Annotated in this window: 79 protein-coding genes, 1 rRNA gene and 2 pseudogenes (1 of these 82 cut by a window edge); 54 read left to right on the top strand and 28 right to left on the bottom strand. The window is 72.9% G+C overall.

The features are described from left to right. The 3 genes and pseudogenes from rrf to ACIQ5Y_RS23080 form a co-directional block, all read left to right on the top strand. Positions 1–91 (top strand): 5S ribosomal RNA (gene rrf / locus ACIQ5Y_RS23090); the annotation flags it as partial. A 159-nt stretch (positions 92–250) separates the two neighbouring features. Continuing rightward, a pseudogene (locus ACIQ5Y_RS23085) lies at positions 251–1,141 on the top strand (hypothetical protein); the annotation flags it as partial. Between the two features lie 504 nt (positions 1,142–1,645). After that, positions 1,646–2,467 (top strand): tetratricopeptide repeat protein, encoded by an 822-nt coding sequence (locus ACIQ5Y_RS23080; protein ID WP_403883459.1) that lies wholly within the window; start codon positions 1,646–1,648, stop codon positions 2,465–2,467. An 84-nt stretch (positions 2,468–2,551) separates the two neighbouring features. Here ACIQ5Y_RS23080 and ACIQ5Y_RS23075 read toward each other — a convergent pair whose 3' ends face one another. After that, the gene (locus tag ACIQ5Y_RS23075) at positions 2,552–3,823 is read right to left on the bottom strand and encodes a DUF1015 family protein (RefSeq protein ID WP_403883429.1); all 1,272 of its coding nucleotides are present in this window, start codon (positions 3,821–3,823) and stop codon (positions 2,552–2,554) included. Between the two features lie 112 nt (positions 3,824–3,935). On the opposite strand from ACIQ5Y_RS23075, the gene ACIQ5Y_RS23070 reads away from it, so the two are divergent. From ACIQ5Y_RS23070 to ACIQ5Y_RS23050, 5 genes are all read left to right on the top strand, one after another. Continuing rightward, entirely contained in the window at positions 3,936–4,973 is a 1,038-nt protein-coding gene (locus ACIQ5Y_RS23070) for an HAD hydrolase-like protein (RefSeq protein ID WP_403883427.1), read from the top strand. Positions 4,974–5,117: 144 nt separating this feature from the next. Continuing rightward, complete coding sequence (locus ACIQ5Y_RS23065; RefSeq protein ID WP_403883425.1) at positions 5,118–6,176, top strand: FecCD family ABC transporter permease; 1,059 nt, start codon at positions 5,118–5,120, stop codon at positions 6,174–6,176. After that, positions 6,173–7,219 (top strand): FecCD family ABC transporter permease, encoded by a 1,047-nt coding sequence (locus tag ACIQ5Y_RS23060; RefSeq protein ID WP_403883422.1) that lies wholly within the window; start codon positions 6,173–6,175, stop codon positions 7,217–7,219. The genes ACIQ5Y_RS23065 and ACIQ5Y_RS23060 overlap by 4 nt, the downstream gene beginning before the upstream one ends. A gap of 17 nt (positions 7,220–7,236) precedes the next feature. Further along, positions 7,237–8,043: an ABC transporter ATP-binding protein gene (locus tag ACIQ5Y_RS23055; RefSeq protein WP_403883419.1), complete on the top strand. Its 807-nt coding sequence runs from the start codon at positions 7,237–7,239 to the stop codon at positions 8,041–8,043. A 234-nt stretch (positions 8,044–8,277) separates the two neighbouring features. Then, positions 8,278–8,598 (top strand): hypothetical protein, encoded by a 321-nt coding sequence (locus ACIQ5Y_RS23050; protein WP_403883416.1) that lies wholly within the window; start codon positions 8,278–8,280, stop codon positions 8,596–8,598. A 42-nt stretch (positions 8,599–8,640) separates the two neighbouring features. Here the strand turns inward: ACIQ5Y_RS23050 and ACIQ5Y_RS23045 are convergent, their stop codons facing one another. Continuing rightward, entirely contained in the window at positions 8,641–8,988 is a 348-nt protein-coding gene (locus ACIQ5Y_RS23045) for an SCP2 sterol-binding domain-containing protein (RefSeq protein ID WP_384735149.1), read from the bottom strand. Positions 8,989–9,052: 64 nt separating this feature from the next. Here ACIQ5Y_RS23045 and ACIQ5Y_RS23040 point away from each other — a divergent pair, with 64 nt between their 5' ends. From ACIQ5Y_RS23040 to ACIQ5Y_RS23020, 5 genes are all read left to right on the top strand, one after another. Beyond that, a complete protein-coding gene (locus tag ACIQ5Y_RS23040; RefSeq protein ID WP_403883412.1) occupies positions 9,053–9,298 on the top strand; it encodes a hypothetical protein in 246 nt (81 codons plus the stop codon). A gap of 7 nt (positions 9,299–9,305) precedes the next feature. After that, positions 9,306–10,121, top strand: a complete 816-nt coding sequence (locus tag ACIQ5Y_RS23035) for a TlyA family RNA methyltransferase (protein WP_403883410.1) — start codon at positions 9,306–9,308, stop codon at positions 10,119–10,121. Further along, positions 10,118–11,026, top strand: a complete 909-nt coding sequence (locus ACIQ5Y_RS23030) for an NAD kinase (protein WP_403883407.1) — start codon at positions 10,118–10,120, stop codon at positions 11,024–11,026. Before ACIQ5Y_RS23035 ends, ACIQ5Y_RS23030 begins: the two co-directional genes overlap by 4 nt. A 108-nt stretch (positions 11,027–11,134) precedes the next feature. Further along, positions 11,135–12,862 (top strand): DNA repair protein RecN, encoded by a 1,728-nt coding sequence (gene recN, locus ACIQ5Y_RS23025; RefSeq protein WP_403883456.1) that lies wholly within the window; start codon positions 11,135–11,137, stop codon positions 12,860–12,862. A gap of 220 nt (positions 12,863–13,082) precedes the next feature. Then, a complete protein-coding gene (locus tag ACIQ5Y_RS23020) occupies positions 13,083–14,195 on the top strand; it encodes a glycosyltransferase family 4 protein (protein ID WP_403883404.1) in 1,113 nt (370 codons plus the stop codon). A gap of 537 nt (positions 14,196–14,732) precedes the next feature. Here ACIQ5Y_RS23020 and ACIQ5Y_RS23015 read toward each other — a convergent pair. After that, the gene (locus ACIQ5Y_RS23015) at positions 14,733–16,352 is read right to left on the bottom strand and encodes a PucR family transcriptional regulator (protein WP_403883401.1); all 1,620 of its coding nucleotides are present in this window, start codon (positions 16,350–16,352) and stop codon (positions 14,733–14,735) included. A 183-nt stretch (positions 16,353–16,535) separates the two neighbouring features. Here ACIQ5Y_RS23015 and ACIQ5Y_RS23010 point away from each other — a divergent pair, with 183 nt between their 5' ends. Both ACIQ5Y_RS23010 and ACIQ5Y_RS23005 read left to right on the top strand, forming a co-directional pair. After that, positions 16,536–18,119, top strand: a complete 1,584-nt coding sequence (locus tag ACIQ5Y_RS23010; RefSeq protein ID WP_403883398.1) for an APC family permease — start codon at positions 16,536–16,538, stop codon at positions 18,117–18,119. 12 nt (positions 18,120–18,131) lie between these two features. Next, entirely contained in the window at positions 18,132–19,766 is a 1,635-nt protein-coding gene (locus ACIQ5Y_RS23005; RefSeq protein WP_403883395.1) for a flavin monoamine oxidase family protein, read from the top strand. A gap of 6 nt (positions 19,767–19,772) precedes the next feature. Here the strand turns inward: ACIQ5Y_RS23005 and ACIQ5Y_RS23000 are convergent, their stop codons facing one another. Next, entirely contained in the window at positions 19,773–21,155 is a 1,383-nt protein-coding gene (locus ACIQ5Y_RS23000; protein ID WP_403883392.1) for an FAD-binding oxidoreductase, read from the bottom strand. Positions 21,156–21,277: 122 nt separating this feature from the next. Then, the gene (locus ACIQ5Y_RS22995) at positions 21,278–23,083 is read right to left on the bottom strand and encodes a glycoside hydrolase family 15 protein (protein ID WP_403883389.1); all 1,806 of its coding nucleotides are present in this window, start codon (positions 23,081–23,083) and stop codon (positions 21,278–21,280) included. Between the two features lie 462 nt (positions 23,084–23,545). Here ACIQ5Y_RS22995 and ACIQ5Y_RS22990 point away from each other — a divergent pair, with 462 nt between their 5' ends. From ACIQ5Y_RS22990 to ACIQ5Y_RS22925, 14 genes are all read left to right on the top strand, one after another. Continuing rightward, complete coding sequence (locus ACIQ5Y_RS22990) at positions 23,546–25,198, top strand: CTP synthase (protein ID WP_384593303.1); 1,653 nt, start codon at positions 23,546–23,548, stop codon at positions 25,196–25,198. Between the two features lie 82 nt (positions 25,199–25,280). Continuing rightward, a complete protein-coding gene (locus ACIQ5Y_RS22985; RefSeq protein WP_403883386.1) occupies positions 25,281–25,913 on the top strand; it encodes an NUDIX domain-containing protein in 633 nt (210 codons plus the stop codon). Positions 25,914–26,680: 767 nt separating this feature from the next. Then, entirely contained in the window at positions 26,681–28,645 is a 1,965-nt protein-coding gene (locus ACIQ5Y_RS22980) for a tetratricopeptide repeat protein (RefSeq protein WP_403883383.1), read from the top strand. A gap of 152 nt (positions 28,646–28,797) precedes the next feature. Further along, entirely contained in the window at positions 28,798–29,913 is a 1,116-nt protein-coding gene (ald, locus tag ACIQ5Y_RS22975; RefSeq protein ID WP_389414282.1) for an alanine dehydrogenase, read from the top strand. Positions 29,914–30,281: 368 nt separating this feature from the next. Next, complete coding sequence (locus tag ACIQ5Y_RS22970) at positions 30,282–31,400, top strand: ParA family protein (protein WP_403883379.1); 1,119 nt, start codon at positions 30,282–30,284, stop codon at positions 31,398–31,400. Continuing rightward, positions 31,385–31,897, top strand: a complete 513-nt coding sequence (locus ACIQ5Y_RS22965) for a hypothetical protein (protein WP_403883376.1) — start codon at positions 31,385–31,387, stop codon at positions 31,895–31,897. The genes ACIQ5Y_RS22970 and ACIQ5Y_RS22965 overlap by 16 nt, the downstream gene beginning before the upstream one ends. A gap of 344 nt (positions 31,898–32,241) precedes the next feature. After that, positions 32,242–33,456 carry a segregation/condensation protein A gene (locus ACIQ5Y_RS22960; RefSeq protein ID WP_403883452.1) on the top strand — a complete coding sequence of 405 codons (1,215 nt, stop codon included), beginning with the start codon at positions 32,242–32,244 and terminating at the stop codon, positions 33,454–33,456. Further along, entirely contained in the window at positions 33,453–34,076 is a 624-nt protein-coding gene (gene scpB / locus ACIQ5Y_RS22955) for an SMC-Scp complex subunit ScpB (RefSeq protein ID WP_403883373.1), read from the top strand. The genes ACIQ5Y_RS22960 and scpB overlap by 4 nt, the downstream gene beginning before the upstream one ends. After that, positions 34,076–35,425 (top strand): pseudouridine synthase, encoded by a 1,350-nt coding sequence (locus ACIQ5Y_RS22950; protein WP_403883370.1) that lies wholly within the window; start codon positions 34,076–34,078, stop codon positions 35,423–35,425. Before scpB ends, ACIQ5Y_RS22950 begins: the two co-directional genes overlap by 1 nt. Before the next feature lie 117 nt (positions 35,426–35,542). Then, the gene (gene pnuC / locus ACIQ5Y_RS22945; RefSeq protein WP_403883367.1) at positions 35,543–36,139 is read left to right on the top strand and encodes a nicotinamide riboside transporter PnuC; all 597 of its coding nucleotides are present in this window, start codon (positions 35,543–35,545) and stop codon (positions 36,137–36,139) included. Then, positions 36,136–37,215, top strand: coding sequence for an AAA family ATPase (locus ACIQ5Y_RS22940; protein WP_403883364.1), 1,080 nt, complete (start codon positions 36,136–36,138; stop codon positions 37,213–37,215). Before pnuC ends, ACIQ5Y_RS22940 begins: the two co-directional genes overlap by 4 nt. Further along, on the top strand, positions 37,212–37,952 hold the full coding sequence (locus ACIQ5Y_RS22935; RefSeq protein ID WP_403883361.1) for an NUDIX hydrolase: 741 nt from the start codon (positions 37,212–37,214) through the stop codon (positions 37,950–37,952). Before ACIQ5Y_RS22940 ends, ACIQ5Y_RS22935 begins: the two co-directional genes overlap by 4 nt. Then, positions 37,949–38,959 carry an ADP-ribosylglycohydrolase family protein gene (locus ACIQ5Y_RS22930; RefSeq protein ID WP_403883358.1) on the top strand — a complete coding sequence of 337 codons (1,011 nt, stop codon included), beginning with the start codon at positions 37,949–37,951 and terminating at the stop codon, positions 38,957–38,959. Before ACIQ5Y_RS22935 ends, ACIQ5Y_RS22930 begins: the two co-directional genes overlap by 4 nt. Before the next feature lie 3 nt (positions 38,960–38,962). After that, complete coding sequence (locus ACIQ5Y_RS22925) at positions 38,963–39,721, top strand: DNA polymerase beta superfamily protein (RefSeq protein ID WP_403883355.1); 759 nt, start codon at positions 38,963–38,965, stop codon at positions 39,719–39,721. Positions 39,722–39,741: 20 nt separating this feature from the next. Here ACIQ5Y_RS22925 and ACIQ5Y_RS22920 read toward each other — a convergent pair whose 3' ends face one another. The 3 genes from ACIQ5Y_RS22920 to ACIQ5Y_RS22910 form a co-directional block, all read right to left on the bottom strand. Then, on the bottom strand, positions 39,742–40,422 hold the full coding sequence (locus ACIQ5Y_RS22920; protein ID WP_403883352.1) for a DNA polymerase beta superfamily protein: 681 nt from the start codon (positions 40,420–40,422) through the stop codon (positions 39,742–39,744). 28 nt (positions 40,423–40,450) lie between these two features. Next, complete coding sequence (locus tag ACIQ5Y_RS22915) at positions 40,451–40,915, bottom strand: Rieske (2Fe-2S) protein (RefSeq protein ID WP_403883349.1); 465 nt, start codon at positions 40,913–40,915, stop codon at positions 40,451–40,453. A 62-nt stretch (positions 40,916–40,977) separates the two neighbouring features. After that, a complete protein-coding gene (locus tag ACIQ5Y_RS22910) occupies positions 40,978–41,346 on the bottom strand; it encodes a DUF952 domain-containing protein (RefSeq protein ID WP_403883346.1) in 369 nt (122 codons plus the stop codon). A 59-nt stretch (positions 41,347–41,405) separates the two neighbouring features. On the opposite strand from ACIQ5Y_RS22910, the gene ACIQ5Y_RS22905 reads away from it, so the two are divergent. From ACIQ5Y_RS22905 to der, 5 genes are all read left to right on the top strand, one after another. Beyond that, positions 41,406–41,915, top strand: a complete 510-nt coding sequence (locus ACIQ5Y_RS22905) for a YidB family protein (protein ID WP_403883449.1) — start codon at positions 41,406–41,408, stop codon at positions 41,913–41,915. A 138-nt stretch (positions 41,916–42,053) separates the two neighbouring features. Next, a complete protein-coding gene (locus tag ACIQ5Y_RS22900; RefSeq protein ID WP_403883343.1) occupies positions 42,054–43,142 on the top strand; it encodes a prephenate dehydrogenase in 1,089 nt (362 codons plus the stop codon). Positions 43,143–43,952: 810 nt separating this feature from the next. Next, positions 43,953–44,660: a (d)CMP kinase gene (gene cmk, locus ACIQ5Y_RS22895; protein ID WP_403883340.1), complete on the top strand. Its 708-nt coding sequence runs from the start codon at positions 43,953–43,955 to the stop codon at positions 44,658–44,660. Next, positions 44,657–45,304, top strand: coding sequence for a lysophospholipid acyltransferase family protein (locus ACIQ5Y_RS22890; protein ID WP_403883337.1), 648 nt, complete (start codon positions 44,657–44,659; stop codon positions 45,302–45,304). Before cmk ends, ACIQ5Y_RS22890 begins: the two co-directional genes overlap by 4 nt. Before the next feature lie 75 nt (positions 45,305–45,379). Next, positions 45,380–46,843: a ribosome biogenesis GTPase Der gene (gene der / locus ACIQ5Y_RS22885; RefSeq protein WP_403883334.1), complete on the top strand. Its 1,464-nt coding sequence runs from the start codon at positions 45,380–45,382 to the stop codon at positions 46,841–46,843. A gap of 26 nt (positions 46,844–46,869) precedes the next feature. Here the strand turns inward: der and ACIQ5Y_RS22880 are convergent, their stop codons facing one another. Next, on the bottom strand, positions 46,870–47,256 hold the full coding sequence (locus ACIQ5Y_RS22880; protein WP_403883331.1) for a hypothetical protein: 387 nt from the start codon (positions 47,254–47,256) through the stop codon (positions 46,870–46,872). 156 nt (positions 47,257–47,412) lie between these two features. Beyond that, complete coding sequence (locus ACIQ5Y_RS22875; RefSeq protein ID WP_403883328.1) at positions 47,413–48,231, bottom strand: hypothetical protein; 819 nt, start codon at positions 48,229–48,231, stop codon at positions 47,413–47,415. 294 nt (positions 48,232–48,525) lie between these two features. On the opposite strand from ACIQ5Y_RS22875, the gene ACIQ5Y_RS22870 reads away from it, so the two are divergent. The 3 genes and pseudogenes from ACIQ5Y_RS22870 to ACIQ5Y_RS22860 form a co-directional block, all read left to right on the top strand. Then, positions 48,526–49,227, top strand: coding sequence for a transglycosylase family protein (locus tag ACIQ5Y_RS22870; RefSeq protein ID WP_403883325.1), 702 nt, complete (start codon positions 48,526–48,528; stop codon positions 49,225–49,227). A 204-nt stretch (positions 49,228–49,431) separates the two neighbouring features. Beyond that, on the top strand, positions 49,432–49,947 hold the full coding sequence (locus tag ACIQ5Y_RS22865; protein ID WP_403883323.1) for a hypothetical protein: 516 nt from the start codon (positions 49,432–49,434) through the stop codon (positions 49,945–49,947). Positions 49,948–50,009: 62 nt separating this feature from the next. Further along, positions 50,010–50,963 (top strand): annotated as a pseudogene (locus ACIQ5Y_RS22860) (helix-turn-helix transcriptional regulator); the annotation flags it as partial. A 323-nt stretch (positions 50,964–51,286) separates the two neighbouring features. On the opposite strand, the gene ACIQ5Y_RS22855 reads toward ACIQ5Y_RS22860, so the two are convergent. Together ACIQ5Y_RS22855 and ACIQ5Y_RS22850 are read right to left on the bottom strand one after the other, a co-directional pair. Next, positions 51,287–52,375 (bottom strand): phosphatase PAP2 family protein, encoded by a 1,089-nt coding sequence (locus ACIQ5Y_RS22855; protein WP_403883321.1) that lies wholly within the window; start codon positions 52,373–52,375, stop codon positions 51,287–51,289. Between the two features lie 238 nt (positions 52,376–52,613). Continuing rightward, a complete protein-coding gene (locus ACIQ5Y_RS22850; protein WP_403883318.1) occupies positions 52,614–53,729 on the bottom strand; it encodes a hypothetical protein in 1,116 nt (371 codons plus the stop codon). A 306-nt stretch (positions 53,730–54,035) separates the two neighbouring features. Here ACIQ5Y_RS22850 and ACIQ5Y_RS22845 point away from each other — a divergent pair, with 306 nt between their 5' ends. After that, positions 54,036–55,706 (top strand): MFS transporter, encoded by a 1,671-nt coding sequence (locus ACIQ5Y_RS22845; RefSeq protein ID WP_403883316.1) that lies wholly within the window; start codon positions 54,036–54,038, stop codon positions 55,704–55,706. A gap of 313 nt (positions 55,707–56,019) precedes the next feature. After that, positions 56,020–57,189 carry an acyl-CoA dehydrogenase family protein gene (locus ACIQ5Y_RS22840; RefSeq protein WP_403883313.1) on the top strand — a complete coding sequence of 390 codons (1,170 nt, stop codon included), beginning with the start codon at positions 56,020–56,022 and terminating at the stop codon, positions 57,187–57,189. A gap of 9 nt (positions 57,190–57,198) precedes the next feature. Here ACIQ5Y_RS22840 and ACIQ5Y_RS22835 read toward each other — a convergent pair whose 3' ends face one another. After that, positions 57,199–57,657, bottom strand: a complete 459-nt coding sequence (locus ACIQ5Y_RS22835; protein ID WP_403883311.1) for a cell division protein SepF — start codon at positions 57,655–57,657, stop codon at positions 57,199–57,201. A 286-nt stretch (positions 57,658–57,943) separates the two neighbouring features. Here ACIQ5Y_RS22835 and ACIQ5Y_RS22830 point away from each other — a divergent pair, with 286 nt between their 5' ends. The 4 genes from ACIQ5Y_RS22830 to ACIQ5Y_RS22815 all read left to right on the top strand — a co-directional run bounded on the left by ACIQ5Y_RS22830 (position 57,944) and on the right by ACIQ5Y_RS22815 (position 62,017). Beyond that, the gene (locus ACIQ5Y_RS22830; protein ID WP_403883308.1) at positions 57,944–59,248 is read left to right on the top strand and encodes a DUF5685 family protein; all 1,305 of its coding nucleotides are present in this window, start codon (positions 57,944–57,946) and stop codon (positions 59,246–59,248) included. A gap of 87 nt (positions 59,249–59,335) precedes the next feature. Beyond that, positions 59,336–60,151 carry a DUF1684 domain-containing protein gene (locus tag ACIQ5Y_RS22825; RefSeq protein ID WP_403883305.1) on the top strand — a complete coding sequence of 272 codons (816 nt, stop codon included), beginning with the start codon at positions 59,336–59,338 and terminating at the stop codon, positions 60,149–60,151. Positions 60,152–60,289: 138 nt separating this feature from the next. Further along, the gene (locus ACIQ5Y_RS22820; protein WP_403883302.1) at positions 60,290–61,174 is read left to right on the top strand and encodes a S1 family peptidase; all 885 of its coding nucleotides are present in this window, start codon (positions 60,290–60,292) and stop codon (positions 61,172–61,174) included. A gap of 363 nt (positions 61,175–61,537) precedes the next feature. Further along, positions 61,538–62,017, top strand: a complete 480-nt coding sequence (locus tag ACIQ5Y_RS22815; protein ID WP_403883299.1) for a hypothetical protein — start codon at positions 61,538–61,540, stop codon at positions 62,015–62,017. 30 nt (positions 62,018–62,047) lie between these two features. On the opposite strand, the gene ACIQ5Y_RS22810 is transcribed toward ACIQ5Y_RS22815, so the two are convergent. The 6 genes from ACIQ5Y_RS22810 to fxsA all read right to left on the bottom strand — a co-directional run bounded on the left by ACIQ5Y_RS22810 (position 62,048) and on the right by fxsA (position 72,026). Continuing rightward, positions 62,048–62,944: a DUF4231 domain-containing protein gene (locus ACIQ5Y_RS22810; RefSeq protein ID WP_403883296.1), complete on the bottom strand. Its 897-nt coding sequence runs from the start codon at positions 62,942–62,944 to the stop codon at positions 62,048–62,050. A gap of 110 nt (positions 62,945–63,054) precedes the next feature. Continuing rightward, positions 63,055–67,041 carry an FxSxx-COOH system tetratricopeptide repeat protein gene (fxsT, locus tag ACIQ5Y_RS22805; RefSeq protein ID WP_403883294.1) on the bottom strand — a complete coding sequence of 1,329 codons (3,987 nt, stop codon included), beginning with the start codon at positions 67,039–67,041 and terminating at the stop codon, positions 63,055–63,057. Further along, positions 67,025–68,413, bottom strand: coding sequence for a TIR-like protein FxsC (locus ACIQ5Y_RS22800; protein ID WP_403883291.1), 1,389 nt, complete (start codon positions 68,411–68,413; stop codon positions 67,025–67,027). The genes fxsT and ACIQ5Y_RS22800 overlap by 17 nt, the downstream gene beginning before the upstream one ends. 80 nt (positions 68,414–68,493) lie before the next feature. Continuing rightward, positions 68,494–69,582 carry an AAC(3) family N-acetyltransferase gene (locus tag ACIQ5Y_RS22795; RefSeq protein ID WP_403883288.1) on the bottom strand — a complete coding sequence of 363 codons (1,089 nt, stop codon included), beginning with the start codon at positions 69,580–69,582 and terminating at the stop codon, positions 68,494–68,496. Next, the gene (fxsBH, locus tag ACIQ5Y_RS22790; protein WP_403883285.1) at positions 69,579–71,825 is read right to left on the bottom strand and encodes a radical SAM/SPASM protein FxsBH, inactivated beta-hydroxylase extension form; all 2,247 of its coding nucleotides are present in this window, start codon (positions 71,823–71,825) and stop codon (positions 69,579–69,581) included. The genes ACIQ5Y_RS22795 and fxsBH overlap by 4 nt, the downstream gene beginning before the upstream one ends. 36 nt (positions 71,826–71,861) lie before the next feature. Next, the gene (gene fxsA, locus ACIQ5Y_RS22785; RefSeq protein ID WP_403883282.1) at positions 71,862–72,026 is read right to left on the bottom strand and encodes an FxSxx-COOH cyclophane-containing RiPP peptide; all 165 of its coding nucleotides are present in this window, start codon (positions 72,024–72,026) and stop codon (positions 71,862–71,864) included. 280 nt (positions 72,027–72,306) lie between these two features. On the opposite strand from fxsA, the gene ACIQ5Y_RS22780 reads away from it, so the two are divergent. After that, positions 72,307–72,849, top strand: coding sequence for an NADPH-dependent FMN reductase (locus ACIQ5Y_RS22780; RefSeq protein ID WP_403883279.1), 543 nt, complete (start codon positions 72,307–72,309; stop codon positions 72,847–72,849). 58 nt (positions 72,850–72,907) lie between these two features. Here ACIQ5Y_RS22780 and ACIQ5Y_RS22775 read toward each other — a convergent pair whose 3' ends face one another. Further along, on the bottom strand, positions 72,908–73,810 hold the full coding sequence (locus ACIQ5Y_RS22775) for an alpha/beta fold hydrolase (RefSeq protein ID WP_403883276.1): 903 nt from the start codon (positions 73,808–73,810) through the stop codon (positions 72,908–72,910). Between the two features lie 319 nt (positions 73,811–74,129). Between ACIQ5Y_RS22775 and adhE the strand changes: the two genes are divergently transcribed. After that, positions 74,130–76,748 (top strand): bifunctional acetaldehyde-CoA/alcohol dehydrogenase, encoded by a 2,619-nt coding sequence (gene adhE / locus ACIQ5Y_RS22770; RefSeq protein ID WP_403883273.1) that lies wholly within the window; start codon positions 74,130–74,132, stop codon positions 76,746–76,748. Positions 76,749–76,849: 101 nt separating this feature from the next. On the opposite strand, the gene ACIQ5Y_RS22765 is transcribed toward adhE, so the two are convergent. Continuing rightward, a complete protein-coding gene (locus ACIQ5Y_RS22765) occupies positions 76,850–77,452 on the bottom strand; it encodes a TetR/AcrR family transcriptional regulator (protein WP_403883270.1) in 603 nt (200 codons plus the stop codon). Positions 77,453–77,586: 134 nt separating this feature from the next. On the opposite strand from ACIQ5Y_RS22765, the gene ACIQ5Y_RS22760 reads away from it, so the two are divergent. From ACIQ5Y_RS22760 to ACIQ5Y_RS22745, 4 genes are all read left to right on the top strand, one after another. Next, positions 77,587–78,978 carry a purine-cytosine permease family protein gene (locus ACIQ5Y_RS22760; RefSeq protein ID WP_403883267.1) on the top strand — a complete coding sequence of 464 codons (1,392 nt, stop codon included), beginning with the start codon at positions 77,587–77,589 and terminating at the stop codon, positions 78,976–78,978. A gap of 67 nt (positions 78,979–79,045) precedes the next feature. After that, a complete protein-coding gene (locus ACIQ5Y_RS22755) occupies positions 79,046–80,698 on the top strand; it encodes an amidohydrolase (RefSeq protein ID WP_403883264.1) in 1,653 nt (550 codons plus the stop codon). Positions 80,699–80,763: 65 nt separating this feature from the next. Then, on the top strand, positions 80,764–81,192 hold the full coding sequence (locus ACIQ5Y_RS22750) for a hypothetical protein (protein WP_403883261.1): 429 nt from the start codon (positions 80,764–80,766) through the stop codon (positions 81,190–81,192). Positions 81,193–81,508: 316 nt separating this feature from the next. After that, a complete protein-coding gene (locus ACIQ5Y_RS22745) occupies positions 81,509–82,771 on the top strand; it encodes a vanadium-dependent haloperoxidase (RefSeq protein ID WP_403883258.1) in 1,263 nt (420 codons plus the stop codon). Positions 82,772–82,841: 70 nt separating this feature from the next. On the opposite strand, the gene ACIQ5Y_RS22740 is transcribed toward ACIQ5Y_RS22745, so the two are convergent. From ACIQ5Y_RS22740 to ACIQ5Y_RS22730, 3 genes are all read right to left on the bottom strand, one after another. Beyond that, positions 82,842–83,810, bottom strand: coding sequence for a hypothetical protein (locus tag ACIQ5Y_RS22740; RefSeq protein WP_403883255.1), 969 nt, complete (start codon positions 83,808–83,810; stop codon positions 82,842–82,844). A gap of 102 nt (positions 83,811–83,912) precedes the next feature. Continuing rightward, complete coding sequence (locus ACIQ5Y_RS22735) at positions 83,913–84,584, bottom strand: acetate uptake transporter (RefSeq protein ID WP_403883252.1); 672 nt, start codon at positions 84,582–84,584, stop codon at positions 83,913–83,915. After that, positions 84,581–85,699, bottom strand: a complete 1,119-nt coding sequence (locus ACIQ5Y_RS22730; protein ID WP_403883250.1) for a DUF3533 domain-containing protein — start codon at positions 85,697–85,699, stop codon at positions 84,581–84,583. Before ACIQ5Y_RS22730 ends, ACIQ5Y_RS22735 begins: the two co-directional genes overlap by 4 nt. Before the next feature lie 118 nt (positions 85,700–85,817). Between ACIQ5Y_RS22730 and ACIQ5Y_RS22725 the strand changes: the two genes are divergently transcribed. From ACIQ5Y_RS22725 to ACIQ5Y_RS22715, 3 genes are all read left to right on the top strand, one after another. After that, positions 85,818–89,732 (top strand): DNA polymerase III subunit alpha, encoded by a 3,915-nt coding sequence (locus tag ACIQ5Y_RS22725; RefSeq protein WP_403883247.1) that lies wholly within the window; start codon positions 85,818–85,820, stop codon positions 89,730–89,732. A gap of 326 nt (positions 89,733–90,058) precedes the next feature. Then, positions 90,059–91,054 (top strand): hypothetical protein, encoded by a 996-nt coding sequence (locus ACIQ5Y_RS22720; protein ID WP_403883244.1) that lies wholly within the window; start codon positions 90,059–90,061, stop codon positions 91,052–91,054. Positions 91,055–91,233: 179 nt separating this feature from the next. Beyond that, a complete protein-coding gene (locus ACIQ5Y_RS22715) occupies positions 91,234–92,094 on the top strand; it encodes an esterase/lipase family protein (RefSeq protein WP_403883241.1) in 861 nt (286 codons plus the stop codon). Between the two features lie 24 nt (positions 92,095–92,118). Here ACIQ5Y_RS22715 and ACIQ5Y_RS22710 read toward each other — a convergent pair whose 3' ends face one another. The 3 genes from ACIQ5Y_RS22710 to ACIQ5Y_RS22700 all read right to left on the bottom strand — a co-directional run bounded on the left by ACIQ5Y_RS22710 (position 92,119) and on the right by ACIQ5Y_RS22700 (position 94,863). Continuing rightward, positions 92,119–93,162: a lytic polysaccharide monooxygenase gene (locus ACIQ5Y_RS22710; protein ID WP_403883238.1), complete on the bottom strand. Its 1,044-nt coding sequence runs from the start codon at positions 93,160–93,162 to the stop codon at positions 92,119–92,121. Positions 93,163–93,439: 277 nt separating this feature from the next. Then, a complete protein-coding gene (locus tag ACIQ5Y_RS22705) occupies positions 93,440–93,925 on the bottom strand; it encodes a DUF402 domain-containing protein (RefSeq protein WP_403883235.1) in 486 nt (161 codons plus the stop codon). Next, the gene (locus ACIQ5Y_RS22700; RefSeq protein ID WP_403883232.1) at positions 93,922–94,863 is read right to left on the bottom strand and encodes a GNAT family N-acetyltransferase; all 942 of its coding nucleotides are present in this window, start codon (positions 94,861–94,863) and stop codon (positions 93,922–93,924) included. The genes ACIQ5Y_RS22705 and ACIQ5Y_RS22700 overlap by 4 nt, the downstream gene beginning before the upstream one ends. Positions 94,864–94,933: 70 nt before the next feature. Here ACIQ5Y_RS22700 and ACIQ5Y_RS22695 point away from each other — a divergent pair, with 70 nt between their 5' ends. Continuing rightward, positions 94,934–95,323, top strand: a complete 390-nt coding sequence (locus ACIQ5Y_RS22695) for a GntR family transcriptional regulator (RefSeq protein WP_403883230.1) — start codon at positions 94,934–94,936, stop codon at positions 95,321–95,323. A gap of 238 nt (positions 95,324–95,561) precedes the next feature. On the opposite strand, the gene ACIQ5Y_RS22690 is transcribed toward ACIQ5Y_RS22695, so the two are convergent. Continuing rightward, on the bottom strand, positions 95,562–96,653 hold the full coding sequence (locus ACIQ5Y_RS22690; protein ID WP_403883227.1) for a DUF5925 domain-containing protein: 1,092 nt from the start codon (positions 96,651–96,653) through the stop codon (positions 95,562–95,564). A 263-nt stretch (positions 96,654–96,916) separates the two neighbouring features. Here ACIQ5Y_RS22690 and ACIQ5Y_RS22685 point away from each other — a divergent pair, with 263 nt between their 5' ends. Next, positions 96,917–97,004, top strand: the start of a protein-coding gene (locus ACIQ5Y_RS22685) for an SGNH/GDSL hydrolase family protein (protein ID WP_403883446.1). The gene runs 719 nt beyond the window's last position; the window shows 88 of its 807 coding nt (coding positions 1–88); the start codon lies at positions 96,917–96,919; its stop codon lies beyond the right edge, outside the window.

The following is a 97,004-nucleotide window of genomic DNA, read 5'->3' as shown; positions in this document are numbered from 1 at the left end:
GCCCGGTTACATTCCGAACCCGGAAGCTAAGCCTTTCAGCGCCGATGGTACTGCAGGGGGGACCCTGTGGGAGAGTAGGACGCCGCCGAACAATCTTTCAAAGGACCCTTGGTCCAGCGTTCAACGCTGGACCAAGGGTCCTTTTTGTTTTGCCTCGAATTACGCCGAAGCGCGGCCATGGGTTGGTTGCGCGAGAATGACTAGCGGTACCCCGAAGACAGGAGTCACACCCATGTCCAACTATCCCGACGATCGTCCGGAGCGCGAGCCTCGGCGCAACGACGGCGGTGACAGGGGCGGCTACCGCGGGGGCCGTGACGACCGTGGGGGCGACCGTCCCCCGTTCCGTCGTGACGACCGTGGCGGCCGGCCGGCCGGTGGCGGCGGCGGTTACCGCCGCGATGACCGCGGTGGGCGTCCCGCCGGCGGTGGCGGTGGCGGTGGCTTCCGTCGTGACGACCGTGGCGACCGTCCGAGTGGTGGTGGCGGCGGTTACCGTCGTGACGACCGTGGCGGCGACCGTCCGAGCTACCCGCGTCGTGATGATGAGCGCGGTGGGTTCCGTGGTGGTCGTGACGACCGTGGTGGGGACCGTCCGAGCTACCCGCGTCGTGATGACCGTGGGGGCGACCGTCCGTCGTTCCGTCGGGACGACGACCGGGGTGGGCGTCCCTCGTACCCGCGTCGTGATGACGAGCGCGGTGGGTTCCGTGGCGGTCGTGACGACCGTGGCGGCGACCGTCCGAGCTACCCCCGTCGTGACGATGACCGCGGCGGGCGTCCTTCGTACCCGCGTCGTGATGATGAGCGTGGCGGGTTCCGTGGTGGTCGTGACGACCGTGGTGGGGACCGTCCGAGCTACCCGCGTCGTGATGACCGTGGTGGCGACCGTCCGTCGTTCCGTCGGGACGACGACCGGGGTGGCCGTCCCTCGTACCCGCGTCGCGATGACGAGCGTGGCGGGCGTCCTTCGTACCCGCGTCGTGATGACGAGCGCGGTGGGTTCCGTGGTGGTCGTGACGACCGTGGTGGGGACCGTCCGAGCTACCCGCGTCGTGATGACCGTGGGGGCGACCGTCCGTCGTTCCGTCGGGACGACGACCGGGGTGGGCGTCCCTCGTACCCCCGTCGTGACGACGAGCGTGGTGGGCGTCCTTCGTACCCCCGTCGTGACGACGAGCGTGGTGGGCGTCCCTCGTACCCGCGTCGTGATGATGAGCGCGGTGGGTTCCGTGGCGGTCGTGACGACCGTGGCGGCGACCGTCCGAGCTACCCCCGTCGTGACGATGACCGCGGCGGGCGTCCCTCGTACCCCCGTCGTGACGACGAGCGCGGTGGGCGTCCTTCGTACCCGCGTCGTGATGACGAGCGCGGTGGGTTCCGTGGCGGTCGTGACGACCGCGGTGGCGACCGTCCGAGCTACCCGCGCCGTGATGACCGTGGTGGCGACCGTGGTGGATACCCGCGCCGGGACGACCGCGGTGGCGACCGTGGTGGGTACCGTGGCGGCCGTGACGACCGCGGTGGCTACCGTGGTCGCGATGACCGTGGCGGCGACCGCGACTACCGTGGCGACCGCGACCGGGACCCGGTCAAGCGGCTTCCGATCGACGAGGACGTCACCGGCCTCGAGATCGACGCCGACGTGCGTCAGGAGCTCCTGAGCCTGCCCAAGGGCCTGGCCGAGGAAGTCTCCAAGAACCTGGTCATGGTCGCGCGGCTCATCGACGAGGACCCCGAGCAGGCGTACGCGTACTCGCGCATCGCCCTGCGGCTCGCCTCCCGTGTCGCCGCCGTGCGCGAGGCCGCCGGCTTCGCCGCGTACGCGACGCAGAAGTACAGCGAGGCCCTCGCGGAGTTCCGTGCGGCCAAGCGCATGACCGGCTCCGTCGAGCTGTGGCCCGTCATGGCCGACTGCGAGCGCGGCCTCGGCCGCCCCGAGCGCGCGCTGGCGATGGCCGGTGAGCCCGAGGTGCAGAAGCTGGACAAGGCCGGCCAGGTCGAGATGCGTCTCGTCGCGGCCGGTGCCCGGCGGGATCAGGGGCAGCTCGACGCCGCCATCGTGACCCTGCAGAGCCCGGAGCTGGCCTCCAACAGCGTCCAGCCCTGGACCGCGCGCCTGCGGTACGCCTACGCCGACGCCCTGCTGGCGGCCGGTCGTGAGGACGAGGCTCGCGAGTGGTTCGCGAAGACCCTCGAGGCCGACAAGGACGGGGCGACCGACGCCTCCGACCGTCTCGCCGAGATCGACGGTGTCGAGTTCGTCGACGCCGCGGTCGAGCCGGCCGACGACGTCGACCTGGACGACGAGGACGAGGACGAGGAGGACGAGGACGCGGCGGAGATCGCCGCGGCCGAGCGCGCCGCCGACGTCACCGAGTACTACGACGAGGACGACGAGGAGTACGAGCCGCTTGAGCAGTCCGCGGCCGACGCCGATGCCGAGGCCGAGGCCGACAAGGGCTGACGCAGGGTGATGTGAGGAAGGGCGGTACCCCGGTCGGGGTACCGCCCTTCCTCATGCCTTCGAGTGGGCACGGCCGGAGTGGGGTCAGCCGAGGCCGCGCAGGACCAGGCCCGTCGCCGGCTTCGGGCCGAAGGAGGTGGACTTGCGGGGCATGGTGACGCCCTGGCGGGCCAGGTCCCGTACGACTTCCTCCCGTACGGGGTGCAGCAGGACCGCGGTGCCGCCGTGGCGCTCGGCCTGTTCCACGGTGGCCGCGGCGTCGTGGATGTACGTGATCTGGTCCGGGGTGTCCGGGACGTGCCACAAGGCGTCGAGCAGGGTCGCGTGCAGCACCGTGGCGTCCAGCCGGCGCCAGGCCTCGGGGCGGTCGTGCCGGACCGTGCGGTCGAGGAGGTTCAGGTCGGGGTCGGTGACCAGGTGGAAGGTGCCGTCGCCGGTGAGGAGGAAGGCGTTGCCCCGCTCCGCGGCGTCCGCGAGGGACTCCAGGGCCAGCGGGAGCGGCCCCTCGACCCGGCGGAGCCGGAACCGGCCGGAGAGCGCGGCCAGGGCATCCGCGACGGGGAGGCGGCGCAGCATGCGGTGGATCGCGCGCACCTGGAGGGGGTAGCGGGCGGTGTCCACGAGGAGTACCAGGCCGAAGTCCCACGCGGTGGGGGAGCCGTGCTCCTCCTGGAGGCGCAGGTAGGTGGCCCAGCGGTGGTGGCCGTCGGCGATGAGGGCCTGGCGGTGGCTGAGATCGGCCGTCATGGCGGCCAGTTCGGCCGGGTCCGTGACGGCCCAGAGGCGGTGCTGGACGCCGTCCTCGGTGGTCGTCGACAGGAGGGGGGCGCGCCGGGCCGTCTGTTCCACGACGGCCGCCGCGCCCGCCGCAGGGTCGTCGCCCCGGTAGGTGAGGAGCAGGGGTTCGAGATTGGCGGCGGTGGCCCGCATCAGGCCCGCGCGGTCGGTGACCACGTCCGGCATGACGTCCTCGTGGGGGAGGACGATGCCCTCCTCGGCGGCGGACAGGGCGAGGGCGCCGATGATCCCGCGCTGGAGCAGACCGGCCTTGCGCTGCTCGTACACGTACAGCGCGGGCTCGGGGTCGGCGCTGAGGATGCCTTCGGCGATCCAGTGGTGCAGGGTGCGCGCCGCCTGCTCGTTGCGCGCGGCCGGGGTGCCGGCCTGGGGGAGGATCAGGCGGACGATGTTGTGCGGGTCCGCGGATTCCAAGTGGTCGACCCCGTCCGGGCGCACGACCACGTCGTACGGCGGCGAGGTGACGGCGGCGAGGCTGCCGACACGCTCCGGGACGTAGCGCAGGCCGTTGAAGGGGATCAGGCGCAGGCCTTGGTCCGCGGTGCCAGAAGAGGTCATTGGTGCATGGTAAGTCGCGTCTCGCCATGCGGGATGATCGGGGGAGTACGGAATCGGACAAGAGAGATCTCCCCCAGTTACCGCTGGGAGGGCCCCCGGAGGAGCGGACAGGATGACCCGGCAGAGCAGGACCAGTCCCGCGGCGAGTGAGCGGAGTCTGCACCAGGCGTACGACACGGCTCTGCTCGACCTCGACGGCGTCGTGTACGCCGGCGGGGAGGCCATCGCGCACGCCGTGGACTCCCTCGCGGTCGCCCGCGCGGAGGGCATGCACCTCGCCTATGTAACGAACAACGCGCTCCGGACTCCGGACGCCGTCGCGGAGCACCTGGGCGAGTTGGGCATCCCGACCGAGGCGGGCGAGGTGATCACCTCGGCGCAGGCGGTGGCCCGGCTGATCGCGGAGCAGGTGGATCCGGGGTCGAAGGTGCTGGTGATCGGCGGGGAAGGGCTGCGGGTCGCACTGCGCGAGCGGGGCCTGGTGCCGGTGGAGTCGGCCGAGGAGGAGGGGCTCGCGGCGGTCGTCCAGGGGTACGGGGGGCCCGACCTGGCGTGGGGTCGGTTCGCGGAGGCCTCGTACGCGATCAACCGCGGGGTGCCGTGGTTCGCGTCCAACACCGACCTGACGATCCCGGGGGCGCGGGGGATCGCGCCGGGCAACGGGGCCGCGGTGGAGGTCGTACGCATCGCCACGGGCGCCGAGCCGCAGGTGGCGGGCAAGCCGCTGCCCCCGATGCACCGGGAGACGGTGTTGCGCACCGGGGCGCGGCGGCCGCTGGTGGTCGGGGACCGGCTGGACACCGACATCGAGGGTGCCTTCAACGGGGAGGTGGACTCGCTGCTGGTGCTGACGGGAGTGACGGACGCGGCGCAACTGGTGCGGGCGGAGCCGCGGCACAGGCCGACGTACGTGGACCGGGACCTGCGGGGGCTGCTGACCGGCCAGCCGGAGGTGGAGCCGGCCGGGGAGGGCTTCCGCTGCGGGGGCTGGACCGCGGTCGCGGTGGACGGCCGGGTGCTGGAGCTGCGTGGGGAGGGCGGGGATCCGCTCGACGGGCTGCGGGCCCTGTGCGCCGCGGCCTGGACGGAGGCCAGGGACGGGGTCTGCGCCCTGGACGCGGAGAAGGCGCTGGCCAGGCTGGGGCTCTGAGGCCCGTCGTCGATTTCCCGTCGTCGCCCGGAGGGCGGCCGCGCGTGCCAGGCGCCGCGGGGCGCGCTAGTCCGGGCGTCCCGTCGGCAGGCCGGGGTCGTTCGGGTGATCCCGGTTGGTTCAGGGTAGGCTAACCTAACTCGCGTGTTGGTTGAGAGTCCCCCCGAACCCGAACCGGGCACGGCGTCCGTCCAGGACGCCGTCGCCCGCCCGCGGCATGCCCCCCGCGTCGCCGGTCTGCTCGCTGCCCTCGCGGTGTTGGCCCTGATCGCGGTCCTGAGCATCGCCGTGGGCGCCAAGCAGATGCCCCTCGACGAGGTCTGGCACGGCCTGTTCGACTACTCGGGGACCACCTCCGACGTGGTGGTGCGGGACCTGCGGGTCCCGCGCACCCTGCTCGGGCTGATGGTCGGGCTGGCGCTCGGCCTGTCCGGGGCGGTGATGCAGGCGCTGACCCGCAACCCGCTCGCCGAACCGGGCATCCTCGGCGTCAACGCGGGCGCGGCCGCCGCCGTCGTCTCGGCGATCAGCTTCTTCGGGGCGAGCTCGCTGAGCGAGTTCGTGTGGTGGGCCTTCCTCGGCGCCGCAGTCGTCTCCGTCGCCGTCTACGTGCTCGGTGGCAGCCGCAGCGCGACGCCCGTGCGCCTCGCCCTCGCCGGTACGGCGGCCAGCGCGGCCCTCGTCGGCTACATCAACGCGGTGCAGCTGATGGACAGCAAGGCGCTGGACAAGCTGCGCTTCTGGACGGTGGGTTCGCTGTCCTCGGCCAACATGGACACCGTCCGCCAGGTGGCGCCGTTCCTGCTGGCCGGCGCCGTGCTCGCCCTGACGCTGGGTCGGTCGCTCAACGCGATGGCCCTGGGCGACGACACCGCGCGGGCGCTCGGCGCCCACCTGACGCGGACCCGGATCGGCGCCATGGTCGCCATCACCCTGCTGTGCGGCGCGGCGACGGCCGCCTGCGGCCCCATCGTCTTCATCGGGCTGATGATCCCGCACCTGGTACGGGCCTTCACCGGCCCCGACATGCGCTGGGTGCTCGCCTACTCTGCGGTTCTCTCGCCGGTGCTGCTGCTCGGCGCCGACGTCATCGGACGGGTCGTCACCCGGCCCGCCGAACTCCAGGTCGGCATCGTCACCGCGCTGATCGGCGGGCCCGTCTTCATCCACCTCGTCCGGCGCAAGAGGATGGCCCAGCTGTGACCGTGACCGCCAAGGCCCGCCGGTTGAACCTCCCCGGCGGGATCTCCCTGCGCGTCGAACGGCGTGCGCTGGGCGTCGGGGTGCTGCTCGCCGTCGCGGCGTTCGCGCTGGCCGTGCTGCTCATCGGCACCGGCGACTTCCAGATCGCGCCGTGGGACGTCGTACAGACCCTGCTGGGCAACGGCAGCCCCGCCAACGACTTCATAGTCAACGACCTGCGGCTGCCGCGGGTCCTGGTCGCACTGCTCGTCGGCGCGGCCCTCGGAATGGCGGGGGCCGTCTTCCAGTCCGTCTCCCGCAACCCGCTCGGCTCACCGGACCTGCTCGGCTTCGGGTACGGGTCGGCGGCCGGTGCGCTCGTCGCCATCGTCCTGTTCAAGGGCGACGCCACCGAGGTGGCCGTCGGAGCGCTGGTCGGCGGGGTGCTGGCCGGGATCGCCGTGTACCTGCTGGCGTACAAGCGGGGGATCCACGGCTACCGGCTCGTGCTCGTCGGCATCGGCGCCTCCGCCATGCTGATGGCACTGATCCAGTACCTGATCACCAAGGCCCAGATGTTCGAGGCCACCCGCGCCACGGTCTGGCTGACCGGCTCGCTGGCGGGCCGGGACTGGGCGCAGGTGTGGCCGCTGCTCGGGGTGTGCGCGGTGCTCTTCCCGATGATCCTCTCGCAGGGCCGGGCCCTGCGGATGATGGAGATGGGCGACGACGCCGCGTACGCCCTCGGGGTACGGGTGGAACGCACGCGGCTGCTGCTGATGCTCGGGGCGATCCTGCTCACGACGGCGGCGAGCGCGGCGGCGGGGCCGATCAGCTTCGTGGCGCTCGCCGCGCCGCAGCTGGTACGGCGGCTGACCCGGTCGCCCGGCGCGAACCTGCTGTCCGCGGCGCTGATGGGCTCGGTGCTGCTGCTGGTGTCCGACTGGGCCTCGCAGCGGGCCTTCGGCGCCGACCAGCTCCCGGTGGGCGTGGTGACCGGACTCGTCGGCGGTGTGTATCTGCTCTGGCTGCTCGTCACCGAGCGCAAGGCGGGACGTATATGAACCTCAGGAGTGCTCAAGTGCAGCGGCTGACCGCGGAGAACGTGACCCTCGGATACGACGGGCGCGTCATCGCCGAGAACCTCTCGGTGGACATCCCCGACAACTCCTTCACGGTGATCGTCGGCCCCAACGCCTGCGGCAAGTCCACGCTGCTGCGGGCCCTTTCACGGATGCTGAAGCCGACGGCGGGGCGGGTGCTGCTCGACGGGCAGGCCATCGGGTCGTTGCCGGCGAAGAAGGTGGCCCGGACGCTGGGCCTGCTGCCGCAGTCCTCGATCGCGCCGGACGGGATCACGGTCGCGGACCTCGTGTCGCGGGGGCGGTACCCGCACCAGGGACTGCTGCGGCAGTGGTCGCCGGAGGACGAGCGGATCGTGCGCGAGTCGATGGCCTCGACCGGGGTCGCCGAGCTGGCCGACCGGGCCGTGGACGAGCTGTCGGGTGGGCAGCGGCAGCGGGCGTGGATCGCGATGGCGCTGGCGCAGCAGACGCCGCTGCTGCTGCTGGACGAGCCGACCACGTACCTGGACATCCAGCACCAGATCGACGTGCTGGACCTGTGCGCGGAGCTGCACGAGGAACAGGGGCGGACGTTGGTGGCCGTGCTTCACGATCTGAACCACGCCGCCCGCTATGCCACGCATCTGATCGCGATGCGGGGTGGGGAGGTCGTGGCGGAGGGGGCGCCGGGGGAGATCGTGACGGCGGAGCTGGTGGAGCGGGTGTTCGGGCTGCGTTGCCGGGTGATCTCCGATCCGGAGACCGGGACGCCGTTGGTGGTGCCGGCGGCGAGGGGTGCCCGTTCCCGGGCCGGGGTCGCGTAGCGGGCGCGGGCCGTCTGCCGTGCGCCTCGGGCGCCGATGGGGCTGGGGGTGGCTGGTGTCGCGCCACGGGTGCGGCTCAGAGATCGGGGCTCCGCCCCGGACCCCGCGCCTCAAACGCCGGCGGGGCTGTTTTTCCCTGGCCGGGGCTCACACGCCGGCGGGGCTGTTTCCCCTTCTCGGGGGTGCCCGCAAAATCGATGGTCACGGGTGCCCTCGGGCCGCGATCCTGGGCGTATGCCTCGACGTCTCATGTTCGTGCAGTTGAAGACGGGTTACAACACCGACTGCGGACCCTCGTGGATCGGGTGGGTGGACTTTTCCAAGACCTGGAGCACCGCGTACTTCCAGGGGCGGACGCTGCGTCGGGCAGGGGGGATGTCCGACGCGAACTTCTACGACCTGCAGACCGGCGAGGAGTTCTGGGTCTCCGGGCCGAAGCGGGACCGCACCGACACCCGCTACGGCCCATCCCGCCCTGAGATCGAGCCGGCGGCCGTCGAGACGTATCACGCCTTCCTGGAGGGTGCGCTCCTGCCGGGCCGGGAAAACGGCTGACACCGCCGCCCCGGGCGCCGTCGGCGCCCGCGGACGTCGAGGCTAAAGGAGGCTCTTCAGGCGGAGCAGGTCGCGGAAGCCCGCTTCCAGTTTCACTCGCCCCGAGGTCCAGGCCTTGGCGAACTTGAGGTTGCCCGCCACCAGGGCGACCAGGTCGTCGCCCGTCATCGCCAGGCGGATCTCGGCCTTCGTCGCGGGTGGGCCCGGGGTGACCGCGTCCACGCGGATCCGCCCGCCGTCGAGGCGGCCCGTGAAGGTCCGGTCGAGGTCCGTGATGTGGCAGCTCAGGGAGCGGTCCAGCGCGGCGGCGCCGCGGACGCCGCCGTCCGCGCCGGCGAGGTTCTCGGAGAGTTGGTCGAGTGCGGCTCGGCACTCATCGATCGTAGCCATCGTGATCACGACGGTACCGCAGAGCCGTGCGTGGTCGTGGGGCGCTTCGGGGTAGCGTCTGGGCATGGACGACGAAGAGGGCGCGCCCGCCGCGCCCGCCGAGCCCGCCGGGGCCGCACCGCTGGGGCTCGTACGGACGCCCACCGGGCACGACGCGGTCGACGCGCACCTGGCGCGACTGGCGGACGCGGACCACCTCGCGGCGGACGGGCACGTCGAGGTGTACGAGGATGTGCACAGGGGACTGCGCGACGCGCTCGACGCGCTGGACGCACCACCCGTCCCCGTACCTTACGAAAACAGGAGCTGAACCGAACGTGGCAGGAGTGGCACGCCGCCGCCTGGACGCCGAACTGGTACGCCGCAGCATGGCCCGCTCGCGGGAGCACGCCGCGCAGCTGATCGCCGCGGGCCGGGTGACCGTCGGCGGCACCACCGCGACCAAGGCGGCCACCCAGGTGGAGACCAGTGCGGCCCTGGTGGTGCGACAAGACGACAGCGATCCGGACTACGTGTCGCGCGGCGGTCACAAGCTCGCGGGGGCGCTGGCGGCGTTCCAGCCGCAGGGACTCCTCGTGGAGGGGCGCCGGGCGCTGGACGCCGGGGCGTCGACCGGGGGCTTCACCGACGTGCTGCTGCGGGCGGGCGTGGCCCACGTGATGGCCGTCGACGTCGGCTACGGGCAGCTGGCCTGGTCCCTGCAGAGCGACGATCGGGTCACGGTCAAGGACCGGACGAACGTCCGTGAGCTGACGGTGGAGCTGATCGACGGGATTCCGGTGGATCTCGTCGTCGGAGACCTGTCCTTCATCTCCATCGGGCTGGTGCTGCCCGCGCTCGTGCGGTGCTGCGCGCCCGACGCGGATCTGGTGCTGATGGTGAAGCCGCAGTTCGAGGTCGGCAAGGAGCGCCTCGGCAGCGGCGGTGTGGTGCGCAGCGCGGAGCTGCGGGCCGAGGCCGTGCGGGACGTGGCGGCGCAGGCCTGGAAGCTGGGCCTCGGAGTGCTCGGCGTGACGGCGAGTCCGCTGCCCGGTCCGTCGGGCAACGTCGAGTACTTTCTGTGGCTGCGGGCGGGGGCACCGGCACTCGACCCGTCGGATGTCGACCGTGCAGTGGCGGAGGGGCCGCAGTGACAGATTCATCGGGGGAACGGACAGTTTTCCTGCTCGCGCACACCGGGCGGCCGGCGGCCATCCGCAGTGCCGAGCTGGTCGTGAAGGGCCTGCTGCGGTGCGGGCTCGGCGTACGGGTCTTCGCGCACGAGGCGGCGGACCTGCCGCTGCCCGCCGAGGTGGAGCTCGTGGCGGAATGCACCCCGGGCGTGCTCGACGGCTGTGAGCTGCTGATCGTGCTGGGCGGGGACGGGACGCTGCTGCGCGGCGCCGAGTTCGCGCGGGCCTCGGGCGTGCCCATGCTGGGCGTCAACCTGGGGCGCGTCGGGTTCCTCGCCGAGGCCGAGCGCGACGACCTGGACAAGGTCGTGGAGCGGGTGGTGAGCCGGGACTACGAGGTCGAGGAGCGGATGACCCTCGACGTGATCGTCCGGACCAACGGCGACGTGGTCCACCGGGACTGGGCTTTGAACGAGGCCGCGGTCCAGAAGGTGTCCCCGGAGCGGATGCTCGAGGTGGTCCTGGAGATCGACGGGCGCCCGGTGTCCGGGTTCGGCTGCGACGGGATCGTCTGCGCGACCCCGACGGGCTCGACGGCGTACGCCTTCTCCGCGGGCGGACCGGTGGTCTGGCCGGAGGTGGAGGCCCTGCTGATGGTGCCGATCAGCGCGCACGCGCTGTTCGCGAAGCCGCTGGTGACCTCGCCGGACTCGGTGCTCGCGGTGGAGGTGCAGACCGGTACCCCGCACGGGGTGCTGTGGTGCGACGGCCGGCGGATGCTGGAGCTGCCCGCCGGGGCCCGGGTCGAGGTCCGGCGGGGGGAAGTGCCGGTGCGGCTCGCCCGGCTGCACCACGCGTCCTTCACGGACCGGCTCGTCGCGAAGTTCGCGCTGCCGGTGTCGGGTTGGCGTGGGGCGCCCCACTGAGCCGCTCCGTACCGTGTAGCTAATAGCACATCCGTTCGGAGAACTTGGGGCGGGTGACGTCACATGGCACCCGTGAAACCTCGGTATGGTCGTCCCGTGCTTGAGGAGATGCGGATACGGTCGCTCGGGGTCATCGACGACGCGGTGGTCGAGCTGTCGCCCGGATTCACCGCGGTGACCGGCGAGACCGGCGCGGGCAAGACGATGGTCGTCACCAGCCTCGGGCTGCTGCTCGGCGGTCGCGCCGACCCGGCCCTCGTACGGATCGGGGCCAAGGCCGCCGTCGTCGAGGGCCGCATCGTCATGCGCCCGGACGCCCCCGCGGCCGTACGCGCCGAGGAGGCCGGGGCCGAGCTGGACGAGGGCGCCCTGCTGATCAGCCGGACCGTGTCCGCCGAGGGGCGCTCGCGCGCCCACGTGGGCGGCCGCTCGGTTCCCGTCGGCCTGCTCGGGGAGCTCGCCGACGACCTCGTCGCCGTGCACGGGCAGACCGACCAGCAGGGGCTGCTGAGGCCCGCCCGGCAGCGGCAGGCCCTCGACCGGTACGCCGGTGACGCCGTCGCCGTCCCGCTGGAGAAGTACGGGGCCGCCTACCGGCGGCTGCGCGCGGTCGCCGTCGAGCTGGAGGAGATCACCACCCGGGCCCGGGAACGGGCCCAGGAGGCGGACCTCCTGCGCTTCGGGCTGGACGAGATCGCGGCCGTCGAGCCGGTGGCCGGCGAGGACGCCGAGCTGGCGGCGGAGGCGGAGCGGCTCGGCCACGCCGAATCGCTGGCCTCGGCGGCGCAGCTCGCGCACGGCGCGCTCGCGGGCAATCCGGAGGACCCGGAGGGCATCGACGCGAACACGCTCGTCGCGGGAGCCCACCGTGCGCTGGAATCCGTACGCTCCCACGATCCGGCGACGCTCGGCTCGCTCGCCGAACGGATCGGGGAGCTGGGCATCCTGCTCGCCGACGTGGCCGGGGAGCTGGCGGGCTACGCCGACGACCTGGACGCCGATCCGCTGCGGCTGGCCGCGGTGGAGGAGCGGCGGGCGGCGCTCACCCAGCTCACCCGCAAGTACGGCACCACGGGCGACGTGGACGGCGTACTGGAATGGGCCGAGAAGGGCGCGACGCGGCTGCTGGAACTCGACGGCGACGACGAGCGGATCACGGAACTGACCGCCGAGCGGGACGGACTGCGCTCCGAACTGTCGCTGCTGGCACAGGCGTTGACGGACGCCCGGGTGGAGGCCGCCACGCGGTTCGCCTCCGCGGTGACGGCCGAGCTGGCGTCGCTGGCGATGCCGCACGCACGGGTGAGCATCGACATCCGGCAGGTGGAGGACCCCGAAGGAGTGGACGTCGACGGGCGCCCCGTCGCCTACGGCCCTTCGGGCACGGACGAGGTCGAGCTGCTGCTGGCCCCGCACCCCGGGGCCCAGCCGCGACCGATCGCCAAGGGCGCCTCGGGCGGTGAGCTGTCGCGCGTGATGCTGGCCGTGGAGGTCGTCTTCGCGGGCTCCGACCCGGTGCCGACGTACCTCTTCGACGAGGTCGACGCGGGCGTCGGCGGCAAGGCGGCGGTCGAGGTCGGCCGGCGGCTCGCCAAGCTCGCCAAGTCGGCGCAGGTCGTGGTCGTCACCCACCTGCCGCAGGTCGCGGCCTTCGCGGACCGGCAGCTGCTGGTCGAGAAGACCAACGACGGGTCCGTGACGAGGAGCGGTGTCACCGTGCTGGAGGGCGAGGACCGGATCCGGGAGCTGTCGCGGATGCTGGCCGGTCACGAGGACTCGGTCTCGGCGCGGGCGCACGCCGAGGAACTCCTGGCGGCGGCGCGCGCCGACGCGTGACGTACGGCCGAGGGGCCCGGGGCGTGCGTACGCGCTCCGGGCCCTTCGCCGTGTCGGAGCGGGCGCCGGGATGACGCGGGCTAGCCCGTGTGGGTGAGGCTCGGGGGTGTCCGGCGGTATCTCGTACGGGATCCGCACCCGTATGGGCCCGGAACGCGCGTGCGGACTGGCATTCTTGGCGACGTCTCTGACTCCTCCCCTCATCCTGGAGCCCCGGCCCGTGAGCAGCTCCCCGGTCTCCGCTTCCGTCCCGGCCCAGCCCTACGGGCGGCCGCCGCTGCGTACCGTCCAGGTACTCGGTGGCGCCGCCGGCGCGGGCAGCAGCGCGCACGTACGGTCCCTCGCGACGGGGCTCGCCGCGCGCGGTGTCGGGGTCACGGTGTGCGCGCCCGTGCGGGTGGAGGGGGAGTACGACTTCACCGGCGCGGGCGCGGACTTCGCGCCCGACGCGGTGAGCGTGCTGCGGGCGGCGTGCGCGGGGGCGGACGTGGTGCACGCGCACGGCGTACGGGCCGGCGCGCGCGCCCTGCTGGCCCTGCGGGGGCGCCGGGTGCCGCTGGTGGTGAGTTGGCACGGGGACGGCCCGGTGGTCGACGGGGCGCTCGGGCGGCTGAGCCGGGTGCTGGAACGTCACGTGGCCCGGGCGGCGGCGGTGGTGCTGGGGCCGTCCTCCGATCAGGTGGACCTCGCGCGGGCGCGGGGAGCGCGGGACGCGAGGCTGTCGCCGGTGGCCGTGCCCGGGGGCTCCGCGGTGACGGAACCGGACAAGGTGCGGGCGGAACTGGGCGCGGTGGAGCGGCCGTTGCTCATCGCGGTCGGCAGCCTGGTGCCGCACCGGGGGTACTCCGTACTGCTCGACGCGGCACGGGAATGGCGGACGCTGGACCCGGCGCCGCTGCTGGTGATCGCGGGGGAGGGGCCGCTGCGGGCCGAACTCTCCCGCCGGATCGAGGCGGAGGCCCTGCCGGTGCGGCTGCTGGGCCGGCGCCGGGACGCGGCGCGGCTGCTGGCGGCGGCGGACGTGGCGGTGCTGCCGAGCCGGTGGGAGGCGCGGGCGCCGCTGGCGCAGGAGGCGCTGCGGGCCGGGGTGGCCTTGGTGGCCACGTCGGTGGGGGGAGTGCCGGAGCTGGTGGGGGACGGCGCGGTGCTGGTCCCGCCGGGGGACGCGGGCGCCCTTGCCTCTGCCGTGACCGGCCTGCTGGCGGACCCGGACCGGCGGGCGGTGCTGGCCGCCGCCGGGCTGGCGCAGGCGGCGTCTTGGCCGTCGGAGGACGACACGGTGGCGCAGGTCCTGTCGGTGTACGACGAGCTGATGGAACGCGGCCGGAGGTAGCGGCCCAGGGATCCGGGGCCCCGCCCCACGCCCCGCGCCTCAAACGCCGGCGGGGCTGGATGTGGCCGGGCTGCGCTGTCATGTGCGGCGCCGCTGCGGGGGCTCTGCCCCCGTGCCCCCGCTCCTCAAACGCCGGAGGGGCTGGTTTCGAGCGGGCGGCGTTGTCGTGTGCGGTGCCTTTGCCGGGGGCGCTGCCCCTGGACCCCAGGTCCTCGAAGGCCGGACGTGCTGAATCTTCCAGCCCCGCCGGCGCTTGAGGCGCGGGCGCGGTAGCGCCGTACAGGGGTCCGGGGCGGAGCCCCGGGGAACGGTGGAAGGGCGGGTAGGGGACTGCCCCGTGCAGCGGTGGGCCCCGCGGACAGGCACCGGCCCCGGTCCGGAGGCCCATGAACGGAGCCCGGCGCGGCGGCAGGTGCCCGCAGGCGGACACCGGTCCCGGCCCGGCGCGGGGCTCCGCCCGGGCATCGGCGGACGGAGTTCGCCGCAGCGGCGCGAAGCCGCGGAGGCCGCCTGCGGCCGAGGCGCGCGAGCGGCGCGTCAGGAAGGGGTATGGCGGCGGGCGCGGAGGGCCAGGCTCAGGGAGAGGACCGTTTCCGGGTCGTCCAGGTCCGTGCCCAGGAGCTCCGAGATGCGGGCCAGCCGGTTGTACAGGGTCTGCCGGTTCAGGTGGAGCTCGCGCGCCGTCTCCGCCTTGCGGCCCGCGTGGGCCAGGTACGTCTCCAGGGTGGGGAGGAGCGGGGGCCGGGACGTCGTGTCGTGGGTGCGCAGCGGCCCGATCGCGCGGTCCACGAAGGCCGCCAGGTCGGGGTGCTCGCGCAGCCGCCACAGCAGCAGGTCGATGTCCAGGCGGCGGGCGTCGTACCAGGGCCGGGCCGGCAGGCCATGGGCCGCCGTGGCGGTCTCCGCCGCGTGCCGCAGCCCCGCCGAGGCCGCCGCCCAGCCGCCCGCCACGCCCACGACCACGGCCGGCGGGGCGACGGCCCGCTCCAGCCCGGCCCGCTCCACGCCCGCCCGCAGCGCGGCCGCGACCCGGTCCGCCACCGCCGTGCGCTCCGACTCGGACCGTAGGGAGACGAGCAGCGGCACCCGGCCCTCCACCGGACGGACGCCCAGCAGCACCGGCACGCCCACCGAGGCCAGCTCCTCCAGGACCGCGCGCGCCAGCACCGCCCAGTTCCCGGACGGGCCGAGGTCCGAGCCCAGCCGCATCACGACCGGGAGCAGGGGACCCGGGCCCGGCTTGAAGCCGAGGACGCGCGCCTGCGACGGGGCGTCGTCGGCGCTGATGCGGCCCTCCGCGAGGTCCGTCAGGAAGTCGCCCCGGCCGCGCGCCGCCAACTCCTCCTCCTGCCGCGCCTGCATGAGGACCACGGCCAGTACCCCGGCCGTGCGCTCCGCCGCCATCCGGTGCACCGGCAGCAGCGGGGTCGTGACCCCGACCAGGACCACCCGGGCCCGCACCGAGCCCGTGCCGTGGCCCCCGCCCGGTACGTCGATCACCACCGTGTTCCCGGCCGGCTCGGCCTCGCGCTGGCCCCGCAGCCCCTCCCACACCTGGAGCGGGTCCGCGCCGGTGTCCGCCGCCCCGCTGCCGGCCGCGTACAGCAGTGCGCCGTCGGGGGTCTCCAGGAAGACCGGGTTGCCCGTGAAGCCGGCCAGGATCCGCAGCACCTGCGGGATGCCCCCGCCGCCCAACAGGGCCTCGGTACATCGCCGGTGGACCTCCTCGGCGCGCTGGAGGAGGGCGTAGTGGTGGTTGACGATCTCGGTGTGGATCTCCTCCGTCACCGTCACGAACGGGACTTCCCGGTGGAGCTGGACGAGCGGGAGGCCGGCCGTGCGGGCCGTTTCCAGGATGGTCGCCGGGAGCCGGGTGAAACGCGGGCCCAGTTCGACCACCAGCGCGGCGATGCCCCGGTCGGCGAGGCGGCGTACGAAGGCGCGCTGCTCGGCCGGCCGGGTGCCGAGGCCGAGCCCGGTGGTCAGCAGCAACTCGCCGCCTTTGAGGAGGGAGGCGATATTCGGCACCTCGCCCGCGTGCACCCAGCGGACGGTGCGCCCCAGGCGGTCGGCGCAGGCGACCACCTCCGGCAGTCCGCTGCGCAGCCCCGGCAGCTCAAGTGCCCGCTGAACTGTGATTCCGCCCTGGTCGTCCATGTGGCGGACGCTACCGGGCCGCGTGTTCCGGAGACATCACCTACCGGTTACAAAGCCCGTTCTGCCCCTCTTCCGGACCGACAACTCGTCTTCTCTGCAAGGAGATTATCGGACCGCGTGCCGATTGTGGTCTGTGTCACTCGGGTGGAGAGTGGCGGCCTCCCGATACAGGAAGAGGAGCCCATGAGCACAGGCACGACCAGCGGGTCATCTCAGGCGCCCGCGGCTCCACAGGTGCAGCGACTCAAGGCCAACTCGGTCGGCCTCGTCGGCGTCGTCTTCATGGCCGTCGCCACCGCAGCCCCCATCACGGCCATGACGGGCAACCTCCCCATCGCCGTCGGCTTCGGCAACGGCACCGGAGCCCCGGCCGGATACCTCTTCGCCACCCTCGTCCTGACCGTCTTCGCGGTCGGCTACGTGGCCATGGCCAAGCGGATCACCGCCGCAGGAGCCTTCTACGGATACATTTCCCACGGTCTCGGCCGGATCGCCGGCATGGCCTCCGGCATGCTCGCAGTCCTCGCCTACATCGTCTTCGAGGCCTCGATCGTCGGCGTCTTCTCCTATTTCACGAAGACCACCGTCCACGACCAGCTCGGCGTCGACCTGCCCTGGATCGTCTACGCGGCCGCCATGCTGGCCGTCACCGCCGCCCTCGCGCACTTCGACATCAACCTCACCGCCAAGGCCCTCGGCGTGATGCTCATCGCCGAGATCGCCGTGCTCTTCGCGGTGGCCACCGCCGTGCTGATCGCGGGCGGCGGACCGGACGGGATCCCGCTGGAACCCGTCAACCCGAAGAACGCCTTCACCGGCACCTCCGCCGGCCTCGGCCTCTTCTTCGCCTTCTGGTCCTGGGTGGGCTTCGAGTCCACCGCCATGTACGGAGAGGAGTCCCGCGACCCCAAGCGGGTCATCCCCAAGGCCACCCTCATCTCCGTCGTCGGCGTCGGCCTCTTCTACATCTACGTCTCCTGGATGACCATCGCGGGCAACGGCCTGGGCAAGTCCGTCGAGCTGTCCGCCTCCGCCAGCCCCCTCGACCTCTTCTTCGCGCCCACCCAGACCTTCATCGGCGCCTGGGCCGTCGACGCCTTCCAGTGGCTGCTGCTCACCGGCTCCTTCGCCTGCGGCATGGCCTTCCACCAGTGCGCCGCCCGCTACCTCTACGCCATCGGCCGCGAGGGCTTCCTGTCGCCGAAGCTCGGCCACACCCACGCCAAGCACGGCTCCCCGTACATCGCCTCGGTCGTGCAGACCGGCATCGCGACCGCGCTCGTCGTCGGCTTCTGGCTCACCGGGCAGGACCCGTACCTGCACCTGTACACACTGCTCGCGATCCTCGGCACGATGGCGATCCTGATCGTCCAGACGCTGTGCTCCTTCGCCGTCATCGGCTACTTCCGCAAGAACCACCCCGAGGACCGGCACTGGTTCAAGACCTTCACCGCCCCGCTGCTCGGCGGCATCGGCATGACCGCGGTGGTGGTCCTGCTCGTCCTCAACATGGAGACCGCGGCCGGCAGCGCCGCCGGATCGGTCTTCTTCAAGCTGATCCCGTGGATCGTCGGCGCCGTCTTCCTCGGCGGCCTCGGCCTCGGCTTCTGGCTCAAGGCCAAGGCCCCCGCGCGCTACGAGATCATCGGCCGGATCGTCCTGGAGGACGCCGCCGAGCGGCCCGCCGACGCCGATGACCAGCCGAACCCGACCGTCCTCCCCGGACAGGGCACCGCCTCGTCCGATTCCACCTCCGCGAACGTCTGAGGAGCCACCGCCATGGCCCGTACGCCCCTCATGCACGCCCTGCGCCGGCTCGCCGCCGAGCACGCCGCAGCCGCACGCCTCGGCATGCCCGCAGCCGAGGTCCGCGGCTCCACCCGCCGTGAACTCCTCGGCCGTGCCGCGGCCCTCGGCCTCGGCACCGCGCTCGCCGGGTCCGTCGCCACCGCCGCCCACGCCGCCGAGGCCACCCCCGACAAGAAGCCCGTCGCCCCGGCCCGCGTCGCCGTCGTCGGCGCCGGCATCTCCGGCCTGACCGCCGCCCTCACCCTCAAGGACGCGGGCGTCGACTGCACCCTGTACGAGGCCAACCCGAGCCGCGTGGGCGGCCGGATGTGGACCCAGCGCTCCCACTGGGCGTACGGACAGACCTCCGAGATCGGCGGCGAGCTGATCGACACGAGCCACAAGAAGATCCTGGAGCTCTGCCGCCGCTTCAACCTGACCGTCGAGGACTTCCTCGGCGGCGGCCCCAACGGGGCCGAGGAGGTGCTCTGGTTCAACGGGGAGTACTACTCCCGCACCCAGGCCGACGAGGACTTCAAGGCCGTCTACCAGGCCCTGCGCCGGGACCTCTCGGAGGCCGGGGAGGTCTCCTGGAACACCACCACCCCCACCGGCACCGCCCTCGACAACATGACCCTGTACGAATGGATCGAAACCCGGGTCCCCGGCGGCCACGGCTCGCAGCTCGGCCGCTTCATCGACGTGGCCTACAACGTCGAGTACGGCGCCGACACCCAGGCCCAGTCCGCCCTCGCCCTCGTCCTGCTGATGGGCTACCAGACCAACCCGGGCAACTTCAACGTCTGGGGCCTGTCCAACGAGCGCTACCACGTCGTCGGCGGCAACGACCGGCTCCCGAACGCCATCGCCGCCGCCCTGCCCTCCGGCTCGATCGTGATGGGCCGTGAGCTGGTCGCCGTACGGGCCAACGCCGACGGCACCCAGACGCTGACCTTCAACGACTCCGGGGCCGTGCGCACCGCGGTCGCCGACCACACGATCCTCTGCGTGCCGCTGCCGATCCTCCAGCGCATCGACACCTCTCAGGCCGGTTTCGACCCGCTCATGCGCAACCTGCTGCGCGACGCGCGGATGGGCTTCTGCACCAAGCTCAACATGCAGTTCACCGCCCGCCCCTGGCGGGGCGCCGGCCCCTGGCCCGGCGTCTCCGCGGGCGACTGCTTCACCGACTCCGAGGTCCAGCAGACCTGGGACACCACCAAGGTCCAGCCCGGCACCGGCGGCATCCTGCTCCAGTACGGCGGCGGCAGCCTCGCCGGGTCGCTCACCCCCGCGACCCCCTTCGCCACCGACTCCGACCCCTACGTACGGGCCCTCGCGGGCCGCATGCTGACCGGCATCGACGCCTTCTACCCGGGCACCAAGGCCGTCTGGACCGGCAAGGCCCAGCTCTCCGCCTGGCACCGCAACCCGTACTCGCTCGGCGCGTACTCGTACTGGCCCACCGGCTACCTGCACCGCTACGCCAAGTACGAGGGCACCGCGCAGGGCAACATCCACATCGGCGGCGAGCACTGCAGCTACGACTTCCAGGGCTTCATGGAAGGCGGCGCCACCGAGGGCGAGCGGGCGGCGCGGGAGGTGATCGCCGCCCTCACCTCCTGACGGGCCTCAGGCCGGCCGGACGTTGTGGTTGAAGCGGAAGACGTTGTCCGGGTCGTAACTCCGCTTCAGCGCCGCCAGCCGTGCCAGGTTCCTCTCGCCGAGGCCCGCGGCCACCCGGTCCGAGCCCTCGTCGCCCGTGAAGTTGAGGTAGACCGCGCCGGTGCTCCACGGACGGGCATCGGCGCGGACGTCCTTGACCCACTGCCGGCACCGCTCGTCGTCGGCCGCGTCCTCCCACACGCCGAACGGGTGCACCACCCAGGGCGCGTTCCGGAAGGGCAGCGGGTAGTCGCCGGGCGCCTCCGCGACCGCACCTCCCTGCGGGAAGACGATGTGCTGGGTGCCCGTCGGCACCGGCATCGATTCGGCGCGGGCGCAGTACACGTCCACGAACGCGTCGGGCACACCCGTCAGGTACTCGGCCGACCAGTAGTTCCGCATCCCCGGCGGGTCGTCCAGCATGCACTGCAGCTCCGCGTAGGGGATGGGCATCACCATCTCCACCTCGTGCGGGATCTCCAGTACCGGGGCGGCCAGCTCTCGCAACCCCTCCACGGGCCCCGTGTACGTCACCAGCACCCCGCACAGCAGCAGCCCCACCAGGTGCGGCGGCACGAACTCCTCCGGGGGACCGGTCAGGTAGATGACCCCGCCGCCCACGTCGGGCGGTCCGGCCTCGATGACGTCCCGGAACGCACGGACCACCTCGGGCCCGCGCTCCGGCAGGTACAGCAGGAACGCGATCGACATGTGGGGCAGCTCGTGCAGCCTCAGCGTCAGCGAGGTCGCGATGCCGAAGTTCCCGCCGCCGCCGTGCAGCCCCCAGAACAGCTCCGGATGGTCCTCCGCCGTCGCGTGGACCAGCTCGCCGTCGGCGGTGACCAGCTCCGCGCCCAGCAGGTTGTCCGCCGCCAGCCCGAACTTCCGGTCCAGCCAGCCGGTGCCGCCGCCCAACACGAAGCCGCCGACGCCCGTGGTGGAGGCCCGGCCGCCGGTGGTCGCCAGCCCGAACGGCTCGCAGGCCCGGTCCAGGTGGCTCATCGTGGCCCCGCCGCCGACGTGCGCCGCCCGCGCCGCCGGATGGACCGTCACCTCGTGCATCCGGCGCAGGTCCACGACCAGGCCGCCGTCGTTCAGCGCCATGCCGGCCACGCTGTGCCCGCCCCCGCGCACCGCGATCTTCAGGTCCAGATCCCTGGCGAACCGCACGGCCGTCACGACGTCCGCCGAGCTCTCGCACTGGGCGATCACGGCGGGCCTGCGGTCGATCATCGCGTTGAAGACCGTACGGGCCTCGTCGTACCCCGGATCGTCCTGGGTGAACACGTCGCCGGACAGGTCCTCGCGGAGCGCGGCCAGGGCCGCGCCCGCCTTCGAGAGGGGAGCCATGGCTGCCCCCTTCCTTCCCCGGAGGGCGGGCATGGGACCTCTCCAGCGTAGGCGGGGGCGATCATCCCGGCGCGGCGAGAAACCGGCCGGCCCGGGCGCGGCGGACCCGGGCGGCCACAGCACTAGCCCCCGTACGCCCCGCTCGCCGTCAGGCGCAGCGCGGTGTCGATCAGCGGAACGTGGCTGAAGGCCTGCGGGAAGTTCCCCACCTGCCGCTGGAGCCGCGGGTCCCACTCCTCCGCCAGCAGACCCAGGTCGTTGCGGAGCGACAGCAGCTTCTCGAAGAGCCGGCGCGCCTCGTCCACCCGTCCGATCATCGCCAGGTCGTCGGCCATCCAGAACGAGCACGCCAGGAAGGCCCCTTCGTCGCCCTCCAGGCCGTCCACGCCGGCCTCCTCGCCCGCCGTCGGGTAGCGCAGGATGAAACCGTCGGGGGTGGACAGCTCGCGCTGGATCGCCTCGATGGTCCCGATGACCCGCTTGTCGTCCGGCGGCAGGAAGCCCATCTGCGGGATCAGCAGCAGCGAGGCGTCCAGCTCCTGCGAGCCGTACGACTGGGTGAAGGTGTTGCGCTCCTTGTCGAAGCCCTTCTCGCACACGTCCTGGTGGATCTCGTCGCGCAGCTCGCGCCAGCGCTCCAGCGGCCCGTCCGCGTCCCCGCTCTCGATCAGCTTGATCGTGCGGTCCACCGCCACCCAGGCCATCACCTTCGAGTGCACGAAGTGCCGGCGCGGGCCGCGCACCTCCCAGATGCCCTCGTCCGGCTGGTCCCAGTGGGTCTCCAGGTAGCGGATCAGCTTCAGCTGGAGCAGCGAGGCGTAGTCGCTGCGCGCCAGGCCGGTCATGTGGCCCAGGTGCAGGGCCTCGGTGACCTCGCCGTACACGTCGAGCTGGAGCTGCCCGGCGGCGCCGTTGCCGACGCGGACCGGGCGCGAGCCCTCGTAACCGGGCAGCCAGTCCAGCTCGGTCTCGCCGAGCTCCCGCTCGCCCGCGATCCCGTACATGATCTGCAGGTTCTCCGGGTCCCCGGCGACCGCGCGCAGCAGCCACTCGCGCCAGGCGCGGGCCTCCTCGCGGTAGCCGGTGCGCAGCAGCGAGGAGAGGGTGATGGCCGCGTCGCGCAGCCAGGTGTAGCGGTAGTCCCAGTTGCGGACGCCGCCGATCTCCTCCGGCAGGGAGGTGGTCGGCGCGGCCACGATGCCGCCCGTGGGGCCGTACGTGAGGGCCTTCAGGGTGATCAGGGAACGGACCACCGCCTCCCGGTAGGGCCCGTGGTACGTGCACTGGTCGACCCAGTCGCGCCAGAACTCGATGGTGGACTCCAGCGCGGCCCCGGTGTCCGGGAGCTCGGGCGCGCCCTTGTGCGAGGGCTGCCAGCTGATGCTGAACGCCATCCGCTCGCCCGGCCGGACCGTGAAGTCGGAGTACGTCGTCAGGTCCTTGCCGTACGTCTGGGTGTCGGTGTCCAGCCAGACCGAGTCGGGGCCGGCGACGGCCACGGTGCGCCCGTCGACCTTGTGCACCCAGGGCACGACCCGCCCGTAGCTGAAACGCATGCGCAGCGCGGAGCGCATCGGGACCCGCCCGGTGACCCCCTCGACGATGCGGATCAGCTGGGGCGCGTGGTCCTCGCGGGGCGGCATGAAGTCGGTCACCCGGACCGTGCCGCGCGGCGTGTCCCACTCCGACTCCAGGACGAGCGATTCACCGCGGTAGCGGCGGCGCGTGGCCCGCGGGGCCTCGGCGCCGGCCGGTACGGCCGGGCCGATCCGCCAGAAGCCGTGATCCTCGGTGCCGAGAATGCTCGCGAACACGGCGTGGGAGTCGAAACGTGGCAGGCACAGCCAATCCACTGCCCCGTCCCGGCAGACCAGCGCCGCGGTCTGCATGTCCCCGATCAGTGCGTAATCCTCGATGCGCCCGGACACGTTGCATCTCCAGTCGAACGGCCACGTCCGCCCCGAAGGGCGCTTGCATTGCGCGGTTGCGCGGTCTCCTGTGTGCAGGGATCCCCGCATTGAGCCCATGATTCCGCATAGCGGCTCGGTTAGGCCGTCTGACGGACTGCTCGGCGGCGATGTTGTGCGATATCCGAGCAGGATATGACGGCACCCTAGTGATCTCCTTTAGCGGCCGAAGAATGGCGCTCGGCCAAACGGGTGAGCAGCGGATATGTCCCCCGGCGTCTTCCCGGGAAGCGTCCGGACCGCGTGGCCGGAGGCGGACCGCCCACGGCGCTGATAGGCTGGTACCCCGTGGACCGGTGGTCTGCCTGTGCGAATCAGGAGCCCCGAAACCGCAGCTTCGGCGCCCCCTGAGACCCTTCCGGATCGACGGTGGCCGGCGCCGGACGCACCTCACTTCGCGACCACGGGAGCCCCCTCTTGGCGATGCCGCCCAAATCCATGACGACCAAGCACATCTTCGTCACCGGGGGTGTCGCTTCGTCCCTCGGCAAGGGCCTGACGGCCTCCAGCCTGGGTGCGCTGCTGAAGGCGCGCGGTCTTCGGGTCACGATGCAGAAGCTCGACCCGTACCTGAACGTCGACCCGGGCACGATGAACCCGTTCCAGCACGGCGAGGTGTTCGTCACCAACGACGGCGCCGAGACCGACCTGGACATCGGCCACTACGAGCGCTTCCTCGACGTGGACCTCGACGGTTCGGCCAACGTGACGACCGGCCAGGTCTACTCGACGGTCATCGCCAAGGAGCGGCGCGGCGAGTACCTCGGTGACACCGTGCAGGTCATCCCGCACATCACCAACGAGATCAAGCACCGCATCCGCCGCATGGCGACCGAGGACGTCGACGTCGTCATCACCGAGGTCGGCGGCACCGTCGGCGACATCGAGTCGCTGCCGTTCCTGGAGACCGTCCGCCAGGTCCGCCACGAGGTCGGCCGCGACAACGTCTTCGTCGTGCACATCTCGCTGCTGCCCTACATCGGCCCCTCCGGCGAGCTGAAGACCAAGCCGACCCAGCACTCGGTCGCGGCCCTGCGCAACATCGGCATCCAGCCCGACGCGATCGTGCTGCGCGCCGACCGTGACGTCCCCACCTCCATCAAGCGCAAGATCTCGCTGATGTGCGACGTGGACGAGGCCGCCGTGGTCGCGGCGATCGACGCCAAGTCGATCTACGACATCCCGAAGGTCCTGCACACCGAGGGCCTCGACGCCTACGTCGTGCGCAAGCTCGACCTGCCCTTCCGCGACGTCGACTGGACGGTGTGGGAGGACCTCCTGGACCGGGTCCACAACCCCGACCACGAGGTCAAGGTCGCGCTCGTCGGCAAGTACATCGACCTGCCCGACGCCTACCTGTCGGTGACCGAGGCGCTGCGCGCCGGCGGCTTCGCCAACAAGGCCCGCGTGCAGATCAAGTGGGTCACCTCCGACGACTGCAAGACCCCGGCGGGCGCCGCCGCGGTCCTCGGCGACGTGGACGCGATCTGCGTGCCCGGCGGCTTCGGCGACCGCGGTGTCAACGGCAAGGTCGGCGCGATCACCTACGCCCGCGAGAACAAGATCCCGCTGCTCGGCCTGTGCCTGGGTCTGCAGTGCGTGGTCATCGAGGCGGCGCGGAACCTGGCGGGCATCGAGGACGCGAACTCCACCGAGTTCGACGCCTCCACCGCCAACCCGGTCATCTCCACGATGGAGGAGCAGCTGGCCTTCGTCGAGGGCGCGGGCGACCTGGGCGGCACCATGCGCCTGGGCATGTACCCGGCGAAGCTCGCCGAGGGCTCGATCGTGCGCGAGGTCTACGGCGACCAGGCGTACGTGGACGAGCGCCACCGCCACCGCTACGAGGTGAACAACGCCTACCGCGGCGAGCTGGAGAAGAAGGCGGGCATCGTCTTCTCCGGTACCTCCCCGGACAACAAGCTCGTCGAGTACGTCGAGTACCCGCGCGAGGTGCACCCCTACCTGGTGGCCACCCAGGCCCACCCGGAGCTGCGCTCGCGCCCGACCCGCCCGCACCCGCTGTTCGCGGGTCTGGTCAAGGCGGCCGTGGAGCGTCAGCAGTCCGCGAAGTGAGTCCGCGGACCGCATAACGTAGACAGCCGGGGTACGGATCTTCCGTACCCCGGCTGTCGCGCGTTGTGGAGGGCTTCGGGGAATGAACATCAAGGACACGGCGGAATCCTGGGAGATGCTGTCGACGCGGCGGCCGTTCCAGGGGGCCAAGACGGCCGTCGACTCCGACGAGGTGCGGATGCCGGACGGCTCGGTGGCCCGCCGCGACTACCAGGTGCACCCCGGATCGGTCTGCGTGCTGGCCCTCGACGGGGACGGGCGCGTCCTCGTCCTGAGCCAGTACCGGCACCCGGTGCGGCGGCGGCTGTGGGAGCTGCCGGCCGGGCTGCTCGACGTACAGGGGGAGAACCCGCTGCACGGGGCGCAGCGCGAGCTCCAGGAGGAGGCCCACGTCCAGGCGAAGGACTGGCGGGTGCTCGCCGACTTCTACGCCTCCCCGGGCGGCTCCGACGAGGCCATCCGGATTTTCCTGGCGCGGGACGTCTCCGAGGCGGAGGGGGAGCGGTACGCGGAGACCGGTTCCGAGGAGGCCGACATGGAAGTGACCTGGGTCCCCCTGGCCGACCTGGTCCGCGGCGTGCTGGCGGGCGAGCTGGGCAATCCGGGGCTGGTGACCGGCGTACTGGCTCTGTCGGCCGCCCTTGCCGCCGAAGGCGGCCTGGACGCCCTGCGCCCCGCCCTGTCCCCGTGGCCGGCCCGCCCGTACGAGGCGTAGCCCGCGGGTTCGTCCGCGCCGGCGGGGCGCTGCCCCCGGACCCCGCGCCTCAATCGCCGGCGGGGCTGGTTCTGCCCGTCCCCGGCGCCGTTGCCGGGGCTCCGCCCCGGGACCCCGGTCCTCAAACGCCGGACGGGCTGGATTTCGGCTGCTGCCGGTCGCCCCGTGCGGCTCAAAGATCGCCTCAATCGCCGGCGGGGCTGGATTTGGCTGCTGCCGTCCGCCAGGCGCGCTCGGATTGCCCACCCGGCACCCCCCCAGCCCGTCCGGCGTTTGAGGACCGGGGTCCGGGGCGGAGCCCCGGGTCTTTCAGCCTCGCCGGCGTCTGGGGCAGGGGGTACCCCCAGCGGTAGCTGGGGGAGGGTCCGGGCGGAGCCCGGGGAACGGTGGAAGGGCGGGTAGGGGACAGGCCCCGCGCAGCGGCACAACCCGCGGACGGACACCGAGCTCAGCCCAGCCCGGGGCCCCGCCCGGGCACCGCCGGACGGAGTCCGGCGCAGCGGCGCGAAGCCGGGGAGGCCGCTCGCGGCCGTGCCGTGCGAGTGGCGCGTGGAGAAGGGGAGGCCGCTCGCGGCCGTGCCGTGCGAGTGGCGCGTGGAGAAGGGGAGGCCGCTCGCGGCCGTGCCGTGCGAGCGACGCAATCAGAAAAAGCGGACCATCGGCTGATCCGATCAGGGGATATGTCCGCCGCGCTCCACACGAGTCGTCGCTCTGCGTGAACTACGCTCGGGATCCCCGAAGCCGGGGGCAGGGAGAGGAGCGGATCCGTGGCGGATTTCGTCGGGCGGCGGCGCGAGCTCAAGGAGCTGCGCGAGGACATCGCACGGACCGGGCTCGACACCCTTTCCGGCCGCAAGGCAAAGGCCCCCCGCGCCCGGGTGCTGCTCGTCGCCGGGCGCCCCGGATCCGGGCGGACCGCCCTCGCCGAGGCGTTCGTGCGCGAGGTCGCCGCGGAGTACCCCGACGGGGTGCTCCGGACCCGGCTCACCGCACCCGGCGGCGAGACCGTGGCCACCGAGCGGGCCGTACGGGGCCTGCTGGAGGCGCTGGGCCACCGCACTCCCCCCGGTGCCGGGGAGGACGAGCTCAGCTCGGCCCTGCGCACCGCGCTCGACGGCCGCCGCGCGATCATCCTGGTCGACGACGCCGCCGACCCCCACCAGGTCGACGCCCTGCTCCCGGACACCCCCGAATGCCTCGTCGTCGTCACCGCGGAGGGGCCGCTCACCGGCATCCCCGACGTGCGGCCCTGCACGCTCGGCGGGCTCGACACGCCCTCCGCCGTGCGGATGCTCGTCCACCGCATCGGCGACACCCGGGTCACCGCAGACCCCCGCGCCGCCGAATCCCTCGCCGAGGAGTGCGGGGGCCAGCCCGCCGCCCTCGTCCTCGTCCGCGGCTGGCTCGCGGCACACCCCAAGGCGTCCGTGGCCGACGTGGCCAAGCAGCTCCACGACATGCCGGCCAGCACCGGCGGACCGCTCGCCCGCTGCTTCCGGCTCGTCTACGAGAGCCTGCCGCAGCCCGCCCAGCGGACCCTGCGGCTGCTGCCGCTGGCCCCCGCGGGGATCGTCGACTCGCACACCGCCTCCGCCCTCGCCGGATGCTCCGTGGCCGCGGCCCAGTCGACGCTGGACGACTTCGCGTCGCTGGGCCTCGTACGCCCCGCCCACGACGGACTGTTCCTCCTGCCCGGCTGCCTCGCGCCGCTGCTCCAGGCCCTGCTGGAGGCCAAGGAGCGCCCGGCGGAGGTCCAGCTGGCCCGGGCCCGGATGCTGGAGCGGACCGTACGGCTGCTGCACTCCTGCCGGGCCATGGCCGGAGCGGAGGAGGACGGACTGCGGGAGGTGCTGGAGGGGCTGCCGCGCGCACTGCGCTTCCCCGACCGGCGGGCCGCCGCCACCTGGCTGGACACCCGGCTGCCCGCCCTGTCCGCCGCCGCGGCCCTGGCGGTGGCCGACGGGGAGCTGGACACCCTGGCGCGGCGGCTGGTCGCGGGCCTCGTACGGGCGCTCGCGGAGCACCGCGGGACCGCCGAGGCCGCCCCCGAGCTGTACGGGCTGCACCGCCTGGTCCTGGACGTGGCGGAGCGCCGCAGCCTGCACCGGGAGCAGGCCGCCGCCCTGCTGAACCTGGCCGACCTGGACGCCGAGACCGGCCGGACCCGGGAGGCCCTGGAGCGCTACCGGGCCGCCCTGGACGCCGGAAAGGCGGCGAACGACCCCTACGCGACCGGCCGCGCGATGGAATCCGTAGGCGGCGCCTATCAGGAGCTGGCGGACTGGCACCGGGCCTCCGACTGGTTCGGCCGGGCCCTGTCCCAGGCCCTCGCGCGGGGGGAGCGGGCGGACGAGGCGCGGCTCTACGGACGGCTCGGGAACGTGCACACCTACGCGGGCCGCTACGGGGAGGCGCTGCGCAGCTGGCGGGCGGCCGCGGCCGGGTACCGGAAGCTGGCCGATGTCCCGGGCCAGGCAAAGGCGTTGAGCGAGATGGCGCGGGTCCAGGAGTACGCCGGCCGCCCCGAGGAATCGCTGCACACCTGCCGCGAGGCGGTGGAGCTGGCGCGCCGTGCCGGGGACCAGCGGCTTCGGGCCGCGCTGCAGGTCAGACTGGCCGACACGCTGGACAGGCTGGGTGACCCGGCCGCCGCCAGGCTGCACCGGTCCGCAGCCGACAGATTGCTGGGCGACGACCCCGCAGCCTGCGAAATCCGCAGTGGATCCGACTAAGATTATTTGTTTGCAAGGCTAGACACGCGACAATCCTTCAATAAACTGGGTTCACCACGTCATCCGTGGTGCATCCCGTTGCGCGTTCTTGTGGGCGGGTATGTATGGAAGTGCCCCGTTCAATCCCCCTGAGTCAAGGACCGTGATCGACGATGAAGGTCGGCATCCCCCGCGAGGTCAAGAACAACGAGTTCCGTGTGGCCATCACCCCCGCCGGTGTCCACGAGCTCGTCCGTAACGGCCACCAGGTCTTCATCGAGCAGAACGCCGGTGTCGGCTCCTCGATCACGGACGCCGAGTACGTCGCCGCCGGCGCCGAGATCCTCGGTACCGCCGACGAGGTCTGGGCCACGGCCGACCTGCTGCTGAAGGTCAAGGAGCCCATCGCGGAGGAGTACCACCGCCTCCGCAAGGACCAGACCCTCTTCACCTACCTGCACCTGGCGGCCTCCCGCGAGTGCACGGACGCCCTGCTGGAGTCCGGCACCACGGCCATCGCGTACGAGACGGTCGAGCTCGCCAACCGCGCGCTGCCGCTGCTCGCCCCGATGTCCGAGGTCGCGGGCCGCCTGGCCCCGCAGGTCGGCGCCTACCACCTGATGCGCTCGGCCGGCGGCCGCGGCGTGCTCCCGGGCGGTGTCCCCGGCACCCACGCCGGCGAGTGCGTGGTCATCGGCGGCGGCGTCTCCGGCTGGAACGCCGCGCAGATCGCCATCGGCATGGGCTTCCACGTGACCCTGCTCGACCGCGACATCAACAAGCTCCGCGAGGCCGACAAGATCTTCGGTACGAAGATCAAGACGATCGTCTCCAACGCCTACGAGCTGGAGAAGGCCGTCATCGAGGCCGACCTCGTCATCGGCGCGGTGCTGATCCCGGGTGCGAAGGCCCCGAAGCTGGTCACCAACGAGCTCGTCGCCAAGATGAAGCCCGGAAGTGTCCTTGTCGACATTGCGATCGACCAGGGTGGCTGCTTCGAGGACTCCCGTCCGACCACCCACGCCGAGCCGACCTTCCAGGTCCACAACTCGGTCTTCTACTGCGTCGCCAACATGCCGGGCGCCGTCCCGAACACCTCCACCTACGCGCTGACGAACGCCACGCTGCCCTACATCGTGCAGCTCGCGAACCTCGGCTGGGTCGAGGCGCTGCGCCGTGACCCCGCGCTCGCGCTGGGCCTCAACACCCATGACGGCCAGGTCGTTTACGGCCCGGTCGCCGAGGCCCACGGTCTCGAGACCCTTGAGCTGAGCACGCTGCTCGGCTGAGTCGTCAACGACTGAAGTCAATCTCACGTATCCGGCCGGACCTTGCTCGCAAGGTCCGGCCGGACGCGTTTGCGAGGAACCCGTGAACCCGGCTCAACTCGCCGCGAACGTAACCCTTTAACCCTTTCGCACACCCGCGAAACTTCGCGGCGAGAGTCCGTGCGCCCTTGACAGAGTGTTGTTCGGTTGCCGACACATCGTGCCGGGTCCGACGGATTGTGTTGCCGCTGAGCGGTGACACGCCATAGAGTCGCCAACCGTCGGCATGGTGCCACGCTGACCTATCGATAAGTGTCCTGGTCACGTCCGAGGAGGTAAGACGACTTGTGAATGAGTCGACATTTGCTCCTGGGGGTGGTCGAGCGGGTATGCCCGCGCGGGGCGAGAGCCCTGCCGGGCGCGAGGCTGTCGGCTCCGTCGCAGTACGCACCTTCGCAAACCACCAGCACCTGACGACGCCCCAAAAGAGCATGGACGGCCTAGACGTGAACTCCACGGCCGGCGACCACGGTGGCGATACGCCCATTGGTTTCGCCGACTACGACCAGGTGCCCGAGGGGCACTTCTACGACCCCGACGCGGAGTACGAACCGGACCCCGAGTACGCGGCCACCCTCGCCCCCGACGCTGCCCGCCAGCGTCGTGAGCGGATCGGCCCGACCGGACGCCCGTTGCCGTACTTCCCGATCCCGGGTCCGCTGACCGACCACGGTCCGGCGAAGATCATCGCGATGTGCAACCAGAAGGGCGGCGTGGGCAAGACCACGTCGACCATCAACCTGGGTGCGGCGCTCGCCGAGTACGGACGCCGTGTGCTGCTGGTCGACTTCGACCCGCAGGGCGCGCTCTCCGTGGGCCTCGGCGTGAACCCGATGGAACTCGACCTGACGGTCTACAACCTGCTCATGGAGCGGGGCATGTCGGCCGACGAGGTGCTGCTCAAGACGGCGGTCCCCAACATGGACCTGCTGCCGAGCAACATCGACCTGTCCGCTGCGGAAGTGCAGTTGGTCAGCGAGGTCGCGCGCGAGTCGACCCTCCAGCGGGCCCTGAAGCCCCTGATGGCCGACTACGACTACATCGTGATCGACTGTCAGCCCTCGCTCGGTCTGCTGACCGTGAACGCCCTGACGGCGGCTCACAAGGTCATCGTCCCGCTGGAGTGCGAGTTCTTCGCGCTGCGCGGTGTGGCGCTGCTGACCGAGACCATCGAGAAGGTGCAGGAGCGGCTCAACCCGGAGCTGGAGCTCGACGGCATCCTCGCCACGATGTACGACTCCCGTACGGTGCACAGCCGCGAGGTGCTCGCGCGCGTGGTCGAGGCCTTCGACGACCACGTCTACCACACGGTCATCGGCCGGACGGTGCGCTTCCCGGAGACCACGGTGGCCGGCGAGCCGATCACCACGTACGCCTCCAACTCCGTCGGCGCCGCCGCCTATCGCCAGCTGGCCAGGGAGGTGCTCGCCCGGTGTCACGCCGAGTGAGTCTGCCCGGAGCCGACGAACTGTTCCGCACGACAGGGGGGATGGCCCTCCAGTCGTCCTCGCCGAGGCGAGGGGCCGACGAGTCGTCGGGCGCGACGGGCGAACACTCGGCCGCTTCGGCGGAGGGCGGCTCGTCGGGCGAGGGCCGCAGCCGGGAGGCTGAGGCCGGTACGGAGCCGGTCGTGGGCGCACCGCGGCGGTCGCAGGAAGGTTCTGTCAGCGGGACCGGGCCGGCGGCGTCCGGCCGCGGCAAGGGCCAGGGCCGGGGCGCGAACCGGCGGCCCAGCGGGCGGGAGCGGCACGACGAGAAGATCACGGTCTACGTCTCCGCCGAGGAGCTGATGGACCTGGAGCACGCCCGTCTGGTGCTCCGCGGGGAGCACGGCCTGGCGGTGGACCGCGGCCGCATCGTCCGCGAGGCGGTGGCGGTGGTCCTGGCGGACCTCGAATCCCGCGGCGACGCCAGCATCCTGGTCCGCCGGCTGCGCGGTCGCTGACCGCCCCTGGCCTGCGGCCCGCTCGAACGGCTCTCCGGGCTCCGGCCCGTGGCCCGCTCACCCGGAAGGCCCGGCACCCCTGGTGGGTGGCGGGCCTTCCGGCTTTCCGGGGCCGGGCGGGGCCGGTGCCCGGCGGAGCCGGGTTTCCCGGGGATCCGCCCCGGACCCCGCTCCTCAAACGCCGGAGGGCTGATCTCGCCCGCCGGGCCCCCGGGGGCGAACGTCGGCGTGGTCGGGGCGGTGGCGCGGCGTCCGGAATCCGGTTGCCGACTAGGCTGCTCGTGGCCGCCGACCTGCACCCACCCGGCCGTACGCCGTTCCCTCCGCGCCACCCCTGGACCCCGATGCCCCTCCCCGCCGAACCCGGCCGCCCGACCCGCCGTGCGCTGGGTCGGGGGCCCGGTGTGCCGGGGGAGGCCCAGGAGGGCCCTGAAGGGGGCACTGGGCGCCCGGCGCCCGACGGTGGGGTGGCGGAGCCGCAGCGCACCCCCGAGGCCCCCGAGGGGCACGAGACCGCGCTGCCGGCCGGGCCCGGGGGCGCCGACACGCACGACGACCCGGCGCAGCCGCCGGACGAGGAGGCCTCCGCCGGGCCTGCGGTCGGGTCGGCGAGTCCGGGCGGTGCCGGGGGCGTCGGCGGGCCCGTCCCGGCCGCACCGGTCCGGCACGGCGAAGCCCCCGAGGGGCCGGAGGCCCGGGGCGCGGGTGGGCCCGGCAGGCCCGCCCCGCCGCGTGACGGAGCCGCCGACCCCGCCGGAGGCGGCGGGCGGTTCACGCTGCGGCTCGACAACTTCGAGGGGCCGTTCGATCTCCTGCTGCAGTTGATCTCCCGCCACAAGCTCGACGTCACCGAGGTCGCTCTGTCCCAGGTCACCGACGAGTTCATGGCCCACATCCGGGCCATGGGGCCCGACTGGGACCTCGACCAGACCACCGAGTTCCTCGTCGTCGCCGCCACCCTCCTCGACCTCAAGGCCGCCCGGCTGCTGCCGGTCGCCGAAGTGGAGGACGAGGCCGACCTCGCCCTCCTCGAAGCGCGGGACCTGCTCTTCGCGCGGCTGCTCCAGTACCGGGCGTACAAGAAGATCGCCGAGATCTTCGAGGGCCGGGCCGAGGCCGAGGGCAGGCGGTACCCGAGGACCGTCGGGCTGGAAGCCCACCACGCCGACCTGCTCCCCGAGGTCGTCATCGGCATCGGCGCGGACGGGTTCGCCCGGCTCGCCGTCAAGGCCATGCAGCCCAAGGCCAGGCCGCAGGTCTACGTGGACCACATCCACGCCCCGCTCGTCAGCGTGCGCGAGCAGGCCGGGTTCGTGGTGCGGATGCTGAAGGCGCGGGGCGAGGCCACCTTCCAAGAGCTCACCGAGGACACCGACGACACCCTCACCGTCGTCGCGCGGTTCCTGGCCCTCCTGGAGCTCTACCGCGAGAAGGCGGTGGTCCTCGACCAGGAGGAGGCCCTGAACACCCTCACCGTGCGCTGGAGCGGCGGGGACGGCGACGGCATGCCGACCGTGACCGACGAGTTCGACCGGATCATCGTGGAGGCCAAGGAATGAGCGACGTGGCAGCGCTGGAGCTGAAGCCGGCCCTGGAAGCCGTCCTCATGGTCGTGGACGAGCCCGCGACCGAGACGCACCTCGCCAAGGTGTTGGAGCGCACCCCGCGCGAGGTGGCCGACGCCCTGCGCGAGCTCGCCGACGAGTACACGGTGGCGCGGCGCGGTTTCGAGCTGCGGCTCGTGGCCGGCGGGTGGCGGTTCTACAGCAGGGCGGAGTACGCGCCGGCCGTCGAGGGCTTCGTACTGGACGGCCAGACGGCCCGGCTCACCCAGGCCGCCCTGGAGACCCTCGCGGTCGTCGCGTACCGCCAGCCGGTGAGCCGGTCGAGGGTCTCGGCGGTCCGCGGAGTCAACTGCGACGGCGTCATGCGGACCCTCCTCCAGCGCGGTCTGGTGGAGGAGGCGGGCACGGAACCCGAAACAGGTGCGATCCTGTACAGGACGACGAACTACTTTCTGGAGCGGATGGGCCTGCGAGGCCTGGACGAGCTCCCGGAGCTCGCGCCCTTCCTCCCCGAGGCGGACGCGATCGAAGCCGAGACGCAAGAAGGTGTGCCGTCGTTCGATCCGGACGCACCGGATACCGAAGAAGACGACGACAAGACGACGGACATTTGATGCGAAGCAGCGGCAACGGCAACGGTGGCAACAGGAACAGCGGCGGCGGTGGCGGCGGCGGGCGCGGTGGCGCCCGTGGCGGCGGCTCCTCCGGCGGCGGTGGCTACCGCGGCGGCGGCTCCGGCGGTGGCAGCGGCAGCGGTGGCGGTGGCTACCGGGGCGGCTCCAGCGGCGGCTCGGGCGGTGGCGGCGGCTACCGCGGCGGGAGCTCGGGCGGTGGCTCGCGCGGCGGCTCCTCCGGTGGCGGTTACCGCAGCGGCGGCTCCGGCGGCTACCAGGGCGGCGGTTCCGACCGCGACCGCGAGCCTGCGCCCCGCATCCGCAACCCGCGCCCCGAGGAGCGCCGCTACGACGTGGGCCCCGAGGGCGAGCGCAGCGGCCGCAGCGGCCCCAAGGCCGGCGGCGGCGGCGCCCGTGGTGCGGCCGCGCGCGGCGGCGCCAAGGGCGGCCCCCGCACCGGCTCCAAGACCCCCGGCATCGGCGGGGCCGGCGGCCCGCGCAGCGGTCCCGGCAGCCGCAGCGGCAAGGCGCGCCCCCGCGAGCTGGACGCGCGGATCGAGGAGCGCGTGCGCGACCGGTACGCCGACAAGCCCGTGATCAAGACCCCGAAGACCTTCCCGGGCGCCGAGGAGGAGGGTGAGCGCCTGCAGAAGGTGCTCGCCCGCGCCGGCATGGGCTCGCGCCGCGCCTGCGAGGAGCTCATCGAGCAGGCCCGCGTCGAGGTCAACGGCGAGATCGTGCTGGAGCAGGGCAAGCGCGTCCAGCCGAAGGACGAGATCAAGGTGGACGGTCTGACCGTCGCCACCCAGTCGTACCTGTTCTTCGCGCTGAACAAGCCCGCCGGCGTCGTCTCCACGATGGAGGACCCGGACGGCCGCCAGTGCCTCGGCGACTACGTCACCAACCGTGAGACGCGTCTCTTCCACGTCGGCCGGCTCGACACCGAGACCGAGGGCATCATCCTGCTCACCAACCACGGCGAGCTGGCCCACCGCCTGACGCACCCGAAGTACGGCGTGCAGAAGACGTACGTGGCCGCGATCACCGGCAACCTGCCGCGTGACATCGGCAAGCGGCTCAAGGACGGCATCGAGCTGGAGGACGGCTGGGCCCGGGCCGACAACTTCCGCGTCGTCGACCAGGTCGGCAAGAACTACCTGGTCGAGGTGACCCTCCACGAGGGCCGCAAGCACATCGTCCGCCGCATGCTGTCGGAGGCCGGCTTCCCGGTCGACAAGCTCGTACGGACCTCCTTCGGACCGATCGAGCTCGGTGACCAGAAGTCCGGCTGGCTGCGCCGCCTGACCAACACCGAGGTCGGCATGCTGATGCGCGAGGTCGGTCTGTAATCCCGCAAAACCCCCGAAAGCCCGCGGTGCCCTTCGGCGCCGCGGGCTTTTCCCTTGTCCGGGACCTCACCCCCTGTTTATAGTCAACCTGACTATTAAAGGGAGTGGGGGATCGTCATGAGCTGGACCGAGGTACTCGGATTCGCCACTGGTGCCCTGTGCGTCTGGCTCGTGGCCCGCCGGCACGTGGCCAACTGGCCCATCGGCATCGCCAACAACGTCTTCTTCATCGTCCTGTTCGCCCGGGCCGGCCTCTACGCCGACGCCGGGCTGCAGGTCGCCTTCATCGCCCTCGCCGCGTACGGCTGGTGGTCCTGGACCCACGGGGGTGGATCAGGAACCGCCGAGGCCCTGCCGGTGCGCCGCACCACGCGCACCGAATGGATCGGGCTGGCCGCGGCGGCGGCGGTGGGGGTCCTTGCCCTCACCCTGCTGCTGGGCCGCGCCACCGACTCCACCGTGCCCTTCTGGGACGCCCTGACCACCGGGCTCTCGCTCGCGGCCACCTACGGCCAGTGCCGCAAGCTCGTCGAGTCCTGGTGGCTGTGGATCGCCGCCGACCTCGTCTACATCCCGCTCTACGCGTACAAGGGGCTCTACCTCACCGCCGCCCTGTACGTCGGCTTCCTCGCGCTCTGCGTGGCCGGGCTGGCGGGCTGGCGCCGTGACCTCCCTGGGCGCGGGACCCGTACGGCCCTGGGAGCGACGGCATGAGGCGCTACGCGCACGGGCTGGTGCTCGGCAAGTTCTACCCGCCGCACGCCGGCCACCACCACCTGGTGCGCACCGCCCAGGACCGCTGCGACCGGCTGACCGTGCTCGTGTGCGCGGCCTCCGTGGAGTCGGTCCCGCTCGCCGACCGGGTCGCCTGGATGCGCGAGGAGCACCCCGGCGCGGACGTGGTCGGCGCCGTCGACGACATCCCCGTCGACCTGACGGACCCGGCGATCTGGGAGGCGCACATGGCGATCTTCCGGGAAGCGGTCGGCCGGCCCGTCGACGCCGTCTTCACCTCGGAGGAGTACGGGACCGAGCTCGCCCGCCGGTTCGCCGCCGAGGAGGTCTGCGTGGACCCGGCCCGGACCCTGTTCCCGGTCTCCGGGACGGCCGTACGGGCCGACCCCGCGGGCTGCTGGGACTTCCTGGGGCCGGCCGTACGGGCCTCCCTGGCCCGGCGGGTCGTCGTACTGGGCGCCGAGTCCACCGGCACGACGACGCTGTCGCGGGCGCTGGCGGCGCACTACCGGGCGCGCGGCGGGGTGTGGTCCGCGACGGGCTGGGTCGCCGAGTACGGGCGCCGGTACAGCGAGGAGAAACTGGAGGCGGCCCGCGCCGCCGACCCCGCGGCCGGCTGGGAGGACATTACCTTCGCCTCGGAGGAGTTCCCGGTCATCGCCCGGCGGCAGGACGCGGAGGAGGAGAGGGCCGCCCGGCTGGGCTCGCCGGTGCTGTTCTGCGACACCGACTCCTTCGCCACCGGCATCTGGCACGAACGCTACGTCGGCGGACGGAGCGAAGAGGTCGAGAAGACCGCCGCCCTCACCCGGCGCGACCTGTACCTGCTGACGGACGACGCGGACGTGCCCTTCGAGGACGACGGGCTGCGCGACGGCCCGCACCTGCGGCCCTGGATGACCGGACGGTTCCGGGAGGAACTGGAGCACACCGGCAGGCGCTTCCTCGTCATGCGGGGCAGCCGCGAGGAACGGCTCGCGGCCGCGGTGGCGGCCGTCGACGAACTGCTCGCCGAGGGCTGGCACTTCGCCGACCCGCTGCCGGAGACCCGATGAGCAGTGCGCCGCCCGCGGGCTACGACCCGTACGCCTTCTCGCCGTTCGCGGTGACCGTCGACCTCGCGGTGTTCACCGTACGGGCCGGACTCCTGCACGTGCTGCTCATCCGGCGCGGCCAGGCACCTTACGAGGGGGTCTGGGCGCTGCCCGGCGGATTCGTCCTGCCCCGGGAGTCCGCCGAGACCGCCGCCCGCCGCGAACTGGCCGAGGAGACCGGCCTCGCGGAGCCCCTGGTGGCCGCCCTGCACCTGGAACAGCTGCGCACCTACAGCGAGCCGGACCGCGATCCCCGGATGCGGGTGGTCTCGGTGGCTTTCACGGCGCTGGTCCCCGACCTGCCGGAGCCGGCGCCGGAAGGCGGCGGCGACGCGGCGCACGCCCGCTGGGTGCCCGTGGGGGAGGCCCGGGAACTGGCCTTCGACCACGCGGTGATCCTCGGTGACGCCCGCGAGCGGATCCGCTCGAAGCTGGAGTACACCTGCTTGGCCACCGCCTTCTGCCCGCCCGAATTCACCCTCGGGGAGCTCCGGGCCGTCTACGAGACCGTCTGGGACACCACCCTCGACCGCCCCAACTTCCGCCGCAAGGTCCTCGCCACGCCCGGGTTCGTCGAAGCCGTCCCCGGCGCCTCGCGACTGACCGGTGGGCGCGGCAAACCGGCCGCCCTCTACCGGGCGGGCCCCGCCACGGCCCTCCACCCTCCGCTGCTCCGACCCGAAGGAACCCCGCGATGACGAAACGAGCCGCGACCGGCGCCCTGCTCGGGCTGGCCCTGGGTGACGCCCTAGGTTTCCCCACCGAGTTCAACGACGTGCCGTCGATCCTCGCCAAGACCGGCCCCTGGCGGGAGATGAAGCTGCCCCGCCCGGCGATCGTCACGGACGACACCCAGATGACCCTCGCCCTGGCCCGCGGCATACGGACCGCCGCCGAGCGGGGCCGGGTCGGCCCGCTGCGCCTCACCCGCTCGGTCCGCGAGGAGTTCGTCGACTGGTACCACTCGCCGGAGAACAACCGCGCCCCGGGCAACACCTGCCTGCGGGCCTGCTCGCTGCTGAACCACCCCGAGCGCGACTGGCGGGACGCCAGCCAGATCGGCTCCAAGGGCTGCGGCGCCAACATGCGGGTGGCGCCGGTCGGGCTCGTGCCCGGCTGGACGGACGAGGAACGGGCGGGCGCGGCCCAGCTCCAGTCGGCCCTCACCCACGGCCACCCGACGGCACTGGCCGCCTCCGACCTGACGGCCCGCGCGGTCCACCTGCTGGCCGTCGGCACCGAAGTGACGGGCCTGGTCGGGCTGCTGCGCTCGTACGCCCTGGAGAACCGCACCCGCTACCACGAGCGCTGGCTGGGCGACCTGTGGATGCGGACCGCCTCCGACGCCTCGCCGGAGTCCTTCATCGCGCGCGGCTGGGACGAGTGCCTGGCGGTCCTGGACCGGCTGGCGGCCGCCCTGCGCAGCCCGTCCCCGGAAACGGACCCCTGCCTGACCACCGGCGACGGCTGGATCGCGGAGGAGGCCCTCGCCACCGCGCTCCAGTGCTTCCTGCTCTTCCCCGACGAGCCGATCCTCGCCCTGCGCCGCGCGGCCTGCACCAAGGGCGACTCGGACTCCATCGCCTGCCTCGCCGGAGCCTTCGCGGGAGCCCACCTCGGCGCGGACGTCTGGCCCCGTGACTGGGAGGGCCGCATCGAGTACCGGGACGAACTCCTGGCCTTCGGGACCCTCTGGGATGCTTGATCCATGCTGGACGCACTGAGTCTCGACCTCGCCCCCGTCGTGGCGGAGCAGCCCGACCCGCTGCTCTTCGCCACGGTCTCGGGCGCCCACCTGTACGGATTCCCCTCCAGGGACTCCGACGTCGACCTGCGGGGCGCGCACCTGCTCCCGGCGGCGGCCCTCCTCGGGCTGCGCGATCCGGAGGAGACCCGCACCCGCATGTGGGACCGGGACGACGTGGAGATGGACCTGGTCACGCACGACCTGCGCAAGTTCGTCCGGCTGATGCTGAACCGCAACGGCTACGTCCTGGAACAGCTGCTGTCCCCGCTCGTGGTCCACACGACGCCGACGCACGAGGAACTGATCTCGCTGGCCCCGGGCGTCCTGACCTCCCACCACGCCCACCACTACCGGGGCTTCGCCAACACCCAGTGGCGGCTCTTCGAGAAGGCCCGCGAACTCAAGCCGGTGCTCTACGCGTTCCGGGCCCTGCTCACCGGCATCCACCTGATGCGGTCGGGCGAGGTGCAGGCGCACCTGCCGACGCTGCTCGGCGAGGTGGCCGAGGCGCCGCCGTACCTCGGGGCCCTGATCGAGGCGAAGGTGGCCGCCGAGCACGGCGGCTACCAGGGGCCGGACCTCGTCGGCGTGCGCGGCGACTTCGAGGCGCTGCACGCGGTGCTGGACGCGGCGCAGGCCGCGTCGGCGCTGCCGGAGTGGGCCTCCGCGTACGACGCCCTCGACGAGCTCGTCGTACGGCGCCGGACGCAGCACGGCTGACGCGGCGAGGAGCGCGAGGGCTACGCGGCCGCGGCGCGGCGCGTGCGCAGCAGGAAGTCCTCGACGCGGGCCAGGTCCGGCTCCTCGGGCAGCGGCGTCGTGGAGAGGGCCGCCCCGGTCTCCTCCTGGAGCCGGGTCATCCAGGCGTCGACCTCCTCCCAGGAGGCCTCGCCGCGGCGGACGGCGAGCAGGCGCTCGCGGTACGGGCCCGCGTCGATGGTCAGCCGGCCCGTGCGCAGCAGGTCGCGGCAGGACAGCAGCAGCCGCAGCAGGTGCATGGCGTGCTTCCAGCGCGGGGCGCCGTGGACGCGGACGTCCGCGAGGAGTTTGCCGCGCTGGGAAGCCGCGTACCGGCTGAAGCTGGTGTGGGCGCGGCGGGAGAGGAACGCCCCGCGCAGGGAGAGGAGTTCCTCTCCGACCGGAGTGCTCTCCTCCACGAGGGGGGAGTGGAGGCACTCCAGGATGTTCGGGTTGGCGCGCAGCGCGAGCTCGCAGAAGCGCTCCAGCTCCCAGGAGAACTCCTCGTCCCGAGGGCCCTCCACGTGCGTGGGGGGCTTCTCGAACCGCCAGAACAGCGGCGTCGGGGCGAGATAGACACCGCGCCGGTCGGTGTCGCTCGCCTCCGTCGCCAGCCCGAACGCCCGGGACCCCATCACGCACCGGTAGACCGTGTGGTCCCGTACCAGTGTCAGATCGTCCATCCGGAGAGGTTAGGCGCCACGGCCTGCGCTACGCGAGCGAGATGTTCCCGTCCGGAGCCACGGTGATCTTCTTCTCGGGCAGCGGCTTGGTGGCCGGGCCGTGGGCCACCGCACCGTCCGCGACCTGGAACTTGCTGCCGTGGCAGGGGCAGTCGATGGTGCCGTTCTCCACCTTGTTGACCAGGCAGCCCTGGTGCGTGCAGACCGCGCTGAAGCAGCGGAAGGACCCGGCGGTGGGCTGGGTGACGACCAGCTTCTCCTCCTTGAGGATCGTGCCGCCGCCCACCGGCACGTCCGCCGCCTTGGCGATGGCCTTGGGGTCCGCCGCCGGCGCGGACGACGAGCCGCCCGAGGACGGGGTGGCGGCGCTGCCCGATTCGCTCTTGGGCTGCTCCTTCTCGCTGTTGCCGCACGCGGCGAGGGTGCCGCCCGCGAGGGCGGCCGCTCCCACCGCCAGGACGGTACGGCGGGCGGTGGTCGTGGGGTCGCTCATGGGTGTCTCCTCAGCTCAGCTGTGGCCGGTCGGGCGTGCAGCATCCTGGCCTGTGCCGGCCCTCAGGTGAAGTCCGCCGCGCCGTCGGGGCGGGCGGTCGGGTCCCATGGGGCCAGCGCGGCAGGGCTGCCTGGTGTGCGTACCACCTCCCACACGCGTCCCACGGCTTCCCGGTTCAGCGGGCCGAAGACGTGCGGGTAACGGCCGCCGGAGTCACCCTCACGGCGGACCTCCGCCGTCAGGGCGGCCTCGTCGAGCTCCACCGCGAGCAGGGTCCCGGGCAGCTCCCGGTAATGCGCCTCGACGATCGCGAGGGCCGTCGCCCGGTCCGCCGAACAGTGCACGAAACCCTCGGAGTCGAGCGAGGGCGGGGCGTACGGAAGCCCGGGCGCGGCGGTCCAGTCGGCGAGCGGGACGATGTGGAAGATCATGCCGATCGTTCTACCCCAGCGGTGGGGGAGCCGTGCACCAGGTGGCGGTACCACCCGCTATCAGGGAGATTGTCCGTGTCTCGAAGCCGGGTACGACGCTGTCCGCGCGGCCCGGTCCCTCTTCGAAAGGCAGCACGATGGCGGGTAACGACCTCGGCTCACTTCTCGGCGGTCTCCTCGGTGGCTCCGGAGCCGGTCAAGGCGGTGGCAACATCCTCGGCTCGCTGCTCGGCGCGCTCATGGGCGGCGGCGCCGGCGGCGGTGCGCAGGCCGGCGGGAACGGCAACCCGCTCGGCGGGCTCCTGGACATGCTGACCAAGTCCGGACTCGTCGACCAGGCGCAGTCCTGGGTCGGCACGGGCGACAATCAGCCCGTCAGCGGCGCGCAGATCCAGGAGGCGCTGCCGGCCGACACCCTGCGGAAGGTCGCGCAGGAGGCCGGCGTCAGCCCGGAGCAGGCCGCCGACCAGATCGCGCAGACGCTGCCGCAGGCCGTCGACAAGCTGACGCCGAGCGGCCGGATGCCGTCCGGGTCGCTGGAGGACATCATCAAGGCACAGGCCATCTGACCCCGACGTACGACAGGCTCCAGGCGAGGGCCCGGCGGCCCCGTCCCACGGGATGGGCGGCCGGGCCCTCGTGCTGCCCTCTCTGGCTACTCTGGCCACGCAGAGTCCTTGATCCCTTACGCACCCCTGGAGCGTCCCGTGAGAACCGCCGTCGTCATCGGAACCGGACTGATCGGCACCTCCGCAGCACTCGCCCTGTCGGGCCGGGGCATCACGGTCCACCTCGTCGACCACGACCCGGCCCAGGCCCGTACGGCAGCCGCCCTCGGCGCCGGCACCGACGAGCCCTTCGAGGGCCAGGTCGACCTCGCGATCGTCGCCGTACCGCCGGCCCACGTGGCGGCGACCCTGGCGGACGTGATCGGGCGCGGCGTGGCGCGGGCGTACGTGGACGTGGCCAGCGTCAAGGGCGGGCCGCGGCGGGAGCTCGCGGAGCTCGGCGTGGACCTCACCGCGTACATCGGCACGCACCCGATGGCCGGCAAGGAGCGTTCGGGGCCGCTCGCGGGCTCGGCGGACCTCTTCGAGGGCCGCCCCTGGGTGCTGACCCCGACCCGGGACACGGAGCACGAGGTGTTGAACCTCGCCCTCGAACTGGTGGCCCTGTGCCGGGCCGTCCCGATCGTGATGGACGCGGACGCCCACGACCGGGCGGTGGCGCTGGTCTCCCACACCCCGCAGCTGGTGTCGAGCATGGTCGCGGCCCGGCTGGAGGAGGCCGACGAGACTGCCGTCCGGCTGTGCGGGCAGGGGATAAGGGACGTGACGCGGATCGCGGCCTCCGACCCCCGGATGTGGGTGGAGATCCTGTCGGCGAACCCGGGGCCGGTGGCGGACGTCCTGGCCGGGATCGCGGCCGACCTGGAGGAGACCGTCGAGGCGCTGCGGGGCCTGCAGTCTGCCGACGAGGAGAAGCGGCGCGGCGGCGCCGCCGGGATCGAGGACGTGCTGCGGCGGGGGAACGCCGGGCGGGTACGGGTGCCGGGCAAGCACGGCGCGGCGCCGACCGTCTACGAGACGGTGGCCGTGCTCATCTCCGACCAGCCGGGCGAGCTCGCGCGGATCTTCGCCGATGCGGGGCGGGCCGGGGTCAACATCGAGGACGTGCGGATCGAGCACGCGACGGGGCAGCAGGCGGGTCTCGTGCAGTTGATGGTGGAGCCGCGGGCGGTGGCCGGCCTCACGGCCGAGCTCCGGGAGCGGGGCTGGGCGCTGCGCCAGCAGTAACCCGCGCGGAGCCGTTGCCGGGGCGCGGCCCCGGGGCCCCGCGCCTCAGTCGCCGGCGGGGCTCAAGATTCGGGGCTCAGCCCCGGGCCGCTGGCCGTGGCGGGGCCGGGTGGGGTGCCGTTGTCGGGGCGCGGCCGCGGGGCCCCGCGCCTCAATCGCCGGCGGGGCTCAAGATTCGGGGCTCAGCCCCGGGCCCCTGGCCGTTGCGGGGCCGGGTGGGGTGCCGTTGTCGGGGCGCCGCCCCGGACCCCCGCGGCTCAATCGCCGGCGGGGCTGGGTCTTGGCCGGGCGGGGCCGGAGCGTGGTCCGGGTCGGCGCGGCGCCGTTGCCGGGGGCACTGCCCCCGGACCCCCGCGCCTCAAACGCCGGCGAGGCTGAAAGATCGGGGCTCCGCCCCGGGCCCCGCGCCTCAAACGCCGGCGAGGCTGGAGGTCGCCGGTCGGGACCGGAACCGGACTGGGGCCCGTACGGGGCGGGGCCGGACAGGGCGGGCCCGGACGGGGCGGGGCCGGACAGGGCGGGCCCGGACGGGGCGGGGCCGGACGGGGCGGGGCCGGACGGGGCGGGCTTGGACGGGGCGGGCCCGGACAGGGCGGGCCCGTCCAGGGCGGGGCTGGACGGGCGGGGCCGGAGTGGGGGTGGGGTCTGGTCGAGGCGGGGGCCGGACAGGCGGGACCGGAGTGGGGTGGGGGCTGGTCGAGGCGGGGGCCGGACAGGCGGGGCCGGGGGGTGTCGGGGCCCGGTAACCTGGAGCAGGGGCGTTTTTGCGCGCCCGCATACCTACGCGCTAACCAGGAAGGTGCCCGCACCGTGGAAACCGCAGCTCCGGCAGCCGTGATCGTCGCCATCGACGGTCCCTCCGGCACGGGCAAGTCCAGCACCTCCAAGGCCGTGGCCGCCAAGCTCGGGCTGCGCTACCTGGACACCGGTGCCCAGTACCGGGCCATCACCTGGTGGATGATCACCAACGGCGTGGACACCGAGGACCCGGAGGCGATCGCACTCGCCGCCGGCAAGCCCGCCATCGTCTCCGGTACGGACCCGGCCGCGCCCACCATCACCGTGGACGGCCTCGACGCCTCCGGCCCCATCCGCACCCAGGAGGTCACCTCCAAGGTCAGCGCCGTCAGCGCCGTCCCCGAGGTGCGCACCCTGATCACCGAGCTCCAGCGCTCCATCGCCGCCGAGGCGGCCGAGGAGGCCGACGGGATCGTCGTCGAGGGCCGGGACATCGGCACCACCGTGCTGCCCGACGCCGACCTGAAGATCTTCCTGACGGCTTCCGCTGAGGCCCGCGCGGCCCGCCGCAGCGGCGAGCTGCGCGGCAAGGAGGCCGCCGACCTCGCGGCCACCAAGGAGGCGCTGATCAAGCGCGACGCCGCGGATTCCGGCCGCAAGACCTCCCCCCTCGCCAAGGCGGACGACGCCGTCGAGGTCGACACCACCGAGCTCACCCTCGACCAGGTGATCGAGTGCGTCGTGACCCTCGTCGAGGAGAAGCGGGCGGGGCGCAAGTGAGCGATACGCCCTCCCTCAAGGGCGCGGCGGTCGGCAGGCGCATCGGCATCGGGCTCATGTACGGGCTGTGGAAGCCCCGCGTGCTCGGCGCCTGGAAGGTGCCCGCCTCGGGCCCCGTCATCCTCGCCGTGAACCACTCGCACAACATCGACGGCCCCATGGTCATGGGCACCGCACCGCGACCCCTGCACTTCCTGATCAAGAAGGAAGCGTACGTGGGCCCGCTCGGCCCCTTCCTCGACGGGATCGGGCAGGTCAAGGTGGACCGCAGCGGCCCCGACCGGACGGCCATAGGCCGCGCCCTCGGCGTGCTCGACAACGGCGGCGCCCTGGGGATCTTCCCCGAGGGCACCCGGGGCGAAGGCGACTTCGCCTCGCTGCGCGCCGGGCTCGCCTACTTCGCGGTCCGCAGCGGTGCGCCGATCGTGCCGGTGGCCGTGCTGGGCAGCGGCGACACCCCGGGGCGGCTCGTCAAGGGGCTGCCCGCCTTCAAGAGCCGGGTCGACGTCGTCTTCGGCTCGGCCTTCGACGCCGGGGACGGCAGTGGCCGCCGTACCCGTACCGCTCTGGACCAGGCCACCGTACGCATCCAGGACCGGCTGACCGCCCACCTGGCCGACGCCAAGCGCCTCACCGGGCGCTGAGCGAGACTTGACCTAGTAGTGGAACCGCGTCGCGCGGCTGCCACCGATCACCACGAACGACGAGGAACGGACTTCATGAACGACCAGCACGACCACGGAGCACTTGGCGATGCCGAGTACGCGGAGTTCATGGAGCTCGCCGCGGAAGAGGGCTTCGACATCGAGGACGTCGAAGGTGCCCTGGAGGAGGCCGCTGCCGGCCCCCTCCCCGTCCTCGCCATCGTGGGCCGGCCGAACGTCGGCAAGTCGACCCTGGTGAACCGCATCATCGGCCGCCGCGAGGCGGTCGTCGAGGACAAGCCCGGCGTCACCCGCGACCGCGTCATGTACGAGGCCGAGTGGGCGGGCCGCCGCTTCACGGTCGTCGACACCGGCGGCTGGGAGCAGGACGTCCTCGGCATCGACGCCTCCGTCGCCGCCCAGGCCGAGTACGCCATCGAGTCCGCCGACGCCGTGGTCTTCGTCGTCGACGCCAAGGTCGGCGCCACCGACACCGACGAGGCCGTCGTCCGCCTGCTGCGCAAGTCGAAGAAGCCCGTCGTGCTCTGCGCCAACAAGGTCGACGGCCAGAGCGGCGAGTCCGACGCGGCCTCCCTGTGGTCCCTGGGCCTCGGCATGCCCCACCCGGTCTCCTCGCTGCACGGCCGCGGCACCGGCGACATGCTGGACGCCGTCCTCGAGGCCCTGCCGGAGGCCCCCGAGCAGACCTTCGGCGGCACCGCCATCGGCGGCCCCCGCCGCATCGCGCTGATCGGCCGCCCGAACGTGGGCAAGTCCTCGCTGCTCAACAAGGTCGCGAAGGAGGAGCGGGTCGTCGTCAACGAGCTCGCCGGCACCACCCGCGACCCGGTCGACGAGCTGATCGAGCTCGGCGGCGTCACCTGGAAGTTCGTCGACACCGCCGGCATCCGCAAGAAGGTCCACCTCCAGCAGGGCGCGGACTACTACGCCTCCCTGCGCACGGCCGCGGCCGTGGAGAAGGCGGAGGTCGCGGTCATCCTGATCGACACCACCGAGCAGATCAGCGTCCAGGACCAGCGCATCATCACCATGGCCGTCGAGTCCGGCCGCGCGATCGTCATCGCCTACAACAAGTGGGACGAGCTCGACGAGGAGCGCCGCTACTACCTCGAGCGCGAGATCGAGACCGAGATGCAGCAGGTCTCGTGGGCGCCCCGGGTGAACGTCTCGGCGCTCACCGGCCGCCACATGGAGAAGCTGGTCCCGGCGATCGAGACCGCCCTCGCGGGCTGGGAGACGCGCATCCCCACCGGCCGGCTGAACGCCTTCCTCGGTGAGGTCGTCGCCGCCCACCCGCACCCGATCCGCGGCGGCAAGCAGCCCCGCATCCTGTTCGGTACCCAGGCCGGCAGCAAGCCGCCGCGGTTCGTCCTCTTCGCGTCCGGCTTCCTGGAGCACGGCTACCGGCGCTTCATCGAGCGCCGGCTGCGCGAGGAGTTCGGCTTCGAGGGCACCCCGATCCACATCTCGGTGCGGGTGCGCGAGAAGCGCGGCGCCCAGTACAAGAAGAAGAAGTAGTACGGGGCGGGAGCAGCGGTCCGGGGTCAGTAGCCCCGGCGCGGAGCGGGCGGCAGGGCCGCCGGGATGTGCGTCATCCCGGTCTGGTGCTGCCGCCCGCCGCTGTATGCGGGGGCGGGCTCGGAAGCCGTGCCCGCGTAGGAGTAGGCGGGCTGCTGCGGGGTGTAGGAGGGCTGCCAGTCGTCGACGCGCTGCCATGCGGAACCGTTCCAGCCGCTGCCGTACGAGCTGCCGCCGCCGGTGTAGCCGCCCCCGTACGAGAACGCCGTGAACCCGAGGTCCTCCTCGCCCGTACGGTCGCCGGGCAGAGCCCGGAAGGCGCGCAGGTACTCCGAGTACAGGGTGTCGTAGATCGGGGTGGGCGAGACGGTGCTCGTACGGGCGGGGGCGCGGGAGGAGTCGTATGAGTGCACGTACCAGCCAACGAACGCGGTGCCCTGCGGATGCGGGGTGAACGGGGCCAAAACGCAAGAAGCCGGGGGTGCGCGGGACGGACCGCGCACCCCCGGCGCACACCGCCGGCCCCCCGGGGTGAAGGGGGCCGGCGGCCGTTCGAGGGCCGGTGGGCGTCAGGCCGCCGGGGTGCCCGCGAGGGGCATGGAGGCGGCCACGAGCTTGCCCGCGGCGGCGGCCTTGTCGAGGGCGTCGCGCAGCAGGTCCTCGCGGGGCTGCTGGCCGATGGAGCCGACCGGGGCTGCGTAGATCAGCACCCGCTGGGTCTTGTTGACGGCGGTCCGCCAGCCGTCGGTGACCGACAGCGCCTGGTGTGCCTGCCACCAGGCGACCTGGCCGCCGTCGGCGCCCGGCTGCAGCACGGCGTGCAGCTGCCCGCCGGCGAGCAGCACCGACCAGCCGCCGAGGGCGGTGGGGAGCTCCGCGGTGTCCGTGACCGGGATGAAGCCCTGCTCGATGAGGAGCGGCAGGAAGTCGTCCCCGGGGCCCGTGGTGCCGGGGCGGGCGATCGGCGCGGTCGGCTCGACGACCAGGGCGGGGTGCAGCTCGCCGCCGATCAGGACCAGGCCGCTGGTGATGCCGAGGACGGCCTGCCCGCCGGGCACGTTCTGCGGGCCGTCACCGGGGAGCGGCAGGACGGGCACGGCGGGGGCCGGGCTGTCGCCGGTGATGCTGCGGACGGCGCCCTGCAGCTGCTCCTCGGACACGGTGACGACCTGCGAGGGGATGCAGGTGGCGTGGGCGAAGGCGAGGACGGCGGTCTCCTCGCCGACGAACAGCACCGTGCTGGTGCGGTCGCTCTCGGGGTCGCCGGGGGTGCGGCAGGAGGTGCAGTCGTAACTGCGCGGTGCGTCGTCGCCGACGAGCAGCCTCTCGGCTTCTTCGTCACCGATCTCGGCACGTACCTCATCACTGACGTCGAGCATGCGCGGCACGGGGTGGCTCCTCGGCATAGGTGCGGGCCGGGCGCATCCCGGCTCGCCGGGCTCAACGGGGGATCGGCGGCCGGGGTCACGCCATTGGAGGGAACGGAATCGAACCGGGCCCCCGGAAGAGTGAACCGTCCGACCGGGGCTTTGCTTTCGTGCGAACTCTTTTCTGTTTGTGCGCAGTTGGTGCCCGGGGATGGTCGTTTGGGGGAGGCGGTGCGGTCGGCCGACCGGGTGGGGTGCGCAGGCGCGCGGCGCGGCGGGGCGGGAGGGCGGCGGGGCCGCGCGTAGCGTGACGCGATGCCCAACCTCGGGATCCGGCGGGGCGCCATCGGCGCAGCCGCCACCGTCACCGCTGCCGCCGTGCTGGTGCTCGTACTCCCCTCCGGGGCGGCGGCAGCGGCCCCGCCACCGCCCGCTCCCGGGCCCGCGGGGGTGGCACACCCCGGTTCGCCCGGACTGATCGGGAAGGGGCCCGGTGACTGCGGGCCGGGCGGGGAGTGGCCCTGGGACTGCGTGGCCGACTGCGAGAGCAGCGGGCGCTGGGCGGTCAACACCGGCAACGGCTTCTACGGCGGGCTGCAGTTCTGGCAGCCGACGTGGGAGGAGTACGGCGGGCTGGCGTTCGCCAAGCGGGCCGACCTCGCGAGCCGCGGGCAGCAGATCAGGGTCGCGCAGGACGTCCTCGCCCGGCAGGGGTGGGACGCGTGGCCGGTGTGCTCGAAGCGGTACGGACTGGCGGGCCGGATGCACACGGTGCGGGCCGGGGACACCCTGTACGGGATCGCCCGCCGGTACGGGGTGGTGGGCGGCTGGCAGGCGCTGTACGCGGCGAACCGGGCGGTGGTCGGGGCGCGGCCGGGGGTGATCGGGATCGGGATGCTGCTGGTGATTCCGGGGCGGGTGGCCGCGGCGCCGCCGGTGGCCGCGGCGCCGCCGGTGGCGAAGCCGGCGCCGGCCGTGGTTCCGGCGCCTGCCGCTCCGGCGCCGCCTCGCCGCTGACCGCTGCCGTGCGGAGGCGCGGTGCGCGGGCCCGGCCGCCCGAGGAGCCCCGGCTGCGGCGCCGCCGCCGGGGCTCCGCCCCGGACCCCGCGCCTCAAACGCCGGCGGGGCTGGAATCACCCGCGGCGGGGCTGGGTTGCGCGGTGAGGTGGGGGCGCTGACGCTGGAAGCGTCGAGTCCCCGGCTTGGACGGTGGTGAGCCAGATGGGCCAGAGAAGACACCCGCGTGCCGCGGGGCTGGCGGCGGTCGCAGTGCTGCTGGTCGCGCCGGCCCTCGCCGGAGCCGCCTCGGCGGCGGATGCCGTAGTGGCCGCCCCGCCGGCGGCCGGCTCGGCGGTCGTACCCACCGCAGACGGCCCGGCCGATCCCGCGGCGGCCAAGGCGCAGATAGAGAAGAACTGGGTCCTCTTCTTCGACCCCAAGTCGTCCACCGCCGAGAAGGCCGCGGTGCTGGAGCACGGCGACTTCCTGGAGCCGCTGCTGGCAGGCCTCGAGCACCTTCCCAACGCGGACAAGACCTCCGCGAAGGTCAAGAACATCGCCTTCACCTCCCCGACCCAGGCGACGGTGACCTACGACCTGCTGGTCTCCGGTTCCCCGGCGCTGGCCGACAGCAAGGGGATCTCGGTGCTCGACGACGGGGTCTGGAAGGTCTCGCTGAAGAGCCTGTGCGGACTGATCGGACTCAGCGGCGAGCCGGCCCCGGCGCCGCCCTGCTGAAACCGCCGCCCCGCTGAAACCCGTGGCGCACGGCCTGCGGGGCCCGCCGGCAGACTCTGGGCATGCTCGAGACCTCCGCACGACTGCTGCGCCTGCTGTCCCTGTTGCAGGCCCACCGCGAATGGACCGGCGCCGACCTCGCGGACCGGCTCGGGGTGACACCGCGGACGGTCCGGCGGGACGTGGACCGGCTGCGGGAACTCGGATACCCGGTGAACGCCAGCCCCGGCACCGGAGGCGGCTACCAGCTGGGCGCGGGGGCCGAGCTGCCGCCGCTGCTGCTCGACGACGACGAGGCCGTGGCGGTGGCCGTCGGGCTGCGCACCGCCGCCGGGAACGGGGTCGAGGGCATCGGGGAGGCCTCCGTACGGGCCCTGGCCAAGCTGGAGCAGGTGCTGCCCTCGCGGCTGCGGCGGCGGGTGTCGGCGCTGAACGAGTTCACCGTGCCGATGCTGCGCGGCGCCGAGCGGTCCACCGTGGACCCTTCGGTGCTGGCCGAGCTCGCCGCCGTCTGCCGGGACGGCGAGCGGCTCCGCTTCGAGTACCGGGACCACGGGGGCAACGCCACCCGCCGGACGGTCGAGCCGCACCGGCTGGTGTGCACCGAGCGCCGCTGGTACCTGGTCGCCTGGGACGTGGAGCGGGAGGACTGGCGGACCTTCCGCGCCGACCGCATCGAGCCCAGACCCCCGCACGGGCCGCGGTTCGGCCCGCGCCGTCCGCCGTCCGAGGACCTGGCCGCGTACGTCTCCCAGGGTGTGTCACAGCGGGCCTACGCGGCCCGCGCGGTGGTGCGGCTGAAGATGTCCGCGCAGGACGCGGCCCGGATCATCGGGCCGAGCGACGGAGCCCTGGAACCGGTCGACGGGAACAGCTGCCTGCTGCGCACCGGGGCGGTGAGCCTGGACGTTCTGGTGATTCACGTCATGCTGCTCGGCTGTGAGTTCGAAGTGGTCGAGCCGCCGGAGCTGACCGACCGGATCAGGGCCGCGCGGGATCTCCTGGGACGGGCCGTGGAAGCAGGAGAAGTGAAGGAAATGTAGCGGTCCTGAGGGGCATTCAGCTGGTCTGGTCCAACCCCCGGTCCAACGGGACGGCGGCAATCCCCGGAGGAATTGCGACGGTTCTCGGGGGGAATTCCGGAGGGTCTGCACGGCGGGCGTGCCGCAGGCCGTAAAACAAATGGGAGTTGTAGATATTCTGTGACACAAGCGTGACCCGGGACGGACGAACGTCCGGGCGTGGCGCTGACGAACGGCGAAGGCGGGCCGGGTCTGTGACCCGGCCCGCCTTCATGTCGCGGGATGAGGTGGTGCGTACCGCCCCCGCGCCGGGGCGCTCAGCCGCCCGCCACGGGACGGGCCGCGGCGGCCGCCGTCCCGCGGGCGGGAGCCCGCTCGCCGTGTGCCGGGCGGCGGCTGCCGACCGGGGTGACCGGAGTCCGCTCGGAGCGGATCACGTGCTGGCGTCCGGACACGTGCGCGGCCGGCCGGGGCGCGGGGGAGTGCGCGGCGACCGCGGTGGCGGCCCCTGCCGCGACAGGCTGCGGGAGGGGTCCCGCGGCCGGCTCCACGGCCGGGTCGCCGACGGGCCGCAGCTGCCACTTGCCGCCCGCGGAGAGCAGCGGGGTGAGCGCGCTGACGACCGGCGCGGGCATCCTTCCGGTCTCCGCGCGGCGGCGCAGCAGCTCGCGCAGCTCGAAGACGTACGCCTCGGAACGGGCGATCAGCGGCTCGAACCAGGGGAGGGCCAGCAGGATCAGCAGACCCGCGGACCAGCCGAGCAGCACGTCGCTGACCCAGTGGGTGCCGAGGTACACGGTGGTGGCGCCCACGCTCAGCGAGACGACCGCGGACACCACGGACAACACCCGCCGGGTGATCACGGTGGAGGCCAGATAGGCCAGGATCCCCCAGGTCACAACGGCGTTGGCGGTGTGGCCGGAAGGAAATATATCGCCGCCCGCGAAGAGCTCGGCCGAGCCGATCTCCGTGGCGTAGTGCGGACCGAGCCGGCCGAGGCCGAGCTTGACGGCCCCGACGGTGATGTTGAGCAGCAGCAGCGCCACGCCGAGGGCGATCAGCGGGCGGAGGGTGTGCTGCCGCCAGGAGCGCCAGCCGAGCCAGGCGGCCACCATGACCGCGGTGGGCCCGCGCTGGCCGAGCACGACGAGGTAGTCGAGGAACGCGTGCACCTGCGGCCACTGCTCGTAGGGCCGGAAGAACATGACCTGCCAGTCCAGGCGGACGAGCCAGGACGTGGTCAGTACGGCCACCACGATCGCGAGGTAGAAGGCGAGGGTCGATCCCAGGAGTACGACGCGGTGCCGGCTCATCTGCGGGGTTTGCAGATGAGCCGGTCGCTCTGGTTCCCGGTCCAGCCGGGCGAACACCCGCTCCAGACGGGTCAGGATTTGATCGGTACGCACTCAATCGACGTTACCGCGCGCCGATGCTCAGGCCGGGCGAATCGCGGGCTTTGTGATGACCATGTGATGTGGAGTTGGTCTCACGCGAGACTTAATTCCGGTTATTTCGGCAGCGGTTGAGGAGGCCTTGATCCGCCGTTCCGGTAATTGTTTCAGGCGCTTATCCGAGCTTTATGCGGGAGGATCGTTTCCACGGGTCGTTTCCGCGGGCCGTTTCCATTTCGGCGGGGCCCGGGCTCTACGGGGGCCCCGAGCCGTTCAGCCAGAACGCCCCGTACACCGCCGAGGCCAGCGCCGCCGCGCCCAGGACCGCACCCGCCCGAGGCGTCCGCCACCTGGCCAGGGCCAGGGCGACGGGCAGCAGCAGCGGGAAGGCCGGGAGCAGCAGCCGGGGCTTCGAGCCGAAGTACCCGGAGGCGCACAGCGCCAGCGCCACGACGATCCCGCAGTACACGAGCAGCGGCGCCGGCTGCCGCTGCCGTACGCACTTCCCGTACAGCCACAGCACCAGCACGACCCCCGCGATCAGCCCCACCCCGGCGGGGAAGGCGGACGAGGCCAGCTTCCCCCCGATGAACCGGGCGAAGGCCCAGCCGCCGTCGAAGCCGTTGCCCCAGCCGCCCTGCACGTCCAGGTACCCGAGCAGCCCGCCCCCGGTGCGCGCCCCGACCCACAGCACGTACGCCGCCGCGCCCGCCGGGGCGAGCACCGCGCCCACCGCCATCCGCCACGACCGCTCCCCGCGCCGCCAGGCCAGTACGACGGCCACCCAGACCGCCGCGACCACCGCGGCCCCGACCGGGCGGGTCAGCCCCGCCGCCGCCGCGAGCAGCCCCGCCGTGAGCCATCGGCCGCGCAGGGCCCCGTACAGGGCCCAGGCCGCGAGCGCGGTGAAGAGCGACTCGCTGTACGCCATCGACTGCACGATCCCGACGGGCAGCGCCGCCCAGACCCCGACGGCGAACACCCCGACGCGCCGGCCGTGCACCAGGTCGGCCACGGCGAAGATCCCCCAGGCCGCCGCGAGCCCGGCGACCACCGACACCACCAGGCCCGCGGAGCCGTACGACAGCCCGGTCGGCGCCGACACCAGCCGCTCCAGCCAGGGCAGCAGGGGGAAGAACGCCAGGTTCGAGTGGACGTCCCCGTTGGGGAGGGCCACCTCGTACCCGTACCCCTCCGCGGCGATGCGGGCGTACCAGAGCGAGTCCCAGCGGGCCGACAGCAGCGTGTGCGGGCTGCTGCCGGCCGCCGCGCACCACACCGCGAGCACCGCCAGCCCGAGCAGCCGGACAGCCGCGAAGACGGCGAGCGCGGGCGCGGCCCGGCGAAATCCAAGATCCTTCACGGGCATGATTATCGGTGGCGGCGGCCGGTGGCCCGGGTTGCCGCCCGGAACGCGGAGCCGGCGGGAACTGCGGACCGTGAGCGCGCGTGTACGCGGGGGAGGCGGCGGGTGGAGGGGAGTGGTGCACACCACACGGAGGGCGCCGCCGGGATGAGAGCTTGGCCACGTGCCGGGCAGGCGAACTCGCGTACGCTGATCGTTCACTCGCGTGTCGATGCCGGACCCCGTTGGACGCCGCACAGCGCACCACCCCCCGTGGCTCCACAAGACGCTGGTCCGCCGAGCCCGAGGGATCACCTGGGAGGTACATGCATGTCGGGGACGAACGCGGCCGGGGTCAAGGCCCCTTCCCCCTGGCAGCGGCTCTGCGCCGCCTCCGGCGGAACCAACCGCTGGGTCGTCCTGGCCGTGCTCTGCGTCAGCCTGGTCCTCGTCGCGCTCGACGCGACGATCCTGCACGTGGCCGTGCCCTCCGTCACCGAGGACCTGCGGCCCGGCTCGCAGGAGCTGCTGTGGATCGTCGACGCCTACCCGCTGGTCTGCGCCGCGCTCCTGATCCTCTTCGGCACCCTCGGCGACCGGGTCGGCCGCCGGCGCATCCTCCTCCTCGGGTACGGACTCTTCGGTGTGGCCTCGGCCATGGCCGCCCTCGCCGACAACGCCCAGGTGCTCATCGCCGCGCGCGCCCTGCTCGGCATCGGCGGGGCGATGATCATGCCCGCCACCCTGTCGATCCTCCGCCAGGTCTTCCCCGACCGGCGCGAGAGGGCGCTCGCCATCGGCATCTGGACCGCCGTCGCAGCGATAGGCGCCGCCAGCGGGCCGGTGCTCGGCGGCTTCCTCGTCCAGCACTACTGGTGGGGATCCGTCTTCCTCATCAACATCCCGCTGATGGCGCTGATCCTGCCGCTCGGACGCTGGCTGCTGCCGGAGTCGCGCGGCGCGGCGGACGGACCGTGGGACGTGCTGGGCGCGCTGATGGCCGCCGCCGGCGTGCTCGGCGCGGTGCTCGGGATCAAGCGGCTCGGCGCGGAACGGCACCTGCTCGACCCGCAGGCCCTGGTGCCGCTCGCGCTCGGCGCGGTGCTGCTCGTGCTCTTCGTACGGCGCCAGAGGCGGCGCGAGCACCCGCTGATCGACATGCGGATGTTCTCCCGGGCCGCCTTCTCGACCTCCGTCGGCTGCATCGTGCTGGCCATGCTGGCGCTGGTCGGCCTGGAGCTGATCGCGGTGCAGTACCTCCAGCTGGTGCTGGACCTGAGCCCGCTGGAGACCGGCCTGCGGCTGCTGCCGCTCACCTTCGCCGCCATGGCCGCGGGCGCCACCGGCTCGTACACCCTGGCCCGGATCGGGCCGCGCACGATGGTGTCCCTGGGCTTCGTGCTCACCGCGCTCGCCGTGCTGCTGCTGACGCTGATGGGGCAGAACGACCGGCCCGTACTGCTGACGGTGGGCTTCGTGCTCCTCGGCTTCGGGCTGCAGACCACGCTGTTCGCGGCGTACGAGTCGATGCTGAGCGAGGCCCCGGCGGCGACGGCCGGCGGCGCGGCCTCGATCGGCGAGACCTCGTACCAGCTCGGCGCGGGCATGGGCATCGCACTACTGGGCAGTGTGATGAACGCGGCGTACCGGCCGGGGCTGGCGGACGTGCCGGGGGTCGCGGCGGCGGACTCGGCGGGCGCGGCCAATTCCCTGGGCGAGGCCTACCAGATCGCCGCGCACCTCGGCGGGGCGGCGGGGGCCTCGCTGCACGCGGCGGCGCGGCAGTCGTTCGTGCACGGGCTGCACGTCACTCTCGTGGTGAGCGCGGGGCTGTTGTTCGCGGGGGCGGTGATGGCGCTGAAGCTGCCGAAGGTCATGGAGTGCGGGGTGCCGTCCGGCGGTGAGCCGGAGGCGGAGGCCGCGCCGTCGGTGCGGATCGCCGTGCCGGCGCAGGCCAAGGGCGAGCCGTGTCCGTCCCCGGTGGTGGAGCAGGCGGGCTGAGTCGTCGGGTGCGGCGCCGCCGTCGGGGCTCCGCCGTTTGGTTGCGCCGGCACGGGCGGGGTCTGCGGGTGCCGCGCCGCTGCCGGGGCTCCGCCCCGGGCCCCGCGCCTCAAACGCCGGCGGGGCTGGATTTGCCCGGCCGGGCCGGATTGCCCGGCGGGGCTGGATTTTGGCCGGTCGGGCTCGCTAGCGTCAGCGGTACCGCGCAAAACTTGCGCTGCTAGGTTCCGCCGGCCCGGCCGGTCGCGCCGGTCGACAGGGGCCGCGCGCGGCCGGTGGGGCGTGTGCGGCGGGGCCTCGAAGTGGAGGCCCCGTGTCCTTCGTACCCACCGATCCGCTCGGGCTCGACGAACTCCTCGGGCCCGAGGACCTCGCCATCCGGGACACCGTCCGTGGCTGGGCCGCCGACCGGGTGCTGCCGTACGTCGCCCAGTGGTACGAGAGCGGCGAGCTGCCCGGGATCCGGGAGCTGGCCCGGGAACTCGGTTCCATCGGGGCGCTCGGGATGTCCCTCACCGGCTACGGGTGCGCCGGGGCCAGCGCCGTCCAGTACGGGCTCGCCTGCCTGGAGCTGGAAGCCGCCGACTCCGGGATCCGTTCGCTGGTCTCCGTGCAGGGCTCGCTGGCCATGTACGCGATCTGGAAGTACGGCTCCGAGGAGCAGAAGCAGCGCTGGCTGCCCGGGATGGCGGCCGGTGAGCTGATCGGCTGCTTCGGGCTGACCGAGCCCGATGTCGGGTCGGATCCCGCCGCGATGCGGACCTACGCCAAGCGCGACGGCGCCGACTGGGTCCTGAACGGGCGCAAGATGTGGATCACCAACGGGTCCGTGGCCGCGGTCGCCGTCGTGTGGGCGCAGACCGACGAGGGGATCCGCGGGTTCGCGGTGCCCACCGAGACCCCCGGGTTCTCCGCGCCGGAGATCAAGCACAAGTGGTCCCTGCGGGCGTCCGTGACGAGCGAGCTGGTCATGGACGACGTACGGCTGCCCGCCGATGCGGTGCTGCCGGGAGTGACCGGGCTCAAGGGTCCGCTCGGCTGCCTCAGCCACGCGCGGTACGGGATCGTCTGGGGATCCATGGGCGCGGCGCGCGCCAGTTTCGAGGCCGCGCTCGACTACGCCAGGACTCGGGAGCAGTTCGGGAAGCCGATCGGGGGCTTCCAGCTCACCCAGGCCAAGCTCGCGGACATGGCCCTCGAACTCCACAAGGGCATCCTGCTCGCCCACCACCTGGGCCGGCGGATGGACGCGGGCACCCTGCGGCCGGAGCAGATCAGCTTCGGCAAGCTCAACAACGTCCGCGAGGCCATCGATATCTGTCGCACCGCGCGGACCATCCTCGGTGCCAACGGGATCTCCCTCGAATACCCCGTCATGCGGCACGCCACCAACCTCGAATCGGTCCTCACCTACGAGGGCACCGTCGAGATGCACCAACTGGTGCTGGGCAAGGCGCTCACCGGGCTCGACGCCTTCCGGTGAGGGCCCTGCCTAGCTCTGGTTGAAGAAGTCGCGTGAGCGGCCGGCGGGCTCGCCGCTGACGATCTGGGTGTCGGCCGGGGTCAGGAGGAAGACCCTGGTCGCCACCCGCTCGATGGATCCGCGCAGCCCGAAGGTCAGTCCGGCCGCGAAGTCGACGACGCGCTTCGCGTCGCCCGGGTCCATCGAGGACAGGTTCACGATGACGGGGACGCCGTCGCGGAACAGCTCGCCGATGCCGCGCGCGTCACGGAAGCCGTCCGGGGTGACCGTGGCGATCCGACGGCCGTGCTCCACCGCCGACTCGGAAGCCACCTTGACCCGCGGGTCGGTGACCCACTGGTCGCCGGGGCCGGACACCGAACCGTGCTGGCGCTCCACCGCCTCCGCGTACTCGTCGTCGTAGTAACGCTCGTCGTCGCTGTCCTCCACGAGACCCAGCCAGGCACTCGCCTTGCGCACCGAACCCATGGACTGCCTCCTTTCATCGCGGTCAGTCTGTCTTTTCGCCGCTGCCCCTATGCTCGTCCATGATGCTGACAACGCGCCAAGTGGATAGCCGCCGCGCAGGGGTTTCGTGACGGTACTGGTGCAGAACATGCGTTGCACGGACAAGGATCCTGGCAGCTACCACTGCTGTCTGAGTGAAAATACGACTGCTGCCGCCGAATGGGTGAGCGATTGCGGCGTACGGGTGATGGCGCGGGGTCGGTACGATGCCCCGCAGGCACGCGTACGACACACGGGGGAAGCGGTTTTGTTCGGCATCGTCAGACCATGCACGCACCGGCTCGGAGAGCGGTTCAAGGCGGAGTGGATGGCCCATCTCTGCGGGCTCTGCCTGGCACTTCGGGGTGACCACGGCCAGTTCGCGAGGATCGTCACCAACTACGACGGGCTGCTCGTCTCCGTTCTGACGGACGCTCAGTCGGGTCCGGCGGCCGGCTCCCGGCGCACCGCGGGCCCCTGCCCCCTGCGCGGGATGCGCACCGCCTCCGTGGCCAACGGCGAGGGCGCCCGGCTCGCCGCGGCCGTCTCGCTCGTGCTGGCCTCGGCGAAGGTACGGGACCACGTGGCGGACCGGGACGGGCTGTTGGCCCGCGCCCCCATCGCCATGGCCGCCCGCAAGGTGGCCCGCGGCTGGGACCGGGCCGGCGCCCGGACCGGGGCCTCGCTCGGCTTCGACACGGCGGTGCTCGTCGACGCCGTGGACCGGCAGGCCGGCATCGAGACCCTCGCCGGCCTCGGCACGTCCGTGCTCGTCGTGACCGAGCCGACGGAGACCGCGACGGCGGCCGCCTTCGCCCATACCGCCCAGCTCGCCGGACGGCCAGGCAACGCCACCGCGCTCGCCGAGGCGGGCCGGTACTTCGGGCGGCTCGCGCACCTGCTCGACGCGGTGGAGGACCAGGGCGCGGACGCCGTCGCGGGCGCCTGGAACCCGCTCACGGCCACCGGCACCTCCCTCACCGAGGCGCGCAGGCTGTGCGACGACGCGCTGCACGGCATCCGGCTCGCACTGCGCGAGGTCGAGTTCACGGACGCCGGGCTCGCCCACCGGCTTCTGGTGCACGAGCTGCGCACCTCGGTGGACCGGGCCTTCGGCACGAGCAGCTGCGGACACGGGCACGCCGCGACGAACTCGGTCGGGCAGGGCGGCGGGCCGTACGCCGCGAACCCGTACGCGGGCAGCCCCCAGTCCGGCGGCGCGCCGTACGGCTCGAACCCCTACGCCCCGGGCGCGCCGCAGGCTCCGAGCGGGCCGGGCATGCCCCCGCCCATGGGGCCCGGCGGCGGTGGCGGCGGTGGCGGATGGGGCGGTCTGCCCCCGCAGAGGCCGCGGCGCGGGCTGCTCGCCGGCTGCGCGGTGGCCATTGGGCTGTTCTGCACCTGCCAGCTGTGCTGCGCCGAGCACGAAGGCCCGTGGTCCCGGGAGCGCAAGGAACCGTGGTGCGACGCCGGCGACTGCTGCGACAGCTGTGACTGCTGCAGCAACTGCAACTGCTGCGGTGACGGCGGCTGCTGCGACGGCTGCGACTGCGGCTGCGACTGCGGCTGCTGACCCCCTTTCGGATTCCGCAGGTCCGGACGGCGTACCCCGGGTTCACCCGGGGTTTCCGTCCGGACCGGCGTGGAAGGGTTGAGCGGCATGAGCGTTGACGCAAATGATCCGCAGGCCGCCTGGCACGCATGGCACGAGCATCGGGTGGCCGTCGTGGCCGCCCCCTACGGTCCCCTCGCGCTGATCGGAACCCACTGGCTCGCCGACTACCCGGAAGGTCGAATTCCGGCCGTTCCGGGGCAGTGGCGCACAGCCGGCGGCTCGGTGGAGCTGACGGCCGCCCCCGGGGATTCCCTGTCGCTCGACGGCGAACCCTTCACCGGTGACGCGGTACTCGCCGCCGACGAGGGCCCGCCCTCGCGCTCCCGGCTCACGGCGGGAGACACGCGGCTCGTCGTGCTCCGGCGCGAAGGGGAGTGGGCGGTCCGCGTCTTCGACCCCGGATCCGAGGCCCGCAGCGCCTTCGGCGGGATCGAGGCGACCCCGTACGATCCCGCATTCGTCCTGCCCGGACGGTTCAAGCCGTACGGCGAGCAGCGGACCGTCCAGGTGGACAACGTCGACGGGCAGGCGCGCGGACTCGGCCTCGGCGGTGAGCTGTCCTTCCGCTTCGGCGGGGTCGAGCACACCCTCCAGGTCGCCGTCGACGAGGACGACGGCAGCCTCTGGGCCGTCTTCGGCGACGCCACCGGCGGACGCTCCAGCTACCGGTTCCGTTTCCTCAAGCCGGGCGTCCCGGGAGAGGACGGCTCGATCACCGTCGACCTGAACCGGGCCCTGCTGCCGCCCTGCGCCTTCGCGGACCACTTCATCTGCCCCTTCCCACCCCCCGGGAACACGCTGCCCTTCGAGGTGGCGGCCGGCGAGCGGCGGCTGAAAGGCGCCCTTGCGACCGGTATCTGACGACAGGACACTCCCGACAGCGCTTGTCAGGGGCACGGCTAGAATTCATGCGCCGGCCATGCCCCCGACTGCGCCTCACGGGCGCTGGCGCCCCCCCACGGCTGCCGGGCCCCCCGAACCTCTCCAGGAGGACGATAAGTGAGGATCAAGCGCATCACCCGTACCAGGCTGCTCGCGGTGGCCACCGGCCTGGCCGCCGTGGCAGCACTCGCGGCTCCCAGCGCTGCGAGCGCCAAGCCGCAGGACGGCGGCTTCAGCGAGGCGCGACTGGCTTCCGCACGCGCATCCGTACTGCGCGCCGACGTCGCCGGCACCGCCTGGTACACCGACCCGGCCACCGGAACCCTCGTGGTCTCCGCCGACTCCACGGTCTCCGCCGCCGACATCGCCAGGATCAAGCGCGAGGCCGGAGCCGACGCCGGGGCCGTGCGCGTCGAACGCACCCCCGGCAAGCTGTCCAAGCTGATCACCGGCGGCGACGCGATCTACGCCAACAGCTGGCGCTGCTCCCTCGGCTTCAACGTGCGCAGCGGCACCACGTACTACGTCCTGACCGCCGGGCACTGCACCGACGGCGCGGGCACCTGGTGGACCAACTCCTCCCACACCACCACGCTCGGCACGACGGTCGGCTCCAGCTTCCCGAACAACGACTACGGCCTGATCCGCTACACCAACACCTCGCTCGCCCACCCCGGCGGGGTCGGCAGCCAGGACATCACCAGCGCGGTCAACGCCACCGTCGGCATGTCCGTGACCCGGCGCGGCTCCACCACCGGCATCCACAGCGGCAAGGTGACCGGCCTCAACGCCACCGTCAACTACGGCGGCGGCGACATCGTCTACGGCATGATCAAGACCAACGTCTGCGCCGAGCCCGGCGACAGCGGCGGCCCGCTCTACTCGGGCACCCGCGCCGTCGGCCTCACCTCCGGAGGCAGCGGCAACTGCACCTCGGGCGGCACCACCTACTTCCAGCCGGTGGTCGAGGCCCTCAACGCCTACGGGGTCAGCGTCTACTGATCGAGCCCTTCACCTCCGCCACCCACGGCGGAGGTGAGCGCAATCCTTCGAACCCGACGTGCAGAGCGCCGGAGTTCGCTACGGTCATCAATGACCTCAGCGATAGCCAAGCTGGAGTCGCTGAGGGACAGCATGGCTTGGGCGAGTCTCGTACTTGCCTCGGCGGCCGGGAGGGTCGTCGTCGGACAGGCGCGACCTGTCAAACCCGCCACCGCGACGTGGCAGGGAATCTCCCGGCGTCAGTCGGGAGAGAGCTCCAATGAGACCGGTGACCCACGCGCCCCCGTCGCACCCCTGGACGTCCTCCCGCCTTCTGGGAGGATGTCCAGGGTGTCCGTGTCCACGGGGGAGGCAGGGTTCCGAATGAAGCGAATCGGCGTGACGGGGCACCGGTGCATCCCGGACGAGGTGCTCGCCCACGTGGAGAGCGGCCTGCGCGCCGTACTGGGCGGCCACGAAGGCCCGTTGGAGGCCCTCTCCAGCCTCGCCGAGGGAGCGGACCAGCTGTTCGCCGCCATCGCGCTGGAATACGGCGCAGGGCTCACCGTGGTGATCCCCAGCGGGGACTACGAGGACTCCTTCGAGGACGCCGAGTCCGTCGCCCGCTACCAGGGCCTCAAGCGGCGGGCCACTCAGGAGGTCCGGATGGACTTCCCCCGCTCCACCGACGAGGCCTACTACGCCGCCGGCACCTACATCGCCGACTCCTGCGACCGGCTCGTCGCCGTCTGGGACGGACTGCCCGCGCGCGGGCACGGCGGCACCGCCGAGATCGTCGCCTACGCCCGGGCCCTGGGCAAGCCGGTCACCGTGATCTGGCGCGAGGGCGTGACCCGGGACTGAACCCGCGGGCCACGCCCCAGCACGTACGCCTCAACTGCTGTGCCGGGCCAGCCAGTCCGTGTGCTGCGGGGAGACGTACCGCTCGGTCTCGTACACCGCGGAAGGCCACTGCGACTCGGTGATGGTGGTCTGCATCACGACCATCATCGCCGCCAGGTCCTGCTCGATCAGGGTGTGTGCCTCTATCAGCGGATGGTGGCGGCGCACCTCGTTCCACGCGATGCCGGCCGCCGCCGCCGTGCTCAGCAGCCCGGTCAGCTTCGGCCCCGGTCCCGAGCCGAACGCCCCGAACAGGGCGAACAGCAGGGCCAGACAGGTCAGGAGCACGATCGTCCACGACCACAGGGCCGTCGCCCGCCGCGAGACCTCCGTCTTGCGCCGGTACCAGTTGCGCTGCTCGATCAGCCGGTCCCGGACGTACGTCTCGCGCCGCACCTGGTACTCCAGACCGCGCAGCCGGAACATCGCGCCGGTGATCTCCCCGCCCTCCGGGACCGCCCCGGAGGCCCGCGGATCCTCCCAGCCCATCTTCTTCAGCTCGTCCAGCCCCGCCTCCAGCCGTGTCCGGTACGTGGCCTCCGCCCCCGCCGCGTCGCTGCCGAACGGCGCCCCGTGCACGGCGTACCGCCAGGCCAGCGACTTGATGAACTCGGCGGCGCTGCGGTTGAGCTGCCACTGCGGGCGGGCCCGGCGCCTGCTCGCCCGTATGCCCACGCCCAGCACCCCGGCGTACGCGACCACGCTCACCAGCCCGAACAGGTACAACGAGCCCAGCCGGGGGCCCGTGGGCAGTGCGGCGGCCGCCGCGGCCGCGACGAGCAGCAGCAGCTGGGCGCGCGTCGCCTGGGTGGACTCGCGCTGCCGGGAGATCGCCGCCTGGTCGGTGTGGTGGAAGAGGGCCGGCAGGTCCTCGTTTCGAAAGGTCATGCTGTCGGGCACAGCGCCCCCCTGCTGTCGATCGGGTCGAGCGGATCGATCGGATCGATCCGGGAGGAAGGCGGCGGGGACCGGTGCGGTCCCCGCCGCCCTCCTCCGGATCACACGGCGAGCGGCTCCAGGTCGCGGTGGACCCGCCGCTCGTCACGGGCGTACCGGGTCAGGCCGTGGTCCTCGCCCAGCAGCCGCGTCAGCTCGCCGACCGCCTCCGCGCGCAGCCGGGCCGCCTCCTCCTTGCGGCCCATCGAGTCCAGGCTGACCGCCATGTTGGAGGCGCTCGCCAGGGTCTCCGGGTGGTGCGCCCCGAGCGCCTCGCGCAGCCGCATCACCGCGAGCCGCTCCAGCTCCAGGGCGCCCTCCGGATCGCCCAGGTCGGCCCGGGTGTTGGCCAGGTTGAGGTTGGCGAAGACCGTGTGCGGGTGGTTGTCGCCCAGCACGTCCCGCATCAGCCGGATCGTCTGCCGCAGCATGGTCTCCGCCGTCTCGGCCGCGCCCGTTCCCCAGTGGAAGACCGCCAGGTTGTTCACGGCCGCCAGGGTGTACGGGTGCCGCTCGCCCGGCACCTTCATGTACTCGTCCACCACCTCCTGCGCCAGGTCCCGGGCGGCACCGGGCTCCCCGGTCGCGAAGAGGTCCGAGGCCAGGTTCAGCTCGCAGGACAGCAGGTCCGGGTTGACCGAGGTGTACTTGGCCCGGTAGCGGGCCCGGGTGGCCGTGGTCAGCCGGAGCGCGTCCTCCAGCTGGCCCGCCCGGCGCAGCGACACCGCGAGGTTCTTAGCGGCCGCCAGGGTGCCCGGGAAGGCCCGGCCCAGCGTGCGCTTGTAACTCTCGTACGTCCGGCTGAGCAGCTGCACCGAGTCCTCGTACCGGCCCACCTCGCGCAGGTCGCGGGCCAGGTTCTGCGCGGAGGACAGGGTGTACGGGTGCTCCGGCCCCAGCACCTCCGTGCGCAGGTCGTGCACCTCCTGGTCGATCTCGCGGGCCCTGGTGTACTGCCCGACGAGCCGCAGGTTCAGCGCCAGGTTGTTCGCCGCGGCCAGCGTGCGCGGGTGCGCCTCGTGGAAGATCTGGCTGAAGCCCTCGTGCGCGTCGGTCGCCAGCTCCATCGCCTCGCCGTACTGGCCGAGCGCGCCCAGGGTGTTGGCCAGACCGCTCATGGTCATGTACGTGTGCGGGTGCGAGGGCCCGAGGACGGCCTTCTGCCGCTCCAGCGTGACCTCGTCCAGCTCCTTCGCCTCCACGAACCGGCCCTGCGAGCGCAGGATGTTCGAGAGGTGGAAGCGCAGGTACAGGTACTGCAGGTCGTCGTTGCCCAGCATCTCCTTCCAGGCTTCCCGCAGCTCCTCGCCCAGCGCGTACGCGGCCTTGAAGTCACCGCGCTTCCACAGGTAGCGGACCCGGTCGATCAGCAGCCTGCGGGTCTCCGGCTCCTTGCAGTACCGGGCCTCCGACGGGGTCAGGTGCGACCAGATCGTGTTGAACCGCGGCCAGGTCTCCGGGTTGTCGATCGGCTCGTCGTCGTCCGGGCGGGCGCCGGCCAGGATCCGGTGGACGGCGTGCCGGGCCTCGCGCTGCTCCTCCTCCGTCATCTGCGACCGGATCACCGCCTGTACCAGGCGGTGCACCTGGATGCTGTTGCTGACCTGGTCGACCTTGGCCAGCGCGAACCGGCCGATCTCCCGGATCACCCGGCCCAGCACCAGCTTCTCCTGGAGCGAGGAGTCGTACGGCTTGAGGGCGTCGATCATCTCCTTGCTGTAGAGCAGGTTCGCCGAGATCGGCTCCGGCGCCAGGAACGCGCACAGCTGGAGCAGTCGCACGGCGGCGGGGGAGCGGGACTGCAGCCGCTCGATGGAGATGTTCCAGGTGGCGGCCACCGGCTCCGGATATCCCGGCGGCTGGTTCAGCCCGAGCACCCGGGCCGCCTGCTGGGCCAGCTGCTCGATGTACGCGGACACCGGGGTCGCGGTCTCCGCGATCCACGCGCCCGCCTGCTCGACGGCGAGCGGGAGGTCTCCCACCGCTATCGCGACCTGTTCGGCGTCCTCCTTGCTGAGCCCGGGGGCCCGGCGCTGGAGGTGCTCGATGGACTCCTCGCGCAGGAACACGTCCACCGGGAGCGCGTCGCCGTACTGGGACCAGGACTGGTTGCGCGAGGTCACCAGCACGTGGCCCGGCCCGCCCGGCGGGAAGAACCGCTTGAGCGTCTCCGGGTCGTCCGCGTTGTCGAAGACCAGCAGCCAGCGCGAGGACGGCACCCCGCGCCGCAGCAGGTCGATCGCCTCCTGCGAGGCGGCCGCCATGTCCTCGCCGGTCTGCGCGCCGAGGCGTACGGCCAGCTCCGCGAGGGCCGCGACCACGTCGTCGGTCTGCTCCGAGGAGATCCACCACACCAGGTCGTAGTCGGCCATGAACCGGTGGACGTACTCCAGCGCCACCTGCGTCTTGCCGACGCCGCCGAGACCGAACAGGGTCTGCGGCTGCGGCAGCACCACCGAGATACCGCCGCCGAGCTGGTCGCGCATCCGCTCCAGCACCATGGAACGCCCCGTGAAACCGGGGTTGCGGGGCGGCGCGTTCCAGATCTTCGGGACGGTCCCCGGGAAGCGCGGGCCTGGCTGGGAGGCACTGGCCACGGTGTCGGTCAGGGCCGCCGGCCGCTCCACCGCGCGCAGCAGCGCGCTCGTCGCGTGCACCTCGTCGAGGCGGAACAGGTCCACCGGATTGCGGTCGATGTAGGGAGTGGCCAGGCGTACGTCGCCCACGCGCAGCGCCACCAGATGGCGCCGACCCCCGGTCGGGTCCTCGGCGGCGGCCCGCTCCCACACGTCCACGGCCCGGGCGGACTTGAGGTAGGCGCTGGAGAGCAGCACCACGGTCCGGGCGGCGTTGTCGACGCTGATGCCCGTACCGCCGATGGTGTCCCCGGCCTCCGTGCCGGGGGTCCGTTCGGCGGACACGTCCCTCGGGACGACGCGGAAGCCGGCCCGGGTGAGCACCGACTCGATCCAGTCGGCCCACATCCGGTTCTCGGCGACGTAGGAGAGGAACAGGTCGGCGGGGAGCGCGGGGCGGCGGCGCGTGAAGGCGTCCCGGATGCGCAGGCGCACCTCCTCGCCGATGACCGGCATGGAGGTGATGGCGCCCTCGGTGACCACGGTGGTGAGCCGCTCGAAGGCGGAGAGCAGGGAGTTGGTGAGCCCGGCCTCGTCGCCGAAGGTGGCCAGGGTCTCCTCGTAGGCGTAGTAGGGACGGTAGGGGATCTCCACCGCGCCCCAGTAGGAGGTGAGTTCGTCCCCGACCAGTCCGTTGGGGAAGCGGTCGAACTTGATCCGGGCCAGCGCCCGGCCCGCGTCCGCCTTCTCCTTCTCGCCCTCGTCGATGCGCATCGGAACGGGGTAGATCTTGATGCCCCGGTCGTTGAACCGCTCGTCGATCTGCCGGGCCACCGAGGCGGCGCCGTCGATGGACTGGTCGGAGAGGGTGAAGCAGTCCACCAGGATGTCCGGGAGGTGGACCGTGCAGATGTCCGCGATGTCGGAGAGGCCGGTCCGGCTGTCGATCAGGACGTAGTCGTAGTTGCTCTTCATGTCCTCCCGTAAGGCGTCGAAGAAGAGCCCGCCGCCGAGCCGGTCGTAGAAGTTGTCCCAGTCGAAGGTGGAGACGGTCGCGGAGTACTCGCGGTTCTGCCGGCCCGCCGAGACGAAGTCCAGGGTGCCGCCGTCCGGGAACTCCCAGCCGAGGGTCTCGGGGGTGAGGGAGACGGCGTGCGGCTGGATCCGCGCGTAGTCCCGGTGCCAGTCGTCGGCGCGCTGCACCGGGCTGGTGGCCGCCCACGCGTACTCGCTGATGAGGTCGATGACCCCGGTGGTGGCCCCGAGGGTGGACGGGTCCAGGAAGGGGTGGAAGAAGCGGTGCAGGCCCGGGGCCTCCAGGTCCCAGTCCACGGCGAGGACCCGCTTGCCGTTGGCCGCGAGGATCCAGGCGGTGTTGGCGAGCGCCATGGTGCGGCCCGTGCCGCCCTTGTACGAGTAGAAGGTGACGATGCGTCCGTCACGGCTGTCTTCGCTGTCACGACTCGCTGTCATCGGCGTCCCCCCGATCGGTGTCGTTGCTGTCGTCGCTGTGTTCTTCGTGCTCGCCGTCGTGTGCGTCGTCCTGCGTCTCGGTCGGGAAGGGAACTCTCGGTGGGGCGGGCGGCCCGCCCATTCCCATGGGCCCCAGCAGCCGGGGCCGTTCGATCTGGGTGTTGCCGGCCGGCAGGTACACCTGGGCGTGTCTGAGGAACTGCTGGGCGGCGGCCTCGACGACCTGCGGGAGGATCTGGCCGAGCGTCTCCAGGCTGGCCACGCCGTTGGCGGCGGCCCGGCACGCGGCCCGGCCCTGCCGCATCTTGACGGGCAGGGTCTCCTCCAGCCGCCGCGCCAGCTCGGCCTCCTTGGCGCGGCTCTGGCTGTCGTAGCGGTTCCACGGCACGACCACGTTGATCCACGGGCGGTGCTCCTGGTCGAAGGCGGCCAGGCGCTGGCGCCGGTGCTCGTCCTCCACCGCCCACCGGTCCACGATCAGGATCTCGGGTCGGGTCGGCGGCTGCTTGCTGTCGAAGTGCCCGGCCTCGTCGTCGAAGGAGGCCACGGTGGTCTGGTAGTTGAGGTTCTTGACCAGGTCCTCGGCTACGTACGCGATGGGCCGCTGGGCGACCGGATGGTACGGGTTCCACTCCAGGGCGCTGTCCCCGTAGTACTCGGGGCTGCGGCCCTCCGGGAGGTCGTGCCGGGAAGCGGCCGCGACCGTCACGTGCAGGGTGCGGGAGGGGCCGCCGGCGGGACTCCCCGTCGTCCCGAAGGCACTGGGGACCACCCGGTAGTCCACCGGCCGGACGGGGGCGAGGTCGACGTTCTTGCCGACGTGGACGATGCGCCGGGCCAGTTCGTACACGGCCTTCTCGTACTGCTCCGCGTAACCGCGCAGCTTGATCAGCCCGTACAGCCCGTCGGTGAGGTAGCGCTCGCCGAAGGTGTTGTGGTTGAACTGCAACCGCTCGGCGGGGCCGGGCAGTTGGGAGGCCGGCACCGGCACCCATAACGCGGGCACGATGGCCTCGGGCGGCTGGCCGCCCGGGCTGACGGCGCCGTGGTGAATGGCGCGCTGCGCGAAGGCGTACCACTCCTTCCCGCACATCTGGCTGGTGAAGTACCGCGGTGAGAACAGGGGAACGAAGACGCGGCAGTTGGCGAGCGCCTCGGCGAGCCGTTCCGACCAGCCCTCACCGCTGCGTATGTCCCGGTCCATGAAGCCGACGGGGAAGCCGGCGGGCAGGTCCGTCATCGCCATGACATGACCGCAGAGATCACGGAAGAGGCGCTCCACCCACATGTCCGGGTCGGGTCCCCCCGCTCCGAATCTCGGTGTATGCGCGTAGCTGAGAAAAAAGTACGGCTCCCCTTTTTTTGCGGGCACACGACCCCCGTCCCGAAGATTGCGAGCGAAGGAACATCATTCCGGAGCTGCTTCGCCGCATCCCCTCATCGTTCAGTCAATCAGCGTCTGTTTTCGGTCATCCACTCAAGCGCGTGATCAACGGCGTCCGGAAGGGAGAAGAGCATGGCCGAGGCTCCTCCCACCCGTCCCCTGCGCACCCTGGAATCCGGGAACGCGCCGCCGATCTCGGCGAAATCGCTGTCGTCCAGCGCGACGTCCTCGTACGAGGTCCACTCCCCCTCTTGCAGGTACCCCTGCCGGTCCCGCAGGTGACCCTGCCTTCCCCCTGGAAGGTTCACCTTCACCACACACTCGTACATGCGCAAGGGGGGCTTCGGAATTCGATACTCCGCGAGATGGAAAGCGGAGCAGACGGAAAATCCCACATTGATCATGAGTACCTGGGCCCCCTCCCAGCACATCTTTCCCAGCGGGGACTCCTCACCCATGTGGCTTTCCAGTCGGTGCCCGGAACAGAGCCGCTCCGCGTCCCCGCCGACCGCGGCGAAGGAGGTCTGCGGGTGGGCGCTGCGCGCGGCGCCGGGCGCGGTACGGACGGCCTCGGCCAGCGCGCCCATGCCCTGGCTGGGGGTGCTCGCCGGGTCGAAGGGGGGCATCCGCTCCCGGAAGGCCAGCACCTCGGGCTCGGACAGCCCGGCGATCCGCGCCCGGTGCGCGCTGGAGGTGGTGGAGTTCTCCGGGGTGAACGCGGGGACCACGAGCGTCCCGCGCGGCCCGAGCACGCCCAGCAGGGCGTCCCGCAAGGGCTCCGCGCCGAGCCCGGTCCCCCGGAGCGACGCGTGCACCAGCAGGCGCATCCCCGGCCGCACCCCGAGCAGCCGCAGGTGCACCGCCAGGGCCAGTGCGCCTCGCGGCGGGCCGGCGGGGGCAAAGCCGGCCCGGGCCCCGGGACCGGCCGTGCCGGGACCGGCCGTGCCGGGACCGGCCGTGCCGGTCCGGGCCACGGTGCCGGCCGGGTCGGCCATGGCCACTGCCTGGGCCGGGTCGGGACCCGCGCGGCCGGTCCCGGACCCGGCCGCGTGGGCAGCGGCCGGGCCTTGGGGCGCCTTGACCGGCCGCCGGTCCGCGGTCGGGCTGCCCAGGGTGGGCGCGGGCCGGGTGGGGATGCCAGGGCCGGAGGCCGTCATGCGTCGACCGCCTTGAGTTCCCAGCGGAGTTCCTCGACCAGGCGCTTGCCGGTGGTGGTCAGTTCGGCCGCCCCCGCGAGCCGGTCCAGGGCCTGGTGGATGCGGTCCGAGCCGCCCGGCTCCGGGGACTCCGTGGCCCGCCGGTAGGCCTCCACCGCCACCCGCTCGTGCACGTCCGCCAGCAGCCGGGACACCGGGACCGGGCGCGAGCGCCACGGTGAGGGGTGCTGCCACTGCCCGTCCAGCGCGTACAGGTCGGCCACCTCGGTCAGCGCCCGCAGCCGGGCCCGCCGCCGCCCGGTGAGCAGGGCCAGGGCGGTCTCCGCGACGCCCGCCGCGTACGGCACCCCGAGCGCCCCCGGCGCGTGCCGCCCGGCCTCGCCCCAGTCACCGGCCCGCGGGCCGCCCGCGAGCGGGGTCAGCGTGGTCAGCCCGCCGGCCGCCGCCCGGGCGAACTCCGGCACGGCGGAGCGCAGCAGCGCCCACGCCTCGTCGAGGCGGCTCCGCCACTCCTCGGCCTCCCCGGTTCCGAGCCGCAGCCTGGGCGGGCGGGCGAAGCAGTTGCGGTACGGGTCGAGGTCCTCCAGCGCGACCGGGGCCTCGTCCGGCCCCGGCGACCAGGTCCGTACGGGCTGCCAGCGCGCGTCCCCCGCCGCGGGGCCGAACCGGTGCTCGGTGCGGCCGTCCCGGGCGACGTACCCCTCGTCGGCGACGCGCAGCACGGCCCGGCCCTCGGTGCCGGGCTCCCCCAGCCGCAGCAGCCCGAGCGTCGGCAGGTACACCTCGCCGTCGCGGAAGGCCACCTCGGCCGGCAGGTCCAGTCCGCCCCGCAGCACCGCGGCCGCCGCGAGCGCGGTCAGCCTGCGCGCGGCCTCGGGACCGTCCGGGGCGCCCGCGCCGTCCAGGGCCGCCAGGATCCAGGTACGGGTGAACGGGTGGTCCAGTACGGCGTCCAGCGCCCGCGCGCCCGCCTCCCCGGCCCGCTCCACCGCGCCGAGCAGCTCCCAGGCCCGGGCCCAGCCGGGCTCGGCGCCGAGGTCGGCGTGCAGGCGGGCCAGCAGGACCCGGGTCAGCTCCTCCTGGGAGCGGGCCAGCAGGCCGGGGTCGGTCAGCTGCGGGGCGGTCGCGGCGGTCGCGGTGCGGCCCTCGACCCCGTCCACCAGCTCGCGCAGATCGGTGCAGTACACGGAGGGGTTGTCGAAGCCGTTCGCATCCCGGTAGCGGTGCGTGTAGAGGCCGCCGCCGCACGAACGTACGACGGGGCACCGGCGGCACGCGTCGCTGACGCCCGCCAGGCCCAGCTGCCGGGCGCGCACCCCGGGATGGGCCGCGACCTGGTCAAATGCGTGGTCGAAGACGTTGAAGCCGGTGGCCGCGGCGCCCTCGAAGGCGCTCTTGAGCGAGTCCACCTGCTCCAGCGTCCCGTCGGTCTCGACGACGACCAGGTCGGTGGGCGCGAGCCCGAGGGACTCGGTCAGGCTGGGCCCGCCGCGCAGGGTGGACAGCAGCGAGTCGAAGAGCCTTACGGGGACCGGCCGTTCGAGGCGCTCCCAGTGGTCGAAGATCCGCAGGAGCCAGCGGGCGTACGCGTCGGGGGCACCGTCCGGGCGGACCGGAGGCGCTTCCCAGGTGGCGTGAGGCAAGAGGAAGTCGACCCGGGGCGGCTCCAGTTCGACGAGCGCGTCCAGTACGGCGACGGGGTCGTTGGCCACGTCCACGGTGCAGAGCAGACCCTGGTAGAGGTGGCGGTACGGCGCGGAGCGGAGCAGGGCGACGGCGGCCAGGACCAGCGGATGGCTCGTACGGCCGTCCGCGAAGCGGCGGTGGCGGTCGTTGGCGGCGCGGTCCCCGTCGAGGGAGATGCCGACCCGTACGCCGAACTCGTCGAAGAGGTCGAGATACCGGGTGCTGAGTTGGAGGCCGTTCGTGTGGATCCGCAGATCGAGTTCGGCGGTCCCGGCGAGGGCCCGGGTGAACTCCTCGCACACGAGACGGAGTCGGGCGGGGCCCGCCAACAGGGGTTCCCCTCCATGGAGGATCACCGTGACGGAGGGGAGTGCATGGTCACGGGCATGTTCGGCGAGCCTGGACGCGGTGTGCGCGATAACCTCGGGGGAGATCACTTTCGGCCGGGCTCGCCAGCTCTGATCTGCGTGTTCGTAGACGTAGCAATGATCACAAGCAAGATCGCATCTGCTGTGAACTTTCAGGACGATCTCGCGAAAAGCGATCAGGCCGGTCATTCCACACAGTCTAGAGCGCTTACTGCTACTCCACTGTCAGAGTGCGGAGTTGAAGATGGGGGCCTGGACGGAGCGGCCGGATTCCGTCTTCAGTACCCGGCCGAGCGCTGCGGTCGCGGAAGCGCTGCGGACGTCGATCCGGTCGAGGGGGACCCGGTCGGCCTTGACCGTGCAGGTCGGGGGGGTTGCGGAAGTGTTCACGACACCGTCCTCGGGGAAGCCACTTTGATGGGCATGTGAATGGCAGCAGCGACGCGCTGCTGTCAAGGGTGCACTTTACGCGGCCACACTCCATTGAGCGACCGAGACATGACGCCTGATCAACCGTTCTATAGAAAGCGTGCGGCATTACCCGAGGTCGGCTAATCGCCCGTTCGCCGCACGGCAAGATCCTTTTCTCTTTCCGGCGCTCCCGGGGCGGTTGGCAGCCGGGTACGGGACGGGCCTGACCTGCGCGGAGCCCGGTCGGTAGGTTGGCCGGATGACCACCACACCACTGATCCTGCTGTTGTCCGGAAGTCTGCGTGCCGGTTCCTCCAACGAGGCGGTGCTGCGCACCGCCCACGCCGTGGCCGCCAAAGGCTCCTCGAAGGTGCGCACGATCCTGTACGAAGGACTCGCGGAGCTCCCGCACTTCAACCCCGACCACGACACCGACCCGCTGCCCGCCCCGGTCGCCGAACTGCGCGCGGCGATAGCCGAGGCGAGTGCCCTGCTGGTCTGCACGCCGGAGTACGCGGGCACCCTGCCGGGCTCGTTCAAGAACCTCCTCGACTGGACGGTCGGCGGCACCGAGATCAGCGACAAGCCCGTGGCCTGGGTGAACGTCGCCGCCCCGGGCCGCGGCGGGGGCGCGGAGGCCACGCTGCGCACGGTCCTCGGCTACACGGGCGCCGCCGTCGTGGAGGAGGCCTGCGTACGGATCCCGGTCCCGGGGCAGCAGGCGGGGCCCGACGGGACCCTCGCCGACCCGGCGGTGCGGGAACGGCTCGGCGAGGTGCTCGGGCTGCTGGCCGGCTCCTAGAGGCCGTTCGGGGTTTGTTCGGGGGCTGTTGGGGCCTGTTCGGGGCCCGTCCGCCCGGCTACGCGGGCTGCTGTTCGCTGAGCGGGGGTGCGGGCAGGTCGCGCAGGAGCCAGGTCAGTACGTCCGGCAGCGCGCGGAAGGCCGCGAAGTGCGCGGCGGCCGGGTCGATGGTGGCGGTGGCGCCCGGGATGCGGCTCGCCAGCCAGCGGGAGTGCCCCACGGGGGAGAACACGTCGAGCTCCCCGTGCCAGATCAGGACCGGGCAGCGGATGTCCGCCGGGTCGAAACCCCATGGGCGGCTGTTGGCCAGCATGTCGTCGATCCAGCCGTACGCCGATTGGCGCAGGCCCTCGCTGTAGTTCCGGAGCAGCATCGTCCGCAGTCCGACGTCCGAGACGACCATGCGGTCGCTGGCCGTCAGCTCCCGGCGCAGCTCCTCGAGCAGCTGCCGGGGGTCCTTGCGGATGCCGTCGGCGCGCGGGATGAGCCGCGCCTCCAGCTCCTCCGGGTCGGTGGTGGCGGTGGTGTACTCCCGTACGTTCGAGGCGCCCATTCCGGCGAACCAGTCCAGGTCCTCCGCGTCCCGGGGGGCGAGGGGGACCAGGGCGGCCGTGCGCGTGACCCGGTCCGGGAGCAGGGCGGCGCAGGCCAGGGCGCCGGGTGCGCCGCCGGAGCGGCCGGCCACGGCGAAGGTGTCGAGGCCGAGGGTGTCGGCGATGGCGGCCACGTCCCGGGCGACGTCGGCGATGGTGCGGCCGGGATGGCGGTCGGAGCCGCCGTAGCCGGGCCGGTCGTATGCGATGAGCTGCATGCGGCGCTGGTAGAGGACCATGCCCCGGGGGGCCGGCCCGAGTCTGCTGCCGGGCATGCCGTGGAGCAGGAACACCGGTTTGCCGTCCGGATCGCCCCAGCGCTCCACCGTGAGCGCCCGTCCGTCCGCGGCACGCACCTGATTGCGCACGCACTTCCTCCCTCGCGGTCGATTCGACTGGACACGGCGATTGTGCTCGCTGGGGGAGGAGTGCGGTAGGGCGCACTTCGCGCGAAATTCTTGTGAAAGTTTTCACAAGCGCGCGAGAGTCTTTAGTCCTCCCGCATATGCCCAGGTCAAGAGGATGTCTTGGGGGGCGTGAACGGGCGTGAACGGACCTTCGGTCCACCGGGAAAGGGCTTTTTCGGCGCCGCTGATTCCGCTTTCGGGTGTCGAATTGAGGCATCAGGAAAACAGGTCCGCGCAGGCCTTCGGGCCGAGGCGGGTTCGAAATGAAGGAGTTCCTGCCATGCAGGCCAACGAGATGGTGGACGGACTGGTCGAACGGGCGCTCGGCGCTCTCGGCAGGTTCGAGTCGTTCAGCCAGGAGCAGGTCGACCACATCGTCAAGAAGGCTTCCCTCGCGGCCCTCGGCGCACACGGCGAACTCGCGCGGCTCGCCGTCGAGGAGACCGGCCGCGGCCTCTTCGAGGACAAGGCGGTCAAGAACCTCTTCGCCTGCGAGCACGTCGTCAACTCGATGCGCGGCCTGAAGACCGCGGGCGTCATCCACCGCGACGAACTGAACGGCATCACCGAGATCGCCGAACCCGTCGGCGTCGTCTGCGCGATGACCCCCGTCACCAACCCGACCTCGACCACCGTCTTCAAGGCGCTGATCGCCCTGAAGACCCGCAACCCGATCGTCTTCGCCTTCCACCCCTCGGCGCAGAACTGCTCCGCCGAGGCCGCCCGCATCGTCCGCGACGCGGCCGTGGCGGCCGGCGCCCCGGAGGACTGCGTGCAGTGGGTGACCACCCCCTCGATGGAGGCGACCGCCGCCCTGATGAACCACCCGGGCGTCTCCACCATCCTCGCGACCGGCGGCAACGCGATGGTCAAGGCCGCCTACTCCTGCGGGAAGCCCGCCCTCGGCGTCGGCGCCGGCAACGTCCCGGCGTACGTCCACAAGAGCGCGAAGCTCGGCCGCGCCGTACACGACATCGTGCTCTCCAAGGCCTTCGACAACGGCATGATCTGCGCCTCCGAGCAGGCCGTCATCCTGGACGCCGAGATCTACGAGCAGGGCCTGGCCGAGTTCCGGCGGCTCGGCGCGCACGTGCTCACCGCCGCGGAGAAGACCAAGCTGGAGGAGTACGTCTTCGGCACCACGGCCTACGCGAGCGACTGCTCCGGCACCAGGCTGAACGCGGCGGTCGTCGGCAAGTCCCCGCGGTGGATCGCCGAGCAGGCCGGGTTCACCGTCCCCGAAGGCACCTCCATCCTGCTGGCCGAGTGCCACGAGGTCGGCGAGGGCGAGCCGCTGACCCGCGAGAAGCTGTCCCCGATCCTCGCCGCCCTGAAGGCCTCCGACACCGAGCACGGGCTCGAACTGGCCGCCGCTATGGTCGAGTTCCACGGGCTGGGGCACAGCGCCGCCATCCACGCCGAGGACGAGGCGCTCGTCGAGGAGTTCGGCAAGCGGGTCAAGGCGATCCGCGTCATCGCCAACTCGCCCTCCACCTTCGGCGGCATCGGCGACGTCTACAACGCCTTCCTGCCCTCGCTCACCCTCGGCTGCGGCTCGTACGGACACAACTCGGTGTCGAACAACGTCACGGCGGTCAACCTGATCAACGTCAAGCGGATCGGACGGCGCAACACCAACATGCAGTGGTTCAAGGTCCCGCCGAAGATCTACTTCGAGCGCAACTCCATCCGCTACCTCGGTGAGATGGAGGGCATCGGCCGGGTCTCGATCGTCACCGACAAGACGATGGTCGCCCTCGGCTTCGTGCAGAAGGTCACCGATATCCTCCAGGCCCGCGACGGCTCCGTCGCGGTCCAGGTCATCGACAACGTCGAGCCCAACCCGGAGCTGTCGACGGTGCGGGCGGGCGCCGCGATGATGAGGGAGTTCGGGCCCGACACCATCATCGCCCTCGGTGGCGGTTCGCCCATGGACGCCGCGAAGATCATGTGGCTGATGTACGAGCGCCCCGAGGTGGAGTTCGCCGACACGAAGGAGAAGTTCTTCGACGTCCGCAAGCGCGCCTACAAGTTCCCCTCGCTCGGCGAGAAGGCGAAGCTGGTCGCCATCCCGACCACGTCGGGCACCGGCTCCGAGGTCACTCCGTTCGCCGTCATCTCCGACCCGGCCGCGGCTCAGAAGTACCCCCTCGCGGACTACGCGCTGACCCCGAACGTCGCCATCGTCGACCCGGTCCTGCCCATGGGGCTGCCGCCCACGGTCACCGCGGACTCCGGCTTCGACGCACTGACGCACGCGACCGAGGCGTACGTGTCCGCGTACTCCAACGACTACACGGACGGCCTCTGCCTCCAGGCGATCAAGCTGATCTTCGAGAACCTCCAGCGGTGCGTCGTCGACGGACCGAACGACCCCGAGGCCCGCGAGAGGATGCACAATGCCTCGACCGTCGCCGGCATGGCCTTCGCCAACGCCTTCCTGGGCCTGGTGCACGCCATGGCGCACACCCTGGGCAACACCTTCCACGTCGCCCACGGCCGCACCAACGCGATCCTGCTGCCGCACGTGATCCGCCACAACGGCACGGTCTCCCACAAGGCCACCCCGTGGCCGAAGGCCGAGGTCTACCGGGCGCCGGAGCGCTTCCAGGAGATCGCGAAGATGCTGGGCCTGCCGGCCGCCACCCCGGCCGAGGGCGTCGAGTCCTACGCCAGGGCCGTCGAGGAGCTCCGCACCAAGTGCGGGATCCCCGCCTCCTTCGCGGAGGAGGGCGTCGAGGAGCAGGCCTTCATCGAGGCCCTGCCGGTCCAGGCCATGAACGCCTACGCCGACCAGTGCGCCCCCGCCAACCCGCGGATGCCGATGATCGACGACATGGAGCGGCTGATGCGCCAGGCGTACTACGGCAACGGCGAGGGCGTGCCCGCCGGCCGCTGAGCCGCCGAGGGCCCTGAGGCCGCCGAGGCCCCTCAGGGCGCCGAGGACTCCCGGGAGGGGGAACCGCCCGTCCGGACCGCCGAGGTCCGGGCGGGCTTCCGCTATGCGGGGGGGATCAGGAGCGCCGCCGCCGAGCGGGCCTGAGCCAGGGCCCTCGCGCGGTCCGCGCCGCGCTGGCCGAGGACGACCCGGGTGCTCAGGCCGTCCAGCAGGGCGAGGAGCTCGGACGCCCGGGCCGGGATGTCCATGGGGGCGAAGCGGCCCTGCTCCACGCCCTTGCCCAGCAGCGCCTCCAGGTCCCGCTGCCAGCTGTCGTCGATCTCCTCCTGGGCCGCCTTGAGCGGTTCGTTGGAGGCGGTACGGGCCCACAGCTCGATCCACAGGGTCCAGCGCGGGTCGCGCGGCCCCTCGGGGAGGTAGAGCTCCAGGTACTGGTCGAGCTTGCGGCCGGCGGTCACCCGGCGGCCGAGGAGGGCCCGGCGCTCACCGGTGAGCAGTTCCTCGCTCCAGCGCAGCGCCTCCAGCAGCAGCCGGTCCTTGCTGCCGAAGTAGTACAGGATGTGCCCGCCGCTGGTGCCGAGCCGCTCGGCCAGCTTGGACATGGTCAGAGCCGCGAGCCCGTCCTCGGCGATCGCCGCCATGGCCTCTTCGAGCATGCGTTCCTGGGCGATCTGCCCGTCGCGCCGCCGTGCCGCTCCTGCCACTGCTCCCGCCCTCCGTCTGCCCTGGCCAGACCTTATCCCGCGCAGGGTCTTGACGGGCGGGCGCTCCACCCCTCATCTTGAATGCCATTCAAGAACTTAGAACGCTGTTCAAGATCAGTCAGGGGTGTAAGCGGATGAGCGACGAGGTCTTCAAGGTCGAAACGCACGGCATCGACCCGATCCCGGACGAGGAACGGCACGGCAGTGCCATGGACCTCTTCTGGCTCTGGTTCGGCTCCAACCTGACCTTCACCTACGTGATCAACGGCGCCCTCGCCGTGGCCTTCGGGCTCAGCTTCTGGCAGGCCACCGCCGTGGTCGTGGTCAGCGGACTGTCGTTCTTCGCCGTCAGCGCCGCCGGGCTCAGCGGCATCCGCACCGGAACCGCCACCCTGGTCATCTCCCGCGCCGCCTTCGGCGTCCGGGGCAACTTCCCCGCCGGAGTGCTCAACTGGGTGGTGAGCATCGGCTACACCATCGTCAACACCGTCGTGGGCACCCTGGCGCTGGAGCTGATCCTCGCCCAGACCGGCCTGGCGGACGGCAAGCCGGCCCGCGCCATAGCCCTCGCGATCACCCTCGCGCTGACCTTCACCGTCGCCATGTGGGGCCACGCCACCGTGCAGTTCGCCGAGCGCTGGGCGGCGTACGTACTGGCTGCCGGATTCGGCGCGCTGCTCGTCCTCGTCCTGCCCGGCGCCGACACCTCCGCCCCGTCCGCGGCGCCCGGGCTCTCCGGCTGGAGCCTGGCCTTCGTGGTCATGCTCGCCGGGCCGTTCTCGTACCTGCCGATGCCCGCCGACTACACGCGCTACCTGCCCCGCACCACCTCGCTGAAGTCCATCACCTGGACCGGCGCCCTCGGCGGCTTCGTCTCCTCCGTGGCGCTCGGCGTCGCGGGCGTGGCCGCCGCCACCCAGACCGACATGACCGACGCGGTCGCCGGAGCCCAGGGCCTGCTCCCGGGCTGGTTCCAGCCGCTGTTCCTGGCCCTCGTCCTCGGCGGATCCGTCACCAACTCGATCATCACCCTCTACTCCTCCAGCCTGAACCTCCAGGTCCTCGGCATCCCGTGGAGCCGCGCCCGCGCCCTCGGCGTCAGCGCCGCCGTCACCGCGGCCGGCTCGCTCGCCGCGCTGTTCCTCACCGACTTCACCACCTCCCTGCTCTCCTTCCTCTCCCTCCTGATCATCGTGTTCGCCCCCTGGGGCGGGGTCTTCCTCGCCGACATGCTGCTGCGCCGCTGCCACTACGACGCCGACGCGCTGCACACCGGGAGCGAGGGCGCCTACTGGTACCGCGCCGGCTACCACCCGGCCGGCATGGCCGCCCTCCTCGCGGGCATGGTCTTCGCCGCCCTGACCTGCGACTCCGCGCTGTGGACCGGGCCGCTCGTCGCCCCGCTCGGCGGAGCCGACCTCACCCTGCTCGGCTCGGTGGTCTCCGCGCTCGCTTACTGGGCCCTGGCCCGTCGCGGGGTGCGGGCGAACGTCCCCGCAGCCGTTCCCGCCGTCCCCGCGGCCTGAGCGCCGCGCCGCCCGCCACCTGTCACCCCTCACCCCTCACCCCTCATCCGCAATGGAGCACACCCCGATGTCCCACCCCCTCCCCGCCGACCTGCTGCTCACCGGAGCCCGGATCCACACCGTGGACCCGGACCTCCCCGAGGCCGAAGCCCTCGCCGTCCGCGACGGGGTGATCGTCTGGGTCGGCTCCGACGCCGAGGCGGCCGCCTGGGCCGGCCCGGACACCGAGCGGATCGACGCGGCGGGAAAGCTGGTCCTCCCCGGCTTCATCGACGCGCACAACCACGTCCGGCTCGGCTCCGACGACGCCTGCGTGCAGCTCGCCGGAGTGCGCACGCTGGAAGGCATCCACGAGCGGATCCTGGCCTGGCGGGAGGCCAACCCGGACGCCGGGTGGATCGAGGCCGAGGCCTTCGACTACTCCGCGATCCCGGACGGCCGGATGCCCACGGCGGCCGACCTGGACCCGGTCACCGGGGACACCCCCGCGCTCGTGCTCTCGTACGACGTCCACACGGCCTGGCTGAACACGTCGGCGATGCGGCGCCTCGGCGTCACCCGCGACCGTACGGACCTACCCTTCGGGACGGCTGCGGTGGACCCGGAGACCGGCGAACCCACCGGATTCGTCAAGGACTTCGCCGTCAAGGGCCTCTCGCGCGACGGCCACCGCGCGCTGCGCGAGCTGGGCGTGCCGTGGGCCTCGCCGGACCGGCAGTACGGGCGCCTCGCCAAGAGCCTCGACGACGCGATCGGCTTCGGCATCACCACCGTGGTGGAGCCGCAGAACTCCCTCGACGACCTGGAACTGTACGAACGGGCCCGCGCCGAGGGCCGGCTGCGCTCGCGGATCGTCGCCGCGCTGTTCCACCCCCGGGGGACGGGCGACGCCGACCTGGCCGACTTCGAGGACGCCGCACGCCGGTTCTCCGACGACCGGCTGCGGGTCGGCCCGCTCAAGCTGTACATCGACGACGTGGTGGAGCCGCGCACGGCCGCGCTCCTGGAACCGTACGCGGGCTGCGGCGCGCACCGCGGCGAGACCTTCTACCCGGCCGAGGAGTTCGCGGAGCTGCTGGCGAAGCTGGACGCGCGGGGCTTCCAGTGCTTCGTGCACGCGACGGGAGACCGGGGCATCCGGACCGTCCTGGACGCGGTGGAACACGCGCGTGCGGTCAACGGCCCGCGCGACGCCCGCCACCAGGTGGTGCACGTGGAGTGCCTGGACCCGGCGGACGTACCGCGCTTCGCCGAGCTGGACGTGGTGGCCTGCATGCAGCCGAGGCACTGCGCACCGGAGATCGCGGGGCCGGGACAGGACTGGGCGGAGAACGTGGGCGAGGAGCGGTGGCACAAGGCGTGGCCGATGCGGAGTCTGCGGGATGCGGGGGCGGTGCTGGCGTTCTCCAGTGACTGGAACGTCGCCGAGATGGACCCGATGGTCGGCATCTACACGGCCGTGACCCGCCGCTCCCTCGGTGGGGGCCCTGCGTGGCAGCCGGGGGAGACGGTGGACGTGGAGACGGCCGTGCACGGCTACACGATGGGCTCGGCCTACGCCAACTTCCTGGAGGAGGAGCGGGGTTCCCTGACGGTGGGCAAGGCGGCGGACTTCGTGATCCTGTCCCGGGACATCCTCGCCGTCCCGGCGGAGCAGATCCCGGGCACGGTCGCCGAGACGGTGGTCGTGGCGGGCGAGGCCGTTCACCGGACCGCCTGACGTACGCCCGGACCCCCTCGTAGGGTGACCCTCCCGCGGACGTTCCCGCAGGAGAGGTGGGGGAGATGGAGTTACTCGTCGAGCTGGTGACGTTCGTGCTCATCGGGCTGGCTGTCGCGGGGGTGGGGGCGCGGGCCCGCAAGGCGGTGGCACGCCGTGCACGGGCCCGGACGGCGTCCGCCTCCGGCGGCAACCTCGTGCCCGTGCCCTGCCAGGCACGATGGAAGCAGGGCGCGCGGCGGAGGTTCTTCGGGTACGGGAAGCTGACCCCCGACACGGACGGCACGGGCGCGGTCTTCAAGGCCCCGCTGCGCAGGGCGGTGGCGGTGCCCGTCGGAGGCCGGGCGGCCGTCCGGCAGAGTTGGCGGCCGGGCATGCAGGTGCTGGAGTACTCGACTCCGGACGGTCGGAACATCGACTTCCAGGTGTACGACGCCGAAGTCGACCGTGCGGCCCGCTTCCTGCGGATCCCGGACCCGGCGGACTTCGCCTGAGCCGAGCCCTGGCGAATTCAGCCTCGCCGGCGTTGAGGCGCGGGGTCTGGGGCGGAGCCCCAGGTCTTTGACGCGAGCCCACTGCCGGCCTGCGGCAGAAGCCGAGCCTCGGGGACCGGCTCCGCGCAGCGGATCCGGCACCGGCGGCGCCCCGCCGTGTGTAACGCGGTCATGGCGGGCGGACGACAGGTCCGTGTCCGAACGGCCCTGGTCGGCAAGGCCCGTTGCGAGGCCGCAGGACGGCCGGCTAGCGTCGCCACGTGGTCTCGGGCGGATCGCCGGCCCGGTCCCGCCGTCCCTTCCGCCAGGAGTTTTCGTGAAGCCGTCCCGCTCTGCCCTGCTCACCTTCGGGTCCGCCTTGGTGCTGTCCGCCACGGTCGCCCTGCCCTCCGCCCAGGCCGCGGCGCCGGCCGCCGCCCCGGCGGGTGATCGCGGGGCGGTGGTGCGCGAGTGGTACGACACCACCGCGCGGACGATCGCCGTCGCGGGCGCGCCCACCCAGATCACCAACAGCCGCACCTGGGCGATCGGCTGGCTCGCCGCCGCCCGCGCCTCGCGGGAGGCCCCCGGCGGGCGCGGCCGGGCCGCCTTCCAGGACGCGGCCGTCGCCTCCGCCGTGCACGACGCCCTCGTCGCCCTCGCCCCGAGCCGGAAGACGGAGCTCGACGCCGCGCTCGCCGGCAGCCTCGCACGGATCCCCGACGGCCCGGCCGAGCAGCGCGGCGTCGCCGCCGGGGCCCGGCAGGCGAGGCTCGCGCTGGCCGACCGCCAGGGCGACGGCCTCGACCCCGCGTCGGTGAACGCGCCCTTCACCGTGCCGGCCGCCGCGCCCGGCGTGTGGCAGCCGACGCCCGACGGCTACGCCCCCGCCGCCCAGTACGGCAACCGCGTGGCCAAGCCCTTCCTGCTCGACTCCCCGTCGCAGTACCGGGTCGGCCCGCCGCCCGCGCTCGACTCGCAGCGGTACCGGACCGACCTGGCCGAGGTGCGCGCGTACGGGAAGTCCGACAGCACCGTGCGCACCCCGCAGCAGACGGAGACGGCGACCTTCTGGTACGGCTCCTCGCTGACCCTCTACACCGAGCCCCTGCGGGTGGCCCTGACCCGCTCGCACGGATCGACCGCCGAACAGGCCGGGCTGGTCGCGCTGTTCCACGCCGCCCTGGTGGACACGCAGATCGCGACCTCCGACAGCAAGTACGCGTACACCCGCTGGCGCCCGGTCACGGCGATCCGTACCGGCTCCATCGACACCGACCCGGCCTGGAGCCCGCTGCACGGCACCCCGGCGCACCCGGACTACCCGAGCGGCCACGGCACGTACGCCGGTGCCGCCGAGGCGGTGCTGGACGCGCTGGCCGGGCCCCGTACCGAGCCGTTCTCCCTCACCAGCCCGACCGCGCCCGGGGTCCGGCGGACGTACACGAGCTGGGAGCAGCTGACGCGCGAGAACGTCGACGCGCGCGTCTTCTCGGGGATCCACAGCCGCTCCGCCGACGAGGCGGGCGTCACCCTCGGCCAGGCCGTCGGCCACCACGCCCTGCGCGGCGCCGGCAAGCTGCTGAGGCCGCTCCGCTAGGGCCGGGACGGGCCGGGGCGGGCCGGGCCAGGGCGGGGGCGGCGGATGCGCCCCCGCCCCCGCCACTCCTTCACTGGATGTTCAGGCGCACCGGGTGGTCCGGGTCCTCGGGGCAGCGGAACACCCGGAGTTCTCCGTACCGTCCCACGCCGAGCCCCGGGTCCCCGCCGCTGTCCAGGGTGAGCAGCAGCCGCATCCGGGCCCCGCACCGGCAGTCCAGCGGCGTGAAGTCGGTGAGGTGCCAACTGGGCCAGCCGCCGGCCTTCCAGCCGGGCAGGCAGCCGAGCACCCGGTTGTAGTCGGTCCCCCGCTCCCCGGCCCATTCCTCGACGGACTCGTACAGCTCCTCGGGCAGCTCGTCCTGCTCCGGCAGGTCCAGCACCTCGACGGGGTCGAGCCGGCACGGGGCGGGCAGGTACACCTCCTTGGCTCCGCCGGGTACGGGCGGAACCCCGGCCGGGGCGCCGATCTCCGCCGAGGCCCGGTGGCGCAGCTCCACCGCGGGGCCCCAGTACCGGGGTTGCCCCTCCGGTTCGGCGTGGTCCTGCGGGCACCACAGGAGCTGGAGCAGATCCGTCCCGGGCGGCCACTCCAGGGCCGGCGCGTCCCGGGCGAGGAGCTGGAGTACCGGGACCATCGCCGGCCCGTCGCCGGACACCGGTTCCGGCACCAGGCGGACCCGTTCCCAGGCGACCGCGTCCAGCGATCCGCCGTCCATGATCCGCGACTGGGTCTCGACCTCCGCGGCGGTCAGCACGTGCGGGTCCCCGGGCCGGTGGCGCGCCCTGCGGTTCCGCTCGACGGCCTGCCACGCCTCCCGCTCGGCGTCGGTCAGCTTCTCCCGCACGTACACCAGGTGCGGTTGCCGGCACCGTGGCCAGGGCTCGTCGCCCGGCCACAGCGGCGGACCGCCGACCGAGCTCTCATACGGGGCGGGGCTCCCGGTGGAGGGCTTGAGGAGGGTCGCGGTGCGCGCGTACGGTGCCAAAGAGGGGAACGCGTCCAGCAGTTCGGCGACGGTGACGGTCGGTGCGGTCATCCGAGCAGGCTAAGCCCCGGTCCGCCGGGCATGCCTTGGCCCGCCGGGCATGCCTTGGCCCGCCGGGCAGGCCCTGGTCCCGGGGGCCACCGGGACCCGCCGTCACCGTTCCGGGTGCTCCTCCGGGGAGAGGAAACGGCCCATCGGCAGGACCTGGCGGCCCCAGGTGCTCGCCATGATCTGCCCGGCGAGCAGGTACGTCGCCCCGAGCGCGGCCAGCAGTCCGCTCCAGCCGGTGATCCGGTTCCAGATCACCGATCCGGTGAACCCGCTGACCGTCATGGCGACGAAGACGATCAGGACGCAGGTGAAGGTGGTCAGCAGCACCAGGTGGATGCGCCAGCTGCCGATCCACAGGACGAACACCACGAACACCCAGGGCAGGGTGAACAGCCCGCTGACGTCCCCGCGCAGCGCGGGATCGGTGGCCGGCAGCACCCACTGCAGCAGGCAGGCCTTGGCCATCCAGAACAGTCCGAAGCCGCCGAAGACCGTGGCGTGCCAGGTGTCGCCGCGCTGGGCCTGGAAGAGCCCGGCCAGCAGCTGGGCGAGCCCGCCGATGAAGAAGCCGACCAGCGGCAGCACCGAGTGGCCGAGCTTCTCGGGGAAGACGCCCGCGTCGATGCCGGTGGCGATGACGGTGACCACGATGAAACCGGTGAGGCCGAGCGCACCGAGCTGGGCCTGTGCGCTCGGTTCCATCCGTTTGACGGAGACGGCCTGTTCGGCCGGTCCCTGCCGGTTGCGGAAGCCGGGCAGGCTCGGGGTGTTCACCGGGTGTCCGTGCCCTCGCCGGCGAAGCGGGGGACGGAGGGGGCGTCGTCGGGGAGGCCGCTGCCCACAGCGGCCCCCGGCCGGCCCTTGCGGGAGACCGCGCAGGCCAGGGTGACCGCCGAGCCGAGCAGCGCCCAGCCGGCCAGCACCAGCATCGGGCCGCCCGCGCCGTTGCCCTCGAAGTACGAGATGGAGCGCGCGGCGTACGTACCGGCGCCCGGCGGCAGGGCCGGGCCGATGGTGCTCCAGAACGGCGGAAGCAGCGGGTACGGGTAGGCGCCGCCCGCGCTCGGGTTGCCGAGCACCACGACCAGCAGGATCGCGAGGCCGATGCCGACCACGCCGGCCAGCCCCTGGAAGGCCAGGGTGATCGCGCCGACCGCGAAGACGACCAGGGTGCCCAGCCCCCACAGGGCCATGATGTTGCCGGGCAGGGCGTCCAGGACCGGTCCCGCGATGAGCGTGCCGAGCAGACCCGCGGCGATCGAGTACAGGAGCAGCGCGCCGAGCCGGATGATGGCGCGGGCGGAGTTCGCGGGCCGGGCGCCGGCGCTGATCGCGAGGATCGCGGCGCACAGGTAGCCGCCCACGCACCAGCCGATGACCAGGTAGAAGGAGCTCAGGCCGCGGGCGTCGCCCTGGTCGGCCGGGGCCACGTCGGTGACCTTGAGGGTACGGCCCTGGGCCTTCTCGACGAGGCCCACGACCTCTGTCAGCGCCTGGGAGAGCGAGGCGCCGGCCCCGGAGGCGACCAGCAGCTCGTCGGTGGTGCCGGCCGGGTTGACGATCAGCGCTCCGTCCACGTCCCGGTTCTCGATCCGCTCGACGGCCGCGGCCCTGTTCTCCACCGTACTGGCGTCGAGGGGCTTGCCGGGCAGGGCGTCGAGCTGCTTCACGGTCCGTTCGGTGAGCTGCCGGCCGGGGGCGGCCACGGCGATCGGGATCTCGCTGGGCTTCGGGTGGTGGAAGGCCCCGATGTACGAGGTGATGAAGGCCAGCTGGAGGGCCAGCACCCCCACGACCAGCAGGGCTGCCCGGGTGGTCACGGCGTCCTTGATCTCGGCGAGGAAGCCGCCGGACGGGCCCGTGTCGGTGCTCTCGGTGGGCTGGGTCATGCCCCCACGCTCGGCGGGGCGGGTGCGGGGCGCAGCAGGGGCGGGCCGAACGGATGACTTCGGCTCGGAGGACCGAGTCCGTCGAACAAGTGTTTCGCACGGGTATTCGAATTGCTCTATGGTGGAGACGGGGGAGGTGTTCTACGAGCGAAGCAGGAGGCCGCGGGTGCCTGGTTTTACGCATCTGCACACCGTTTCGGGGTTCTCCATGCGCTACGGAGGCTCGCACCCGGAACGGCTGGCGGAGCGTGCCGCCGAGCGGGGCATGGACGCCCTCGCCCTGACCGACCGCGACACCCTCGCGGGTGCGGTGCGGTTCGCGAAGGCGTGCGCGAAGGAGGGCATCCGGCCGCTGTTCGGCGCGGACCTGGCCGTGTCGCCTGCGGCGGGCTCGGCGGGTCCGGGCGCGCCCGGTGGGCCGGGTGGCTTCCGCCGTGCGGGGGAGCCTGCGGCGGGCTCGGCGAGCTCGGCGGGTGCCGGTGCGGGCGGGGGCGGCCGTGCGGGGTCGGCCGGGTCGGGGGGCTCGGCCGGCTTCCGTTCGGCCGGCTCCGGCGTGGGCTCCGGGTTCGGGGCGGGCGGGGTCCGGGAGGCCTCGTTCCGGCGGCGGACCCCCGTCAAGGGCGGGGCCTTCGTCGACGAGTCCGCCGCGCGGGCCGTCTTCCTGGCCCGGGACGGGGCCGCCGGGTGGTCCGAGCTGTGCCGGATGGTCACCGCCGCGCACGCGGGTCCCGCCGGGGACGCGGCAGGGGCGGCCGCGGGGTTCGCCGGGGACGCGTGGGACGGGTCCGGCTTCCGCGGCGCGGGCTCCGACGGCACCGGGCCCGCCCGGTTCACGCCTTCCGCGCGGGACGGGGGAGGACAGCCCGTGGTGCCCTGGGAGGCGTTGCGCGGGGAAGGGGTCTTCGTGCTGCTCGGGCCCGGCTCCGACGTGGGGCGGGCCCTCGCCGCCGGGCGGCCCGACCGCGCCGCACGGCTGCTCGCGCCCTGGCGGGAGGTGTTCGGGGACGCGGTCCGCCTGGAGGCCGTCCACCACGGCCGCACCGGTACCGGTTCCGGCTCGCTGCGGCTGGCCGCCCGTACCGTCGGCTTCGCCGCCGAGCAGGGCGTCCCGGCCGTGCTGACCAACGCCGTCCGCTACGCCGACCCCGGCCAGGGCCCGGTCGCCGACGTCCTCGACGCCGCCCGCAGGCTCGTCCCCATCGACCCCCGAGGCCTCCTCGACACCGGCGAGCGCTGGCTCAAGGAGCCCGCAGCCATGGCCGAGGCCGCGGACCGCATCGCCCAGGCCGCCGGCCTGCGCCCCGCCGACGCCCGCCGGCTGCTCGCGGAGACCCGGCACACCGCCGAGGCCTGCTCCGTCGACCCCGAGGACGACCTCGGCATGGGCTCCGTGCACTTCCCCGAGGCCCGGCTCGTCGGCGCGGCCCACCGCACCGCCCAGCGGGTCCTCGCCTCCCGCGCCTCGGCCGGCATGGTGCTGCGCGGCTACGCGGACGACCCCGTGTACTGGGAGCGGATGCACCACGAGCTCGACATCATCGCCCACCACGGCTACGCCTCGTACTTCCTGACGGTCGCCCAGGTCGTGGACGACGTACGGAAGATGGGCATCCGGGTGGCCGCCCGCGGCTCCGGCGCCGGCTCCCTCGTCAACCACCTCCTCGGCATCGCGCACGCGGACCCCGTCGAGAACGGCCTGCTGATGGAGCGGTTCCTGTCCAAGCGCCGCCGCGTCCTGCCCGACATCGACATCGACGTGGAGTCCGCCCGCCGGCTGGAGGTCTACCGGCGGATCATCGGCCGGTTCGGCGCCGAGCGCGTCGCCACCGTCTCCATGCCCGAGACCTACCGGGTCCGGCACGCCATCCGCGACGTCGGCGCCGCCCTGTCCATGGACCCGGCCGCCGTCGACCGGCTCGCCAAGGCCTTCCCGCACATCCGGGCCCGGGACGCCCGCGCCGCGCTGGAAGAGCTCCCCGAACTCCGCGACGTACGGGGTGAGTCGTACGGGCGGCTGTGGGAGCTCGTCGAATCCCTGGACGCGCTGCCGCGCGGGATCGCCATGCACCCGTGCGGGGTGCTGCTCTCCGACGCCTCCCTGCTCGCCCGTACGCCCGTGGTCCCCACCAGCGGCGAGGGCTTCCCCATGTCCCAGTTCGACAAGGACGACGTGGAGGCGCTCGGTCTGCTCAAACTCGACGTGCTGGGCGTCCGGATGCAGTCCGCGATGGCGCACGCGGTCGCCGAGATCCGGCGCGGCACGGGGGAGGAGCTCGACCTGGACGACCCGGCGCAGGTCCCGCCGGGCGACGGGCCCACGTACGAGCTGATCCGCTCGGCCGAGACGCTGGGCTGCTTCCAGATCGAGTCCCCGGGCCAGCGGGACCTGGTCGGGCGGCTCCAGCCTTCGACCTTCCACGACCTGGTCGTCGACATCTCGCTGTTCCGGCCGGGGCCGGTGGCCGCCGACATGGTGCGGCCGTTCATCGAGGCCCGGCACGGGCGGGCGCCGGTGCGCTTCCCGCACGAGGACCTCGCCGACGCGCTGCGCGAGACGTACGGGGTGGTGGTCTTCCACGAGCAGATCATCGAGATCGTGAACGTCATGACCGGCTGCGGGCGGGACGAGGCGGACCGCGTGCGGCGCGGGCTGTCCGACCCCGATTCGCAGGGGCGGATCAAGGCCTGGTTCGCGGCGACGGCGCGCGAGCGCGGCTATCCGGCGGAGGTGATCGACCGGACCTGGGAGATCGTGGAGGCCTTCGGCTCGTACGGCTTCTGCAAGGCGCACGCGGTGGCCTTCGCCGTGCCCACGTACCAGTCGGCGTGGCTCAAGGCGCACCACCCGGCGGCCTTCTACGCCGGGCTGCTCACGCACGATCCGGGGATGTACCCGAAGCGGCTGCTGCTGGCGGACGCGCGGCGGCGGGGCGTGCCGGTGCTGCCGCTGGACGTGAACCGGTCCGCGGTCGCCCACCGCATCGAACTGGTGTCCGATGCGGCTTCTTCCGGGGTGGTGTGGGGGCTGCGCCTCGGCCTGTCCGACGTCCACGGCATCAGCGGCGCCGAAGCGGACCGGATCGAGGCCGGGCAGCCGTACGCCTCCCTGCGCGACTTCTGGGACCGGGCCCACCCGGGGCGGCCGGTCGCCGAACGACTCGCGCAGGTCGGCGCGTTGGACGCCTTCGGGGCCAACCGCCGTGACCTGCTGCTGCACTTGACGGAACTGCACGGCGCGCAGCGGGCCGCCGGGGCGCGGGGCGGAGGCCGGGGAGGGGCGCAACTCCCGCTGGAGGGCGGCCGGTCCACGGCCTCCGTCGGGCTGCCGGACCTCTCCGACGCGGAACGGCTCAGCGCCGAGCTGGGCGTCCTCGGCATGGACGCCTCGCGGCACCTGATGGCGGACCACCACGCCTTCCTGGCAGAGCTGGGAGCGATCCCGGCACGGCGGCTGCGGGAGACCCGGCACGGGCAGACCGTGCTCGTCGCGGGCGCCAAGGCGGCCACCCAGACCCCGCCGATCCGGTCCGGGAAGCGGGTCATCTTCACGACCCTGGACGACGGGACGGGCCTGGTCGACCTGGCCTTCTTCGACGACAGCCACGAGCGCTGCGCGCACACCGTCTTCCACTCCTTCCTGCTGCTGGTGCGGGGCGTCGTGCAGCGGCGCGGCCCGCAGAGCCTGAGCGTGGTCGGGGCGGCGGCGTGGAACCTGGCGGAACTGGTGGAACTGCGGGCCGCGGGCGGCCTGGACGCGGTGGCGGCCCGCCTGGCCGCCTCCGGCGAGGGCGGTGCCGGTGCCGGTGCGGCGGACGGCGACGTTGCGGCCGACGGTGCCGGTGCGGCCCGCGGTGACGGTGCGGCGGCCGGTGCCGGTGACGGTGGCGGTGCTGTGGGCGGTTCGGGCCCCGGCCGCCGGATCCGCATGTCCACGGGGTACGAGATGAACCCCTGGGCCGACCTCCAACCCCCCGGCGAGGGCCCCGCGACCGGCCGCAAGCTCTGGCATTCCAGTCCGGGGAGCGCGGGATGACCTCCGGTCGGGGTACGGGAGCGAGGGGCGGGTCCGGCGCGGCCGGGCCCGGGGGAGCCGGTGCCGGCGGGCTGTGGGGCAGCGGTCTTGAACGCCGGCAGGGGCCGAATCCAGCCCCTCCGGCGTTTGAGGAGCGGGGTCTGGGGCGGAGCCCCAGGGCTTGGAGCCGCAGCGGCAGCAGTGCTGAACCCCCGGCCCCACAGGGGCGCCCGGAGGTACCCCTGGCTTCCCGGTGGGCCGCGGGAGACGGCGGCGGGCTGCCGGGGGCGGCTCCCGGCCCCGAGGGCTTCCCGGCCTCCCCGTGGGCGACGTCGGGCCGGGCCGTCATGTGTCTGCGGCTCCGCCCCGTCGGCGGGGGGCCGCTCGGGGCCGAGGCGTACGCCGGGGTGCTCGCGCTGCTCGGCGGGCTGACCCCGGCCGTGCAGGCGCTGCCGCCCGACGGCGCCCTCGCCGATGTCCGGGGCGCGCTGCGCTACTTCGGCTGCGACGCCGTCCGGCTGGCCGCCGTGATCCGGGTGCGGGCCCTCGCCCTGTACGGGGTGGACGCCGCCGTCGGCGTGGCCGGCAACCCCATGCTGGCCCGGGCGGCGGCCCGCGAGGCCCGGCCCGGGGGGACCCTGCTGATCCCCGACGAGCCCGCCGCCGTACGGGAGTTCCTCGCCGGCAAACCCGTCGGCGCCCTCGACGGGGTCGGACCCAAGGCCGCCCGCACGCTCTGCTCCTACGGTCTCGACTCCGTCGGCCGGGTCGCCGCCGCACCCCCCGCGGCGCTGCGGCGGATCCTCGGGGCCCGGCTCGGCCGTGAGGTGCACGAGCGTGCCCTGGGCATCGACCGGACCCCCGTCCGGCCGGGGTCCGCCGCCCGGACCATCGCCGCCGAGCGGGCCTTCGGCCTGGACGAGCTGGATCCCGTACGGCACCGGCGGGCGCTGCTCTCGCTGACCGAGGAGCTCGGCGCACGGCTTCGTACACAAGGGCCCGGGGAACAGGGCCGGGGGCAGGTCTGCCGGACCCTCTCGCTCACCGTCCGCTGCGCCGACCGCACCACCCTCACCCGCACCCGCACCCTCGGCGAACCCACCGCGCACACCCCCACCCTGACCGCCGCGGCCTACTCCCTCTACGAGGGCCTCGGCCTCCAGCGGGCCAGGGTCCGCGCGCTGTCCCTGCGGGCCGAGGACCTGGTCCCGGCCGAAGGGGCCGCGCGGCAGCTCAGTCTCGACCCCGAGGACGAGAAGGCCCGCCGGCTGGAGGCCGTCACGGACCGGGTCCGCGCACGCTTCGGGCCGCACGCCATCGCGCGCGGCACGCTCGCGGCATGACGGCGCCACGACCGCGCTGCCACAGAGGGACGGTCGACACGCGAATTTTTACCGACGCGTAACTTCCAACTCTTGCTACTCGCCCGTAATTTAGCGGCAGCAGCTCCCCCTTGTGATCCGGATCACGGGACGAACCCCCACGCCCCATCCCCTTGAGTCGAACGCAAGGAGATCACACGATGCTGCCCTGGAGACGACTGCTCCGCCAGCTGGCCGTCCTCACCCTCACCGCCGCCGCGCTCGTCGCCCCCACCGGCGTCGCGCAGGCCTCGACGGCCCCCACCAGCGGCTGGAACAACTGGTCCTGCAAGCCGTCCGCCGCACACCCGCGCCCCGTCGTGCTCGTGCACGGCACCTTCGGCAACTCCTGGGACAACTGGCTCGGCCTCGCCCCGTACCTGGTGAACCGCGGGTACTGCGTCTACTCCCTCGACTACGGGCAACTGCCCGGCGTGCCCCTCTTCAACGGGCTCGGCCCCATCGACAAGTCCGCCGAGCAGCTCGCCGTCTTCGTCGACAAGGTGCTCGCCGCCACCGGCTCCGCGAAGACCGACATCATCGGCCACTCGCAGGGCGGCATGATGCCGCGCTACTACCTGAAGTTCCTCGGCGGAGCCGGGAAGGTGGGCGCCCTGGTGGGACTCGCCCCCGACAACCACGGCACCGACCTGCTCGGCTTCACCAAGCTCCTCCCGTACTTCCCCGGCGCCGAGGACCTGATCACCACCGCGACCCCGGGCCTCGCCGACCAGATCGCCGGATCCGCCTTCCAGCAGAAGCTGAACGCGGGCGGGGACACCGTCCCCGGCGTGAAGTACACCGTGATCGCGACCAAGTACGACGAGGTGGTCACCCCGTACCAGACCCAGTTCCTGAGCGGCTCGAACGTCCGCAACGTCGTGCTCCAGGACCTCTGCTTCCTGGACCTCTCGGAGCACGTCGCCATCGGACTCACCGACCGGATCGCCTGGCACGAGGCGGCCAACGCCCTCGACCCGGCGCACGCCGAACGGACCACCTGCGCCTCGGTCTTCGACTAGCGGCGGTCGGCTAGCGGCGGTCGACTAGCGCCCGTGGCGGCCCGTCGTCGGGGAAGTACGGCGGCGGGCCAGCCCGAACAGCACGGCCGCACCCACGGCGAGGACACCGGCCCCGGCGACCGCGATCGTCGGGGTGGCGCTGTTGCCGCCGGTCTCCGCGAGGTTGTGCGCGGTGGCGCGCGTCGGGGACGGCGCGGCGGTGGTGGGCAGCGCGTTGCCGTTGCCGTTCCCGTTCGTCTTCGGGTCGTTGTCGCCGTGCCCGTTGTGCTCCACCGAGGACTTGTCCGCCCCGGCGGCGATCTGCTGGTCCGTCGGCGCGGAGGGGGCCGCACCGGCGCCCGTACCGGCGCCGGTACCGGCCGTGGCCGTGGCCGTGGCGGCGGACGTGGGCTTGGCGGTGGTCGGGGTCTTGCCGCCACCCCCGCCGCTGTCCTTCCCGAAGACGACGTCCGAGCAGGTGTAGAAGGCCTCCGGGCTGTCCGAGCGCTGCCAGATGCTGTAGATCAGGTGGCGGCCGGACTTCTGCGGGACGGTACCGGTGAACACGTAGTCGCCGTTCTGCATGCCCGGGTCGGTGGCCTTCGCGAACGGCGCCGGCTCCAGGTCGGACCACTTCAGCGGCTGCGACGGGTCGTACCCGTCCTTCGTCACGTACAGCTCGAAGGAACCCTTGTGCGGGGCGGTGCCCTTGTAACGGAAGGTGTGCGGGCCCGCCGTCATCGGGCCGGCCGGCCAGTCGGCGCGCGCCAGGTCCAGGCCCTGGTACTTGTCGTTGCCCGCGGAGCACAGCTGCCCGTTGGGGATCAACGCCCGGTGGTTCCCGGCCGCGTTGGCGATGTTCACCGCGTTCCAGTCGTAGAACGCCTGGGCCCCGCTCGCCGCGACGGCCGCCTTGCACGCCGCCGACTTGGGGGACTCGGGCCCCTCCGCGTAGCACGCCGCCACCCGGCTGACCGGGTCCGTCATCGAGCCGTGCGCGGCCGCGGGAACGGCCGAGTACGCCGCCACCGCGAGCGGGACGAGGGCGACGCTGGCGATGCGGGTCACGGTACGGCGGCGTGCGGGCATGGGAGGGCCTCCTTAGGGCACAAGGCAGGGATGCGCCGGCGGAATCGGGCTCAGCGGCGCCGCCCCCCGGCGGCGCCACATCGGGCCCTTCCTGTCCTGGCCCCGCCAAGCTAGCCCCCCGGACCACGCCTTTCGCCGGATCCGAGCGTCCGGAGAGGATCTTTAGGGTCGGCTTAAGGAAGCGGTAAGCGGGGGCCAAGGAACGGGTCGTGCGGCACCTGCCCGAGCCCGTCGCGGCGGCGGACGGATCCGTCGCCGACGGCAGGCAACGCCCCGACTACACGAGCAGCGCGGGCAGGCCGCCCGGGGTCCGGGCCTGCTCGTCCAGGGCGTCGAGGGCCCGGACGGCCTGGGCGGCGGCCTCCGGGTCGGTGGTGGCGAGACCGCTCTCGGCGAACTCGTCCTCGTCCAGGCGCAGTACGGAGCTCCCGTCCGCCGAGACCCACAGGTCGAGGTCCAGGTCCTCCACCGTGATCACCCCCTCGCGCAGCACGGCCGGGCGCGTGACATCGCAGTACCAGCCCTTGAGGACGCCGTCGCCGGTCCACACCTCCTTGACCGCGTACCAGCGGGTGCGCCAGAAGTGCTCGACGAACACGTCGCCCGGCTCGAAGCGCACGAACCCGAAGTCGCGCACGCCCTCCGCCGCCCAGGGGGCGCGTACGGAGATCCGGTCGCCGTCGTCGGCGACCTGCGCGGCCGGGTAGCGGATCTTCACCCGTCCGGCCTTGACCAGGGCCACGGTCAGTTCCTGCACGCTCACTTCGTCTCCAGTTCTTTCGCGTAGCGCGTCTCCGTCGCGCAGACCTCGTATCCGAGCCGCCGGTTGACGGCGAGCATCGGATCGTTGCCGGTGTCGTTGCCGGTGAGCGCCACCGTGTAACCGGCCGCGCGGGCCCGGTGCAGGGAGACGGTCTTGGCGAGTCCGGCCAGTCCGCGACCGCGGAAGGCGCGCAGGGTGCCGGTCATCCCCGTCGAGTAACGGGTTGCACCGTCGGTGTGCACGGCGGTGAAGGCGGCGACCGTTCCGTCGACCAGGACGACGGTGGTCAGCTCCTTGTCGAGGGTGGGGTTGCGCCAGACGTGCCCGAGCCAGTCCTCGTAGTCGTCGAGATCGACGCCCACGTCGCCCGGCTCGTCGGAGGTGGTCTCCGCGTCCGCGGTGAACAGCGGGCGCGGGTCCGCGGCGAAGGCGGAGCCCGGGCGGACCTCGACCCCGGACGGCAGCGACTCGGGGAGCGGCGGCAGGGCGGCCGCCGCCAGGTCCAGGCGCAGGAAGTGCGAGGAGCGGCCGGGGCGGTAGCCGCGGCGCTCGGCGAAGGCACGGTGGCCTGGTTCGTCCATGACCCACGCGTACGTCTCCACCGCGCCCTGGGCGGCCAGGTACTCCTCGGCGGTGCGCAGCAGCAGGCCGCCCGCGCCGAGGCCGCGGTGGGAGGGGTCCACGTAGAGGTTGACCGTCGACCGGCCGGGCTCGGGACTGTCGTGGACGATGCCCACCTGGGCGGTGCCGATGACCCGGCCGTCGTCCGTCTCGGCGACCAGGACCCGGTAGCGCCGGCCCGGGTGGGCGGAGGAGAGTTCGAAGCCGATGCCCTCGGCGGTGTTCAGCAGGAAGGGCAGCGCGCGGTCGCGTACCCGTACGACGGCCTCGGCGTCGGAAGGCTCGCCCGGGCGGAGGTCGCGGATCGAGACGGTCATGCGGCCGACGCTACGTGCGGGGTGGGCCGGGCGCCTCCCAATTACCCGGCGATGGTGGACAATCACCCGCGTGACCTCGACGAACCTGAAGATCACCATCGATGTGCGGACCGGCTCGGCCGCCCCGTACGAGCAACTGCGCGCGCAGATCGCCGACCGGGCCCGCACGGGGAAACTCCCGGCCGGCTTCAAACTGCCGACCGTGCGGGGGCTGGCGGAGGAACTGGGGCTGGCCGCCAACACCGTCGCCAAGGCGTACCGGGCGTTGGAGGCGGACGGGGTGATCGAGACGCGCGGGCGGAACGGGACGTTCGTCGCGGCGGCGGGCGAGGGCGCCGCCCGCGAGGCCGCGTCCGCCGCGCAGGCCTATGCGGATCGGGTGCACCGGCTGGGCCTGACGGAGGCCGAGGCCGTGTCCGCCGCCGCCGAGGCACTTCGGGCCCGGTACACCGCCCGGTAGCCCCGGGTGCGCCGCCGCTGCGGGGGCTCCGCCCCCGGACCCCCGCGCCTCAAACGCCGGCGGGGCTGGATTTGGCCGCTGCCGTCCGCCAAGCGCGGCTGGGTTGCCCGCAGGGCACGCCAGAGCCTCCTGGCGCCGCTCGGGGCAACTCCAGCCCCTCCGGCGTTTGAGGAGCGGGGTCTGGGGCGGAGCCCCAGGTCGTCGAGCCGAACTCGAGGAACCGCCCGCCCGCCGGAGGCTAGAGGTACAGGCCCGCCTCCGACTGGGTCTGCGGCGGCAGCACCGCCGGGCCCGTGCCCCGCCGCAGGGCGAAGAGTTCCGCCAGGCTCGCGCCCTCGCGGGACACGCCCTCGTCCGTGCCCAGCCAGTCCACCGCCTCGCGGTGGGTCAGCCGGCCGACCTCGATGCGCGCCAGGCACCGGCCCGGGCGGACCACCGCCGGGTGGAGGCGTTCGAGGTCCTCGTTGGTGGTGACGCCGACCAGGACGTTGCGGCCCTGGCCCAGCAGTCCGTCCGTGAGGTTCAGGAGCCGGGACAGCGCCTGCCCCGCCGTGTGCCGGGCCTCACCGCGGATCAGCTCGTCGCAGTCCTCCAGCAGCAGCAGCCGCCAACGGCCCTTGGCCGTGCCCTCGTCCTCCCCGATCGCGATGTCCATCAGGTAGCCGACGTCGTTGAACAGCCGCTCGGGGTCCAGTACGCAGTCCACCTGGCACCAGTCCCGCCAGGACCGCGCGAGGGTGCGCAGCGCCGAGGTCTTGCCCGTTCCCGGCGGCCCGTGGAGCAGCAGCAGCCGGCCCGCGATGTCGTCCGGGGTCACCTTCATCAGCCGGTCCATCGCCCCGGCCACCGGCGCCGTGTAGTTGGGCCGGACCTCCGCCCAGGTCCCGGCGGCGATCTGGCGGGTCGTCCGGTACGGTCCCCGGCGCGGGGACACGTACCAGAAGCCCATCGTGACGTTCTCGGGCTGCGGTTCGGGTTCGTCCTGCACGCCCTCCGTGGCGTCGCCCAGCACGCTCTGGGCGAGTTCGTCGCTGACCGCCGTCACCGTGACGTCCGCGCCCCGGCTCCAGCGCGAGACGAGCATGGTCCAACCCTCGCCCTCCGCGAGGGTGGCGCTGCGGTCGCTGTCGCGCGCCGAGCGCAGGACCGTGGCCCCGGTCGGCAACAGGGTGGCATCGGCCTTCACCCGGTCGATCGACAGGCTGTGCGAGTACGGCTGTTCACCGGACGCGAACCGGCCGAGGAACAACGCGTCCACTACATCCGACGGCGAATCGCTGTCGTCGACATTGAGCCGGATCGGCAGCGCGTCATGCGGGTTGGCTGGCATGGCGCCCATGATCCGGCACGTCGTGCCCTCTTGCACCCGTGTTTCCCCGGTTCGGGTGGCCAAGTTCCCTCTTCAAACGTGCCCGACGTGAAGATTCGGCCCGGAACTCCACCCCGAACATTCTTGGCATGAACACTTCCAGGAGTGCCCGGCTCCTTGTACCACGGACTCAGCAGTAACTCCGCGGTAACTCCGGTGTGACACCGGCGTCACACCGGAGGAACCCCCCCACCCCCCCACAAGGGAGCCGCACCCCCATGAGCATGAGAATGACGCGTTTCGCCGCCTTGACGTCCTCGCTGTTACTCGCAGCGGGCGCAGCCCTGTTCGGCGCGGGCCAGGCGGCCGCCG

Origin of the sequence: Streptomyces sp. NPDC096339, assembly GCF_044762985.1 — a bacterium.
Classification (GTDB): Bacteria; Actinomycetota; Actinomycetes; order Streptomycetales; family Streptomycetaceae; genus Streptomyces.
The sequence above is the reverse complement of the archived record's forward strand: the minus strand, read 5'-3'. Positions and strand labels throughout refer to the sequence as shown.

Excerpts from the sequence above, each read along its gene's own strand:
- ACIQ5Y_RS22720 (WP_403883244.1), top strand. The coding sequence starts at position 90,059 with ATGTGTCTGCGGCTCCGCCCCGTCGGCGGGGGGCCGCTCGGGGCCGAG.
- ACIQ5Y_RS22850 (WP_403883318.1), bottom strand. The coding sequence starts at position 53,729 with ATGCCCGTGAAGGATCTTGGATTTCGCCGGGCCGCGCCCGCGCTCGCC.
- pnuC (WP_403883367.1), top strand. The coding sequence starts at position 35,543 with ATGAGCTGGACCGAGGTACTCGGATTCGCCACTGGTGCCCTGTGCGTC.
- adhE (WP_403883273.1), top strand. The coding sequence starts at position 74,130 with ATGCAGGCCAACGAGATGGTGGACGGACTGGTCGAACGGGCGCTCGGC.
- ACIQ5Y_RS22870 (WP_403883325.1), top strand. The coding sequence starts at position 48,526 with ATGCCCAACCTCGGGATCCGGCGGGGCGCCATCGGCGCAGCCGCCACC.
- ACIQ5Y_RS23040 (WP_403883412.1), top strand. The coding sequence starts at position 9,053 with ATGGACGACGAAGAGGGCGCGCCCGCCGCGCCCGCCGAGCCCGCCGGG.
- ACIQ5Y_RS23015 (WP_403883401.1), bottom strand. The coding sequence starts at position 16,352 with ATGGACGACCAGGGCGGAATCACAGTTCAGCGGGCACTTGAGCTGCCG.
- ACIQ5Y_RS22690 (WP_403883227.1), bottom strand. The coding sequence starts at position 96,653 with ATGCCAGCCAACCCGCATGACGCGCTGCCGATCCGGCTCAATGTCGAC.
- ACIQ5Y_RS22865 (WP_403883323.1), top strand. The coding sequence starts at position 49,432 with ATGGGCCAGAGAAGACACCCGCGTGCCGCGGGGCTGGCGGCGGTCGCA.
- ACIQ5Y_RS22970 (WP_403883379.1), top strand. The coding sequence starts at position 30,282 with ATGCCCGCGCGGGGCGAGAGCCCTGCCGGGCGCGAGGCTGTCGGCTCC.
- ACIQ5Y_RS22815 (WP_403883299.1), top strand. The coding sequence starts at position 61,538 with ATGAAGCGAATCGGCGTGACGGGGCACCGGTGCATCCCGGACGAGGTG.
- ACIQ5Y_RS22835 (WP_403883311.1), bottom strand. The coding sequence starts at position 57,657 with ATGGGTTCGGTGCGCAAGGCGAGTGCCTGGCTGGGTCTCGTGGAGGAC.
- ACIQ5Y_RS22730 (WP_403883250.1), bottom strand. The coding sequence starts at position 85,699 with ATGACCCAGCCCACCGAGAGCACCGACACGGGCCCGTCCGGCGGCTTC.
- ACIQ5Y_RS22740 (WP_403883255.1), bottom strand. The coding sequence starts at position 83,810 with ATGACCGCACCGACCGTCACCGTCGCCGAACTGCTGGACGCGTTCCCC.
- ACIQ5Y_RS23075 (WP_403883429.1), bottom strand. The coding sequence starts at position 3,823 with ATGACCTCTTCTGGCACCGCGGACCAAGGCCTGCGCCTGATCCCCTTC.
- ACIQ5Y_RS22810 (WP_403883296.1), bottom strand. The coding sequence starts at position 62,944 with ATGACCTTTCGAAACGAGGACCTGCCGGCCCTCTTCCACCACACCGAC.
- ACIQ5Y_RS22725 (WP_403883247.1), top strand. The coding sequence starts at position 85,818 with ATGGTGGAGACGGGGGAGGTGTTCTACGAGCGAAGCAGGAGGCCGCGG.
- recN (WP_403883456.1), top strand. The coding sequence starts at position 11,135 with ATGCGGATACGGTCGCTCGGGGTCATCGACGACGCGGTGGTCGAGCTG.
- ACIQ5Y_RS23005 (WP_403883395.1), top strand. The coding sequence starts at position 18,132 with ATGGCCCGTACGCCCCTCATGCACGCCCTGCGCCGGCTCGCCGCCGAG.
- ACIQ5Y_RS22910 (WP_403883346.1), bottom strand. The coding sequence starts at position 41,346 with ATGATCTTCCACATCGTCCCGCTCGCCGACTGGACCGCCGCGCCCGGG.
- ACIQ5Y_RS22750 (WP_403883261.1), top strand. The coding sequence starts at position 80,764 with ATGGAGTTACTCGTCGAGCTGGTGACGTTCGTGCTCATCGGGCTGGCT.
- ACIQ5Y_RS22795 (WP_403883288.1), bottom strand. The coding sequence starts at position 69,582 with ATGACGGCCTCCGGCCCTGGCATCCCCACCCGGCCCGCGCCCACCCTG.
- ACIQ5Y_RS22845 (WP_403883316.1), top strand. The coding sequence starts at position 54,036 with ATGTCGGGGACGAACGCGGCCGGGGTCAAGGCCCCTTCCCCCTGGCAG.
- ACIQ5Y_RS22925 (WP_403883355.1), top strand. The coding sequence starts at position 38,963 with ATGCTGGACGCACTGAGTCTCGACCTCGCCCCCGTCGTGGCGGAGCAG.
- ACIQ5Y_RS22985 (WP_403883386.1), top strand. The coding sequence starts at position 25,281 with ATGAACATCAAGGACACGGCGGAATCCTGGGAGATGCTGTCGACGCGG.
- ACIQ5Y_RS23050 (WP_403883416.1), top strand. The coding sequence starts at position 8,278 with ATGCCTCGACGTCTCATGTTCGTGCAGTTGAAGACGGGTTACAACACC.
- ACIQ5Y_RS23070 (WP_403883427.1), top strand. The coding sequence starts at position 3,936 with ATGACCCGGCAGAGCAGGACCAGTCCCGCGGCGAGTGAGCGGAGTCTG.
- ACIQ5Y_RS22710 (WP_403883238.1), bottom strand. The coding sequence starts at position 93,162 with ATGCCCGCACGCCGCCGTACCGTGACCCGCATCGCCAGCGTCGCCCTC.
- ACIQ5Y_RS22825 (WP_403883305.1), top strand. The coding sequence starts at position 59,336 with ATGAGCGTTGACGCAAATGATCCGCAGGCCGCCTGGCACGCATGGCAC.
- ACIQ5Y_RS23000 (WP_403883392.1), bottom strand. The coding sequence starts at position 21,155 with ATGGCTCCCCTCTCGAAGGCGGGCGCGGCCCTGGCCGCGCTCCGCGAG.
- ACIQ5Y_RS22950 (WP_403883370.1), top strand. The coding sequence starts at position 34,076 with ATGCGAAGCAGCGGCAACGGCAACGGTGGCAACAGGAACAGCGGCGGC.
- ACIQ5Y_RS22715 (WP_403883241.1), top strand. The coding sequence starts at position 91,234 with ATGCTGCCCTGGAGACGACTGCTCCGCCAGCTGGCCGTCCTCACCCTC.
- ACIQ5Y_RS22940 (WP_403883364.1), top strand. The coding sequence starts at position 36,136 with ATGAGGCGCTACGCGCACGGGCTGGTGCTCGGCAAGTTCTACCCGCCG.
- scpB (WP_403883373.1), top strand. The coding sequence starts at position 33,453 with ATGAGCGACGTGGCAGCGCTGGAGCTGAAGCCGGCCCTGGAAGCCGTC.
- der (WP_403883334.1), top strand. The coding sequence starts at position 45,380 with ATGAACGACCAGCACGACCACGGAGCACTTGGCGATGCCGAGTACGCG.
- ald (WP_389414282.1), top strand. The coding sequence starts at position 28,798 with ATGAAGGTCGGCATCCCCCGCGAGGTCAAGAACAACGAGTTCCGTGTG.
- ACIQ5Y_RS22935 (WP_403883361.1), top strand. The coding sequence starts at position 37,212 with ATGAGCAGTGCGCCGCCCGCGGGCTACGACCCGTACGCCTTCTCGCCG.
- ACIQ5Y_RS22930 (WP_403883358.1), top strand. The coding sequence starts at position 37,949 with ATGACGAAACGAGCCGCGACCGGCGCCCTGCTCGGGCTGGCCCTGGGT.
- ACIQ5Y_RS22755 (WP_403883264.1), top strand. The coding sequence starts at position 79,046 with ATGTCCCACCCCCTCCCCGCCGACCTGCTGCTCACCGGAGCCCGGATC.
- ACIQ5Y_RS22780 (WP_403883279.1), top strand. The coding sequence starts at position 72,307 with ATGACCACCACACCACTGATCCTGCTGTTGTCCGGAAGTCTGCGTGCC.
- ACIQ5Y_RS22915 (WP_403883349.1), bottom strand. The coding sequence starts at position 40,915 with ATGAGCGACCCCACGACCACCGCCCGCCGTACCGTCCTGGCGGTGGGA.
- ACIQ5Y_RS23010 (WP_403883398.1), top strand. The coding sequence starts at position 16,536 with ATGAGCACAGGCACGACCAGCGGGTCATCTCAGGCGCCCGCGGCTCCA.
- ACIQ5Y_RS22920 (WP_403883352.1), bottom strand. The coding sequence starts at position 40,422 with ATGGACGATCTGACACTGGTACGGGACCACACGGTCTACCGGTGCGTG.
- fxsT (WP_403883294.1), bottom strand. The coding sequence starts at position 67,041 with ATGACAGCGAGTCGTGACAGCGAAGACAGCCGTGACGGACGCATCGTC.
- ACIQ5Y_RS22990 (WP_384593303.1), top strand. The coding sequence starts at position 23,546 with ATGCCGCCCAAATCCATGACGACCAAGCACATCTTCGTCACCGGGGGT.
- ACIQ5Y_RS22960 (WP_403883452.1), top strand. The coding sequence starts at position 32,242 with ATGCCCCTCCCCGCCGAACCCGGCCGCCCGACCCGCCGTGCGCTGGGT.
- fxsBH (WP_403883285.1), bottom strand. The coding sequence starts at position 71,825 with ATGACCGGCCTGATCGCTTTTCGCGAGATCGTCCTGAAAGTTCACAGC.
- ACIQ5Y_RS23045 (WP_384735149.1), bottom strand. The coding sequence starts at position 8,988 with ATGGCTACGATCGATGAGTGCCGAGCCGCACTCGACCAACTCTCCGAG.
- ACIQ5Y_RS22760 (WP_403883267.1), top strand. The coding sequence starts at position 77,587 with ATGAGCGACGAGGTCTTCAAGGTCGAAACGCACGGCATCGACCCGATC.
- ACIQ5Y_RS22700 (WP_403883232.1), bottom strand. The coding sequence starts at position 94,863 with ATGACCGTCTCGATCCGCGACCTCCGCCCGGGCGAGCCTTCCGACGCC.